The sequence below is a fragment of the Rhizobium sp. 10N427 genome (assembly GCF_056394605.1).
The window spans coordinates 805,508-918,199 of sequence record NZ_JBFTID010000001.1; the positions used below are offsets into that span (position 1 = coordinate 805,508).

At 61.6% G+C, this 112,692-nt stretch carries 105 protein-coding genes and 1 pseudogene (2 of these 106 only partly in view); 52 read left to right on the forward strand and 54 right to left on the reverse strand.

The window, feature by feature from the left end; genetic code table 11:
- Positions 1-357: the 3' end of an MFS transporter gene (locus AC1DIJ_RS03520; RefSeq protein WP_112388924.1), read on the forward strand. Its footprint begins 942 nt before the window's first position; the window shows 357 of its 1,299 coding nt (coding positions 943-1,299); its start codon lies off the left edge, out of view; the stop codon is at positions 355-357.
- On the opposite strand, the gene AC1DIJ_RS03525 is transcribed toward AC1DIJ_RS03520, so the two are convergent.
- The 8 genes from AC1DIJ_RS03525 to AC1DIJ_RS03560 form a co-directional block, all read right to left on the reverse strand.
- A complete protein-coding gene (locus AC1DIJ_RS03525; RefSeq protein WP_112388925.1) occupies positions 347-1,384 on the reverse strand; it encodes a substrate-binding domain-containing protein in 1,038 nt (345 codons plus the stop codon). The two genes, AC1DIJ_RS03520 and AC1DIJ_RS03525, sit on opposite strands and share 11 nt — an antisense overlap.
- A gap of 83 nt (positions 1,385-1,467) precedes the next feature.
- Positions 1,468-2,223 carry a phosphodiesterase gene (locus tag AC1DIJ_RS03530; protein WP_112388926.1) on the reverse strand — a complete coding sequence of 252 codons (756 nt, stop codon included), beginning with the start codon at positions 2,221-2,223 and terminating at the stop codon, positions 1,468-1,470.
- Positions 2,220-3,041: an inositol monophosphatase family protein gene (locus tag AC1DIJ_RS03535; RefSeq protein ID WP_112388927.1), complete on the reverse strand. Its 822-nt coding sequence runs from the start codon at positions 3,039-3,041 to the stop codon at positions 2,220-2,222. The genes AC1DIJ_RS03530 and AC1DIJ_RS03535 overlap by 4 nt, the downstream gene beginning before the upstream one ends.
- A 15-nt stretch (positions 3,042-3,056) precedes the next feature.
- Positions 3,057-4,100 carry a LacI family DNA-binding transcriptional regulator gene (locus AC1DIJ_RS03540; protein WP_112388928.1) on the reverse strand — a complete coding sequence of 348 codons (1,044 nt, stop codon included), beginning with the start codon at positions 4,098-4,100 and terminating at the stop codon, positions 3,057-3,059.
- Positions 4,101-4,109: 9 nt separating this feature from the next.
- Positions 4,110-4,958, reverse strand: a complete 849-nt coding sequence (locus AC1DIJ_RS03545; protein ID WP_310290242.1) for an ABC transporter permease — start codon at positions 4,956-4,958, stop codon at positions 4,110-4,112.
- Positions 4,955-5,779: an ABC transporter permease gene (locus tag AC1DIJ_RS03550; RefSeq protein WP_112388929.1), complete on the reverse strand. Its 825-nt coding sequence runs from the start codon at positions 5,777-5,779 to the stop codon at positions 4,955-4,957. The genes AC1DIJ_RS03545 and AC1DIJ_RS03550 overlap by 4 nt, the downstream gene beginning before the upstream one ends.
- Positions 5,780-5,956: 177 nt before the next feature.
- A complete protein-coding gene (locus AC1DIJ_RS03555) occupies positions 5,957-7,090 on the reverse strand; it encodes an ABC transporter substrate-binding protein (RefSeq protein WP_112388930.1) in 1,134 nt (377 codons plus the stop codon).
- A gap of 32 nt (positions 7,091-7,122) precedes the next feature.
- The gene (locus AC1DIJ_RS03560) at positions 7,123-8,253 is read right to left on the reverse strand and encodes an ABC transporter ATP-binding protein (protein ID WP_112388931.1); all 1,131 of its coding nucleotides are present in this window, start codon (positions 8,251-8,253) and stop codon (positions 7,123-7,125) included.
- A gap of 262 nt (positions 8,254-8,515) precedes the next feature.
- Here AC1DIJ_RS03560 and AC1DIJ_RS03565 point away from each other — a divergent pair, with 262 nt between their 5' ends.
- The 6 genes from AC1DIJ_RS03565 (at position 8,516) to AC1DIJ_RS03590 (ending at position 14,797) form a co-directional block, all read left to right on the forward strand.
- On the forward strand, positions 8,516-9,550 hold the full coding sequence (locus AC1DIJ_RS03565; RefSeq protein WP_112388932.1) for a Gfo/Idh/MocA family protein: 1,035 nt from the start codon (positions 8,516-8,518) through the stop codon (positions 9,548-9,550).
- 11 nt (positions 9,551-9,561) lie between these two features.
- On the forward strand, positions 9,562-10,464 hold the full coding sequence (locus AC1DIJ_RS03570; protein WP_112388933.1) for a sugar phosphate isomerase/epimerase family protein: 903 nt from the start codon (positions 9,562-9,564) through the stop codon (positions 10,462-10,464).
- Positions 10,465-10,558: 94 nt separating this feature from the next.
- Positions 10,559-11,818, forward strand: coding sequence for an extracellular solute-binding protein (locus tag AC1DIJ_RS03575; protein ID WP_112388934.1), 1,260 nt, complete (start codon positions 10,559-10,561; stop codon positions 11,816-11,818).
- Between the two features lie 63 nt (positions 11,819-11,881).
- Positions 11,882-12,790: a carbohydrate ABC transporter permease gene (locus AC1DIJ_RS03580; RefSeq protein WP_112388935.1), complete on the forward strand. Its 909-nt coding sequence runs from the start codon at positions 11,882-11,884 to the stop codon at positions 12,788-12,790.
- A complete protein-coding gene (locus AC1DIJ_RS03585; protein ID WP_477831177.1) occupies positions 12,787-13,674 on the forward strand; it encodes a carbohydrate ABC transporter permease in 888 nt (295 codons plus the stop codon). Before AC1DIJ_RS03580 ends, AC1DIJ_RS03585 begins: the two co-directional genes overlap by 4 nt.
- Before the next feature lie 46 nt (positions 13,675-13,720).
- Positions 13,721-14,797 carry an ABC transporter ATP-binding protein gene (locus AC1DIJ_RS03590; RefSeq protein ID WP_112388936.1) on the forward strand — a complete coding sequence of 359 codons (1,077 nt, stop codon included), beginning with the start codon at positions 13,721-13,723 and terminating at the stop codon, positions 14,795-14,797.
- A 15-nt stretch (positions 14,798-14,812) separates the two neighbouring features.
- Here AC1DIJ_RS03590 and AC1DIJ_RS03595 read toward each other — a convergent pair whose 3' ends face one another.
- A complete protein-coding gene (locus AC1DIJ_RS03595; RefSeq protein ID WP_112388937.1) occupies positions 14,813-15,844 on the reverse strand; it encodes an aldo/keto reductase in 1,032 nt (343 codons plus the stop codon).
- A gap of 96 nt (positions 15,845-15,940) precedes the next feature.
- Positions 15,941-17,086 (reverse strand): alpha-hydroxy acid oxidase, encoded by a 1,146-nt coding sequence (locus AC1DIJ_RS03600; protein WP_112389062.1) that lies wholly within the window; start codon positions 17,084-17,086, stop codon positions 15,941-15,943.
- Positions 17,087-17,122: 36 nt separating this feature from the next.
- On the opposite strand from AC1DIJ_RS03600, the gene AC1DIJ_RS03605 reads away from it, so the two are divergent.
- From AC1DIJ_RS03605 to AC1DIJ_RS03620, 4 genes are all read left to right on the forward strand, one after another.
- Positions 17,123-17,314, forward strand: coding sequence for a hypothetical protein (locus AC1DIJ_RS03605; protein ID WP_162706002.1), 192 nt, complete (start codon positions 17,123-17,125; stop codon positions 17,312-17,314).
- A 151-nt stretch (positions 17,315-17,465) separates the two neighbouring features.
- Positions 17,466-17,966: a MaoC family dehydratase gene (locus tag AC1DIJ_RS03610; protein ID WP_112389063.1), complete on the forward strand. Its 501-nt coding sequence runs from the start codon at positions 17,466-17,468 to the stop codon at positions 17,964-17,966.
- Between the two features lie 6 nt (positions 17,967-17,972).
- Positions 17,973-19,133: a CaiB/BaiF CoA transferase family protein gene (locus AC1DIJ_RS03615; protein WP_112388938.1), complete on the forward strand. Its 1,161-nt coding sequence runs from the start codon at positions 17,973-17,975 to the stop codon at positions 19,131-19,133.
- A gap of 20 nt (positions 19,134-19,153) precedes the next feature.
- Positions 19,154-20,260, forward strand: a complete 1,107-nt coding sequence (locus AC1DIJ_RS03620; RefSeq protein ID WP_112389064.1) for an extracellular solute-binding protein — start codon at positions 19,154-19,156, stop codon at positions 20,258-20,260.
- A 57-nt stretch (positions 20,261-20,317) separates the two neighbouring features.
- Here the strand turns inward: AC1DIJ_RS03620 and AC1DIJ_RS03625 are convergent, their stop codons facing one another.
- Together AC1DIJ_RS03625 and AC1DIJ_RS03630 are read right to left on the reverse strand one after the other, a co-directional pair.
- Positions 20,318-21,154, reverse strand: a complete 837-nt coding sequence (locus AC1DIJ_RS03625) for an amidohydrolase family protein (protein ID WP_112388939.1) — start codon at positions 21,152-21,154, stop codon at positions 20,318-20,320.
- 35 nt (positions 21,155-21,189) lie between these two features.
- On the reverse strand, positions 21,190-21,975 hold the full coding sequence (locus tag AC1DIJ_RS03630) for an IclR family transcriptional regulator (RefSeq protein ID WP_112388940.1): 786 nt from the start codon (positions 21,973-21,975) through the stop codon (positions 21,190-21,192).
- A gap of 166 nt (positions 21,976-22,141) precedes the next feature.
- Between AC1DIJ_RS03630 and AC1DIJ_RS03635 the strand changes: the two are divergent.
- The 10 genes and pseudogenes from AC1DIJ_RS03635 to AC1DIJ_RS03680 all read left to right on the forward strand — a co-directional run bounded on the left by AC1DIJ_RS03635 (position 22,142) and on the right by AC1DIJ_RS03680 (position 31,055).
- Positions 22,142-23,451 (forward strand): annotated as a pseudogene (locus AC1DIJ_RS03635) (type 2 periplasmic-binding domain-containing protein).
- Positions 23,452-23,573: 122 nt separating this feature from the next.
- Positions 23,574-24,467, forward strand: a complete 894-nt coding sequence (locus AC1DIJ_RS03640; protein ID WP_112388942.1) for a carbohydrate ABC transporter permease — start codon at positions 23,574-23,576, stop codon at positions 24,465-24,467.
- 2 nt (positions 24,468-24,469) lie between these two features.
- On the forward strand, positions 24,470-25,336 hold the full coding sequence (locus tag AC1DIJ_RS03645) for a carbohydrate ABC transporter permease (RefSeq protein ID WP_112388943.1): 867 nt from the start codon (positions 24,470-24,472) through the stop codon (positions 25,334-25,336).
- 6 nt (positions 25,337-25,342) lie between these two features.
- Positions 25,343-26,440 (forward strand): sn-glycerol-3-phosphate ABC transporter ATP-binding protein UgpC, encoded by a 1,098-nt coding sequence (locus tag AC1DIJ_RS03650; RefSeq protein ID WP_112388944.1) that lies wholly within the window; start codon positions 25,343-25,345, stop codon positions 26,438-26,440.
- A 14-nt stretch (positions 26,441-26,454) separates the two neighbouring features.
- Positions 26,455-27,567 (forward strand): mandelate racemase/muconate lactonizing enzyme family protein, encoded by a 1,113-nt coding sequence (locus AC1DIJ_RS03655; RefSeq protein WP_112388945.1) that lies wholly within the window; start codon positions 26,455-26,457, stop codon positions 27,565-27,567.
- Between the two features lie 11 nt (positions 27,568-27,578).
- The gene (locus AC1DIJ_RS03660) at positions 27,579-27,908 is read left to right on the forward strand and encodes an L-rhamnose mutarotase (protein WP_112388946.1); all 330 of its coding nucleotides are present in this window, start codon (positions 27,579-27,581) and stop codon (positions 27,906-27,908) included.
- Positions 27,901-28,980, forward strand: a complete 1,080-nt coding sequence (locus AC1DIJ_RS03665) for a Gfo/Idh/MocA family protein (RefSeq protein WP_112388947.1) — start codon at positions 27,901-27,903, stop codon at positions 28,978-28,980. The genes AC1DIJ_RS03660 and AC1DIJ_RS03665 overlap by 8 nt, the downstream gene beginning before the upstream one ends.
- A gap of 4 nt (positions 28,981-28,984) precedes the next feature.
- Entirely contained in the window at positions 28,985-29,440 is a 456-nt protein-coding gene (locus AC1DIJ_RS03670) for a MaoC/PaaZ C-terminal domain-containing protein (protein WP_112388948.1), read from the forward strand.
- A gap of 4 nt (positions 29,441-29,444) precedes the next feature.
- A complete protein-coding gene (locus AC1DIJ_RS03675) occupies positions 29,445-30,179 on the forward strand; it encodes an SDR family oxidoreductase (protein WP_112388949.1) in 735 nt (244 codons plus the stop codon).
- A gap of 30 nt (positions 30,180-30,209) precedes the next feature.
- On the forward strand, positions 30,210-31,055 hold the full coding sequence (locus tag AC1DIJ_RS03680; RefSeq protein ID WP_112388950.1) for a fumarylacetoacetate hydrolase family protein: 846 nt from the start codon (positions 30,210-30,212) through the stop codon (positions 31,053-31,055).
- Positions 31,056-31,108: 53 nt separating this feature from the next.
- Here the strand turns inward: AC1DIJ_RS03680 and AC1DIJ_RS03685 are convergent, their stop codons facing one another.
- Positions 31,109-33,007: an ABC transporter ATP-binding protein gene (locus tag AC1DIJ_RS03685; protein WP_112538736.1), complete on the reverse strand. Its 1,899-nt coding sequence runs from the start codon at positions 33,005-33,007 to the stop codon at positions 31,109-31,111.
- Positions 33,008-33,217: 210 nt separating this feature from the next.
- Positions 33,218-35,182 (reverse strand): ABC transporter ATP-binding protein, encoded by a 1,965-nt coding sequence (locus AC1DIJ_RS03690; RefSeq protein ID WP_310290188.1) that lies wholly within the window; start codon positions 35,180-35,182, stop codon positions 33,218-33,220.
- Positions 35,183-35,302: 120 nt separating this feature from the next.
- Here AC1DIJ_RS03690 and AC1DIJ_RS03695 point away from each other — a divergent pair, with 120 nt between their 5' ends.
- Entirely contained in the window at positions 35,303-35,920 is a 618-nt protein-coding gene (locus tag AC1DIJ_RS03695; protein WP_112386630.1) for a flavodoxin family protein, read from the forward strand.
- Between the two features lie 264 nt (positions 35,921-36,184).
- Complete coding sequence (locus AC1DIJ_RS03700; protein ID WP_112386631.1) at positions 36,185-37,591, forward strand: FAD/NAD(P)-binding protein; 1,407 nt, start codon at positions 36,185-36,187, stop codon at positions 37,589-37,591.
- Positions 37,592-37,603: 12 nt separating this feature from the next.
- Here the strand turns inward: AC1DIJ_RS03700 and AC1DIJ_RS03705 are convergent, their stop codons facing one another.
- From AC1DIJ_RS03705 to cyoA, 5 genes are read right to left on the reverse strand one after another with little or no spacing between them, the layout of a single operon-like run.
- Positions 37,604-38,344 (reverse strand): SURF1 family protein, encoded by a 741-nt coding sequence (locus AC1DIJ_RS03705; RefSeq protein ID WP_112386632.1) that lies wholly within the window; start codon positions 38,342-38,344, stop codon positions 37,604-37,606.
- Positions 38,345-38,386: 42 nt separating this feature from the next.
- On the reverse strand, positions 38,387-38,794 hold the full coding sequence (gene cyoD, locus AC1DIJ_RS03710; protein ID WP_112386633.1) for a cytochrome o ubiquinol oxidase subunit IV: 408 nt from the start codon (positions 38,792-38,794) through the stop codon (positions 38,387-38,389).
- The gene (gene cyoC / locus AC1DIJ_RS03715) at positions 38,791-39,411 is read right to left on the reverse strand and encodes a cytochrome o ubiquinol oxidase subunit III (RefSeq protein WP_112386745.1); all 621 of its coding nucleotides are present in this window, start codon (positions 39,409-39,411) and stop codon (positions 38,791-38,793) included. Before cyoC ends, cyoD begins: the two co-directional genes overlap by 4 nt.
- A 5-nt stretch (positions 39,412-39,416) precedes the next feature.
- Complete coding sequence (cyoB, locus tag AC1DIJ_RS03720; RefSeq protein WP_112386634.1) at positions 39,417-41,420, reverse strand: cytochrome o ubiquinol oxidase subunit I; 2,004 nt, start codon at positions 41,418-41,420, stop codon at positions 39,417-39,419.
- A 45-nt stretch (positions 41,421-41,465) separates the two neighbouring features.
- The gene (gene cyoA / locus AC1DIJ_RS03725; protein WP_112386635.1) at positions 41,466-42,653 is read right to left on the reverse strand and encodes a ubiquinol oxidase subunit II; all 1,188 of its coding nucleotides are present in this window, start codon (positions 42,651-42,653) and stop codon (positions 41,466-41,468) included.
- A 378-nt stretch (positions 42,654-43,031) separates the two neighbouring features.
- Between cyoA and AC1DIJ_RS03730 the strand changes: the two genes are divergently transcribed.
- The 3 genes from AC1DIJ_RS03730 (at position 43,032) to AC1DIJ_RS03740 (ending at position 45,217) form a co-directional block, all read left to right on the forward strand.
- Positions 43,032-44,360 carry an MFS transporter gene (locus AC1DIJ_RS03730; RefSeq protein WP_112386636.1) on the forward strand — a complete coding sequence of 443 codons (1,329 nt, stop codon included), beginning with the start codon at positions 43,032-43,034 and terminating at the stop codon, positions 44,358-44,360.
- Between the two features lie 114 nt (positions 44,361-44,474).
- A complete protein-coding gene (locus AC1DIJ_RS03735) occupies positions 44,475-44,933 on the forward strand; it encodes a hypothetical protein (RefSeq protein WP_112386637.1) in 459 nt (152 codons plus the stop codon).
- Positions 44,930-45,217: a type II toxin-antitoxin system RelE/ParE family toxin gene (locus tag AC1DIJ_RS03740; RefSeq protein ID WP_112386638.1), complete on the forward strand. Its 288-nt coding sequence runs from the start codon at positions 44,930-44,932 to the stop codon at positions 45,215-45,217. The genes AC1DIJ_RS03735 and AC1DIJ_RS03740 overlap by 4 nt, the downstream gene beginning before the upstream one ends.
- Positions 45,218-45,223: 6 nt before the next feature.
- Here AC1DIJ_RS03740 and AC1DIJ_RS03745 read toward each other — a convergent pair whose 3' ends face one another.
- The 10 genes from AC1DIJ_RS03745 to AC1DIJ_RS03790 form a co-directional block, all read right to left on the reverse strand.
- Positions 45,224-45,691 (reverse strand): cyclic nucleotide-binding domain-containing protein, encoded by a 468-nt coding sequence (locus AC1DIJ_RS03745; RefSeq protein WP_112386639.1) that lies wholly within the window; start codon positions 45,689-45,691, stop codon positions 45,224-45,226.
- A 108-nt stretch (positions 45,692-45,799) separates the two neighbouring features.
- Positions 45,800-48,514 carry an ABC transporter transmembrane domain-containing protein gene (locus tag AC1DIJ_RS03750; protein ID WP_112386640.1) on the reverse strand — a complete coding sequence of 905 codons (2,715 nt, stop codon included), beginning with the start codon at positions 48,512-48,514 and terminating at the stop codon, positions 45,800-45,802.
- Positions 48,515-48,696: 182 nt separating this feature from the next.
- A complete protein-coding gene (locus tag AC1DIJ_RS03755) occupies positions 48,697-49,830 on the reverse strand; it encodes a glycosyltransferase (RefSeq protein ID WP_112386641.1) in 1,134 nt (377 codons plus the stop codon).
- Positions 49,827-51,074, reverse strand: coding sequence for a glycosyltransferase family 4 protein (locus tag AC1DIJ_RS03760; protein ID WP_112386642.1), 1,248 nt, complete (start codon positions 51,072-51,074; stop codon positions 49,827-49,829). Before AC1DIJ_RS03760 ends, AC1DIJ_RS03755 begins: the two co-directional genes overlap by 4 nt.
- A gap of 11 nt (positions 51,075-51,085) precedes the next feature.
- Positions 51,086-52,294, reverse strand: a complete 1,209-nt coding sequence (locus tag AC1DIJ_RS03765) for a glycosyltransferase family protein (RefSeq protein ID WP_112386643.1) — start codon at positions 52,292-52,294, stop codon at positions 51,086-51,088.
- Between the two features lie 88 nt (positions 52,295-52,382).
- Positions 52,383-53,555 carry an ABC transporter permease gene (locus AC1DIJ_RS03770; RefSeq protein ID WP_162698735.1) on the reverse strand — a complete coding sequence of 391 codons (1,173 nt, stop codon included), beginning with the start codon at positions 53,553-53,555 and terminating at the stop codon, positions 52,383-52,385.
- The gene (locus AC1DIJ_RS03775) at positions 53,555-54,553 is read right to left on the reverse strand and encodes an ABC transporter permease (RefSeq protein WP_112386645.1); all 999 of its coding nucleotides are present in this window, start codon (positions 54,551-54,553) and stop codon (positions 53,555-53,557) included. The genes AC1DIJ_RS03770 and AC1DIJ_RS03775 overlap by 1 nt, the downstream gene beginning before the upstream one ends.
- A 1-nt stretch (position 54,554) precedes the next feature.
- Entirely contained in the window at positions 54,555-56,468 is a 1,914-nt protein-coding gene (locus AC1DIJ_RS03780; RefSeq protein ID WP_112386646.1) for an ABC transporter substrate-binding protein, read from the reverse strand.
- Positions 56,462-58,360, reverse strand: coding sequence for an ABC transporter ATP-binding protein (locus tag AC1DIJ_RS03785; protein ID WP_112386647.1), 1,899 nt, complete (start codon positions 58,358-58,360; stop codon positions 56,462-56,464). Before AC1DIJ_RS03785 ends, AC1DIJ_RS03780 begins: the two co-directional genes overlap by 7 nt.
- A gap of 144 nt (positions 58,361-58,504) precedes the next feature.
- Positions 58,505-59,848, reverse strand: a complete 1,344-nt coding sequence (locus tag AC1DIJ_RS03790; protein WP_112386648.1) for an adenylate/guanylate cyclase domain-containing protein — start codon at positions 59,846-59,848, stop codon at positions 58,505-58,507.
- A gap of 415 nt (positions 59,849-60,263) precedes the next feature.
- On the opposite strand from AC1DIJ_RS03790, the gene AC1DIJ_RS03795 reads away from it, so the two are divergent.
- Together AC1DIJ_RS03795 and AC1DIJ_RS03800 are read left to right on the forward strand one after the other, a co-directional pair.
- Positions 60,264-61,634, forward strand: coding sequence for a nucleotide sugar dehydrogenase (locus AC1DIJ_RS03795; protein WP_112386649.1), 1,371 nt, complete (start codon positions 60,264-60,266; stop codon positions 61,632-61,634).
- Between the two features lie 354 nt (positions 61,635-61,988).
- Entirely contained in the window at positions 61,989-62,819 is an 831-nt protein-coding gene (locus tag AC1DIJ_RS03800) for an MBL fold metallo-hydrolase (protein WP_112386650.1), read from the forward strand.
- On the opposite strand, the gene AC1DIJ_RS03805 is transcribed toward AC1DIJ_RS03800, so the two are convergent.
- Both AC1DIJ_RS03805 and AC1DIJ_RS03810 read right to left on the reverse strand, forming a co-directional pair.
- A complete protein-coding gene (locus AC1DIJ_RS03805; RefSeq protein ID WP_112386651.1) occupies positions 62,816-63,568 on the reverse strand; it encodes a polysaccharide deacetylase family protein in 753 nt (250 codons plus the stop codon). The genes AC1DIJ_RS03800 and AC1DIJ_RS03805 overlap by 4 nt on opposite strands.
- Positions 63,565-64,653: a glycosyltransferase family 4 protein gene (locus AC1DIJ_RS03810; RefSeq protein ID WP_112386652.1), complete on the reverse strand. Its 1,089-nt coding sequence runs from the start codon at positions 64,651-64,653 to the stop codon at positions 63,565-63,567. The genes AC1DIJ_RS03805 and AC1DIJ_RS03810 overlap by 4 nt, the downstream gene beginning before the upstream one ends.
- 193 nt (positions 64,654-64,846) lie before the next feature.
- On the opposite strand from AC1DIJ_RS03810, the gene AC1DIJ_RS03815 reads away from it, so the two are divergent.
- Complete coding sequence (locus AC1DIJ_RS03815) at positions 64,847-66,565, forward strand: adenylate/guanylate cyclase domain-containing protein (protein WP_112386653.1); 1,719 nt, start codon at positions 64,847-64,849, stop codon at positions 66,563-66,565.
- Entirely contained in the window at positions 66,565-67,443 is an 879-nt protein-coding gene (locus AC1DIJ_RS03820; RefSeq protein WP_112386654.1) for an FkbM family methyltransferase, read from the forward strand. The genes AC1DIJ_RS03815 and AC1DIJ_RS03820 overlap by 1 nt, the downstream gene beginning before the upstream one ends.
- On the opposite strand, the gene AC1DIJ_RS03825 is transcribed toward AC1DIJ_RS03820, so the two are convergent.
- A complete protein-coding gene (locus AC1DIJ_RS03825; protein ID WP_112386655.1) occupies positions 67,440-68,345 on the reverse strand; it encodes an NAD(P)/FAD-dependent oxidoreductase in 906 nt (301 codons plus the stop codon). The genes AC1DIJ_RS03820 and AC1DIJ_RS03825 overlap by 4 nt on opposite strands.
- Before the next feature lie 128 nt (positions 68,346-68,473).
- Between AC1DIJ_RS03825 and AC1DIJ_RS03830 the strand changes: the two genes are divergently transcribed.
- Positions 68,474-68,938 (forward strand): Rrf2 family transcriptional regulator, encoded by a 465-nt coding sequence (locus tag AC1DIJ_RS03830; RefSeq protein WP_112386746.1) that lies wholly within the window; start codon positions 68,474-68,476, stop codon positions 68,936-68,938.
- A 3-nt stretch (positions 68,939-68,941) separates the two neighbouring features.
- Here the strand turns inward: AC1DIJ_RS03830 and AC1DIJ_RS03835 are convergent, their stop codons facing one another.
- Positions 68,942-69,421, reverse strand: a complete 480-nt coding sequence (locus tag AC1DIJ_RS03835) for a class I SAM-dependent methyltransferase (RefSeq protein WP_112386656.1) — start codon at positions 69,419-69,421, stop codon at positions 68,942-68,944.
- Positions 69,422-69,544: 123 nt separating this feature from the next.
- Between AC1DIJ_RS03835 and AC1DIJ_RS03840 the strand changes: the two genes are divergently transcribed.
- The 4 genes from AC1DIJ_RS03840 to AC1DIJ_RS03855 all read left to right on the forward strand — a co-directional run bounded on the left by AC1DIJ_RS03840 (position 69,545) and on the right by AC1DIJ_RS03855 (position 74,601).
- Positions 69,545-70,723, forward strand: coding sequence for a DUF3095 domain-containing protein (locus AC1DIJ_RS03840; RefSeq protein ID WP_112386657.1), 1,179 nt, complete (start codon positions 69,545-69,547; stop codon positions 70,721-70,723).
- Between the two features lie 125 nt (positions 70,724-70,848).
- Positions 70,849-71,958, forward strand: coding sequence for an ABC transporter ATP-binding protein (locus AC1DIJ_RS03845; protein WP_112386658.1), 1,110 nt, complete (start codon positions 70,849-70,851; stop codon positions 71,956-71,958).
- Positions 71,951-72,910, forward strand: a complete 960-nt coding sequence (locus AC1DIJ_RS03850) for an ABC transporter substrate-binding protein (RefSeq protein ID WP_112386659.1) — start codon at positions 71,951-71,953, stop codon at positions 72,908-72,910. Before AC1DIJ_RS03845 ends, AC1DIJ_RS03850 begins: the two co-directional genes overlap by 8 nt.
- 11 nt (positions 72,911-72,921) lie before the next feature.
- The gene (locus AC1DIJ_RS03855) at positions 72,922-74,601 is read left to right on the forward strand and encodes an ABC transporter permease (protein ID WP_112386660.1); all 1,680 of its coding nucleotides are present in this window, start codon (positions 72,922-72,924) and stop codon (positions 74,599-74,601) included.
- Here AC1DIJ_RS03855 and AC1DIJ_RS03860 read toward each other — a convergent pair.
- Complete coding sequence (locus tag AC1DIJ_RS03860) at positions 74,598-75,365, reverse strand: SDR family oxidoreductase (RefSeq protein WP_112386661.1); 768 nt, start codon at positions 75,363-75,365, stop codon at positions 74,598-74,600. The genes AC1DIJ_RS03855 and AC1DIJ_RS03860 overlap by 4 nt on opposite strands.
- A gap of 116 nt (positions 75,366-75,481) precedes the next feature.
- Between AC1DIJ_RS03860 and AC1DIJ_RS03865 the strand changes: the two genes are divergently transcribed.
- On the forward strand, positions 75,482-75,967 hold the full coding sequence (locus tag AC1DIJ_RS03865) for a GNAT family N-acetyltransferase (RefSeq protein WP_112386662.1): 486 nt from the start codon (positions 75,482-75,484) through the stop codon (positions 75,965-75,967).
- Positions 75,968-75,970: 3 nt separating this feature from the next.
- Here AC1DIJ_RS03865 and AC1DIJ_RS03870 read toward each other — a convergent pair whose 3' ends face one another.
- The 11 genes from AC1DIJ_RS03870 to pcaD all read right to left on the reverse strand — a co-directional run bounded on the left by AC1DIJ_RS03870 (position 75,971) and on the right by pcaD (position 85,915).
- Positions 75,971-76,687 carry an ABC transporter ATP-binding protein gene (locus AC1DIJ_RS03870; RefSeq protein WP_112386663.1) on the reverse strand — a complete coding sequence of 239 codons (717 nt, stop codon included), beginning with the start codon at positions 76,685-76,687 and terminating at the stop codon, positions 75,971-75,973.
- Positions 76,668-77,432 carry an ABC transporter ATP-binding protein gene (locus AC1DIJ_RS03875; protein WP_112386664.1) on the reverse strand — a complete coding sequence of 255 codons (765 nt, stop codon included), beginning with the start codon at positions 77,430-77,432 and terminating at the stop codon, positions 76,668-76,670. Before AC1DIJ_RS03875 ends, AC1DIJ_RS03870 begins: the two co-directional genes overlap by 20 nt.
- Positions 77,429-78,436, reverse strand: coding sequence for a branched-chain amino acid ABC transporter permease (locus AC1DIJ_RS03880; protein ID WP_310290149.1), 1,008 nt, complete (start codon positions 78,434-78,436; stop codon positions 77,429-77,431). The genes AC1DIJ_RS03875 and AC1DIJ_RS03880 overlap by 4 nt, the downstream gene beginning before the upstream one ends.
- 1 nt (position 78,437) lies before the next feature.
- Entirely contained in the window at positions 78,438-79,301 is an 864-nt protein-coding gene (locus tag AC1DIJ_RS03885) for a branched-chain amino acid ABC transporter permease (protein ID WP_112386665.1), read from the reverse strand.
- A 230-nt stretch (positions 79,302-79,531) separates the two neighbouring features.
- Entirely contained in the window at positions 79,532-80,704 is a 1,173-nt protein-coding gene (locus tag AC1DIJ_RS03890) for an ABC transporter substrate-binding protein (RefSeq protein ID WP_112386667.1), read from the reverse strand.
- 127 nt (positions 80,705-80,831) lie between these two features.
- Positions 80,832-81,881 carry a 3-carboxy-cis,cis-muconate cycloisomerase gene (locus AC1DIJ_RS03895; RefSeq protein ID WP_112386750.1) on the reverse strand — a complete coding sequence of 350 codons (1,050 nt, stop codon included), beginning with the start codon at positions 81,879-81,881 and terminating at the stop codon, positions 80,832-80,834.
- A gap of 93 nt (positions 81,882-81,974) precedes the next feature.
- Positions 81,975-83,144: an acyltransferase family protein gene (locus tag AC1DIJ_RS03900; RefSeq protein ID WP_112386668.1), complete on the reverse strand. Its 1,170-nt coding sequence runs from the start codon at positions 83,142-83,144 to the stop codon at positions 81,975-81,977.
- 187 nt (positions 83,145-83,331) lie between these two features.
- On the reverse strand, positions 83,332-83,946 hold the full coding sequence (gene pcaG, locus AC1DIJ_RS03905) for a protocatechuate 3,4-dioxygenase subunit alpha (protein WP_112386669.1): 615 nt from the start codon (positions 83,944-83,946) through the stop codon (positions 83,332-83,334).
- A complete protein-coding gene (pcaH, locus tag AC1DIJ_RS03910) occupies positions 83,946-84,695 on the reverse strand; it encodes a protocatechuate 3,4-dioxygenase subunit beta (protein ID WP_112386670.1) in 750 nt (249 codons plus the stop codon). Before pcaH ends, pcaG begins: the two co-directional genes overlap by 1 nt.
- Before the next feature lie 9 nt (positions 84,696-84,704).
- The gene (gene pcaC / locus AC1DIJ_RS03915) at positions 84,705-85,109 is read right to left on the reverse strand and encodes a 4-carboxymuconolactone decarboxylase (protein WP_112386671.1); all 405 of its coding nucleotides are present in this window, start codon (positions 85,107-85,109) and stop codon (positions 84,705-84,707) included.
- On the reverse strand, positions 85,106-85,915 hold the full coding sequence (gene pcaD, locus AC1DIJ_RS03920) for a 3-oxoadipate enol-lactonase (RefSeq protein WP_112386672.1): 810 nt from the start codon (positions 85,913-85,915) through the stop codon (positions 85,106-85,108). Before pcaD ends, pcaC begins: the two co-directional genes overlap by 4 nt.
- Before the next feature lie 93 nt (positions 85,916-86,008).
- Between pcaD and pcaQ the strand changes: the two genes are divergently transcribed.
- On the forward strand, positions 86,009-86,935 hold the full coding sequence (pcaQ, locus tag AC1DIJ_RS03925) for a pca operon transcription factor PcaQ (protein WP_112386673.1): 927 nt from the start codon (positions 86,009-86,011) through the stop codon (positions 86,933-86,935).
- Positions 86,936-86,938: 3 nt separating this feature from the next.
- Here the strand turns inward: pcaQ and AC1DIJ_RS03930 are convergent, their stop codons facing one another.
- The gene (locus AC1DIJ_RS03930) at positions 86,939-87,586 is read right to left on the reverse strand and encodes an NrsF family protein (RefSeq protein ID WP_112386674.1); all 648 of its coding nucleotides are present in this window, start codon (positions 87,584-87,586) and stop codon (positions 86,939-86,941) included.
- Positions 87,583-88,164: a sigma-70 family RNA polymerase sigma factor gene (locus AC1DIJ_RS03935; protein ID WP_112386675.1), complete on the reverse strand. Its 582-nt coding sequence runs from the start codon at positions 88,162-88,164 to the stop codon at positions 87,583-87,585. The genes AC1DIJ_RS03930 and AC1DIJ_RS03935 overlap by 4 nt, the downstream gene beginning before the upstream one ends.
- Before the next feature lie 156 nt (positions 88,165-88,320).
- On the opposite strand from AC1DIJ_RS03935, the gene AC1DIJ_RS03940 reads away from it, so the two are divergent.
- The 3 genes from AC1DIJ_RS03940 (at position 88,321) to AC1DIJ_RS03950 (ending at position 91,518) form a co-directional block, all read left to right on the forward strand.
- Positions 88,321-89,103 (forward strand): alpha/beta fold hydrolase, encoded by a 783-nt coding sequence (locus AC1DIJ_RS03940; protein ID WP_112386676.1) that lies wholly within the window; start codon positions 88,321-88,323, stop codon positions 89,101-89,103.
- Between the two features lie 239 nt (positions 89,104-89,342).
- Positions 89,343-91,271 carry a hypothetical protein gene (locus AC1DIJ_RS03945; protein ID WP_112386677.1) on the forward strand — a complete coding sequence of 643 codons (1,929 nt, stop codon included), beginning with the start codon at positions 89,343-89,345 and terminating at the stop codon, positions 91,269-91,271.
- Between the two features lie 28 nt (positions 91,272-91,299).
- The gene (locus AC1DIJ_RS03950; protein ID WP_112386678.1) at positions 91,300-91,518 is read left to right on the forward strand and encodes a hypothetical protein; all 219 of its coding nucleotides are present in this window, start codon (positions 91,300-91,302) and stop codon (positions 91,516-91,518) included.
- Between the two features lie 136 nt (positions 91,519-91,654).
- Here the strand turns inward: AC1DIJ_RS03950 and AC1DIJ_RS03955 are convergent, their stop codons facing one another.
- Complete coding sequence (locus tag AC1DIJ_RS03955) at positions 91,655-92,101, reverse strand: GNAT family N-acetyltransferase (protein ID WP_112386679.1); 447 nt, start codon at positions 92,099-92,101, stop codon at positions 91,655-91,657.
- Positions 92,102-92,326: 225 nt separating this feature from the next.
- Between AC1DIJ_RS03955 and AC1DIJ_RS03960 the strand changes: the two genes are divergently transcribed.
- Positions 92,327-93,202: an NAD(P)-dependent oxidoreductase gene (locus AC1DIJ_RS03960; RefSeq protein ID WP_112386680.1), complete on the forward strand. Its 876-nt coding sequence runs from the start codon at positions 92,327-92,329 to the stop codon at positions 93,200-93,202.
- On the opposite strand, the gene AC1DIJ_RS03965 is transcribed toward AC1DIJ_RS03960, so the two are convergent.
- Positions 93,199-94,722, reverse strand: a complete 1,524-nt coding sequence (locus AC1DIJ_RS03965; RefSeq protein ID WP_112386751.1) for an adenylate/guanylate cyclase domain-containing protein — start codon at positions 94,720-94,722, stop codon at positions 93,199-93,201. The two genes, AC1DIJ_RS03960 and AC1DIJ_RS03965, sit on opposite strands and share 4 nt — an antisense overlap.
- 192 nt (positions 94,723-94,914) lie before the next feature.
- A complete protein-coding gene (gene pobA, locus AC1DIJ_RS03970; protein ID WP_112386681.1) occupies positions 94,915-96,087 on the reverse strand; it encodes a 4-hydroxybenzoate 3-monooxygenase in 1,173 nt (390 codons plus the stop codon).
- A 110-nt stretch (positions 96,088-96,197) separates the two neighbouring features.
- Here pobA and AC1DIJ_RS03975 point away from each other — a divergent pair, with 110 nt between their 5' ends.
- On the forward strand, positions 96,198-97,079 hold the full coding sequence (locus AC1DIJ_RS03975; protein WP_112386682.1) for a helix-turn-helix domain-containing protein: 882 nt from the start codon (positions 96,198-96,200) through the stop codon (positions 97,077-97,079).
- Here the strand turns inward: AC1DIJ_RS03975 and AC1DIJ_RS03980 are convergent, their stop codons facing one another.
- On the reverse strand, positions 97,080-97,835 hold the full coding sequence (locus AC1DIJ_RS03980) for an IclR family transcriptional regulator (protein WP_112386683.1): 756 nt from the start codon (positions 97,833-97,835) through the stop codon (positions 97,080-97,082).
- 89 nt (positions 97,836-97,924) lie between these two features.
- Complete coding sequence (locus AC1DIJ_RS03985) at positions 97,925-99,175, reverse strand: sensor domain-containing diguanylate cyclase (RefSeq protein WP_112444353.1); 1,251 nt, start codon at positions 99,173-99,175, stop codon at positions 97,925-97,927.
- A gap of 207 nt (positions 99,176-99,382) precedes the next feature.
- Here AC1DIJ_RS03985 and AC1DIJ_RS03990 point away from each other — a divergent pair, with 207 nt between their 5' ends.
- The 10 genes from AC1DIJ_RS03990 to ligD all read left to right on the forward strand — a co-directional run bounded on the left by AC1DIJ_RS03990 (position 99,383) and on the right by ligD (position 110,568).
- Positions 99,383-100,090, forward strand: coding sequence for a 3-oxoacid CoA-transferase subunit A (locus tag AC1DIJ_RS03990; protein ID WP_112386685.1), 708 nt, complete (start codon positions 99,383-99,385; stop codon positions 100,088-100,090).
- On the forward strand, positions 100,087-100,791 hold the full coding sequence (locus AC1DIJ_RS03995; protein WP_112386686.1) for a CoA transferase subunit B: 705 nt from the start codon (positions 100,087-100,089) through the stop codon (positions 100,789-100,791). Before AC1DIJ_RS03990 ends, AC1DIJ_RS03995 begins: the two co-directional genes overlap by 4 nt.
- Positions 100,792-100,801: 10 nt before the next feature.
- A complete protein-coding gene (pcaF, locus tag AC1DIJ_RS04000) occupies positions 100,802-102,007 on the forward strand; it encodes a 3-oxoadipyl-CoA thiolase (RefSeq protein WP_112386687.1) in 1,206 nt (401 codons plus the stop codon).
- A gap of 114 nt (positions 102,008-102,121) precedes the next feature.
- On the forward strand, positions 102,122-102,916 hold the full coding sequence (locus AC1DIJ_RS04005) for an SDR family NAD(P)-dependent oxidoreductase (protein ID WP_112386688.1): 795 nt from the start codon (positions 102,122-102,124) through the stop codon (positions 102,914-102,916).
- Between the two features lie 272 nt (positions 102,917-103,188).
- A complete protein-coding gene (gene glgX, locus AC1DIJ_RS04010) occupies positions 103,189-105,342 on the forward strand; it encodes a glycogen debranching protein GlgX (protein ID WP_112386752.1) in 2,154 nt (717 codons plus the stop codon).
- Positions 105,343-105,360: 18 nt separating this feature from the next.
- Positions 105,361-106,392, forward strand: coding sequence for a DNA topoisomerase IB (locus tag AC1DIJ_RS04015; RefSeq protein ID WP_112386689.1), 1,032 nt, complete (start codon positions 105,361-105,363; stop codon positions 106,390-106,392).
- A gap of 288 nt (positions 106,393-106,680) precedes the next feature.
- Positions 106,681-106,950, forward strand: a complete 270-nt coding sequence (locus AC1DIJ_RS04020; protein ID WP_112386690.1) for a hypothetical protein — start codon at positions 106,681-106,683, stop codon at positions 106,948-106,950.
- A gap of 17 nt (positions 106,951-106,967) precedes the next feature.
- Positions 106,968-107,198: a DUF2188 domain-containing protein gene (locus tag AC1DIJ_RS04025; RefSeq protein WP_112386691.1), complete on the forward strand. Its 231-nt coding sequence runs from the start codon at positions 106,968-106,970 to the stop codon at positions 107,196-107,198.
- Positions 107,199-107,221: 23 nt separating this feature from the next.
- Positions 107,222-108,058, forward strand: coding sequence for a non-homologous end joining protein Ku (ku, locus tag AC1DIJ_RS04030; protein ID WP_112386692.1), 837 nt, complete (start codon positions 107,222-107,224; stop codon positions 108,056-108,058).
- 2 nt (positions 108,059-108,060) lie between these two features.
- Positions 108,061-110,568, forward strand: coding sequence for a DNA ligase D (gene ligD / locus AC1DIJ_RS04035; protein ID WP_112386693.1), 2,508 nt, complete (start codon positions 108,061-108,063; stop codon positions 110,566-110,568).
- A 24-nt stretch (positions 110,569-110,592) separates the two neighbouring features.
- Here ligD and AC1DIJ_RS04040 read toward each other — a convergent pair whose 3' ends face one another.
- Both AC1DIJ_RS04040 and fdhA read right to left on the reverse strand, forming a co-directional pair.
- A complete protein-coding gene (locus AC1DIJ_RS04040; RefSeq protein WP_112386694.1) occupies positions 110,593-111,825 on the reverse strand; it encodes an MFS transporter in 1,233 nt (410 codons plus the stop codon).
- A 258-nt stretch (positions 111,826-112,083) separates the two neighbouring features.
- Positions 112,084-112,692 carry the 3' portion of a formaldehyde dehydrogenase, glutathione-independent gene (gene fdhA / locus AC1DIJ_RS04045; protein WP_112386696.1) on the reverse strand. Its footprint extends 582 nt past the window's final position, so the window shows 609 of its 1,191 coding nt (coding positions 583-1,191); its start codon lies beyond the right edge, outside the window — the gene reads right to left on this strand; the stop codon is at positions 112,084-112,086.

Genomic DNA, 112,692 nt, shown 5'->3' on the forward strand with positions numbered 1-112,692 from the left:
GCGGCCTGCCTGTTGCTATCGGCGCTGATCCCGAACAACACGCTGCAATTCGCCTTCCTCTGCGTTGCCGCAGCCGGCATCTTTGCGCCGCAGCCGGTATTCTGGAGCCTGCCGTCGCGCTTCCTGAAGGGCGCGGGAGCTGCCGCAGGCCTAGCCGCCATCAATTCGGTTGGTAATCTCGGCGGCTTCGTGGCGCAGAATGTCGTGCCCTGGATCAAGGATACAACCGGCAGCACGATCGCACCGATGATTTTCCTCGCGATCTGCCTCGCGGCAGGCGGCCTGCTCGTCTTCCTCGTGACGCAGCTGATCGCCCGCAAGGACCACGAGAATACGCAGGCTACAGTCAGGACGTGAGCGAGAACGCGTCACTTTCGCCGGGCACCAGCTCTAGTGGCCAGATCGTGTTGCGGGCTCCCTCCGGATAGGATTCCGCATAGGCCGGCATGGTCGCAAGCAGGGTCTCGGCGAGTTCGACGCCGAGATCGCGTAGCGACATGCGGAAGCAGGTCAGCGACGGCTGCAGGAACCGTCCGCGCGGCTCTTCGCGGAAGCCGATGATGGCGAGGTTGCGGCCGGGAATCACACCCGCTTCGACCAGCCGGCGATAGAGCCCGAATGCCATCAGCTCATAGATCAGGATGATGGCTGTCGGTTTGCTGTCGAGCAGCAAGAGCTCATGGCCCGCCTGATAGCCGCCCTGTTCGCTCGATTTCACCCGGATGACGAGATTGGGATCGTATTTGATGCCATGCCGCTCCAGCGCCCGCCGGTAGGAATCGACGAAGATGTAGCCGAGATTGATGTCGTTCGACGGTGCGGCGATAGCGATCTTGCGGTGACCCTTGGCAACCAGCCGGTCGACGGCCGACGTCGCGACGCCCTCGAAATCAAGGTCGATCCACGGGTAGTTGCCGCCCGACGAGCTGCGGCCGAGGCTGACAAAGGGGATCTTGGCCTTGACCAGCAAATCGATGCGCTTGTCGATCCGCTGTGTTGCCGAGATGATCATGGCATCGACGACGCGGCGCGCCACCATGCGCTTCAGATATTCGTAGGGGTCTTCGTCATTGGGGCAGGGCAGCATGACGAGGTCGAGCTTGTGCCGTGCCAGGACGCTCTGCAGGCCGCCGGTGACGCCGAGGAAGAAGTCGTCGCTATTTTCGACGGTCTCCTTGCTGGATTCGATCATCAAGCCGATCGCGTTGGTCGTTCCCTGACGCAGGCTGCGGCCGGACTGGTTGGCGACATAGCCAAGCTCCTCGGCGGCGGCGAGAACGCGCTTGCGGGTTTCCTCATTCACATCGGGCTTGCCGTTCAGCGCGCGGGAAACCGTTCCGATCGAAATGTCGAGATGCTTTGCAAGTTGTCGGATCCCTTTCATATCAGGCGATCTTCCTCCTCGATCAAAGCCCGTAGAACCCTCTTCTTGCCACAGGAAAACGTTTCCGGAAAGCGCTACCGCCGTCAATCGGCGAATTGGTGGATATGAATAATGAGCGAATCCGGGTCGGCGAGGATGATCGAATAGACCGGCGGCTCGAAGCAGTTCGTCGTCTTCGGTGAAACGAAGTCGAGCGCCGTCTGGTGGTTGGTACTGCGCAGGATGGCGAAAGGGATGCCCTGCCAGTTGCCGGTGATCAGCCGGTGCAGGTGGCCGGCAAAGATGTGGCGCACATTGCCATGGCTTTTCAGGAGTTCGAAGAGCGGCTCCGGTTCGGCAAGTCCGAAAAGGTCGAGGGCAGGCAGATACACCTTGGCCGGCGGATGGTGCATGAAGAGATAGACCGGCCGGTCGCTGGCTTCATCGAGTTTTTCCTTGAGCCAGGCCAGTCTCAAAGCGCAGAGCCTGCCGGTCACCTTGCCGTCGTCGAGCGTATCGAGCGTGATCACCCGGCCCTCGGGGAGATCGATCGCTGCCTGGGCAAAGCCGTTTTCGGCCATCTGATCCGGGAACGCTGCGGCAAAATTCTTGCGGATATCGTGATTGCCGAGCATCAGCCGGATGGTCAGCGGCGAGCGCTGAACGCGGGCCTTCAGGATCTCGTAAGTATCGGCGCCACCGGTCTCCGAAAGATCGCCCGATACGACGACGAGCGAGGCATCCGGGTGGAATTGCTCGACGTCGGAAAGGCACGCATCCATGCGCGCAGCGGGATCGAGGCCGAGCAGTGTTTCCCCGGCGGGGACCAGATGGAAATCAGAAATGTGGATGAGCTTCATGCGGCAGCCTCGGCATTTGCAAGCGAATGAGTGATAAGCGAAAGCAGTTCGTCGCGCATCTGCGGCGCTGCGGCGATGACCGGGCCGCCGGTCAGCAGCGTTCCGCCTTCGCCCGGAAAGTCCGCCGTCCAGCCACCGGCTTCGCGGATCATCAACAGGCCGGCTGCGCAGTCCCAGGCGTTGATATGCGGCTCGTAGTAGCCAGCCAGCCGCCCGCTGGCGACCTGCGCCAGCATGAGCGCGCCCGAACCATTGCGGATGAACATGCCGCCCGCTTCCAGAAGCAGTTCGATGAAAGCGGACACCTGCCGGAGCGGAATGCGGAAATTGGCGCCGACGCCGAGCAGGCCGGTCGAGATGCTGGCGGTCCCGTTCACATGCATGGGCCGCCCGTTGAGCTGCGCGCCTGCACCTTGCTTGGCAGTGAAGAGATCGCCTGTCGACGGCTGGCAGATCAGCCCGAGCACCGTCTCGGTGCCTTTCATGACCGCGATCGAGATGCACCATTGGTCCAGGCCGTTAACGAAGCAGCTGGTGCCGTCGATCGGATCGACCACCCAGAGATAGCCCGATGGGCCTTCGCTCAGGCCCTCTTCCTCGCCGAGCACGCCATCATCGGCAAAGGCGGCGGCAATGCGTGTGCGGATCAGCGCTTCGACCGCCTTGTCGGCCTCGCTGACGATATCCTGACCGTTGAGCTTCTGGCTGCTCTCCAGCGAAGCGAGATCGGCGAAGTAGGCGAGCGCCTTTGCCGCGGCTTCGAGGACTACCTCCCGCGCCAGAACGAAGCGCGGATCATCAGGGAATTCGCAGGGCATTGGGATCTCTCTGGGTCAGGGAACGAAGCTGTCGCGGACGATCAGCTCCGGAATGACCCGCTCATAGGCGGGGGGAAGGTCGGGGTTGGCCAGCCGTTTTTCGACCAGCTCGACAGCGCGTTGCGCCATGACGACAGGATCCTGGCGGAAGGTCGTCAGCCGGTAGCTCAGCCAGGCGGCTTCGGGAACATCGTCGAAGCCGATGACGGCGACATCCTCGGGGATGCGCAGGCCGAGTGTGGTGCGCACATAGTCCATCAGTCCGAAGGCGATCTGGTCGTTGGCGCAATAGACGGCGTCGGGATGGTCGTCCGAACGAGCGAAAAGCTGCCTGGCGGCGGCGATGCCGCTGTCATAGTCGGAATCCTTGCCGCGGCCGATGGTGACAGTTGCCCCCAGCGCTTCGGCGGCGGTTTTGAAGGCGTTCTCGCGCTCGGCGATGCTCGAGGTCGCGGAGAAGGATGCGGCGACGGCAAGCTTCCGGCGGCCCTTTTCGAAGAAGGCGTTGGCCGCTTTTCGCGATGCTTCCGAGTTGCCCGCGCGCACGTGGTCGGCATCCGGCTCGGAGCGGCCGATCACCACCAGCGGCTGGCCATTGCGATGCGCCAGCTCGACGAAATTGGCCGGCGGCGAGCCCGAGAGGATAATCGTTGCCTCGGCGCGGTGGCCAATCAGCATCTTCTGGGCGGCCAGCATTTCCTCTTCGGTCTGACCGGTGTTGATAAGGATCGGAATGCTGCCGCGCTGAATCAGCGCCTTTGACAAGGCCGCCGCAAGATGGGCCCGGAAGCCGACTTCCGGCCGTGTCGCAACGATGCCGACAAGCCGGCTCTGGTTGGCAAGCACGCCACGCGCCAGGTCGTTGACCTGATAACCTAGCTCGTCGGCCGCCTTCAGCACCTTCTCGCGCGTCAGCGGTGCGACGCTGGCGCCCGGCGTGAAGGTGCGCGAAACCGCCGATCGCGAGACGCCGGCAAGCTGCGCCACCTGTTCGGCGCTGACGAAGCGCATCCGCTCCTTGCGCTGGTTCTTGGCGTCGTTGATCGGGCCGTCATTCATGACAATCTCTCAATGCCCCACGCGTGAAAGGACGTCTGCCTTCAGGAATCGCTCGACGATAAACATAAAGACCAAGGAAGGAATGAGCAGCAAGAGGGCAGTGATCGAGGCGATCTGATAATTACCGCCCGAACCTGCAGTATACAGCAGAAGCGGCAGCATGTTCACATCCGGTGCGCCGACGAAATAGCTTCCGGTAAATTCATCGAGACTTTCGAGGAAGACGAAGATGGCGCTGGCCATCAGGCCGGGTGCGGCGAGCGGCAAGGTGATATCCATGAAGGCACGCATTGCACTCGCGCCGGCCGAGCGCGCCGCCTGTTCCAGCTCCTCGTCGATCGCCGAGAAGGCGGCCGTGGCAATCCAGACGGCGTAGACCAGACCATGCGAGGCATGGACGAGAACGACGCCAAGGATCGTGCCATTGAGGCGGATCTCGTAGAAAATGCGGGCGACGTTCACATAGACCGTCAGGTTCGGAAACGCCTGAGGAATGAGGAAGGCCAGCAGGATCAGCGCCCGGAAAGGCAATTTCAGCCGCGCCAGCGCGTAACCGGCAGGGATCGCCAGCAGCAACGAAACCACGACGGTCAGCACGGCGACGATCAGCGAATTGGTCAGCGATTCCAGCGCGCCGCCGCGCGGCGCGAACACCTTGGCCCAGCTGCTGAAGCCATATTGCAGCGGCAGGCTGTGCGGGAAGTACCATTTCTCGGCGACGGTCCAGAGCAGCAGGTTTGCCAGCGGCCCGAAGATGAAGAAGGCCATCAGGCCGAAGATGATGCCGCGCGGGATCCACCAAAGTGCCGAGAGCGGGCTCGCTTGCGATTGCGAAGGGGAAAGCGTGGCGAGGGTCATGCGCGCTCCTTCAGGCTCTGGCGCAGGTAGATCCAGGCGACCGACGAGGCGAGCACCAGCGAGACGAGGCCGAGGGCATTGGCGACGCCATAGTCACCATAGGCGTTGACGCGGAAGGCGATGTCGGCGGTCAGCATGGTGGGTGACTGCGCGTTGATCATCAGCGGTACCGAGAGAACGGACATCATGGTGACGAAAGACAGGATCAGGCCGACGGTCAGCGTCACCGACACCTGCGGCACGAGAATTTCAAAGAGCAGGCGCAGGCGCGAAGCGCCGAGATTGCGCGCGGCCTCGATCGTGTCGCGATTGACGGAGGCCATGGCGCCGGCAACCAGCAGTGTCACGAACGGCGTCTGTTTCCAGACGAAGGCAATGACGATACCGCGCCAGTCGAGATAGCTTTGGGCGTCGATCGGCGTCAGCAGCCCGAGGCTGATCAGCGTGCTGTTCATCAGCCCGCTCTTGGCGAGGAACGTGCGCAGGATCTGGCCAACGACGATGAAGGGAATGAACATCGGCCAGCGATAGAGCCAGCGCAGGATGGCAACGGCGACTGGATGCTCGCCGAGCGTGAGATAGCCGCCGATGGCGATCGAGGCGAGGCCGATCAGGATGGTCGAGATGGTGATGATCACCACCGAAAAGATGATGTCCTTGGTGTAGAGATCGAAGGTCTTGTAGAAATTGTCCCAGCCGAACCCGCCGCCTTCGATACGAAAGGCGCCAACCGCCGACATGACCAGCGGCAGGATGAAGAGAAAGGCAATCACCGCAAGTGCCGGAAGCACGAGCAAGAGACCGAGCAGGCGTCTGGACATCGTTTGACCTCGCTTCTTGTTCCCTTCTCCCCTCGGGGAGAAGGTGGCCCAGAGGGCCGGATGAGGGGGTGATCGGGCGGGGAGCGGCCTTGCTTTCGCCGGCCGTTCGCTCCTCCGTCGCTCACCCCCTCATCTGTCCTTCGGACATCTTCTCCCCGCTGGGGAGAAGGCAGTGCATTACTTCACAGACTGCTCGTAGGCTTCGAGGATCGCGGTGTTGTAAGGCGCGATCGGGAAAGGCTTGCCTTTGGTGGCGAGGTCTTCAGGCGTGATGTCGACGAACAGCTTGTTCCAGGTGGCGTCATCGAGCTTCGGCTTGACGAACTGGGCGTCGATACCCGGATACCAGTTGAACTTCTTCACGATGCCGTCGGCCTGAACTTCAGGGCTGGTGGCGAGCGCGATGAACTTCTCGGCGAGGTCCTTATGCGATGCCTTAGCCGGAACGACATAGTGCATCGGCTGACCCGGCATCCCCGGAGCCGGCAGAACCAGCTTCAGTTCCGGCGGCAGCTGGCCATTGGCCTGCCAGGAGTAGAACATGTCGACCCAGACTGGGCCCATGGCGATTTCGCCGCGCGAGAGCAGGTCGAGCGTGCCGGCGTTGCCAGGCGTCAGCGTTGCGTTCTTCGTGAAGTCGGCGAGACTCTTGAAGGCATCGCCCCACTTGGTGGTCTCATCCTGCTTGAACGGGCCGGTCATCAGGTTGGCAGCATCGCCGCCGCCGAAGGCGTAGATCCAGCCCATGACGAAGCTGACGCCCGATGCGCCGCCCTTGATGCCGTTATAGCCGAACTGCTTCGGATGTTCCTTGGCCCATGCTGCGAGCTCGGTGTAGCTCTTCGGCGGGTTCGGAACGAGAGCCGGGTTATATGCAATCGCTGTCTGGCTGTTGAACATCGGCATGACATAGCCGTCGACGTCGGAACCGAGGGCGTTCTTGGCGTTGTCGCGCGAGACCAGCTTGCCGGTGTCGATCGCGCCGCGATACTTCTCGAGATAGCCCTTCTGGACCATCGGGCCAGCGAACTTCTCGTGGACGACGGCAACGTCGATATCCCAGTTTGCCGTGTTGGCAGCCTGCTGGGCATCGAAGCGCTCGAGGATCTTCTGCGAACCGGCGTCGCCGGGGCCGGTGCCGACGGCGCGAACCGTGTTGCCCGGATAGGCCTTTTCAAAAAGCGGTCCGAGATACTGGTTGATGTAATCGACCATGTTCTGGTCGCCAGCGGTCGCAACGGTCAGTTCTTCGGCCTTCAGCGGGAAGGCGGCGAGAGCGACGGCGAAAGCTGCATAGGTCAGTCTCTTCATGAGTATGTCTCCATGGGTTCAAAAAGATAAAGTCATGCGTGAGCTTTCCCGGCCGCGGACCGGGAAATGGCAATGGCCGGGTTGGACTCCGGCGAATTGAAAAGAAACAGCGCGTCCGGTCCGATATGGACCTGCACGCGGTCACCGGGCTCGAAGGCGCGTGGCGCATCGGCCATGATGTCGCGCTCGCCGAGCCTGACGGAATGGCGCCAATGGCCGCCCGGATAGCTAACGGCGGTCACCTCGCCCTCGAAGGTCATGCCGGGTGCCGCGATCGGCGTGTCCATCGGCAGCAGCTGGGCGGCTTCCGGCCGGAACCGCGCCTCGATGGCGCCGGGCGCAAGCTTGCGGCCGAGCAGCGGCACGCTGCCTGCGGCATTGGCAGGACCTGCGGCGATGTGGAAACAGTCACCCTGCGGCACGCCTTCCAGCGGCAGCACGTTCTCGGCGCCCATGAAGGCGGCGACGAAGGCGGATGCCGGGCGGTTGTAGACATCCTCGGGCGTTCCCTGCTGGGCGATCTCTCCGGCATTGAGGATGACGATGCGATCGGCCATCACCATGGCCTCTTCGCGGTCATGGGTGACGTGAACGGCAGTAATGCCGAGGCGCTTCTGCAGTGCGCGAAGCTCATGGCGGACCGTGAGGCGAATGCGGGCGTCGAGATTGGAAAGCGGCTCATCGAGCAGCAGGATCTCAGGGTCGATGGCCAATGCACGGCCAAGGGCGACGCGCTGGCGCTGGCCGCCTGACAGTGCCGCGGGCTTTCGTGCACCAAGCCCGTCGAGGCCGAGCAGGCTCTGCATGGCGGCGACGCGCGTCGCGATCTCCGCCTTCGCAACGCCGCGCAGCTTCAGGCCGTAGCCGATATTCTGCGCCACCGTCATATGTGGCCACAGCGCGTAGGACTGGAAGACCAGCGCCATGCCGCGCTTGTCCGGCGGCAGGTGAGTAACGTCGCGATGGCGCACGGAAACCGTGCCGGAGGAGGGCGCGATGAAACCAGCCAGCACCCGCAACAGCGTCGTCTTTCCACAGCCGGAAGAGCCGAGCAGGGCCACGAATTCGCCGCGCTGAATGCTGAGGTTGATATCGTTCAGAACCTTGGTGCTGCCATATCTGCAGGCAACGGAATTCAGTTCCAGAAACGCGTCCTGGTTCATCGTGTCTCCTCCCATTGCACGGCTGTGCAATCCGATCTGGAGCTTAGTAGAATGTTTGTTTAACAGCCAGATGACATCGCAGATATTTCTGTGCTGCACTGCCGCGCAAACCAGCCTAAGCGCTGGCTTTCACTGATGTTTTCCGCAGCATTTTTTCTAATTTGCCGGTGCCTTGACAGCGGGAAACCTTTCCGAATAGTATCGTAAACGTTTACGGGATGCGTTTTCGGAGGAGACTGAAAGCGCGCCGCGGGAGGAAATCGTGACATTGAATGCCGTTTTATGCGGGTGCGGAGCTATGTCGAAAGGCTGGCTGCGCGCAATCCAGGAAACGCCGGCGCTGGCCGGTGCGATCGCCGTCAAGGGCCTCGTGGATTTGAACCCTGCTGTCGCCGAAGCGCTCGCTGCCGAGTTCGGCTTGAGCGATGCTGTCATCGGCGCCGACCTTGGCGATGTCATCGCGCGGACAGAGGCCGATATCGTCTTCGACGTCGTCATTCCCGCTGCCCGCTTCAATGTGGTCTCCACGGCCCTGAAGGCTGGTTGCCATGTGCTCAGCGAAAAGCCGATGGCGACCTCGCTTGCTGAAGGGGCAGCGCTGATCGACCTCGCTGCCGATGCCGGGAAAATCCACGCCATCATTCAGAACCGCCGCTACATCTCGGGCGTGCGCCGCATGCGCCGCTTCATCGAAAGCGGGGCGATCGGCGATCTCACCGGCATCCATTGCGATTTCTTCATCGCCCCGCATTTCGGCGGTTTCCGCGAGGAGATGGACAATGTTCTTTTGCTCGACATGGCAATCCACACCTTCGACGCCGCCCGCTATGTGGCAGGCAAGAAGCCGCTGGCCGTCTATTGCGTCGAGAAGAACCCGAAGGGCTCGTGGTATCGTCATGGCGCTTCCGCCAACGCCACTTTCGAATTTGCCGATGATGTGATCTTCACCTATCGCGGCTCGTGGTGCGCCGAAGGGGAGCGCACCAGCTGGGAAAGCGAGTGGCGGCTGGTCGGCTCGAAGGGCATGCTGACCTGGGACGGCGCGGAGAATTTCAGCGCCGCCGTTTCGGGCGCAGAGCCGGGCTTGCTTCATGGCTTCAGCGCCGTCGAGGTTCCACAGCCCGAGCATGACGACGAGACGCATGGCCATGCCAGCGTCATCGCCAGTTTCGTCGAGGCCATCCGCTCCGGCAAACGGCCGGAGACCGTCAGCTCCGACAATATCAGAAGTCTTGCCATGGTTTTCGGCGCCATCGAGAGCGCCAAGACAGGCATGCGCATTGAAATTTCAGCATAGGACATGAGATCGTGAGCAACCCCGCAAAGTCCATCCGTATCGGCACCATGATCAGCGCCTCCAATGGCGGCGCCGACAAGCGCATCGGCCAGATCGCCGACATGGGTTTCGAAAGTTTTGAGCCGTTCTTCTGGCAGACGACCAACGGCCAGGATCTCGCCGAACTCGGCAAGCGCTCGCTGGATGCGATCGGCGACCGCGACATCACCATCTCGACGCTCGGCATGTTCGGCAACCCGCTCGAAGAGACCGACATCGACCTGCAGACGCTGCAGGGCTGGAAGGATTGCATCGACAATGCCCATCATTTCGGCGCCACCTGCGTTGCCGGCTTCACCGGCCGTCTCCGCGGCAAGGTGCTGACCGACAGCCTGCCGCGCTACAAGCAGATCTTCGGGGATCTCGCAAAGCGGGCAGCCGACAAGGGCGTCAAGATCGCCTTCGAAAACTGCGCAATGGACGGCAACTGGGCGACCGGCGACTGGAACATCGCTCATAACCCCGATGCCTGGGAACTGATGTTCAACGAGACACCCGATGACAATATCGGCCTCGAATGGGAACCCTGCCATCAGATGGTTTATCTGATCGAGCCGCTGCCGCAGATCCGCAAATGGGCCTCGAAGATCTTCCACGTTCACGGCAAGGACGCGACGATCCGCTGGGATGTGATCAAGGAGCACGGCATTTTCGGCAAGGAGAAGTTCGTCTTCATGCGCACGCCGGGCTTCGGCGACAGCAACTGGACCGATATCATCTCCGAACTGCGCCTCGCCGGATGGTCCGGTTCGATCGATATCGAAGGCTGGCATGACCCGGTCTATCGTGATGCGCTGGAGATGACCGGCCAGGTTCATGCGCTGAACCACCTAAAGCATGCCCGGGGCGGTGATTTTGTTGCCGATCCGGTTTGACTGACCTATCGTGCGGCGTGCGCGGGCGGAGGAGGCCAGGCGTGCAACGCGATCATTTAAGCTTTCGCGGCATGGCCGCTTTTGGGAGGAAAGTATGAAAGCGATATCAAAACTTGCGTTGGCGCTCGGCGTTTCGATGCTGCTGTCCACGACCGTCCATGCCGAGGACAAGACCTTCAAGATCTGGTGGTATGAAGACGCGGCAAGTGCTGCCGGTATCACCTGGAAGAAGGCGCTTGAAACCTTCCAGGAAAAGCATCCCGACGTCAAAGTTCAGTTCGAGCTGAAGACGTTTGACCAGATCACCAAATCCGGCACCATGATCCTGAATTCGGCCGAAGCGCCGGATCTGATGGAATATAACAAGGGCAATGCCGTTGCCGGTCTCGCCGCATCGCAGGGCCTGCTGACCGATCTCGGCGACGTTGCCAAGCAGCGCGGCTGGGACAAGGTTCTCTCCGATGCCAGCAACCAGCTGAGCCGTTATGACGAGAAGGGCATTTACGGCAACGGTCCGCTGATCGGCGTTGCCAATTACGGCGAATTCGTCTCGGTGTTCTACAACGAGAACATGTTCAAGGAAGCCGGCGTCGAGGTTCCCAAGACCCTCGAAGAGATGGAAAAGGTGATGGACGTCTTCGTCAAGAAGGGCGTCACGCCGATCGCAGAGGCTGCCAACGATTACCCGGCCCAGCATCTGATGTATCTCTTCGCGCTGTCGAAGGCCGATCCGAAGTGGGTCAACGACTTCCAGGCGATCCGTACGCCACTCGATACGGCCCCCTTCGTCTATGCTGGCCAGAAACTGCAGGAATGGGTCAAGAAGGGCTATATTTCCAAGGATTCGACCGGCCTCAAGGCGCCTGACATGGCGAACCTCTTCGAAACCGGCAAGTCTCCGATGGTTGTGACCGGTACGTGGTACGGTGCCCAGTTCGGCGCCATCAAGAACTTCAAGGCCAGCCAGTTCCTGTTCCCGGGCAATGTCATTTCGCCCGCCTCGACCGGCAATATCTGGGTCGTGCCGAAGAACGCCAAGAACAAGAATCTCGCCTACGACTTCATCGACATCACGCTGTCGAAGGATAACCAGGCGCTGTTCGGCAATTCCGGCGGTCTGCCGATCGCCGCAGATCCGGCCATGGTCACCGATCCGGTCGGCAAGATCGAGGTCGAGCTCTTCAACAAGCTCGTCGCCCAGAATGGCCTCGGCTTCTATCCGGACTGGCCGGTTCCCGGCTACTACGATGTCATGCTGAAGGCCACGCAGGCGGTCATCGGCGGCTCGGTCACTCCCGAGGAGTTCGCCGAGCGCCTGAAGGAGCCTTACGACGAAGTGCAGGGCGACCAGTAAGTCTCCTGACCGGCAGGGCGCCCCGGCGCCCTGCTTCCCCTCTCAAATGAAGCCGGAGGAAATATGTCGGGCGCATCCGCGGACGCACAGCCGGGCAGGGTCTATTGGTTTTACCTGATACCCGGAATGCTTGGTTTCGTGACCATCATTCTCATCCCGTTCGTCATGAATCTGATGATCAGCTTCACGACCTGGAAGGGCATCGGCATTCCGAAATTCGCCGGCCTGCGCAACTACGAACGGCTGCTGACGGACGATACGTTCTGGCATTCGCTGGTCAACACCGCCGCCTTCGTCTTCGCCATGGCCATCATCCCGACCGCCATCGGCGTTCTTCTTGCCGCGCTTCTGTTCGATTACATCAGTTCGCGCTTTTCCAACGCGCTTGCCAGCTTCTTCCGGGCCGGCTTCTATCTGCCGCAGATCCTGCCGGTCTCGGCCGCCGGCATTCTCTGGGGCTGGATGCTGAACCCGTTCGGCATCATCAACGCCATCCTCGACGCAACCGGCATGGGCAGCCTCAAGCAAAACTGGCTCGGCGAACCGCAGCTGGCGCTCTGGGCGATCATGGTCGTCATGGTTTGGCTGCAGCTTGGTTATTGCCTCGTCGTCTTCATGTCGGGCCTGGCCCGTGTCGATCCTTCGCTGCAAGAGGCGGCAGAACTCGATGGCGCTGCCTGGCTGCAGCGCTTCTGGACGATCACCGTGCCTCTCTTGAAACCTGAGATCTTCGTCGTCGGCCTGACCACGACCATCGCTGCGCTCAAGGTCTTCGCGCCGATCTTCGTGCTGACTTCGGGCGGGCCCGATAACGCGACGATGGTGCCGTCGCAGATGTCCTACCACGAATTCTTCGCCACCAACCGCGTTGGATATGGTGCGGCCATCACCACGGCGCAGATGCTGATGACCCTCGTCATCTGCTTCATTTTCATCCGCATCCAGTCGCGTCACACGGAGAACGATCGATGAGCGAAGCAGCGATCTCCCTCGACACGGCCAGCCGGCCGGCGCATGCGGCATCGACCGGGTCGATGTACGGATCATCGCGCTGGTGGGTGCTTGCCGCCATTTCCTTCGCGCTCATCCTCTTCCTGTGCCCCTTCGTGCTGGCGTTCACTAACGCGATCCGGACACCTGAGGACTACGGCACCTACGGGCCGCTCGCCATTCCCCGAAGCTTCGACCTGACGGCACTCAAGACGTTCTGGAACAATGTCGATTTCACGCAGAAGCTGATCAACAGCACGATCATCAGCGCATCGACAGCCGTTATCGCCGTGCTGCTCAGTCTGTTGAATGCCTATGCGTTCGGCATCGGCAAGGTGAAGGGCAGCAAATACATGCTGACGATCCTGCTCGTCGGCATCATGATCCCGCATGAATCGCTGATCTATCCAATCTATTATCTCTCCAAGGCCGTCGGACTGTTCGACACGATCTGGTCGGTGATCATCGTCTTCTCGGTCCTGCAGAGCGCTTTCGGCACCTATCTTCTCTCGTCGGTCATGACCGCATTCCCGCGCGAGATCATCGAGGCGGCCGAGATGGATGGCGCGACACCGTGGAAAATTCTCTGGACGATCGTCGTGCCGATGCTAATGCCAACGCTTGCGGTGCTGGCGACCTTCTTCTTCATCTGGACGTGGAACGAGTTCCTGCTGCCGCTGGTGCTGTTGGTGTCGAACGTCAACCAGACGGTCTCCGTATCGATGGGCGTCCTCAACGGCCAGTTCGTACAGACACCGACAACGACGGCTGCCGCAGCCCTGCTCGGCATTGCGCCAACGCTGATCTTCTTCCTGATCTTCCAACGCACTCTGACGCGCGGCATTGCCGTGGGAGCCGTGAAATGATGCTCGTGAACAATCCGCTCTCCGTTCCAATCACAGGTCGCCTCGCATGAACCAGGACATCCAGATCGAACTCTCCGGAATCGAGAAGCATTACGGCGCCTATCATGCCCTCAAGAATATCAATCTGACGATCCCGAAGGGGCAGTTCGTTGCCCTGGTCGGCCCGTCCGGCTGCGGAAAATCGACGCTGCTACGCTCGCTTGCTGGGCTCGAAAGGATCACCGGCGGTACCATGAAGATCGCCGGCGACGTGATGAACGATGTGCCGCCGCGCATGCGCGATATCGCCATGGTTTTCCAGTCCTATGCGCTCTACCCGCATATGACCGTCGAGCAGAATCTCACCTACTCGCTGCGCATGCGCAAGGTCCCGAAGCCGGAGGCCAAGCGCAAGGCACAGGAAGTCGCGACGATCGCCGGGCTGACAGGCCTGCTGGATCGGTATCCCCGCCAGCTCTCCGGTGGCCAGCGCCAGCGTGTTGCCATGGGCCGGGCTATTATCCGAAACCCCAAGGCCTTCCTGTTTGATGAACCCTTGTCCAATCTCGATGCCGCATTGCGTGTTTCGATGCGCAAGGAGATCCGCGCATTGCACGACCGGCTGCATGCGACGTCGGTCTATGTGACACACGACCAGATCGAAGCCATGACCATGGCCGACCATGTGGTCGTCATGCGTGACGGGATCATCGAGCAGCAGGGCAAACCGCTCGATCTCTACGACAAGCCGGCCAACAAGTTCGTTGGCGGTTTCATTGGCTCACCGGCGATGAACTTCATCCCGGCAATCGCCGGCGAAGATGGACGCAGCCTCGTTCTCGATTTCGGCACCGTGAGGCAAACGATCGCTTCCAACCATCAACTGCAGCCCGGCGCCAGGGTGACGGCGGGGCTGCGGCCCGAACATCTGGGGATCACCGGGCAGGGGCAGGGGACTTTCGATGTGCCTGTCGCCTTCGTGGAATCGACGGGCTCATCGACCTTCGTCGCCACGGCAACGGCACCCGAGCTGACGATCGTCCAGACCGGCCGCAGCGGCGCACATGCGGGCGAGACCATCGGCGTGACCGTCGATCCTGCCCATCTTCATCTCTTCGACGAAACGAGCGGCGTCAGGATCTGACGCCGCCTTCGATTGTCAGCGTCCGCCTTCCATCTTGCGGTGGCGCTGGTTGGTGCCGTTGACGCCGTAGGGATATTGTCCGGGTGTCGGGGCGCTGATGTCGGTCAGCCGCTGCGTCTCTTCATCCGACAGCGCCAGCTTGGCGGCGCCGAGATTGTCGGATAGCTGCTCGGTGGTGCGGGCGCCGAGGATGACAGAGGTCACCGCGGGGCGTGCCGCGGTCCAGGCAAGCGCCACTTGCGCCATGCTGACGCCGCGGGCTCTGGCGATTTCCTCGACCGTGCTGATAATATTCCAGGTGCGTTCCTGCGCGTTGCGGGCCTCATAGGCCTCGCCGCCGCGCTTCGGATTTTCGCCGAGGCGCGTTGCACCCGTCGGCATCTGGTCGCGCTTGTATTTGCCGGTCAGCCAGCCGCCGCCGAGCGGCGACCAGGGAAGCAGTCCCATGCCGGCGTCCTGGCAGGCCGCGACGATCTCGAGCTCGATATCGCGCATCAGCAGATTGTATTGCGGCTGCAGCGTCACCGGCCGCGTATAGCCCTGCGCCTTGGCGATTTCCGAGGCCTTGGCGATATGCCAGCCGACATAATTCGAGAAGCCGTAATAGCCGATCTTGCCCGACGATATGGCGTCGTCGAGGAAGCGCAATGTCTCCTCGATTGGCGTCAGCGCGTCCCAGGCATGCATCTGGTAGAGATCGATATAATCAACGCCGAGGCGCTTCAGCGATGCATTCAGCGCATCGTGAAGGTGGCGCCGCGACAGACCGATATCGTTGGGGCCGTCACCCATCGGAAAGCGGCCCTTGGTGGCGATCACGGCCTGCTTGGCCTCCGCCGGACGCGCCTTCAGCCAGCGGCCGATGATCTCTTCGGAAACGCCTGCACTGTAAACATCAGCGGTATCGATAAAATTGCCGCCCCAGGCGAAATAGTCGTCGAGCAGCTTGTGCGAGGTCGCCTCATCCGACTCTGCGCCAAATGTCATGGTCCCCAGGCAATAGGCGGTCACGATCGTGCCGCTCGGACCGAGCTTGCGATAATCCATTGAAAATCCTCCATTTCAAAAGACAACGCCAGATCTATCGCGCTGTGCCGTCACACACAACGCTTGCTCTCTCAATCGTGAACGGGAAGGCCCTGATTAGCGGAAGCGGATGTTCGCGCGGGTGAGCTGGTCGATCGACGAGCAACCCATCAGCTTCATGCCGCGCTCGAGTTCCGCATGCATCAGCGTTAGCGCGCGCTCGACGCCCGCCTGGCCGGCTCCGGCCAGCGGGAAGAGATAGTAGCGGCCGAGCCCGACGGCCTTGGCCCCGAGCGAAAGCGCCTTCAGAACATGGGTGCCGCGCTGCACGCCGCCATCGATCATCACGTCGATCTTGTCGCCGACCGCATCGACGATCTCGGCCAGCTGGTCGAAGCCGCTGCGCGAGCCATCCAGCTGGCGGCCGCCGTGATTGGAGAGCACGATGCCGGTGCAGCCGATATCGATGGCGCGCTTGGCGTCCTCGACGGTCATGATGCCCTTGAGGCAGAACTGGCCGCCCCAGGTCTTCACCATATCGGCGACATCATCCCAGTTCATGGCGGGGTCGAGCATCTCGGTGAAATAGCGGCTGATCGACATGGTGCCGCTGCCCATGTCCACGTGGCTGTCGAGCTGCGGCAGCTTGAATTTCTCGTGGGTGAAGAAGTTGAGTGCCCAGCCCGGCTTGACCGCGAATTGTGCGATGCCCGCGAGGTTCAGGCGGAAGGGGATGGAAAAGCCGGTGCGCTTGTCGCGTTCGCGGTTGCCGCCGGTGATGCTGTCGACGGTCAGCATCATTACCTGAACGCCGGCCTGCTTGGCGCGGGCCATCATCTCGCGGTTCAGGCCGCGGTCCTTGTGGAAATAAAACTGATAGACCTGCGGCGCGCCGCTGATCCGCCGCGCTTCCTCAAGGCTTACGGTGCCGAGCGAGGAGACGCCAAACATCGTGTCGAACTTGCCGGCAGCCCGCGCAACCGCCCGTTCGCCATCATGGTGGAAGAGCCGCTGCAGCGCCGTCGGCGAGCAATAGACCGGCATTGCCAGGCGCTGGCCCATGACCGTCACGGACATGTCGACATCGGTAACCCCGCGCAACACGCTCGGCAGCAGATCGCAGCTTTCGAAGGATGCCGTATTGCGCCGGTAGGTCACCTCGTCGTCAGCCGCGCCGTCGATGTAGTTGAAGATCGGGCCGGGCAGGCGGCGCTTCGCGAGACGGCGGAAGTCGTGGAAGTTATGGCAATCCGTAAGGCGCATGTTTGTGTCCAGAATCTCGTTGTCGCAGAGCGTCGCTTGCTTGGATTGATCGAGAAGCGCGAGCCGCCGGCGGACGGCAAGCGCTACCCTGGTTGGAAATTGGCGGCGGCGCCGGCGGGGAGCCGCGCCGCTATCGTCTTTATACACATCGGCACGCCGCCGTCGATGAACCTGCGTGACATCATCAGCATTTCGCTGCCGATATTGCACCGGCCGTGCCGGCGCTGACCTTCCAGTGTGTCTTGGCACAATCGACAGCTCTTGCAAAGATAACCCATATGTGAAAATAATCTTCACATAAGAAAATTCATGGCCGGGAGGAGGCGTGATCGTGGCACAGGCGCCAACAGTCGGGATTTCGTCCACCCATCCGTCCGACATGCCGCAAGCGCATGCCGATCTGCCGGTATGGAATGCCGAGAACTGGTTCTACGAGGATTGGCCCGAGGGCCAGAAAATCCGCTCGCTCCGCCGCACGATCGGGGAGAGCGACAGCCACCTTTTCAATGTGCTGGTGACCGACATCCATCCCTATGTGCAGGATCAGATGTTTGCGGAAAAGGACGGCGTGTTCGGGCGGCGTCTCGTTGCCGGCGCCTTCGTCTTCTCGGCAGGGCTTGGCCTGGTCGCCACCAACTGCGTCAACGCCTTTTCCTATGGCTACGACAAGCTGCGCTTCATCAAGCCGGTTTTCATCGGCGATACGATCTATACGATCCGAACGAACCTCGACAAACGCCCGCGCTACAAGGAGCTCGGCCTCATCCGCGCGAGCTACGAGATCTTCAAGGGCGAAGGGGAATTGGTGCTCTACTGCGAGCATCTGCAAACCGTGAAGTACAAGAACCCGGCCGACTTCGCCGGTAAGACAGAAAAGTAAGATGCAATGACGCAATCCAGCGATCTTCCCTTAAACGGCCTCGTCGTCGTCGACATGAGCCAGTTCCTCTCCGGCCCCTATTGTTCACTGCGCCTGATGGATCTCGGCGCGCGTGTCATCAAGGTTGAACGGCCCGACGGCGGCGACCTTTCGCGCCGGCTCTATCTCAGCGACACCGAAATAGGCGGCGACTCGACGATCTTCCACGCGATCAACCGCGCCAAGGAGAGCCTGGCGATCGACCTGAAGAACGAGAGCGACCTGAAGGCGCTGCGCGCCCTGCTCTTGAAGGCGGATGTGCTGATCCAGAATTTCCGCCCCGGCGTGATCGAACGGCTCGGCCTTCACTACGATGCGGTCAAGGAAATCAATCCGCGCCTCGTCTATGCGTCGATCAGCGGATATGGCGATGAAGGCCCCTGGGTGAAGCGTCCCGGCCAGGATCTGCTCGCCCAGTCGCGTTCCGGCGTGATGTGGCTGAACGGCGACGAGGACCAGGGGCCCGTGCCGTTCGGATTGGCGATCGGCGACATGCTGGCGGGAGCGGCTGCCTGCCAGGGCATTCTTGCAGCGCTGGTGCGCCGCGGCATCACCGGCAAGGGTGCGCTCGTCGAGACCAGCCTGCTCGAGGCACTTGTCGATTTCCAGTTCGAGGTGCTGACGACGCATCTGAACGACGGCAAGCGGCTGCCGAAGCGGTCCAACTTCCGCAGCGCCCATGCCTATCTCGCCGCTCCCTATGGTGTCTATGCCGCCTCGGACGGTTATCTGGCGATCGCCATGACGCCGATCCCGAAGCTCGCCGATCTCCTTGGTATGCCCGAGCTCGATCCCTATCGCGACGATCCGTCCAGCTGGTTCCTGCAGCGTGATGGCATCAAGGAACTGATCGCCAAGCGGATTGCGGCCAAGACAATCGACGAGTGGCTGGCAGTGCTCGAGCCGGCCGATATCTGGTGCGCCAAGGTTCTGAATTGGAACGAGCTGATGGACAGCGACGGTTTCAAGTCGCTCGACATGCTGCAGACGGTGACGCGCGAGGACGACGTCTCGATCCTGACGACCCGTTCGCCGCTTCGCGTCGATGGCGCCCGCCCGGTCTTCCAGCGCGCTGCTCCCCGGATCGGCGAGCATAGCGCGGCCATTCGCGAGGAGTTCGGCCTGTGAGCAAGGTGACCTTGAAAGGCATGACCTGGAGCCATCCGCGCGGCTACGATCCGATGGTGGCCTGCGCGCGGCTCTTCGAAGAGCAGACGGGCGTGGCTGTTCAATGGGAGAAGCGCTCGCTGCAGGATTTCGAGACCTATCCGGTCGAAGAGCTGGCGCGCGCCTATGATCTCATCGTCATCGATCACCCGCATGTCGGTCAGATCACCAATGAGAAATGCCTTCTGCCGCTCGACGTTTCCGGGCGCGAGGAAGAGCGCAAGGCGCTGGAAGACGGCAGCGTCGGCGCCTCCTATCCGAGCTATCTCTGGCAGGGACATCAATGGGCCTTCCCGATCGATGCGGCGACCCAGGTCCAGGCCTTCCGGCCCGACCAGCTGCCGCAACCGGCTGCGACCTGGCAGGAGGTGATCGCGCTGGCGAAGGACGGACGCGTGCTTCTGCCGCTTCGCCCGCCGCACACGCTGATGACCTTCTACACCCTGTCGGCCAACCGCGGGCATCCGTGCCGGACACAGGCTGGGCAGTTGATCGACCCTGAAGCCGGCGCTGAAACCGTCGAGATGATGCGTGAAATCTCCGCGCTGATCGACCCCGCCTGTTTCGAGATGGATCCGATCGCGGTCTTCGAGCAGATGGCGGCTGCCGATAGCAGGATCGTCTGCGTGCCGCTGATCTACGGCTATGTCAGCTATTCGATGCCGGGTTTCCGCGGCCGGCTGATCAAGTTTGCCGATATTCCCGTTGCCGGTGACCTCGGGCCAGTCGGCTCGGCGCTGGGCGGCACGGGCATCGCCGTCTCGGCCTTTTCAGGCAATCCCAAGGAGGCGGTCGATTTTGCCTATTGGGTTGCGGCCGCAGGTGTCCAGCGCGGACTCTATGCGAGCGCCGGCGGGCAGCCGGGCCATGCGGCGGCATGGGAAGACGGCGCGGTCAATCTGGCAACGGCGGACTTCTATCGCGGCACGCGCGCAACGCTGGAAGGCGCCTGGGTGCGTCCGCGGCACGATGGCTACATGGCGTTCCAGCAGCAGGGATCCGACAGGTTGAATGCCGGATTGAAGAGTGGCGAAAGTGCCGCGGCAATCGTTGCCGATCTGAACAGGCTGTTTGCCGTCAGCTTCTAAGGGGCAGCCCTGGCATTCTGATCCATCAAGGATGAGAGCGCCAGGGCGAACCTGTTATCAGAGATTCCAGAGCCGCTTCGCATTGCCGGAGAAGACCTTCGTCCGCTCTGCTTCGCTGCTGCCTGCAAACAGCGCGTGGGTGGTCGCAATCCAGGTGGAAAGCCCGCCGCCGAGGGTGCAGACGGGCCAGTCGCTGCCCCAGACGAGGCGGTCCCAGCCGAAGCTCGCCGTCACCTGCTCGATATAGGGCCTCAGGGTCTCGACATCCCAGGTCTCTGCATCGGCATAGGCCACGACGCCCGATACCTTGCAGACGACGTTCGGCCGCTTGGCGACCTCGCGAATGCCGTCCTTCCATGCGTCTAAGGCGCCGCTGCTGATCGCCGGCACGCCGCAATGATCGAGGACGAACTGAACCTCGGGTGCGAGGTCGATGAGCGCCAAAACCCGGTTCATCTGATGCGGTAGAGCGCAGATATCGAATGTAAGCCGCGAGCCGGACATGCGCCTGATGTTCTCGCGAAACACTGCACACTCTGAAAGTTCGTCGGGAACGACGTGCAGCACCCGGCGAAAGCCTTTGACGAAGGGATCGGCCGTCTGCCGTTCGAGATAGCCGGCAAAGCCCTCGTCCTCGGGACGGCAGGCAGCGATGGCGCCGTGGATCAGCTGGCCACTGGTGTCCGAGAGATCCCTGACTACATCGGTTTCGCGCTGCATTTCCCCGGCATCGACATCCACCTCCATGTGCAGCGCTGCATCGATGCCGCAGCGGCGGGCTTCCACCGCATAGGTATTGTAGAGGAAATCCCTGTCCAGAGCCGGGACGCCGGAGAGCCAGGGATAGGTCAGTTTCGACCTGTCGATCAGGTGCAGATGGGTATCGATAAGCAAAGCGTCCTCCGCGTTTTGCGATGAATGGAACGCGCTCAGGGCGCGACGTTGACGTCCGATCCGACCAGCAGCGACAATTGTTCGGCGGTCTTCTGGAGATGGGTGATCGTTCGGGTGATATCCGGCGCGGACGGCGCGTTGACCAGCGCGATGTAGGGGCAGGTGAGGGCGGCGATGCCCCGGCCATCGGGACCCATGATCGGCGCGGAAAGGTTATAGACGCCGGCGGTCTGGGCGCTGGCCATCATCTCGTATCCCCGCTCGCGGATCTGATCGAGTCTTTCGTAGAAGTCAGGCGTCAGGCGGGGATCGTCCTTGCTGCGGACGTGCTCCGAGATCATCAGTTCGCGTTCCTCGGCATCGCGGAAGGCCAGAAGCACATGGCCGGAGCCGGTGTCGAAAAGGTTCACATGCGAGCCGACTCGGATCGAGATGCCCCAGTAATCAGGGGCTTCCTGCTGGGCGATGACCACGGCATAGCCGCGGTCGAAAACGGCAAGATGATTGGCCTGGCGGGTCTTCTGTGCCAGATCGCGCATCAGCGGCGTTGCGAAGGATGCCAGGCGTCTTGTCGGTGCATGAAGCTGCGACAGGCCGAATAGCTTGAGCGTCAGCGCGAAGCGGTCGCCCTCCAGCTTGGTGACGTAGCCGCGGCGCACCAGGCGGTCGAGCATCCGGTAGAATTCGTTCGGGCTGCGATCGAGCCGCTTCGATATCTCGGCCTGCGTCAGGCCGTCCTCGACGCTGGCGAGCAGTTCCAGAATATCGAGACCCTTGTCGAGCGCGGGCGCGCGGTAACGGTCTGCGTCGTCCATGTCCATGTGCGATCTCCCATGAATGATAGTTGCATATACGCAGATGAACCATTCGAGAAGGGAAAGTTCCGCTTGACGCCGCAACTTTCTTGTCGTTTGTATATAAACATAAAACTCATATGTGAGGAGAATCGGCGAACTCATCAAGATCGCCGTTGTGGAGGAGAGGAATATGAAAAGATTGCTAGCCAGCCTCGCGGCTGGAATTTCGCTGTTTGCATGCTCTGCCAATGCTGCGGACCTGCCCGGCAAGTTCGAAGGCGTGACGATCGATGCCAAGCTGATCGGCGGACAGCAGTACGAGCCGCTCTATGGACGCATCGCCGAATGGGAAAAGGCGACCGGCGCCAAGGTCAACGTGCTCTCGAAGAAGAACTATTTCGAGCTCGACAAGGAAATGAAGTCCGATATCGCGTCCGGCGATATCAAGTGGTGCGTCGGTTCCAACCACTCGTCCTTCGCGCCGATCTACGAAGGCCTCTACACCGATCTGAAGCCGCTTCTGCCGGCAGAAGAAATCGCCAAGTTCGTCGATTCCACCATTTCAGCGTCGACGATCGACGACAAGCTGGTGATGCTGCCGCGCGCCCAGTTCGACGTTTCGGCGCTGTATTACCAGAAGAGCCTCTACACCGACGAAGCCAAGAAGAAGGCTTTCAAGGAAAAGTACGGCTACGATCTGACGCCGCCGGACACCTGGAAGCAGGTTTCGGATCAGGCGATCTTCTTCTCAATCCGCCGAATTTCTTCGGCACGCAGTTCCCCGGCAAGGAAGAAGCGATCAACGGACGCTTCTTTGAAATGCTGGTCGCCGAAGGCGGCGAATATCTCGACAAGGACGGCAAGCCTGCGTTCAACTCCGAAGCCGGTATTCGTGCGCTCGACTGGTTCGTCAACATGTACAAGGCGAAGGCCGTTCCGGCCGGCACCACCAACTATCTCTGGGACGACCTCGGCGCCGGCTTTGCGTCCGGCACCGTGGCGCTCGATCTCGACTGGCCGGGCTGGGCCGCCTATTTCAACGACCCGAAGAACTCCAAGATTGCTGGCAATGTCGGCGTGATCGTCCAGCCTGCCGGTTCGTCCGGCAAGCGGACCGGTTGGTCCGGTCACCACGGCTTCTCGGTGACCGAAGCCTGCGAACACAAGGATGCGGCGGCCTCGCTCGTCTGGTTCCTGACAAACGAGGACTCGCAGAAGATCGAAGCGGCAAACGGCACGCTGCCGACCCGCAAGGCTGTCTGGGACTGGGATATCCAGCAGGCTGCCAGCGATCCTTACAAGAAGGAAGCCCTCGGCGCCTTCCAGGAAGCCATGAAGCATGCCTTCCCGGTTCCGCGCACGCCGGAATGGATCGAGATCTCCAACGCGGTCTATCCGGAGCTGCAGTCCGCCATCCTCGGCGACAAGACCTCCAAGGAAGCGCTCGACGCGGCTGCCGAAAAGGCAACCGGCATCCTCAAGGACGCTGGCGCCCTCTAATCCTGTCATAACAGGTCCCGCATCCGGCAACGGGTGCGGGGCCTCATTTTTGGAAGACCGGAGCGCTTCCCGCGCTCCCTCTTGCGGTCCCGGCGCCCTATCAGGTGTGGACAGGTCACTCGATGTTGAAAAAAATTCCGACACCCATTCTTCTGCTTCTGCCGGCGATCGTCGTGCTGGTCGCAGTCGTCCTGGTTCCCTTGCTGCTTTCGCTTTATTCCAGTTTCACGCCATTCCGCCTGACCCGGCCGCAGACGCTCTATGTCTTCGTCGGCCTGCGCAATTACGTGCGCATTCTGACCGATCCCGTTTTCCTCGCCGCTTTCGTCCGCACCGTTGTGCTTCTGACCATCGCGCTCAATCTGGAAATGCTGCTTGGCCTCGGCCTGGCGCTGCTCGTCAACAAGGCGACGATGGGCCAGCGCGTGCTGCGCACGCTGATGATGTTTCCGATGATGTTCTCACCCGTGCTCGTCGGCTTCCAGTTCAAGTTCATGTTCAACGACAATGTCGGGCTGATCAACAACTCGCTTCAGGCGCTCGGGCTGACCGACAATGCCATCCCGTGGCTGATCGACGGCAATCTGGCACTGTTTTCGATCGTCGTCGCCGAGGTCTGGTCATCGACATCGGTCTTCGCGATCCTGATCCTCTCGGGCCTGCTCGCCATGCCGCAGGAGCCGGTCGAGGCTGCCCGCGTCGATGGCTGCACGCCGCTTCAGACGTTCCGCTATGTCATCTGGCCATTCCTGATGCCCTTCGCCTTCATCGCCATGACCATTCGCTCGCTCGACGTCGCGCGCGCCTATGACATCGTCAAGATCATGACCGATGGCGGCCCGGCGCGGCGCACGGAGCTGCTCTGGACACTGGTCGGCCGCACCGCCTATGCCGATGCGCAGATGGGCCTTGCCAACGCCATGGCCTATGTCTCGATCATCCTGTCGATCGGCTTCACCGTCTATTTCTTCCGGAAGCTGGCGCTTGCCCGCACCCAAATCGGCGCGGAGTGGTAATCATGGATCGCAACGCTCAACAACGTCTGCGCCGCCGTATCGGCCAGGTTTTCTATCTCGTCGGCCTGTTTCTGGCGATGCTGATCATCTGCCTGCCGGGCTTCTGGATCGTTCTTAGCTCGCTGCGGCCGCCGGTCGAGATCATGGCCAAGCCGCCGGTCTGGATCCCCAACGAATTGTCGCTCGATGCCTACAGAGCGATGTTCTCCGGCATCGGCAAGGGCGGCATCCCGATCTGGGATTACTTCCGCAACTCACTGATCATCTCGATCACCTCGACCGTCATCGCGCTGGTGATCGGCATGTCCGGCGGCTATGCCTTCGCGCGCTTCCGGTTTGCCGGCAAGTCGACAACCTTCCTCGGCCTGATGCTGACACGCTCCGTTCCCGGTATCGCGCTTTCGCTGCCGCTGTTCATCGTCTATTCGCGCATCGGCATCATCGATACGCATTTCGGCTTGATCCTGACCTATGTGGCGCTCAACGTGCCCTTCACGATCTGGTTGATCGACGGCTTCTTCCGCCAGGTGCCGAAGGATCTGGCGGAAGCCGCGCAGATCGACGGCTGCACGCGCTGGCAGGCGTTCTGGAAGGTCGAGTTTCCGCTGGCCGGTCCCGGCATTGCGTCGGCAGGCATCTTCGCCTTCCTCACCTGCTGGAACGAATATGCGCTGGCGTCTCAGCTGACGCGGTCCGTCAATTCAAAGACACTCCCGGTCGGGCTCCTCGATTATACGGCGGAATTCACCATCGACTGGCGCGGTATGTGTGCGCTTGCGGTCGTGATGATCGTTCCGGCGCTGGCGCTCACCTTCATCATTCAGAAGCATCTCGTGTCCGGCCTGACATTCGGCGCGGTCAAAGGTTGATTTCCCATGGCTCAGGTCTCTCTTAAAAAACTCGTCAAGCGCTACGGTTCGCTCGAAATCGTCCACGGTATCGATCTCGATATTGCCGACAAGGAATTCATCGCCCTCGTCGGCCCCTCCGGTTGCGGCAAGTCCACGACCCTGCGCATGGTCGCAGGCCTCGAGCCGATTTCCGGCGGCGATATCGAAATTGGCGGACGCGTCGTCAACGATCTGCCGCCGCGCGACCGCAACATCTCGATGGTCTTCCAGTCCTATGCGCTCTATCCGCATATGAGCGTGCGCGAGAACATGGGCTTCTCGCTGAAGATCGCCAAGGTTCCGCAGCCCGAGATCGACCAGCGCGTCAACGAGGCGGCCGCCATTCTCAGCCTCGAAGCGCTGATGGACCGGCGCCCGGCGCAGCTTTCCGGCGGCCAGCGCCAGCGCGTCGCCATGGGTCGCGCCATCGTGCGCAATCCCGAGGTCTTCCTGTTCGACGAGCCGCTGTCCAACCTCGACGCGAAGCTGCGCACGCAGATGCGCACCGAGATCAAGAAGCTGCATGCCAAGGTTCAGGCGACCGTCATCTACGTCACCCACGACCAGGTCGAGGCAATGACGCTTGCCGATCGTATCGTCATCATGCGCGATGGTTACATCGAGCAGGTCGGAACGCCCGACGAAGTGTTCAAGCGCCCGGCCACCCGTTTCGTCGCAGGCTTCATCGGTTCGCCGCCGATGAATATCCTCGATGCCACCGTCGATGGCGACAGCATCGTCTTCGCCAATGGCGATCGCCTGCCGCTGCCGCCGAAATTCAGGAATGCCGTCACGCATGGGCAGAAGGTCACTTTCGGTCTGCGCCCGGACGATCTCTTCCCGACCGGCCATGGCCTGGTCTCGGACAGCACATCTGCGGTTCATGAGATCAGCCTGCCCGTTGTCATCACCGAGCCGCTCGGCAACGAGACGCTGGTTTTCGTCGAATTCGCCGGCCGCGAATGGGTGGCGCGCATGCTGAACCCGAGGGGGCTGGCAACCGGCGAACAGATCAGGATGAGCTTCGATCTGTCACAGGCGCATCTGTTTGCCGCCGACACCGGCAAGACGCTAGCGATCTGAGAGGGGAGAGAGACATGGCGCGCATCGAGAAAATTGACATCCGGATGGTCGACCTTGCTCCCAAGGTCAAGCGCACCGACGCGATCCAGAGCTTCGTCAGCCAAGAAACGCCGATCGTCACGATCACCGATTCCGACGGCGCGACGGGGATCGGGTACAGCTACACGATCGGCACCGGCGGATCGTCGATCATGCGGCTGCTGTCGGATCATCTCGTCCCGCTGCTGATCGCCGAGGATGCCGATTGCATTGAGGCGATCTGGCGCAAGATGGAGTTCGCCACCCATGCCACGACGATCGGCGCGATTACTGCGCTGGCGCTTGCCGCCGTCGATACGGCGCTATGGGATCTCAGAGCGAAAAAGCAGGGCCTGCCGCTCTGGAAGCTGGCGGGTGGTGCCAAGGATAGCTGCCCCCTCTACACCACCGAAGGCGGCTGGCTGCATATCGAGAAGGAGGCGCTGGTCGAAGATGCGCTGCTCGCCAAGTCGAAGGGCTTCTCCGGCTCCAAGGTGAAGATCGGCAAGCCGCATGGCTCGGAGGATTATGCACGTCTGTCGGCTGTGCGTACTGCGGTCGGCGATGGCTTCGAGATCATGACCGACTGCAATCAGGGCTTCATGGTCGATGAAGTGATCCGCCGTGCCGCCCGGCTGAAGGAGCTCGATCTTGCCTGGATCGAGGAGCCGCTGCCCGCCGATGATCTCGACGGCCATATCCGCCTGTCGCGCTCGACCACCACGCCGATTGCCGTCGGCGAGTCGATCTATTCGATCCGTCATTTCCGCGAATATATGCAGAAGGGCGCCTGCTCGATCGTCCAGGTCGATGTCGCCCGCATCGGCGGCATCACGCCCTGGCTGAAGGTCGCCCATGCGGCAGAAGCCTTCGACATTCCGGTTTGCCCGCATTTCCTGATGGAGTTGCATGTCAGCCTCGTCTGCGCTGTGCAGAACGGCAAATATGTCGAATACATTCCGCAGCTCGACCAGTTGACCACCAAGGGTATGGAAATCCGCGACGGCCGGGCGATTGCCCCGTCCGAACCGGGCCTCGGCATCAGCTGGGATTGGCAGGCGATCGAGGAGCGATCGATCAAGGAATTCATCCGAGAGTTTCGCGGTTGAGGAGACGGGCCATGCAGCGCATGGGAATGGTTGTCGGGCTGAAGCCCGAGAAGATCGCCGAGTACAAGCGTCTGCACGCCGCCGTCTGGCCGGAGATCCTGGCGCTGATCTCGGAATGCAACATCAGCAACTATTCGATCTTCCTGAAAGAGCCGGAAAATCTGCTCTTCGGCTATTGGGAATATACCGGCAGCGACTTTGCGGCCGATATGGCGAAGATGGCCGATCACCCGAAAAACAAGGAATGGTGGGCCGTCTGCATGCCACAGCAACAGCCGCTGGAAACCCGCAAGCCCGGCGAATGGTGGGCGATGATGGAGGAGGTCTTCCATCATGACTGAGGTCTTCGATCCCATTCGTCTGCAGCAATTCTGGCCGCGGCCCGCCAAGCCGCGTCCGATCGTCATCTTCGGCGCCGGCAGCATCGTCGGCGACGCCCATCTGCCGGCCTACAGGAAGGCTGGCTTCCCGGTCGCCGGAATCTTTGATCCCGATCTCGCCAAGGCCAGCGCGCTGGCGGAGCAATGGGGCACGACAGCCTTTGCCTCCGAGAGCGAGGCTCTGCAAACCGCAGGTGCGATCTTCGATCTTGCCACCCCGCCCGCGGCCCATGCTGCCATCCTGTCGAAGCTACCGGAGGGCTCCTTTGCTTTGCTGCAGAAGCCGATGGGCAGCAATCTCGATGAGGCGACCGAAATTTTGAGGCTGTGCCGCGCCCGCGGCATCAAGGCTGCAGTCAATTTCCAGCTGCGCTTCGCGCCGATGATGCTGGCGCTGAAAGATGCGATCGCCAAGGGCCATCTCGGCGAGATCGTCGATTTTGACGCCTGGCTGGCGCTGGCGACCCCCTGGGGTCTCTGGCCATTCCTGAAAGGCCTGCCGCGCATCGAGATCGCCATGCATTCGATCCACTATCTCGATGTCGTCAGGGATCTGCTCGGCAATCCGCTCGGCGTTCACGCCAAGACCATCGGCCATCCGAACCATGACGTGGCGCAGACCCGCACGGCTGCGATCCTCGACTATGGCGATCGCATCCGCTGCGCCCTGTCGATCAACCACGACCACGATTTCGGCCGCCGCTTCCAGGCTTGCGAGTTCCGGATATCGGGGACGAACGGGGCCGCCTACCTGAAGCTTGGAGTCAATCTCGACTATCCACGCGGCGAGCCGGACGAGCTCTGGATTAAGACGGAGGGCGCCAGCGACTGGGTCTCCGTGCCGCTCGAAGGCACATGGTTCCCCGATGCCTTCGCCAACCGCATGGCGAACCTCCAGCGCTTCGCTTCGGGCGAAGACGACAGGCTCGTGGGCGCCGTCGAGGACGGCTGGCAGACCATGGCGCTGGTCGAAGCAGCCTATCAATCGAGTGCCAGCCCGGCGACCCCGCTCAGCCCGCTGCCGAAGGAATAGACCGATGTCGGAACAGATCATCCATTTTGAAGACTACGCACTGAACGCGTCGCGCACGACGATCGGCCGCACGATTACCGAGACGGATTTCGTCGTCCATGCCGGGCATACCGGCGATTTCTTTCCGCATCACATGGACGCCGAATTCGCCAAGACGCTGCCGGGCGGCCAGCGTATCGCCCATGGCACGATGGTCTTCTCGATCGGTATCGGCCTAACGGCGACGCTCATCAACCCCGTCGCCTTTTCCTACGGCTACGACCGGCTGCGCTTCGTCCGCCCGGTCCATATCGGAGACACGATCCGTACACGGGTGACCATCTCAGCCAAGGAAGACGATCCGAAGCGGCCGGATATGGGCCGCGTCGTCGAGCGCTGCGAGGTTTTGAACCAGCGCAATGAAGTGGTGCTGGCCGCAGACCATATCCTGCTCGTCGAGCGCCAACAGAAACAGGGATAAGATCATGTCACAGGATTTGACCGGCAAGACCGTTCTGATCACCGCCGCAGGGCAGGGGATTGGCCGCGCTTCGGCGATCGCCTTTCAGCAGGCTGGTGCCATCGTACATGCCACAGACATCAACACCGATGCACTGGCGCAGCTGACTGCCGAAACCGGGATTGCGACCCACAAGCTGAACGTTCTCGACGAAGCCGCCGTCAATGCGCTGGTCTCAGAGATCGGCCAGATCGACGTGCTCTTCAATTGCGCCGGCTTCGTCCATGCCGGTTCAATCCTCGAGATGAAGGACGCCGATCTGGAGTTTGCCCTCGATCTCAACGTCAAGGCGATGATCCGCACCATCCGCGCCGTGCTGCCCGGCATGCTGGAGCGCAAGGACGGCTCGATCATCAACATGGCCTCCGTTGCATCCAGCATCAAGGGCGTGCCGAACCGCTTCGCATACGGCGTCACCAAGGCTGCCGTCATCGGTCTCACGAAGTCTGTTGCTGCCGATTATGTGGCGCAGGGCATCCGCTGCAACGCCATCTGCCCCGGCACGGTCGAGAGCCCGTCGCTGCAGGATCGCATGAAGGCGCAGGGCGATTACGAGACGGCGCGCGCCGCCTTCATCTCGCGCCAGCCGATGGGCCGTCTGGGCTCACCCGAAGAGATCGCCGAACTCGCCGTCTATCTCGCCGGCGCCACCTATACCTCAGGTCAGGCCTACGCCATCGACGGCGGCTGGACCATCTGACCTTCGAACCGACACAGGAATGGAATCCGCATGAAATTTCTTCGTTACGGTGAAGCCGGCCAGGAAAAGCCCGGCCTTCTCGATGCCGGCGGCAAGATCCGCGATCTCTCCGGCCAGCTTGGCGATCTCGCCGGAGCGGCCCTGAACCCCGATCGTCTCGCCGAATTGTCGCGGCTCGACACCAGCACGCTGCCGGTTGTCGAGGGAACACCGCGGCTCGGCCCCTGCGTTGCCGGTACCGGCAAGTTCATCTGCATCGGTCTCAACTATTCCGACCACGCTGCCGAGACCGGTGCGACGGTTCCCCCCGAACCGATCATCTTCATGAAGGCCACCTCGGCGATTGTCGGCCCCAATGATGATCTCGTCATCCCGCGCGGCTCGGAGAAGACCGATTGGGAAGTCGAGCTCGGCATCGTCATCGGCAAGACGGCGAAATATGTCAGCGAAGCCGATGCGCTCGACTATGTTGCCGGCTACTGCACGATCCACGATGTCTCCGAACGCGCCTTCCAGATCGAGCGCTCTGGCCAGTGGACCAAGGGCAAGTCCTGCGACACGTTCGGCCCGACCGGTCCCTGGCTCGTCACCAAGGACGAGGTGCCTGATCCGCAAGGCCTGAAGATGTGGCTGAAGGTCAACGGTGAAACCATGCAGAACGGCTCCAGCAATACCATGGTCTTCGGCGCCGCCTATCTGGTCTCCTATCTCAGCCAGTTCATGTCGCTGCATCCCGGTGACATCATCTCGACCGGTACGCCGCCGGGCGTCGGCATGGGCATGAAGCCGCCGCGCTATCTGAAACCAGGCGATATCGTCGAGCTCGGCATCGAAAAGCTCGGCAACCAGCGGCAGGCCGTCAGGGCGGATATCTGATAGCTCCATGGTGCTGATGGGCACGAGGCAGGCGACGCCATGCTTCGTGCCTTTTATGTCGCCGAGCTGCCTGATGCCGTCTCTTCGAGCACGTCTTCGGGAATATCGTCGAAAGACGCGTAGTTGAGATTATAGAGCCGGGAATAGAGCTTCCCGTTCTTCATCAGTTCACTGTGATTGCCGCTTTCAATCAGCTCGCCGTTCTGCAGCACGATGATGCGGTCGGCTTCGCGGATCGTCGCGAGACGGTGGGCGATGACGAGACCGGTGCGGTTTTCCAGCAGCTTCACCAGGGCCTTCTGGATCAGCATTTCGGTATAGCTGTCGATATTGGCCGTCGCCTCGTCGAGAACGAGGATCTTCGCATCGGCGACGAGCGCGCGGGCGAAGGACAGAAGCTGCCTTTGCCCGAGCGAGAGATTGCCGCCGCGCTCACCGAGAATGCTGTCATAGCCTTCTGCCAGCCGCATGATGAAATCATGCGCACCGACGGCCTTGGCCGCCTCGATCACCTGTTCGCGGGTGGCATTTGTCTTGTGATAGCGAATGTTTTCAAAGACGCTGCCCGTGAAGAGGAAAGGCTCCTGCAGAACCATGGCGATCTGGTCGCCGAGTGAATCCTGCGTCAGATCCCGCACGTCATTGCCGCCGACGAGCACCTGGCCCTGCTGCACATCGTAGAAGCGATGGATCAACGACATGCAGCTCGATTTGCCAGAGCCTGTCGGTCCGACGAGCGCAACCGTTTCGCCCGGATTGACGCGGAAACTCACATGCTTCAGCACCGGATGCTTCGGGTTGTAGCCGAAGACCACGTCGCGGAATTCGACCGAGCCGTCCATATCTCGCGAAAGCACCTTGGCATCGGGGGCGTCCTGGATGTCGACGGGAACGTCCAGCACCTCTGTCAGCCGCTGGCCGGAGGCCATGGCGCGCTGCATCACCGAATATTGCAGCGTCAGCGAACGGATCGGGTCGAAGAAGCGCTGGATATAAAAGAGGAAGGCGACGAGCACGCCGACGTCAAGCGCCTGGTTCAGGACACGTGCCCCGCCGACGACGATGACGAGGGCCATAGCAACGCCCGTCAGGCTGTCGACGATCGGGACCATCACCTGCGCATAGCGCGCTGCCGTTAGATGGGTGAGAAGGTTGGCATGGGCCTTGTCGTCATAGAGCGTGAAATTCACACTCTGGCGGTCCATGCTCTGGACTGCGCGCACGCCATGGATCGCCTCGGCCAGCGCGCCGTTCGCCACCGAGTTCGTTTCATGTGCTGCCATGAACGACTTGCGCGCCAGCGGCAGCCAGAAGAGGCGGACGACGAAGAGCACCGGCAGGGCCGACAGCGTCAGCAATCCGAGCTTGAAATCGAGATACAGCATCACGAAGACGATGCCGAAGAGCAGGAAGATATCGCCGACGGACAGGACCGACGTTTCGAGAAACTCCTGCATCGAGTTGACGTCGCCCTGCAGCCGCGACATCAGGCGGCCCACTTCGGTCTTGTCCATGAAGGAGAGCGAGACGCGCTGCAGATGCGAGAACATCGCCTTGCGCATATCGAAGAGCACGTTTTCGGCCACCCCGCCCACCAGCGTCTCTTGCGCATAGCTGGCAGCATAATTGACGAGGATGGCACAGAGGAAGGCAAGGATCGACCAGGTGAGCGCGTTGGAACTGCCGCCCTGCCGCATGCCGTGGTCGATGGCGTAGCGGATGATCAGCGGGATCAGCAGCTGCATGGCCGTGAAGGTCAGCACCGCCACGACGGACCAGATGATCTTGTCCTTGTAGGGATCGACGAAGGTCCAGATGCGCTTGACGATGTTGCCGTCGAAGGCGGTACCGAACATCTCTTCTTCGATTCGGTGCGAACCGACCACCGCCCGCGGCGGCCGTCTGCCGTCTTCGCGCGGATCAGGGCGCTCGGTTTCCATTTCCTCGGCCATGCCATTCCTCCCGCGGCCATTTCTCGTTCCATGGCCGGCATATTGGTTCTTTTCCCTTCTCCCCAGCGGGGAGAAGGTGGCCCGAAGGGTCGGATGAGGGGGACGCACTCACAAACTCGCCTTCGCTTGCCGCTCAGGCGCTCGCTCCGATGTCGCGCGCCCCCTCATCTGTCCTGACGGACATCTTCTCCCCGCTGGGGAGAAGGGACTTCAAGCACTCAGCGCCTCATCTCCCGGCCGTACCTGCAGGTCGTAGAGCGCCTTGTAGCGCCCACCGAGAGCCAGCAGTTCGGCATGCGTGCCGCGCTCGACGATGCGGCCGTCCTCGACGAAGAGGATCTGGTCAGCATGCATCAGCGAGCTCAGCCGGTGCGCGACGATGATCGTGACCCGGTCGGCGGCGTATTTGCGCATCGCCGAGCGGATGCGCTGTTCGGTCGCCGCGTCGATTGCGGCCGTCGAGTCGTCGAAGACCATCACGGCGGGGCGCAGCATCAGGGCGCGAGCGATCGACAGGCGCTGGCGTTGGCCACCCGACAGCGAGACGCCACGCTCGCCGACGACGGTGCCATATCCCGTCGGCAGGCCGAGAACGTAGTTGTGCAGCTGCGCGCTTTCGCTGGCGCGCTCGATACGCGGCTCCTTCGCCCATGGGTCGCCATAGGCGATGTTGTTCTCGATCGTCGTTGTGAACAGGAAGGAATCCTGCTGCACGACGGCAACGGAGCGGCGCAGCGATTGCAGTGTCGCCTTGCGGATATCCTGACCGTCTATGGTGATGCGGCCACCGGTGGCGTCATAGAAGCGCGGGATCAGATGCGCGATCGTCGACTTGCCGCTACCTGGAGGGCCGACAATGCCGATCGTTTCGCCGCGCTTCGCCTCGAAGCTGACATCGTAGAGAACCTGGTGCATCTCCGAGCTCGGATAGGCGAAGTCCACATGCTCGAAGCGAAGCGTTCCCTCGGTGATCTTGAGCTCCGCGGCATCGGGTGCATCGCGCACGGCAATCTCGAGGTCGAGAAGATTGAAGAGGCGCGTGCCGCAGGTCGAGGCCCGGGCAAAGGCGTTGACCATCAGGCCGAGCTGGCGCACTGGCATCTGCAGGATGGTCATGAAGGTCAGGAACGAGGCAAGCGTGCCCACGGTGATTTCGCCGGCCATGACCTTGCCGCCGCCGACCCAGAGCACGAGACCCATCGACACGAAGAACGAGAAGGTCATGGCGCTGGTATTGGCGACGCGGATGCCGACACGCTGATGCGCGAGTTCGATCGCACTTTCGGATGCCGCTTGGAATTTCGCCATCTCATGGTCCTGAGCCGCGAAGGCGCGGACGACGCGAATGCCGCCGAGGTTTTCTTCCATGATGCGGGTCAACACCGAAAGACGCTCCTGGAGCTCCAGCCAAGTGGCGCGCAGGCGCAGCTGCGTGACTGATGAACGCCAGCCGACGAAGGGAACGAAGCTCAGGGCGAGGAGACCGAGCACCGGATCGGTGGTGATAAGCATATAGGCGCCGATGCCGATCAGCATCGACAGCAGGAAGACACGCACCAGCGCCGTCGAGAAATACATCCGTACGCCTTCGAGATCGAGCAGGCCGATGGTGATGAGGTCGCCCGAATGCACGGTGTCGTGGAAGCTGAAGGACAGCCGCTGGATCTTTTCGTAACAGGCCAGCCGCAGCGAATAGCCCATATGGTGGCCGACGCTCTCGGAATAATAGTTCTGCACCATGGTGAAGAGGCCGCGCAGCACGCTGGCGCCAAGCAGCATCAGCGCCGTCGTCAGCAGCGCGTCCTGCGCCGCCTGGCCGACGGTGCCTCCGCTCAGGGCGACCTGGGTGTGGTCGACCGCCTGGCCGAGTAGCCGCGGGATCATCAGTTGAAAGGTGGACGCCACAAGCGTCGCGCCGATCGCCAGGCTTGCCTGCCAGGGACGCCGGAAGGCCATGACGGTGATGCGGACCAGTGTGTAGAGGCCCTTGCCCCAGCCTGCCGCGGTTGCTTTCGCGAGCGAAGCCGAATGCTTCGTCGCGCTTAAGGACGCATCGCTGCTCACGGTAATGATTCCAAATAGATAAGTGCATTCGGACGCTGACCCGAAAACACGGCAATTCCATGATGGGATTGGTAGTGCGCTTACTTTTGCCGATTCCACCTGGCCGTTCAAGTAAAGAATTCACCAACTGGTTATTTTCTCGTGAGCGCGATCACGCGCCGTTTCCGCGCGGAACAATCGATGCTTTGCCGTGTTCGTGTGACGGACCGATATGAGTCCGTGGAGCACCGCATGTCTCTCAAAGCACTCGCCCTCAACGCCACCCTGAAAACCGCGGAAAGCCAGGAGCAGTCATCGACCGAACGAATGACCGCGCTGATCGACGACGAGTTGGCGAAATACGATGTCACGACCGAGGTTCTCCGGCTGGCGGATTTCAACATCAAGCCCGGCGTCACATCCGACGAAGGCGAGGGGGACGATTGGCCCGGCATCCGCGAAAAGATCCTCGCCGCCGACATTCTGCTCGTCGGGACGCCGATATGGATGGGCCAACCGTCGAGCGTCTGCAAACGAGCCCTCGAGCGGATGGATGCGTTCCTATCGGAAACCGACGCGGAGGGTCGCATGGTATCGTATGGAAAGGTGGCGGCGGTTGCCGTGGTCGGAAACGAAGACGGCGCGCACCATGTCTCGGCCGAACTCTATCAGGCGCTGAACGATGTCGGTTTCACGGTGCCGGCTAATGCCGTCGCCTATTGGGTCGGTGAGGCGATGGGATCAACGAATTTCGCCGATCTGAAGCAGGTGCCGGAGAACGTCACCACGATGATCGAGACCCTGGCGCGAAACGTCACCCATCTCGCCGCACTGCTCAAGGCGAAGCAATATCCCGGCGAAGAGAGCTAAAAAACAGCACCCGCAATCAATGCCTTAACCCGCATTTTCGCTTCAGCGGAAATCAGAGGCTTGCGGCGAAGCCATTTTAGCGCTTTCATACACGACTAGTTTAATAGACTATGGACGGGAGAGTTTGCTCCCCTAAATTCCTTTCCGGCCAGTTCCGGACGACTGCTCGTATAGCAGTTCGAACCCCGGCCGACGCAGCCTGATTTTTCTGCGTCGATACCTTGATCGAGACACGGATGCGGTGATGACCGCAAGGGAGTTGAGATGACGGTTCAAGGACTTTTCTCTGCGAAGGCCGCGGCCGCGGCAAAGCCGTCGGCTATTCCGCGCATCGCGATTGTCGGGCGCGGCTTTTCCGGGATGATGACGGCAATTGCGCTGATGAAGACAGTGCGTACGCCCTTCCATCTGCAACTCTTCGATCCGAATTCCTCCGTCAGCGGCGGACAGGCGCTGTCGTCGGCAAAGAGTTCCGCCATCCTCAACACCCGCGTCCGCGACCTTTCGGTGTCGGCTGGCGATGCTGATGATTTCAACGACTGGCTCTGTAGCAACGCGGAATTCCGCGCTGCCGTCCCGGCGGCGATCCCGGGATTCCGCCAGATCTTCGTGCCCAAGGAAATTTTCAGCGACTATGTCTACCAGCGCTTTTCCGAAGCGCTCTCGACCCGCAAGGATATCACTGTCCAGGTCTGTCATGAGCCCGTCGTGGCAATTCGCAGGAGCCACGGAAACCGCTTCCTGCTGGAACATGCCGGTCCCGCCAATCCGCTTTTCGACACCGTTTTCCTCGCCACCGGCTATGGCCTTGCGCCGTCCGCTGCCGTGACGGAGAACACTTCGCCGGTGCGCGCCCAGAGGCTGGTCGCGCGTCCGCATACGATTCTGCTCGGCAGCGGCATCCGCGTCGTCGATCAGTTGCTGCAGCTACGGGATCAGGGCTATTCCGGCCAGATCTCCATCGTTTCAAAGCATGGCTTCCTGCCGCAGAGCCATACGCCCAACTCCGCCGATCCGCTTTTCCCGGCCGAAGAGCTTCCCAAGGATCTCGCTGGCATTCTCCATTTCATCCGCAAGGCCTGCAGGGATGCCGAGGAGGGCGGCCGCAGCTGGCAATCCGTGATGAACGGCCTGCGCAAGCATGCGCGTTCGCTCTGGCGCTCGCTGCCTGCGCGCCAGAAGCAGCAATTCAACCGGCATCTGCGGGCAATCTACGACAGTCACCGTAACAGACTACCGGAGGCGATGTATGCGCGGCTGAAGCGTGAGCTTGCAGGCGGCAATACCGTTCTACGCCGCGGCCTGGCGGGTCGTCAGGGCCTGAGCGGTATCTTCTTCACGCCTTCAGGTACGCGAACCGAGGAAGTTATCCATGCCGATCGCGTGATCGATTGCCGTTGCAGAGCAGCCGACCTCGATGTGCCGCTGATGCAGAGCCTGTTTGCCTCAGGGCTTGCGATGCCGGACGAACTGTCGCTCGGCATTGCCGTCAACCAGCGCGGCGAGCCCTATCTTGCCGACGGATCGTCCGTCGGGGGGATTTTCGCAATCGGTCCGCTCGGGCTCGGCAGCCTTCCGGATATTGATCTGGTGCCGGAAATCGTCAGCCAGGCCTATGCCGCTGCCGAACAGGTTGCGGTCCGTGCATTTCCGCAATGCCGGGCCATGTAGCCGTCGCTTCGCTCATCGGCGGCGGAGCTCGCTGCGAACGGCAGCTGCAAACAGCCCGATGACCATCAGCGCCATCGCGAACCAGGTGATCGCATAGCTCAGGTGGCTGTTCGGGAAGACGACGCGCGTCAGCCCGCCGACCGGGGCGCCACCCGGATTCGGAGCTTCATCGGCGTCGATGAAGTAGGGCTCGATCTTGCCGATGTCCTTGTCCGCGGCGATCGCCGCCACGTCGCGCGAATACCACCATCCGGTCGTGGGATCATTGGATTGCAGCAGTGAACCTTTCGGCTCTGTTGGCCGCAGCAACCCTGTCACGCTGACCGGTCCCGAAAGCTGGCCCTCAGTGCGCATTTTCGGGTCGCGCTTTTCCAGCGGTACGAAGCCGCGATTGATGAGGATGGCATTGCCGTCTTCCAGCCGGAGCGGCGTCATCACCCAGTATCCGGGGCCGAGCTCGGTGGAGGCGTAGACCAGCGTTTCCTTGCTGTTGTCGAACGTGCCGGTCGCGGTGACCCGGAGGTATTCGTCGGCCATGGCGTCGATGGTGGCGCCTTCGGGAGCGGGTACAGGTGCCGCATGAATGCGCTGATCGACGCGGGCGATCAGGTCGCGCTTCCAGTAGAGCCGCTCCACCTGCCAGATGCCAAGCGCCACGAAAGTGGCGATCGCGAGCAGCATCAGGCCGCCAAGCAGAATGAGCTTGCCGGTCGAGCGCGGTGTGGTGGGTTTGGAGCCGGACAGATCGGTCATGGTCAAATGCAGCGGGCGGCCCGGAGGCCGCCCGCATCTGCCTTACGGCATGTTCTTCATCATTTCGGGGCTCATCGGCATCATGTTGGTGTTCAGATGATGCATGACCCAGAAGGAGCCAGCGAGGGCGATGGCGACGATGACGATGGTGAAGATCAGCGCCATGATCGTCCAGCCGCCTTCCGAACGGGTGTTCATGTGCAGGAAGTAGATCATGTGAACGACGATCTGCACGGCGCCGAGCGCCATCACCGTGACCGCCGTCACCAGCGGGCTTTCGAAGACGCCTGCCATAACCAGCCAGAACGGGATCGCCGTCAGGATGACCGACAGCACGAAGCCGATCATGTAGCTCTTGAAGGAGCCGTGATCCGCATCGTGGCCGCCGTGATCATGGCCGCCATGGCCGTGGTGGTGATGTGCGTCGTGGGCGTGAGTGTTCGAGCTCATCCGAGAACTCCCAGCAGATAGACCAAGGAAAAGACGCCGATCCAGACGACATCGAGGAAGTGCCAGAACATCGACAGGCACATCAGGCGGCGCTTGTTGGCTTCGATTAGGCCGTGCATCGAGACCTGCACCATCAGCGTGATGAGCCAGATGATGCCGAAGGTGACGTGCAGGCCGTGGGTGCCGACCAGCGTGAAGAAGGCCGAGAGGAACGCGCTGCGCGACGGTCCGGCGCCTTCATGGATCAGATGCGCGAACTCATAGAGTTCGAGCCCGATGAAGGCGGCACCGAACAGGCCGGTGATCGCCAGCCAGAATAGCACGCCGGCCTTGTAACCCCTCATCATCTGCAGCATGGCGAAGCCATAGGTGATCGACGAGAACAGAAGCATCGAGGTGTTGATCGCCACCAGCGGMAGATCGAACAGATCCTTCGGCGACGGGCCGGCCGCATAATTGCGGCCGAGCACGCCATAGGTGGCAAAGAGCACGGCGAAGATCAGGCAGTCGCTCATCAGATAGAGCCAGAACCCGAGATTGGTGCTGCTCTCCGGATGATGATCCTCGGTCAGATAGAAGACGGGCTTTTCGGCCGAGTCGATGGTGTGATCGGTCATGGTCGTCATGCCTGAACCGCAAGCTGCTTGGTGCGCTTGTCCTCTGTCGCGGTGACTTCCTCAACGGGAATGTAGAAATCACGCTTGTAGTTGAACGTATGGGCGATCGACACCGCGACGATCGCGACGAAGGAGACGGCAGCCAGCCACCACATGTACCAGATCAGGCCGAAGGCGAGGCCGATGCTGAGGGCCGAAAGGATCGCGCCGGTGCCGGTGTTCTTCGGCATGTGGATCGGACGGAAACCTTCGTGCGGACGGACATAGCCGCGCTTCTTCATGTCGTACCAGCTGTCATGGTCGTGGACGACAGGCGTGAAGGCGAAGTTGTAGTCCGGCGGCGGTGAGGACGTCGCCCATTCCAGCGTACGGCCTTCCCAGGGGTCGCCCGTCTCGTCCTTCAGCGCCTCGCGCTTGCGGAAGCTGACGAAGATCTGCACGAGGAAGGAAACGATGCCGAGGGCGATAAGGCCGGCGCCGAAGGCGGCGATGATGAACCAGATTTGCAGCGACGGATCCTCGAACTGCGAGACGCGGCGGGTCACGCCCATCAGGCCGAGCACGTAGAGCGGCATGAAGGCGAAGAAGAAGCCGATCTGCCAGAACCAGAAGCTCATCTTGCCCCAGAACGGGTCGAGCTTGAAGCCGAAGGCCTTCGGGAACCAGTAGTTGACGCCGGCAAACAGGCCGAACAGCACGCCGCCGATGATCACGTTATGGAAGTGGGCGATCAGGAACAGCGAGTTGTGGAGCACGAAGTCGGCAGGCGGGATGGCGAGCATGACGCCGGTCATACCGCCGATGACGAAGGTCACCATGAAGCCGACGGTCCACAGCATTGGCACTTCGTAGCGAATGCGGCCGCGATACATCGTGAACAGCCAGTTGAACATCTTCGCCCCTGTCGGGATGGAGATGATCATCGTCGTGATGCCGAAGAACGAGTTGACGCTGGCGCCCGAGCCCATCGTGAAGAAGTGGTGCAGCCACACGAGATAGGACAGGATCATGATGACGCAGGTGGCGTAAACCATCGATGCGTAGCCGAAGAGGCGCTTGCCGGAGAAGGTGGCGACGACTTCGGAGAAGATGCCGAAGGCCGGCAGGATCAGGATGTAGACTTCCGGGTGACCCCAGATCCAGATGAGGTTCACATACATCATCGGATTGCCGCCGAGATCGTTCGTGAAGAAGTTCGTGCCGGCATAGCGGTCGAGTGACAGCAGAACGAGCGTTGCGGTCAGGATCGGGAAGGAAGCGACGATCAGCACGTTTGTGCAGAGCGAGGTCCAGGTAAAGACCGGCATCTTCATGAAGGTCATGCCCGGCGCGCGCATCTTGACGATCGTCGCAATCAGGTTGATGCCCGATAGCGTCGTGCCGACACCTGCGACCTGCAGGCCCCATATATAATAGTCGACACCGACACCCGGACTATAGTCAGCCCCCGAAAGCGGCGGATAGGCCAGCCAGCCGGTGCGGGCGAATTCGCCGACGAACAGCGACATCATGATGATGATCGCGCCTGCCGTCGTCATCCAGAACGAGAAATTGTTGAGGAACGGGAACGAGACGTCGCGCGCGCCGATCTGCAGCGGCACGACGAAGTTCATCAGGCCGGTGACGAATGGCATCGCCACGAAGAAGATCATGATCACGCCGTGCGCCGTGAAGATCTGGTCATAGTGATGCGGCGGCAGATAGCCTTCATTGCCGTTGAAGGCGATCGCCTGCTGGATACGCATCAGGATGGCGTCGGAGAAGCCGCGCAGCAGCATGATCACCGCGAGGATGATGTACATGATGCCGATCTTCTTGTGGTCGACGCTGGTGATCCAGTCGCGCCAGAGCGGACCCCAGAACTTGAAATAGGTGATGAGACCCAGCACGGCGATGCCGCCGATCGCCACGCCGATGAAGGTGAAGACCAGGATCGGCTCGTGATAGGGGATCGAATCGAGGGTCAACCGGCCGAAGATAAACTTCAGGAGGTCAGGATTGGAAAACATGGAATAACCCGTTCATTGATGTCTTAGCGACGCAAAGCGCCAGGTTTAATTGTTGTTCAGCTGAGCCGGAGCCGGATCGCCAGTACCGTGGTTCATTCCGGGCATCGAATGGCCATCGTGGCCGCCGCCGTTCATGTCCATTCCTGGCATGTCGTTCTGCATCGGCTGCTGGCCATTTTCGCCGGTGCCGGCGGGCTTCTCGTCGCTGCGGGCAGGCGTGCCGGTTGCCGGGAAGGTCGCGGCATTGGTGCCTTCGCCCTTCTCCACATGGCGGTTGTCATATTGCAGCTTCTCGCGGTTTTCGGCGCTTTCCTTGCCGCCGCCGCCCATCATGTCGATATGCATCATCTCGCTCATGCACATCTTACCGGGTGCGGCGCAGAGATTGAGGATCGCGTCGTAGAGATCCTTGTCGGCAGTGGCGTAATAGCGCACCGGCTCGCGTTCGGACGGCTTTTCGAGCTTCAGATAGGTGTCGCGATTCAGCGCCGTACCCTGGCTCTTCACCCGGGCGACCCAATCGTCGAAGCCCTGCTGGTTCAGACCGTGGAACTTGAAGCGCATGTGCGAGAAGCCGTCGCCGCTATAATTTGCGGAGAAGCCTTCGTATTCGCCTTCCTTGTTGATGACGGCGTGCAGCCTGGTCTGCATGCCCGGCATCGCATAGATCTGGCCGGCAAGGGCAGGGATATAGAAGGAGTTCATGACCGACGATGCGGTGATCTTGAAATTGATCGGCACATCGACCGGCGCTGCCAGTTCGTTGACCGTGGCAATGCCGAGATCCGGATAGAAGAACAGCCATTTCCAGTCGAGCGCAACGACCTCAACGGTCAGCGGCTTGGTGTCCGCGGGAATGCTGCGTTCCGCGTCGATCCGGTCGAGTGGCCGGTATGGGTCCAACTTGTGAGTTGAAATCCAGGTGATCGCGCCGAGCGCGATGATGATCGCCAGCGGCGCAGACCAGATAACCACTTCCAGTCGTGTCGAATGATGCCATTCCGGATCGTAGGTCGCTGCCGTGTTCGAACGCCGGTAACGCCAGGCGAAGAACAGCGTCAGGAACAGGACCGGCACGATGATCAGCAGCATCAGGAAGGTGGAGACCAGAATGAGATCTGCCTGCTGACTTGCGATATCGCCCGACGGCGACATCACGACCATATTGCATCCTGCCAGCATCATCAGCGGCAACACGGATAGAAGGCGGGAAAACTTCACGAGTTTTTGCACGTCTCTAAGCTCTTGTTGTTTCGTCCAAACCGCGACTAAAGCACTGAACCTGATGGCAACATGAGGTGTTTGGTCGCACTGCAGCAAAGATGCCGCAGCGCGGCAAAAATTGTAAGACGCTACGGCTTTGAAATCCTGATAAAATTACGAAGGATTTGGCCCGGGCGCATGCATGTTAGCGGCATAATATATCCGTGAAAATGAAAAGGGCCACCTGGCGGCGGCTCGATTCGCCGGATCACGCCCGATTTCTCGTCCACATCTAATTTTGAGAATGGATGATGAACTATTTACGTCCATCAGACTTGATAAGCTTGCGGGTTTGATCAAAATCGTCTTGAGGCGCTTTGCCGCGGCGTCTCAACGAGGGAGGCGTTAATGACTGCAGCAAATTATGGACCATCGTCCACGACACTTGAACGCGACGCAAGACAGATCCACTCTGGCGAAAAGGTTTCGCCTGGCAGTATCGCCCTTGGCGTCATCATCGGTCGAATGTCGGAATTCTTCGACTTCTTCGTCTATGGCCTGGCTTCGGTTCTGGTCTTCCCGCAACTGATTTTTCCCTTCGCACCGGATCGCCTGACGGCGACGCTCTATTCCTTTGCGATCTTTTCGCTGGCCTTCCTGGCGCGTCCAGTCGGCTCGGTCGTCTTCATGACGATCGACCGTTTCTATGGCCGCGGCACGAAGCTGACGATTGCGCTTTTCCTGCTCGGCGGTTCTACGGCGTCGATCGCCTTCCTGCCCGGCTATAACGAGATCGGCTACTGGGCGATCGCGCTTCTGGCCCTGTTCCGCCTCGGCCAGGGCTTTGCGCTCGGCGGCGCCTGGGACGGCCTGGCATCGCTGCTGGCGTTGAATGCGCCGCAGAACAAGCGCGGCTGGTACGCGATGATCCCGCAGCTCGGTGCGCCGATCGGCTTCGCGCTGGCGAGCATTATCTTCGGCTTCTTCATCGCCAATCTCTCCAACGAGGATTTCCTCTCCTGGGGCTGGCGCTACCCGTTCTTCGTCGCCTTCGCGATCAACGTCGTGGCGCTCTTTGCCCGCCTGCGCCTGGTCATGACCCAGGAGTTCGGCACGCTGCTGGAACAGCATGAGCTCGAGGCCGCGCCGATCGGCAAGGTTCTGAAGGTTCATGGCCGCGACATCCTGATCGGTGCCTTCGTGCCGCTGGCGAGCTTCGCGATGTTCCATCTGGTCACCATCTTCCCGCTCGGCTGGATGAGCCTTTATGGAACGCAGCCGCTCGACACGTTCATGGTGGTGCAGATCATCGGCGCACTCGTCGGCATCGTCGCGATCATTGCCTCCGGCCTGATCGCCGACCGCATCGGCCGCCGCGCCCAGCTTGCCGTCTGTGCGGTGCTGATCGCGATCTTCTCCTTCGTCGGGCCGATGCTGATTGCATCCGGCGATGCCGGACAGGATGCCTTCGTCATCATCGGCTTCGGAGTGCTCGGCCTGTCCTTCGGTCAGGCGACCGGCTCGATCTCCTCGCGCTTCGGCCGCGGCTACCGTTATACCGGTGCCGCCTTTACCTCCGACCTCGCATGGCTCGTCGGCGCCGGCTTTGCGCCGCTGGTGGCGCTGAGCCTCTCCAGCAGCTTCGGCCTGACCTTCGTCGGCTACTACCTGCTCTCGGGCGCGATCTGCACGCTTGCAGCGCTGGCTTTCAGCAAGGCGCTGGAACAACGCGAGTAGCGCCTGATATCCTGATCAAACAGAAGAGCCCGGTTTCGTACCGGGCTTTTTATTAAATGGCGCATTGCAAATTATAATTGATTGCATATCCTTCCAGACCAAGGAGATGCTCTGATGACCCACTCGATGATCGACCATGCGACTCTCTCGCGCCTCGCGGAAGCCGGCGCCATCGACAAAACCCTTGTCGTCGGCCAGCTCGGTGGCTGGTCTATCGTCGTGCGCTACGGAAAGAGCGAGCATTCGCTTGCCGCCCAGCGCAGCCGCCAGGTCAGGCTTTTCAAGCGCATGGAGACGCTTGTCTCCTATCTCAAGGATGTCGGCATCTCGCAATTCGATGTGGATGCTGCGGAGTACGCCGCGGAGTCCAGCAAGCGTCCCGATCGAGCCGAAGCGCTGAAGCGCGCGCATGAGGCGGCCGAACACGACCGGTGGTTCCGCGAGCAAGTTGAGATCGGCCTTCGCGAGGCGGATGATCCGAATACCGTCTGGATCAGTAACGAAGATGCCAACAAGGAAATGGATGCGTTTCTGGCTAGCCTGATGTCTCGCGTACAGGAAGACGGTAAGTGATCGTCAACTGGTTGCCTCGCGCGCTGAATGATCGCCGGCGCCAGATATCCTACGTTTTTCAGCAGAACCCGCAGGCCGCCATCCGGCTGGAGACGCTTGTACGAAGCCAGGCGGATATCCTTAGCGCACACCCGCGTGTGGGCCGCAGCGGACGCAAGGACGGAACCCGGGAACTGGTGGTTCCCGGCAGTCCATATCTTACCATCTATCGCATCGATGAGAACGCGCAGGAAATCCAGATCCTGCGCCTGCTTCACGGCGCCCAGCAATGGCCGCCGGATTAATGCTGATCAGTTAACCGGTTCCGGTGGCTGCTTGGCGCGCGCCGCGGTCAGTTCGGCAGTCGTGTGGTTCAGGCGGTCGGCCAGCACGCGCATGATTTCGACGGCCATTTCTGGGAAGTCGCTGAGCAGCTTCAGGAAGTGCTCTTTGCTGATGCGCAGGACTTCGAGCCCCGAGGTGGCGCGCACGGTTGCCGTTCGCGAGACGTCGCAGAGAATGGCGATCTCGCCGACGATCGAGTTGAGTTCGACATCGGCGACCTTGATATCGCCAGCGGGAGAATGGACGAGAATGTCGGCCGTTCCCGAGAGGATCACGTAGGCTGCATCGCCCGGATCGCCCTGATGGAAAAGGTTCTGACCGGCCTTGTAGGTCATCCGGTCGGAGGTGAATGCCAAAAGCTTGAGTTTTGCCGGCGCGATCCTGGAAAAGATCGGCACCCGCCGCAGCATTTCGACTTCATCTCTCAACAGCATGAGTGTTTTACCCCCTGGCGCCTCCTCTCGTATAAGGAGAAAGCGTTTTCTAAAACTCTACCAGGCATTCCCTCGCAAGAATGCCGTCTCAGCCGCCCCAGTAGATTATTACGATAACAGTTCCTTGAACATAGTGTTTTTCTCCGAAAGTTCCGGATAGCCACCGGCTTGCGCCAGGCCACCGCGTTCGAAAAGCAGGATCCTGTCGAAGACCTCCGCAAGGCGTGCGTTCGACAGAACCCAGATGATTGCCGGGCGCTTGCCTTCTTCATGAAGGCCGGTCACCACGTTTCGGGTGATCTGGTCCTGGACGCGCTGGTCCAACGCCAGAAGCGGCCGGTTGAGGATGAAATAGTCGGAACGGCGCAGCAGCGCGCGCGCCAGGTTGATCTTCTGGCGCTGAACCATCGTCAGGCGCTTGCCGCCAGAGCCGACATCGAATTCCATACCGATTGACAGCACGTCGTCGAACAGATCGAGCTTGTCGAAGAGCTCGCCCATGATCGAGCGGATATGCTCCGATGCATCGGCCTGCTGATAGGCGATGCGGCCGAAAAGCACGTTGTCCATCAGGCTGGCAGACGCGGTGAAACGTTCCGGATCGTAGCGCTCGATAAGTGCCGAGAGATCACTGGGAATATGTTCGTGGAACTGTTTGCGCGCCGAGACGATCTTTTCCATCAGCTCGTCGGTCAGCAGACCGAAGCGGTGGCGGGGCTCGATATAGGCGAAGCTCAGGCGGATGATACTTGAGCGTTCCTCGGCCGTCGCATCCTCGAACTTCCGGCTCTGCAGCTTTTGCAGCAGCGCCTGGTAGGCAGGGATGTCGTCCGCGGTCATGAAGGTCAGTTGCTGGAAGAACGGGTGATCCGGCGGCAGGTCATGGAACAGTTCCACGGCGTTTTCGGCGATCTCCAGGCCCATCGCGTAGAGATCGTTGCTGAGGCCGGTGTCGCGGAACAGTTGCTGGAAATAGGGGTGGGCGGCGAGGCGGCGGTTGGTCATCTGCGGCCGCTTCATCGTGCCGAAAAGCAGGTTCTCGCCAACCGTCGCCTGAGCGTTGTAGGCGTCGAAATCGAAGGGAACGACGATAGTGTCGAGCTTCTCTTCCTCCAGCCTCTCGCGCAAGGAGGCGCGTAGATCGACAATGCGCTCGGCAAGTGCCACATGAACGCTGGTATCGACCGAAGACCGCAGTGCCAGATCGAGAATGTCCTGCGAAATCAGCACAGCGTCGAGCACCGGGCGGATCGCTTTCAGCAGATCGTCGGGGCCTGTCGCACCGGCGGCGTTATAATCCACCCAGTCGCTGTTGAGGTCGAAAATCGGGTTTCCGGCGCGCAGCGCCTCCGCGTTTCGCCATTTGAATTCGAGAGCGTCCTGACCCTGGTAGCCCGGATCCGTCAGCGGCGCGTGCTTAAGGCCGTAGAGGATGTTGTCTTTCAGCGTACCGTGGAAAAAGTAGGTATCTGACGATACGTAAGAAATCCGTCTGCCGGTAATATATTCCGGCAGCGCAAGCAAATCCTGGCCGTCGATGCTGATGCGCCCGCCTTCCGGCCAGACGATGCGCCCGAGCGCTTCGGCAAAGGCTTCCGCGCCGCTTCCATTCGGGCCGACGATCGCCACCGTTTCGTTCGGCTTGATCTCTACCGAGACGTGGTCGACCAGCCGCGCGCCGCTGTCGTCATTGACGGCGAGATTGGTTACGACGAGTGCCGCTGTCAACGGTCCGATCGCTTCGGCCGGAACGTCCTGGATCTTGCTGTCGATCAACGGCTCGACGTTGAACTGCTCGTAGACCTGCTGATACTTGACCTGAACGTCTTGGCGCATCTGGTCCCAGTCGATCAGTTCCTTCAGCGGTCCCGGCAGATCCTTGTAGGCGGAGATGACGGCTACCAGCTGGCCGATGTCGAGGCGGCCCTGAAGCGCCAGATATCCGCCGATGGCGTAGAACAGGAACGGGGTGACCTGGGCCAGGAAGTTGTTCAGGAATTTCACCATGAACTTCCACTGGTAGAGGTCGTAGCGGATCGAGAAGATCAGGCCGAGGCGCGCTGCGATATCGGCGCGCTCGAGGTTGGAAGTGTCGTTGCCATGGATGGTACCAATGCCATCGACGATTTCGCCGACGCGGCCCGAGAGTTCGCGTGCCGTCAGCTGCCGCTGGCGGCCGAGTTCGAGCAGGCGCTTCCTCATGCGCGGGATGACGATCGCCTGCACGCCGACGATACCGGCGGCGATCATGCCGAGCCAGAAATTCTGGATGATGATGAAGGCGAGCGCCGTCAGCGCCTGGCCGCCAAGCAGGGCAGGCGAGACGAAGGCGTCGCCGGTAAAGCCGCCCATCGGCTCCACCTCGTCCTTGATCATCGTGGCGATTTCAGCGGATTTCACCCGCTTGAAATGCGCCGGCGGAAAGCGCAGCACCCGGTCGATCAGCTGAAAGCGGATACGGCGCAGCATGCGCTCGCCCAGGCGGCCCTTGTAGGTGTTGATGTAGAATTTGAAGAGGCCGTTCAGCACCACGAGCGCCAGGAAAACCAGGCTGAGCGCCATCAGCATCTGCAGACGGTTGAGCTGCAGACCCTGGAAGAACTCGACATGCCCGATCAGCGGCAGATCGTAGGCCAGATGCATGAAGGTCTGCGTGGCGTTGGCATTGTCGAAGCCGTCACCCTGGATCGGTCCATTGACGATCTGCTTCGGCAGATCGAACGACAGGAAGTACGGGATCATCGATGCCGCAACGACCGCCAGAATCCAGAGCTGCTGGAGGCGGGTGTTCGACCAGATGTAGCGGGCGAGACTCTTTTCCATTGCTAACCGTCAACCTGAAGGGAGGGTCCGGAGACGTTTACGAAGGGGGATTCGGAAAACAGGTTCATGCCGCCGGACCGCCGGATATCGTAACGAAAACAAGGCGAAGCGGACTACCATCGAACTGCCGATTCTGCCGGAAATCCGTTTATATCACAGGACTTTCATAAAGTGCGAGCAATTCAGCCGAGCATTGAGCGAATGATCGCCGCTGTGGTTTCAGCGCCCGCAAGGTCCAGCGCGGCGGCCTGCCGGGGGGGACGCGCAAGGGCTTCGGAGACGGCACTTGCGACATGCTCAGCGGTGAGCCCGGTCTCCGGAAGAATGCTGGCCAGACCCATGGCTTTCAGCCGCTCGGCACGCACGGTCTGCTCCGTTTCGCCACCGGCAACAAAGGGGATCAGGATTGCCCGGCAATCGGTGCGCAGCAGATCGCCGACCGTATTGTAGCCGGCTTGCGAGATCGACACCTTGGCGCCCTTCAGCAGAGAGGGGAAATCCTTGCGGAACCGCACCAGCGTCACGTTTGCGGGGGCCTCGTGCTGCAGTGCTGCGAAATCCCGTTCGGGAAGGTTCGGGCCTGAAATCAGCAGCCAGCGATAGCTCGCCGGAAGCGAGCATGCGGCATCGCGGGCGGCGCGGATCAAATCCAGGCCGACAGCGCCACCGCCTGCTGATGCGATGATATCGAATCGCTCAGCCGGATCGGCCGCCGGGGGCGGGGCGACGAGGCCGGTGTATCGCACCTTGTCGGCAATATCAGCAGTCAGCGGAAAGGTGTCTTCCAGCCGCACGAAATCAGGATCGCCGTGAACGAGAACGGCATCGAAGTGATCCTTGACGAGCTTGACGGTTTCTTCGTCGCGGCCGGGTTTACGGTTCTCCTGCAGGATATCGCGGACCGAGCTGAAGAGTTTTGGCCGCGGATTGACCGAAGCGATCGCATCGAGCAGCGGCAGCAATTCGAAGCGCATTTGCCGGCGGCCGAAGGGAAAGGCTTCGATGATGACTGCATCCGGCTTGGTCTCGCGAAATGCCGAAAGCAGCATGTCGCGGCGGGAAGACAGGAACGCTTCGGTGGCCGGATTGCCGTTTGCGTCTGCAAGCCCTGAAAACCCGGCGTTGCTGGCAACGACAGGAGGAAGTGCAATCGTCTTCAGTCCCCCGGCCGGAAAGCCCGGAACAGGCAGGCCGCCGGTGACGACGGTGACGTCGAAACCATCTGTTGCCATGGCATTGGCGATGCGGCTCGCGCGGGCGATATGGCCGATGCCGAGCAGGTGCTGAACGTAGAAGAAGGCTCGCTTGCCGCTCATGGGGTCTTCTCCCACTCGGCTTCAAAAAGCTGCGTCAGCTGCGCGATGCTGGAATGGTAGTCGAAATGCGCCCGGACGCGCTGTTCGGCGGCGTCGCCGAGGCGGTGGCGCAGAGCCGGATCGCGGATTGCCCGCTCAAGCGCTGCAGCCAGCGCTATCGGGTCTTCAGGGGGCACGACAAGGCCATTTTTGTCGTCTGTCAGCAGTTCCGGCACGCCCGAGATATTGGTGGACAGGCAGGCAAGCCGTTGGCTCGACGCCTCGACCAGCACGTTCGGCAGCCCGTCACGATCGCCATTGGCGGCGATCCGGCAGGCGAGCACGAAGAGATCGGCCCGTCTGTAGTGATCGAGAACATCTTCCTGGGCGAGCGCGCCCTTCCAGACGATGCGCTCAGAAAGACCAAGAGTGCTGGCAAGTGCCTTGAGCTTCGCAAGCTCGTCGCCGCCGCCGATGTGCTCGAGGCGCCAGGCCAGATCTTTCGGCAGCAGGGCCAGCGCGTTGAGCAGGATGTCGTAACCCTTCTTCTCGACGGCGCGGCCGACGCTGAGCAGGAAGACCGGATCGCTGGTGGCCGATCCGTCACGCTTCGACCGATCGCCTGAAAAATGGCCGAAACGGGCAAGATCGAGCCCGTGATAGCTGAGATGCACCGCATCCGGACGGCTGGTCAGCGTCCGCATGTGTTCATAGCCGGTGCGTGTGCAGGTCACCGCCCAGCGGGCGCTCGAAAGCTTCTCGTTCAGCTCCCAATCCGGCGAGGTCCAGATGTCCTTGGCATGGGCGGAAACCGTCCACGGGACGCCGGTCAGAATGCTGGCATATTCCGTTACCGAGGCCGGCGTATGGATGAAATGGGCATGCAGCCACTGGCCGTTATCAGGCCATTCACGCGCGAGAACCAGCGCCTGGCCAAGCCTGCGGAAGCGATTGCGGGAAATGTCGCGCGGCAGGTCGGCGAAGAAGCGCTTCATCAGCGCTCCGAACCCCTTCCTGCTGAAGCCGGCGAAAAGGCTCTTCAGGACGCGAAGCGGTTCCTCGTGCAGATATTCCGGCAGATAGACGACGCGCGCCTTGATCTCGTCATGAACAGGATGCCGCTTCTTGTCGGTCGGGCGGCGCATGGAAATCAATGTCAGGTCGAAGCCTGCCTTTTCGAGGCCAAGCAGCTCCTGGGCAATGAAGGTTTCCGAAAGGCGTGGATAGCCTTTCAGGACGACGAGGATCTTCCGGCGCTCTGGCAATGTCGGTGTCTTCACTCTGCGCCGACGAGGGAGAGATGACGGCCGCGATTGTCGAGCCAGCGGCCGACGGTCTGCGAGATATGATCGAGGCCCTCAAGCCGCATTGTGCAGCCGCTCTGCGACGGCGGCTGGCGGTTTGGCAGCTGTTTCAGGGCTTCGGCCATGATGGCAGGATTGGCGGACTGATCCGGCAGCAGCATATCGACGAGGCCGAGTTCGCTGGCGCGCTGCGCCCGCAGCAACTGCTCCTCACGCGGCTTGACGCGCGGCACGATCAGCGCGGGCTTGTCGAAGGAGAGGATCTCGCAATAGGTATTGTAGCCGCCCATGGCGACCACGCCCGTTGCCCCCTCGATCAGCTCTTCCATGTGATTGTCGAATTCGATGACCTCGATGGACGGGATCTTTTCACCCTTCTTGACGAGCTTCGTGCGCTCTGCGGCCGGCATATAGGGGCCGAGCACCACAAGCGCCTTCAATTGAAGGGTCGAATCCTGCTCGTAAGCGTTCATCACGTCGTGGACGAGATCGGAGCCGTCGCCTCCGCCGCCCGTCGTGACGAGAATGTATTTTTCCTTAGGCGTGTTCACCGACTTCTTGCTCTTCGAAACGCTGCGCTGCAGGAAGCCGACGAAATCCATCTTGCGTCGGACATTGGCGGGAACATCGAGGCCGACCAACGGATCGTAGAAGTCCGGCGGGCCATAGACCCAGACGCTGTCGTAATACTGGTCGATCTTCTGCATGATGCCGTTGCGCTTCCATTCGGCATCGAGCAGGTGCGGCGCGTCCATGATCTCGCGAAGGCCAAGCACCAGCGTCGTACCGCGCGCTTTCAGATAGGCGAGCGTATCCTCGACTTCACCCTTCAGACCCATGGGCTCCTTGTCGACGATGAAGATGTCGGGCTGGAAGGTCTCGGCGGTATGGCGAATGCTGGATTCGCGCATCTTCAGCGTATCCTGCAGATCGATATGGCTCGCCATCGACGTATATTCGCCGTTGCGAAGCTTGATCACGCTCGGGATCTTCACGAAATCGACGCGGGCGCGGTAATCGAAGGCGCCGGCGATCGTGGCGCCCGAGATGATCAGGATGTTGAGGCCGCGATAGTCTTCGACCAGCGCATGGGCGATCGTTCTGCAGCGGCGCAGATGGCCGAGACCGAACGTGTCGTGGCTGTACATGAGGATACGTGCATCTTCAACACGTCTGGCCATGGAGAGTACCTCTGGGGCGAATGACATAGTTCACCCCCGTTTGCCGGAGGCCAAGAGACAGCGGGCCGATGATCCGCTGGACTTGCTGTTATTTGTAGGGATCTGCGGCATCGCGCAACCCGTCTCCCAGAAAGTTGAAGGCAAGAATGACAAGAACCACCGGAATTATCGGGAACAGAAGCCACGGGTAGAAAGCGATGACACTGACGCTTTTCGCTTCGGTGAGCAAGATCCCCCAGCTGGTGATCGGTGGCCGAAGGCCAAGGCCGAGGAACGACAGCGCCGTTTCGCCAAGGATCATTCCGGGGATGGAAATCGTTGCAGAAGCAATGAGATGCGACATGAAACCGGGAACCAGATGGCGGCCGATGATGCGCGGTGTGCTGGCGCCCATCAACTGTGCGGCCTGCACATAATCCTCTTCGCGAAGCGCCAGAAGCTTGGATCTGACGGCACGTGCCAGCCCGGTCCAGTCGATGATGCCGAGGATTACGGTAATGCCGAAATAGATGACGATCGGGCTCCAGGTCACCGGCATGATGGCGGCAAGCGCCATCCAGAGAGGCAAGCTCGGCAGCGATTGCAGCACCTCGATCATGCGCTGCACGATCAGATCGAAGACGCCTCCGCGATAGCCGGCGAGGCCGCCGATGACGATGCCAAGCACAAAGCTGATGGTGATGCCGATCAGGCCGATCGTCAGCGAGATTCGCGCGCCATAGAGGATGCGCGACAGCACGTCGCGGCCGAGCCGGTCGGTCCCGAGCAAATACATCTGTCCGCCTTCGGCCGGGCAGACGAGGTGCCGTCTGGATTCGAACAGACCCCAGAAACGATAGGCATCGCCGCTGCAGAAGAAGCGTATCGGCTGAATGTCGTCGGGTTTCTCGGTGTAAATGCGGCGCAGCGTATCGATATCGAGCCGCATCGAGCGGCCATAGACGAAGGGACCGATGAATTCGCCCTTGTCGAAGAAATGCACCCGCTGCGGCGGCGAATGGATGTAGTCGACATTGCGGCTATGCAGGCCGTAAGGCGCCAGGAACTCGACGATCAGGATCGCGAAATAGACCAGTGCGAGAAAGATGCCGGAAATCAGCGCCAGGCGGTGCTGCTTGAACTTCCACCACATCAGCTGCTTCTGCGACGCGAGATGAATGCGCGACTGCGCAGAGGTCATCGTCTCCTGCGCTTGCGGATCGAACGGGGTGGTCGAGACAAAGTGCTCCAGGGGGGCGCCTGGTGGCGGCAAGGGCGACATTATTTGGTGCTCCTGCCTTGCAAGCGGATGCGGGGATCAAGGAAGCCGAGAGCGATATCCGAGATCAGCACGCCGATAACGTTCAGGAAGGCGAGGAACATCAGGAACGAACCGGCAAGGTACATGTCCTGGCTCTGCAGCGCCTTGACCAGCATCGGCCCGGTCGTTTCGAGCGACAATACGATGGCAACGATTTCGGCGCCCGAAATGATCGATGGCAGGATGGAGCCGATATCGGCGACGAAGAAGTTCAGCGCCATGCGCAGCGGATATTTGATCAGCGCCCGGGTCGGATGCAGGCCCTTCGCACGCGCCGTCGTCACATATTGCTTCTGCATCTCGTCGAGCAGGTTGGCACGCAGGCGGCGGATCATGCCTGCTGTTCCAGCGGTGCCGACGATGATCACCGGGATCCAGAGATGCGCGAGGATCGACTTCGCCTTCTCCCAGCTCATCGCCTCGTTCAGATATTGCTGGTCCATGAGATGGCCGATGGAGAGGCCGAACCACACGTTGGCGAAATACATCAGGATCAGCGCCAGCATGAAATTCGGGATGGCGATGCCGAGCAGACCGAAGAAGGTCAACCCGTAATCGCCCCAGCTATATTGATGGGTGGCCGAATAGATGCCGATCGGGAACGCGATAAGCCAGGTGACGAGGATGGTGGTGAAGGAGACGAGGATCGTCAGCCACAACCGGTCGCCGACGACATCGGAAACCGGCAGCTGGTATTCGAACGAATAGCCGAAATCGCCATGCAGCATGCCGCCGACCCAGTAGAAATAGCGGACGATCTCCGGCTTGTCGAAGCCGTACTGCTTCCGGAGTTCCTCGATTTCCTGGAGGTTGGCGGCTTCGCCCTGGGCGCGCAGCTCGGCGATCTGGCTTTCGAAGAAGTCGCCCGGCGGCAGCTCGATGATGGTGAAGACCAGAGCCGAGATCACGAACAGCGTCGGCACCATGGCGGCGATACGCCAGAGGATATATCTCAGCATCTCACGCCTCCTTCAGCCAGAACGCGTCAGGCATGTAGATGCCGAGGAAGGAGGTCGGGTCGAAGCCGTAAAGCGCCCGTTCCGGAACGTTCTGCATCTTCTTCGAGATCAGGATCGGCTGCAGCGCGCCGTTGATCAGGCCGATCGAGAAGACCTGCTGGGTATAAAGCGCCAGCATCTTGTGCCAGATCTCCTCCCGTTTCTTGAAGTCGGCGGTTGCTCCCCACTGGCTCAGCAGATCGACGAGCTGCACGACCTCGGGGATATCGGGCGCGCTACCTTCCTGGCCGGCCGAGAGGTAGTACATGCCCCAGATCGGCCATTGCAACTGATCGTCTACGGTCGGTGCAAGCTGTACCGGCGCCATGTCGGCGGTCGGCACGCCGTTCTCGATGCCGAACCAGATCGCCATCATGATCGAGCCGCTCATCGCGCGGCTTCTGAAGATGTCACGCTGGGAGGTCCGCGTGTAGAGCGCGATGCCGATCGTGCGGAAGTGATCGCGCACGAGTTCCAGCACGTCGGTATCGAGCGTGCTTTCGCCGGGTGTCTCGACGGTGATCTCGGCACGCCGCCCGTCCGGCAGAAGGCGGATATCCTCTTCGTCGCGATTCGTCAGGCCGAGTTCGTCGAGCAGCTTGTTTGCCTGATCGACATCATGCTGGATGAAGGCGTCGGCATATTCCTGCTTGAAGAGCGGGCTGTCGGGCAGAACCGTATCGGCGCTCGGCGTGCCAAGCCCATAAAACGCCACCATATTGATCTCGTGGCGGTCGATCGCCAGCGACAGCGCCCGGCGGAAGCGGACGTCGCGGAACAGCTTGCGCCAGACCTCATCGGCGCAATTGAGGTTCGGCAGCAGCGCAACGCGCGAGCCGCGGGCCTGCTTCCAGAGATTGACCTTCACCGGGAAGCGCTGCTCGGCCTCTTTCAGGAAGGTATAGTCGTTGAAGTCGATGCCGGTTGCCTGCAGGTCGGATTCGCCGGCGCCCGCCTTGGCGGCGATGATCGACGAGGAGCTGACATTCAGGATGAAGCGGTCGATATAGGGAAGCTGCACGCCGTTCTCATCGACACGGTGGAAAAAGGCGTTGCGGTCGAAGATGAACTGATCGGCCGGCGGCTTGGTCATGACCTTCCAGGGGTCGAGAGTCGGCAGATCCGGGTTCTCGGGACGCGAGGCGCGCGACATCTTGATGTGCAGGTCGGCCCACTTCTTGACCCGGTTTTCCTTCATCAGCGCCGAAAGGCGGAAATCGTCCTGATACTTCTTGTGAAACTGTTTCAGGTAGTGTGCCGGCCCGAAGATGACGAGCGGCAGCGGACCGGCGAGTGCCGGCAGGAAGCTTGGGTTCGGCTTTTCCCAGGTATAGCGGACGATGAGGTCGTCGAGCACCTCGAACTTCGGCAGGTCGCCGTGCGGACGCAGCTCCAACGCACCGCCGCCTGGGGTCGCTTCCTTGTTGAGGATAACATCCTCCCACCAGTAGCGGAAGTCATCGACCGTAAACGGCTTGCCATCCGACCACTTGTGATCTTCGCGAAGGTGGAAGGTGAAGATGCGGTCGTCTTCTGTCGTGTAACCGCCGAGAATGTCCGGCTGGAACTGCAGGTGCTTGTCGTAACCGATCAGCCTCGAATAGCCATAGACGGTCATGTAGCGGACGTCGCGCGGGCCGCCGATGATGGTCTTGACCTGGCCGCCATAGGTGCCGGGCGCCAGGCCCGCTTCCTTCATGTTGATGATGCGCGGATGCTTCGGCAGCCGCTGCGCCATCGGCGGAATGGCGTCGGCGCGCAGCTGGTCGCGCAGGAATTCCGGCTCGATATCGCGATCGTCGGAGGCGGCGCGGACAAGGGTAGGCGCAACCGTTGCGCCGATCATGCCGCCGAGGAAGGTGCGACGCGTTACCATGCGCGTAGCTCCTTGACGTCGGCACCTTTTCGGGCGCGCACGAAATGGCCTTCGCCGAGATCGGCATAGGCAAGCTCGGAAGCGTCGTCATGTTCGGCGGTAAAGGTCAGGCCCCAGTTCTGCTTGTCGGCAGCACCATTCTTGCGCAGCGCTTCGAAATCGAGTGGCCGGTCGAGATCGGGGAAGGGGACGGCTGCCAGCAGCGACTTGGTATAGGGGTGAACCGGATCGCGCAGGATGATTTCGCGCGGTGCGATTTCGACGATGCGGCCCTTGCACATGACGGCGATGCGGTCGGCCATGTAGTCGACGACGGCAAGATTGTGCGAGATGAACAGATAGGTCAGGCCAAGTTCCTTCTGCAGGTCCTTCAAGAGATTGAGGATCTGCGCCTGAACCGAGACGTCGAGCGCCGAAACCGGCTCGTCGAGGATGATGAGTTTGGGGCCGAGAGCAAGCGCGCGAGCGATACCGATGCGCTGGCGCTGGCCTCCGGAAAAGCTGTGCGGATAGCGGCTGAGGTAGCGGCGGTCGAGGCCGATGGCGCCCATCAGCGCTTCGACCTTGCGCTTGCGCTCCTCGCTGTCGCCGCGGTCGTGAATCTCGAGCGGCTCGCTGAGAATATTTCGCACCGTCATGCGCGGCGAGAGTGATGAGACCGGATCCTGAAACACCATCTGGATCTTGGTGCGCAGCTCCTGCAGCTCGTCGCCCTTGACGGTCAGAACGTCGATGACTTCCTTGCCGTCGTTGAAAACCACCGAACCGCTATCCGGTGTGATCGCCCGCATCAGGATCTTGCTGACCGTGGTCTTGCCGCAGCCGGATTCGCCGACGAGACCCAGGCACTCGCCGCGCCTGATGTCGAAGCTGACGTCATCGACGGCGCGCAGCACGGATTTTTCGCCCTGGCCGAAAAGGCCGCGCTTGCGGATCGCATAGGTTTTCGAGAGATTGTTGACCGACAGCAGCACCTTCGGCGCGTCGTGATCGACGGACGACTTCTTCTTGCCGATCAGCGATTCGAGATTGACCGGCACGTCGCGTAGCGCCTTCAGCCGTTCGCCGGGCTTCATGTCGAAATGCGGGACCGCGGCCATCAGGCCCTTCAGATAGGGATGCTGCGGGTTGCGGAAGATTTCCTTGACCGGACCGGCTTCCATGATCTCGCCGTGATAGATGACGACCACTTCGTCGGCCATGTTAGCGACAACGCCGAGATCGTGCGTGATCAAGAGCATCGCCATGCCGAGCTTGTGCTGCAGGTCGCGCAGGAGTTCCAAGATCTGCGCCTGGATCGTCACGTCGAGCGCCGTCGTCGGTTCGTCGGCGATCAGCAGCGCCGGCCGGCAGATCAGCGCCATCGCGATCATCGCGCGCTGGCGCATGCCGCCAGACAGCTCGAACGGGTACATGTCGTAGGTGCGCTTCGGATTGGCGAAGCCGACGAGGGCAAGCATCTCCTCGGTCTTCTCGCGCGCTTCCTTCTTGTCGGCGTCGGTGTGGATCAGTAGCGACTCGCTGATCTGGTTCCCAACCGTATGAAGCGGCGAAAGCGAGGTCATCGGCTCCTGAAAGATCGTCGCCATGCGCTTGCCGCGCAGATCGCGCATCTGTTCGCTGTCGCGGCCATATTGCAGAATATCGGTGGTCTTGCCGTCGAGGGGATCGGTGAACAGGATCTTGCCCGTCGCCTTGGCCGGCGTCGGCAGAATGCCCATGATCGATTGACTGATGACGGATTTTCCGGAGCCGGATTCACCGACAAGTGCGGTGACCTTACCCGGTAGGATACGTAGCCCGGCGTCTTTTACGACACGCAGCTTGTCCCCGAAAACCGAGAATGAGACGTCGAGATTCTCGATACGCAACAAGTCGGACGCGGACGCCATACCAATGATATTCCCCAGTCTTATTCTGTTCCCGTTAAGGCACACTAGCCTACCGTAAGCGGGGTGTCCAGTTTATGACAGCTCTGGAGAATTTGGCGCTTTAGCGCTGATATTCAAGCAAAAATCGGCCTCTTTGAAGGCCACTTACTGAACGAACCTTTCAACCATCGGACGCTTCTCCTGCTTCTTCGCGTCACGATGCAGCAGGATCACCTGTTCGGCTTCGGACAGCCCATTCTGGGCGACGTCCTGGAAGGTTCCGCCATCGGCGAGCGGCGGCGGCGTGATGCGCGGCTGCAGCACGGTGACCTTCTGGCGGATGCCGCGCAGCTTTTCCTCGCCGAGCGTCGTCCATTCGCCGCCGCAATAGCCGGCGAACGCCTGGCTGGCGACAACCTCACGATTATACTTCTTGGTCAGCGACTGCAGGCGCTGGACTTCGTTGACGGCCGAACCGAAGGCCGAGAACGTTAGCCGGTCCTTCAGCCCGACATTGCCGAACATGACGTTGCCGATATGCAGGCCGATGCCGTAGCGCACCGGGCTCATGCTTTTTCCGGCGCGCTCATTGTTGAGCTCGGCAACACGCGACTGTGCCTGATGGACGGCCGATAGTGCTGCTTGTGCCGCAATCTTTGAAGGATCCTTGTGGCGGCCGCATGGATAGACGGCGAGAAAGCCGTCGCCGAGGAAGCTCAGGATCTCGCCGCCATTGCGGTTGAAGGGTGCGGCAATCGCGTCGAAGAACTCATTCAGCGTATCGATATAGGCCTGGCGGCCCTCCTTTTCGGCGAACATCGTCGACTGGCGCATGTCGCCCATGACGAGCGCGGCACGGATCGTCTCGCCGTCGCCGCGGCGGATCTGGCCGTTCAGCACCCGCTTGCCGGCATCGCCGCCGAGATAGGTGGTCAGCATATTGTTGGCGAGCTTGCCGAGCACCGCCATCTTGGCGGCGACGGCCAGATGGTTCTGCATGCGCAGCAGCGCTTCGATCATGTCGTCGGAAAAGCCGGAATGCGCGTCCGTCGACCACGAGCCCATCATGCCCTGTACGGAGCCATCGCCGAACGGCTGCACGAAGGCGAGATAGTCGGTGATCTTCTCCTTGCGGAGATCGTCGAAGATCGGGAATTCGGCCGGTCCTTCCTGGCTCATCCGGCGGCGAATGTGCTGCAGGTTGTTGTCGAGCAGGTAGTAATAGGGGCTTTGGAGGAAACGATCCGGCTTGGCGCCGGCCGAATGCCGGTAACCCTCGATGGTGACGCCACTCGAGCGCCGCCAGGTGAAGCTCAGCGCATCATAAAGCGGATGCAGCATTGAAAAGGTCAGGTGAACGCGGGCGATCGGCAGACCGGCAGCGGCGATGCGCTCGCAAAAACCACGAACGATATTCTCCAGATCATCGCCGGCCAGCGAAGAATTGGTCAGCCATTCGGCGACGCGGTCCAGAAGAATGGAGGACACGCTGGATTCGATGGTGCTCATTTTTGGTATTATCCTCATCAAGCACGTCCGTTCCTGAAAGCGACGAAAAACCTGCCTGCAGCGCGGTCACGCGCAGGGCGGGGGGCAAGATGGACGAGCGGTATTATTGTGTCAACGATCTGCCGAAGACCCGGCAAACCTACCTGTCAGAGCCCGAAAAGAGCGAGGACGGGTGTCCTTTCTGGTGGTTCATTATCCTAATCAGATAGGCATTTGATCGATCCGAAACAATGCTATCCGGATAATTTTCTGCCTCCGGTTTCGATGTCTGCGGCCAGCGAGTCTTTTCGGCCACAGTGCAAAAGAGGTGCGATGCGATTACGGCTTGTATCGGGCAGCGCCGATCACGACCGCTTCACCATCCTGTCAGGCAGAAGGCGGGTTTAAATCATTGCGATCTTGCATTATCTCACCCATGACTTTCCTCGTCAGAAGAGACCCCGTCTTGGCCACCTCGCAGACATCAGCCGCCCTTTCCGCAAAGATCAGCGATCGCACCGCCCGCGCCGGCATCATCGGCCTTGGCTATGTCGGCCTGCCGCTGGCCATGGCGATCGCCCGCAGCGGCTTTCCGGTCACCGGTTTCGACATCGATCCGAAGAAGATCGTCGCGCTTGATGCGCGAAAATCCTACATCGATGCGGTGACCGATGTGGCGCTCGCCATTGAGATCGACGCAGACCGCTTTTCGGCAACGACCGATTTTGCCGGGCTGAAAGCTTGCGATGTCATCGTCATCTGCGTGCCGACGCCGCTGACCAAGCACCGGGATCCGGATCTTTCCTATGTCGAGGCGACGTCGCGCGCCATTGCGGAACACCTTCGGCCGGGCCAGCTGGTCGTGCTGGAATCGACCACTTATCCGGGGACAACCGATGACGTCGTCAAGGTAATCCTCGAAAAGACCGGTCTGAGGTCGGGCGCCGATTTCTTCATCGGCTTTTCTCCGGAGCGCGAAGACCCCGGCAACCAGCATTACAACACGGCGACCATTCCCAAAGTCGTCGCGGGTGACGGGCCGGATGCGCTGGAGCTGATGACGAGCTTCTACGGGGCGGCCGTCTCGACAGTCGTCCCTGTCTCGTCGAATGCGACCGCTGAAGCTGTCAAGCTAACGGAGAACATCTTCCGCTCGGTCAATATAGCGCTCGTCAATGAACTGAAGACCGTTTACGCCGCCATGGGTATCGACGTCTGGGAAGTGATCGACGCCGCCAAGACCAAGCCGTTCGGCTATATGCCGTTCTATCCCGGTCCCGGTCTCGGCGGGCACTGTATCCCGATCGATCCCTTTTACCTGACCTGGAAGTCGCGCGAATACGAGCTTCCCACACGCTTTATCGAGCTGGCCGGTGAGATCAATTCCGCAATGCCGCGCTATGTCGTCGGAAAGCTTGCCGAGGCACTCGATATCCGCGCCGGCAAGGCGCTGAGCCGCAGCAAGGTGCTGGTGATCGGTCTTGCCTACAAGAAGAACGTCGCCGATATTCGTGAGAGCCCGTCGCTCAGGCTGATCGAGATCATTGAGGAGCGCGGCGGCAAGGCCGACTACAGCGATCCTTTCGTGGCCGAAATCCCGCCGACGCGCGAATACCAGGCGCTGAAGGGCCGGAAGTCCGTTGAGATCAGCACCGAGACGCTTGCGGACTATGATGTAGTTCTTATCGCCACCGATCATGACGCGGTTGACTACGGCGTGCTGGCTAAGAGCGCGCCTCTGATCGTCGATACGCGCAATGTATTCGCGCGCCTCGGCCTGGCTGGCGATCACATCATCAAGGCGTGATCGCAGGGTGCTTGGCCCGGTGCCTATTCTTTCCAGCACTGAGATCAGTCCTCTGTAGACGAAGGTCGCATTAGGCTCCAATTTGCAATTTGCGACATTAGAACCCATCTAATGTCAGGAAACACGGATCCGTTCTCCGCCATTTGCAGGCCCAGCCGCTTCCGTTTACCGAAAACAAACCATATCCAGTTGCAATCCAAGGCGAAAACCGCTTGCTTAGGAAAATCTACTTGTTCTGCCTGTAGCGGTAGGCGGATTGGTAAGGAAACGGCATGTCCGTAGCATGGTGCTCTTCGCAACCAGATCAGTTTGTGGTTACGATCGCATCCACGGGAACGTCCGATCGACGAAAGAATGAGCAAAGAACTATTTCAGGTTAAGTTTTGGGGCGTCCGGGGCAGCATTCCGGTTTCGGGACCCGAGTTCGATCACTATGGTGGCAACACCACGTGCATCGAAATCCGTTGCGGCGCCCACCGTATGATTTTCGACGCGGGCTCCGGCCTGCGCGAAGCCGGGCTCGCGATGCTCAACGAGAGCGTCAGCGACGTCGATCTGTTTTTCAGCCACTGCCACTATGACCACATCATCGGTCTGCCCTTCTTCAAGGCTATCTATTACCCGTCGATCCACCTGAACATCTGGTCAGGACATCTGGACGGCAAGATGACCACCAAGGAGATGGTCAACCAGTTCATCAGCCCGCCCTGGTTTCCGGTGAAGACCGATATTTGCCAGGCGACGATGGATTTCCGCGATTTCCACGCCGGTGAAGTCCTGTCGCCGCGCGACGGCATCAAGATCAAGACCTACATGCTGAACCATCCGGGCGGCGCCATCGGCTACCGTATCGAATGGGGTGGCCGGTCCGTTGCGCTGATCTTTGATATCGAGCATATCCCGGGTTCTTACGATCCGGTGTCGCTGGAGATGATGAAGGACGCCGATCTGGCGATCTACGACTGCACCTATAACGAAGACGAGATGCAGCGCTTCAAGGGTTTCGGTCACTCGACATGGCAGCACGGCGTCGAGCTTGCCAAGATGGCGGGCACGAAGCAGTTCGCGCTCTTCCATCACGCGCCGTCGCGTACCGACCAGCAGCTCGGCCAGATGGAGCGTGAGGCGCAGGCCGCTTTCCCGACATCCTTTGCCGCCCGCGACAATCAGGTTATCGATATCTAGGTCTTGAGCAAGCTGGCGGCGGGCGTCCAGGCGACCGCCTTGATCCCGGCTGTCTCCCTGAACAGCGCATCGCAGAAATTCCAGGCTGCGGCGTCATGGACGAGATGGTGCGTCAGAAGACCGATCGGCTCGTCGCTGCCCTCGAAGCGGTTCTGCAGCTCGGCGACCAGTTCTGCAATCAGCTCTTCTTCCGGCCGCCCGCCGCGGGTACCATGCCAATCCATGATATCTACATGGGTATTCAGAATGCCGATCGGCTGGCCCGGCGCGGCTTGTCCATAGGTGGAGAGGCTTTCGAAGCCGAGTGCGGAAAGCTTCGGGATCAGCGCATCGTCGATCCGGTTCCACGGCGGCACCAGCATCGGCACGAAAGACGTCTCGTGAAGCTGCTTCAGATTGAGGAAGCCGTGATAGAGCTCGCCAAGCACCGCCTCGGCCAGGCGATGGCTGCCAAGCTCCTGCTTCTTCTCCTCCGCCGGGGCGTGATTTTGATGCGCCCAGCCATGAACTGCCACGGCTGCATGTTTCTCATTGGCCAGGCGCTGCGAGAGCGCCGGTCCGGTCTTCGCCGGCACCACAGCAAGCGTCACCGGCACGTCGTAGCGATTGGCAAGCCCCAGCAGTGTGTCGAGCGCGCCGGTCGGTTCGATCGCATCGTCATCGCGCCACCAGAACGCCGCGGTGCGGCCCGCGGCAGTCCACCGCGCCAACTCGCCGCGAAGGGGTTCCCAGGCCGTATTGCCGCTCATCGCTTCACTCCTGCATAGGTCTTCAAGATATCGTCGAGGGCCGCTGCCGCGGTTGCGATCGACCGCTCTTCGAGAACGAACCGGCGCGCTTCGGCGCCCATCTTACGCCGTTTCTCCGGGCGCTCCAGCAGCTCACGGATCGCGACTGCATAGGCCGCCACGTCGCCTTCAGATGTCAATACGCCGGTGGAGCCGTTGCCGATCACTGCGGGGACACCCGCGGTCTCCTGGGCGACGGCGGGAAGTCCGGCGGCCTGCGCCTCCAGATAGGCCAGGCCATAGGCCTCACCGCAACCCGGCCAGACATATATCGCAGACTGCTTCAGCAGCGCAGCGATCTCCACCGGGCTGCGCTCACCGCACCACTCGATGCGTCCGGGCTCGAAACCGACAAACAGCGCTTCGACAGCATTCCTTTCAGGACCGTCACCGGCGATCGCCAGCGTCCAGGCCGTATCGCGGATCTGATGCAAAGCGGCCGCGAGCATCGCATAGCTTTGCATCTTGTCGCCCGGGCGCATCATCGCGACCGCGATCAACCGCGTTGGATCGGCAACCGTGCCGGGCTCCGCATAGAGCGCCGGATCGATGAATGGCTGGATCGAGGCCATGCGTGCCTCGGGAATCGCCCGCTCGACACCGGCGCGGTCCCGCGCCGTCATCGCGATGTTAACCGCCGCCTGCCGGATAGCGCTGGCGACCAGCGCCTGTGCCGGCTGCCAGGGGCCTTGATCACGCTTCGGCGAATAGGATGCCTCGACGGTCACATAGGGAATGTCGAGTTCACCGCAAAGGACGGGACCGAACGGATCCGGCGATTTGTAATAGGGGTGGTAGCAAAACCAGAAGTCCGGCTTAGCGCCGGCAGCAAACTCTGCCCGCAGCCGCTGCAATTCGCTCTGGCGGCCCTCTTCCAGGAGCGCTGCGGCCTCCGGTGTTGCGGCGAAATTCCGGAAGCTGGAGACGAGTTCGACCTCATGGCCTGCCAGATCGAGCGCGCGCATCAGAAGCCTGCCCATCAGCCGGTCGCCGGAGGGGACGGGATGGCCGGGAGACTTCAAAGGCGCGTAAAAGGCAATCTTCATCAGCGAGCGCCCGCCGAGACAGAGCGTTTCCAATTCCCGATCCAGCCTGCGGCGAAATTCTGCGCTATGGTCCGCTTCCTTAAGAGTTGCTGATAAACATATAGAATGTGATCGCAGTTGAAGAAGGCGGCATTCCGCTTCTCTTCGAACATCTCTATTGCATAAGAGATTCGATCTTCAAGAACGGGAATGAATGGCCGCCGTCGCAGACACAAGCATTTTCACCGAGCGGAACATCCGGCGTGCCCGGCTGGGCGCCGGGCTGATCATGTTCCTGTTCGTGACGCTGCATCTGTCGAACCATGCGCTCGGCCTGATTTCGGTCGGAGCCGCCGAAGATGGCCGCCGGCTGTTCATGATGCTGTGGCGTAACCCGGTCGGGACGGTTGCTCTTTATGGCGCCATCCTCACCCACATGACGCTGGCGCTGCGCTCGCTTTATATCCGGCGCAGCCTCGTCATGCCAAAGGGTGAGCTGGCGCAGATCGCCCTCGGCCTGGCCATACCACTGATCATCATGGACCATGTGATCGGCACGCGCATCGTCCACGAGCTGTTTCACTACTCCGACAACTACGAAACGATCGTCAGTCTGTTGTGGATCAATTCGCCAAGTTCGGGTGTGCGCCAGGCACTTGCGGTCGTCGTCGTCTGGACCCACGGATGCATCGGCCTGCATTTCTGGCTGCGCTATCGCCCGTGGTATCAGGCTTTTTCGCCGCTGCTTCTGGCTTTGGCAATCCTGCTTCCGGTGCTCGCCCTTCTCGGCTTTGCCGAAATGGGCCGGACGATCGCCGAGCCTGCCTATGAGGGTCTCGTCGATACCGGCCACTATCTGCAGAACCTGAACCGCCGCTACTATTCCGACCCGGAAGCGCAAAGGCAGATCGCCTTGATCCGCGCCGGTCTCTACAGCAGCTTTTCGCTGGCGCTGCTCTCGGTCGTCCTCGCCCGCAGCCTGCGCAAATGGAAGGAAGCCACCGATCAGATCGCCGTCCACTACCCGGCTGGTGAGACCATCCATGTGCCGCGCGGCTTCACCGTGCTGGAGGCGAGCCGTCTTGGCGGCTTGCCGCATTATTCTGTCTGCGGCGGCAAAGGGCAGTGTTCCACCTGCCGCGTGCAGATCCTCAGCGACTATGAGAGCCTGCCGCCACCCGACAAAATGGAACAGACGACGCTCCGGCGGATCAATGCCGCCCCGGATGTCCGGCTTGCCTGCCAGCTGCGGCCGAACCATGACCTGACCGTCGTGCCGCTGCTGATCCCGGCAACGGAGGCGACTCTACCTGCCAACACGCAGGAAACGAGCCCCGGCCGCGAGCGGGATATCGCGGTACTCTTCTGCGACATGCGCAATTTCACGGCGCTGACGGAGCCCCGTCTTCCCTTCGATATCGTCTTCCTGCTGAACCGCTATTTCGCGCTGGTCGGCAAGGCTGTCGAGCAGGCCGGCGGCCGCGTCGACAAGTTCATCGGGGACGGCGCCATGGCGCTGTTCGGCATCAACACCTCGCCGGAAGAGGGCTGCAGGCAGGCGCTGAAGGCGGCCGCGACCATCGCCGAAGAGATCGAGAAGCTCGGTCATGAACTGGCCGAGGAGCTGTCGATCCCGTTGCAGATCGCTATCGGCATCCACACCGGTCCGGCAGTCGTCGGCACGATGGGATACGGCCGCGTCCGCAGCCTGACCGCCGTCGGCGATACCGTCAACGTCGCCAGCCGCCTCGAGCATGCCGCCAAGGAATTCGACGCGGCGATCGTCATTTCCGAACCAGTCGCCGAGCGCGCCGGCGCCGACATGACCGGCATCGAAAGCCACGAGATCAACGTCCGCGGCCGGGCGCTGCCGCTGAAGGTCTTCGTGATTCCCAAGGACAAGGCGGCGCTGCCGCTGCAAGGAAAAGCCTGATGGCCGCCAATGCGCTGCTGACGCAAAAATACTGGATCAAGCGGCTTCGCAAGATGCGCAATGCCACTGCTGCCCGCTTCTTCGATACCCGCCTTGGCCGCCGTCTGCTGATCGAAAGCATCGGGCCGCGGGTACTGACGATGACCGTCGATGCCGGCGACCACCGCATGACCTTTTCGCCATCCGACTATATCGGCCGCAAGGTCTTCCGGAAGGGGCATTTCGAGCGTGATCATGTCGACCGGTTGCTGGCCGTGCTCCGGGAGCGCGGCCTGTCGCGCAAAGACAGCGTGCTGCTGGAACTCGGCGGCAATATCGGCACCCAGACCGTCTATTTCGCGCTGAGCGGCGCCTATTCCCGCATTGTCAGCGTCGAGCCGGATCCGCGCAACTTTCCCCTGCTGCAGACGAATATCCGCCAGAACCGGCTGGACGGGATCGTCACACCGGTCAATTGTGCCGCAGGAGAGATGGCAGGCGAGATCGACTTCTTCATGAACGCCGCCAATCATGGCAAGAGCAGCGCGATTAGACAGAGCCCGTCCGATATCAAGATCAGCGTTCCCGTCCGCCCGGTCGCGGCAATCCTTGGCGATCTCGGCCTCGAACAGAGCGCCGTCGGTCTGGTCTGGATGGATATCGAGGGATACGAGCCCGTCGCCTGCCGCTCGATGACCGAGCTGATGAAGCGGCGCGTGCCTCTATACATGGAGTTCACGCCGCTCTTTTACGGCCCGGATCAGACCCGCGATTTCATCTCCACCCTGGCTTCCTTCTACGAGAACTGCCTCGTGTTTTTCGAGGAGGGCGAGCAGCAGATGAAAGTGCGCGAGCTGCCCGGCGGTATCGACCAGTACGACGTGCTGTTTCTACCCTAATGCGCCATACCCAGCGCCAGCGAGTGGTGGCAATGGACGCCGGCAAGCACGCCGGAGGCTGAGGCCAGTGTGGCGTTGTGCATCGGGTTCGTCGCGTCGCCTGCGGCGTAGACGCCTTTCACTGTGGTTTCCTTGCGCTCATCGAGACGAATGACAGGGCCAAGCGGCGCATCGCCAAATTCGCAGCCGAGCTGTTCGGCAAGCGGGGTGGCCATCGATACTTTGGGCGCGACGAAGATCGCCGAGAGCGGTACGACACGGCCATCCTGAAGCCTGACAGCCTCGAGATCTGGCGCGGTGCCGAGGAATTCGACGATCGGGCTGCTTTCGACGCGAACCTGACGGGCCGCCAGTTGCGCCAGCTGCTCCTGATCAGGCTCGACGAGGCCCTGCGAGAAATAGGTGGCCGGACCCCAATCCGGGATCAGCAGCGCCGCGTGAATCGAGAAGGGATGACTGCCGAGCACGCCGAGCGCACGATCGCGCACCTCGTATCCGTGGCAATAGGGGCAATGAAGCGCCGAGCGGCCCCAGCGTGCGGCAAGCCCCGGAATATCCGGCAGCGTATCCCTGACGCCTGTCGCCAGCAGCAACCGGTCGGCGCTGAACTGCCGTCCATCCGCCAGCACCACATTGAATTTGCCACCGGTCTTTTCGGCGGTGATCGCTTCCCCTTCGGCGAAGCTCACCGTCGGATAGGCCGAAAGCTGGCGCTTGCCCTCCAGCATGATCGCGGCCGGGGTCATGCCGTCCTGGCCGAGAAACCCGTGCGATGCCTCGGCGAAGCGATTGCGCGGACGCCCGGCATCGATCAGCAGGATGCTGCGGCGGGCGCGGGCGAGCTGCATGGCGGCGGAGAGCCCGGCAAAATTGCCGCCGATGACGATTGCTTCATAATGCATGATGTCGCTCCTTCTTGCATTTCACGCATCTACATAAGTTACGTGAAATGATGTCGTCAAGTCCTACGTCACTTGTGTTGTTACGAATGGCATGGGATAGTGCGGAGTAGACGCATACGAGGATGATGATGAGAAGTGACAGCCGCCTGTCCCGCATGCTGCATGTGCTGCTCCACATGGATCGGTATCAGAAACCGGTGACATCCGAGATGATCGCCGGGATGCTGAGCACCAATCCCGTTGTCGTCCGCCGCACCATGGCGGGGCTCAGGGATCAGGGATATGTGCGCTCGGAGAAGGGTCATCATGGTGGCTGGACGCTGGTCAAGCCACTGTCCGAGATCGCCCTGCTCGATGTCTATCAGGCGATCGGCGAGCCGGAGCTGTTCGCCATCGGTCCGGCATCCGATCATCCGGAATGCCTGGTCGAACAGGCGGTCAACAATGCCGTCGGCGACACCTTGCGGGAGGCCGAGGCGCTGATCCTCGCCCGGCTGAAAGCGGTGACGCTCGGCGATCTCGCCGGCGAATTCGAGCGCCGCTACGCGAAGCTCGGCGCGTCCGGCCCAATGCCGGAGATCTGTAGCGACTGAAAGCTATGTGCGGCGGTAGAGGAAATAACGCCCGGATTTGATGCCGTCAGGCAGCGGCAGGGGATCGAGTTCAGGCCGGTCGAGCGGCAGGCCGGAGACGGCAATGCCGCCGGAGCGCAGAACCCCGGCCATCAGCTGCGGCAGCCAGGTCAGGGTCACGGCATCGATATCGTCGTGACCGGTGCCGATATCGGCATGCGCAAGCGCCGCGTTGACGCCGAGAAAACGCTGCCCCGTCTCGCGGATATCGCCGGTCACCATATCTTCGGCGGGCGGCGTCGAGGCGGAATAGGAGCGGACCTCGCGGTCGAAGGCGATGATGCGGCGGCCGGCGAAAATCTCGCGTAGATGGTCGTAGGTCCGTCCGTTGCCGAGGCCGAATTCGATGACCGGGCCCTCAAGCGGCCCGACCAGACCGACGATCGAATTCAAGATATCGCGCTGAGCCGTCAGGCGGCGGATGAAGCTGTCGAGGCGGCTCATCTATGTCCTTGTCCGTCATTCATTTATCTTGCGGTGCTATCACACGAAACTGTGCGAAGTCGATTGCCGTAACTCCTGAAATGGCGTTGCCGCCGCTACAACTGTCTGTGATAAGGTCGGGTCATGAGCGCCGCTTCCAACGATCAGTTCTTTGCTTCCGTGCCGGTCTTTGCCGAGTTCAAGGGTGTGGCCGATACTGGCAATTACCGCCCCCTGCCCGAGGGATGGATCCTGGCGCTGGCCGACATCGTCGGCTCCACCAAGGCGATCGGTGACGGGCGCTACAAGGACGTCAACATGGCGGGCGCTTCGGTGATTTCCGCCGTGCTGAACGCTGTCGGAAAGGGTGACTTTCCCTTCGTCTTCGGCGGCGACGGTGCGATGATCGCCCTGCCTGCATCGCATGAGGATGCTGCCCGCGCGGCACTTGCCGCGGTCCAGGTCTGGGTGAGGGAAGATCTCGTCCTCGACCTGCGGACCGCGATCGTTCCCGTTGCCGATATCCGCAAGGAAGGGCTGGATGTGCGCGTTGCCCGCTATTCGGCAAGCCCCTACGTGACCTACGCAATGTTTGCCGGCGGGGGCAACAGTTGGGCCGAAAAGCAGATGAAATCGGGACGCTACGGCGTTGCCGCAGCCCCCGCGGGCACCCGGCCGGATTTGGCCGGTCTCTCCTGCCGCTGGAACCCGATCGAGGCCGAGAACGGGGAAATCGTCTCGATCATCGCCGTTCCCGGTGAAGCGGGCTCCGGTCCGGAGTTCCAGTCGCTGGTCACCGCCATCGTCGCCATCTCGTCGGAACAAGGCCGCGGCGGCCATCCAGTGCCTGCAGACGGCCCGGACCTGTCTTTCTCGAGGAAGGGCATCGAGCGCGAGGCCAAGGCAACCGCGGCGGCTGGCAGGCAATGGCGCCAAAAACTGTTCATCATGCTGCAGCTGGCACTGACCGTGATTTTCTTCAAGCTGTGCATCCCCTTCGGCAGGTTCGACGCGCGTCAATACAAGCGCGACGTCGCCGGAAATTCCGATTTCCGCAAATTCGACGACGGACTGAAAATGACGATCGATGTCGATAGCGCGCGGTTCGAGCGGATCGAAGCCCTGCTCAAGGAGGCGCAGAGCAAGGGGATCGCCCGTTACGGCCTGCACCGGCAGGATTCGGCGCTGATGACCTGTTTCGTGCCGACGCCGATGTCGCGCGACCACATCCATTTCATCGACGGCGCCAGCGGCGGCTATGCGGTCGCCGCCAGCAAGATATCGGGCAAGACATTGGGGCCGATCGAATTGCTGGATCGCTGACCACCGGACCTCGCGTCCAAGAGCGCATCAACCCATTGTCATGAAACTGAAATCGAACTGTCGCAAAGCTGTCATCCGGCCTGCCTAAATGTCGCCGTAATTTCTGAAGCGACATCCGGTTCCCCATGAACGCCCCCGCAATTCCGTCGAATACCGCCGTTTCCGCGGCCGGGCTCGAATTGAGCTATGGGCAGACGCGCATCCTCAAGGGGATCGACATCTCTCTTCGCAAGGGTGAGACATTGGCGCTGCTTGGCCCATCAGGCTGCGGCAAGACCACGCTGCTCAGGCTTGTCGCCGGCCTGCTGGCGCCGACGAGGGGCCATATCGCCATTACCGGGCAGCGCGTTGCAGGCGAGGGCACCTTCGTGCCTCCGGAGCGCCGCGGGCTGGGCATGGTCTTCCAAGATTATGCGCTCTGGCCACATCTGACGGTTGGCGGCAATGTCTCGTTTCCGCTTGAAATGCGCGGCGTCGGAAAGGCCGAGCGCCGGGAGCGGACGATGCGGGCGCTGGACAAGGTCGGGCTTGCAGCCTTTGCCGACCGCCGTCCGAGCGATCTTTCCGGCGGCCAGCAGCAGCGCGTGGCGATCGCCCGTGCCATCGTTGCCGAGCCGCAGCTGATCCTTTTCGATGAGCCGCTTTCGAACCTCGATCGCGAGCTGCGCGAAAACATGGTCGGTGAGCTTGCTGATCTGATTGCGACATTGGGGCTGACGGCGATCTACGTCACCCACGATCACAGCGAGGCGCTGACGCTTGCCGATCACGTTGCGGTGATGCGCGGCGGGCTGATCGAGCAGCTTGCTTCACCCGATATGCTGATCGAGCGCCCTGCGACGCCTGAGGTTGCCGACTTCCTGCGGCTCGGCTGTCTGGCCGATATCGAGCGCCGCGGTGCGATCTGGTTTTTCAAGGACAGCGATGTGGCGTTAATGCCGGCCGAAGAGGCGGCGGCGCGCAGCGCCCGCATCCTGATCCCGACCGCCGGGATTTCCGCATCTGGAGACGCCCCCGATCGTCTGAGCGCCGAAGTGCTGCGTTCGCAGTTTCGCGGCGACGGCCATCTGGCCACGGTTTCGCTCGCCGGGTTGCCTGGCGTCGAGCTGCAGGTGCTCAGCCGTCTCAAGCTGCGCCCCGGCGAACGCATAGGCCTTGCCGTCGATCCCACGCAGATCCGCTTTTTTGAACAGACTGCCGATAATTCAAAACAGGAGAGACTCGAAAATGTTTAAGTCTTTGAAGAGCATCACTTTTGGCGTGGTTGCTGCCGCGCTTATGGCGGGCGTCGCCCATGCCGACGTCACCGTTTACACCGCTGGCCCGCAGAGCCTGATCGACAAGCTGTCGGCTGGCTTCACCGCTCAGACCGGCGTCAAGGTCAATGTTTTCCAGGCAACGACCGGCAAGGTCATGGCCCGTATCGAAGCCGAAGCTGCAAACCCGGTCGTCGATGTCGTCATCTCGGCTTCCTGGGATACGGCAAACGATTTCGCCAAGCGCGGCTGGCTCGTCAATTATGCAAGCCCGAACGCTGCCAAGGTTCCTGATTTCCTGAAGTCGGAAGGCGCCGTTGCGCAAGGCATTTCGGCTCTGGGCATCGTCTGGAACTCGAAGAGCGGCACGCCAAAGCCGTCTGAATGGGCCGATCTCGCGAAGTCTGAATACAAGGACCTCGTCAACATTCCGGATCCCGCGCAGTCTGGCTCGTCCTTCGAGCTGACCGCCGCTCTCGGTGGCCAAGACGACTGGAAGCTGTTCAAGGATCTGAAGGCCAACGGTGCCATCATCGCCGGTGCCAATGCTGACGCCCTCAACCCGGTTCTGCAGGGTGCCAAGGCCGTTGTCTTCGGCGCGGTCGACTACATCGCGCTTGCCGCCCAGAAGAAGGGCGAGAATATCGAAGTCGTGTTCCCGGCTTCGGGCACCGTCATCGCGCCGCGCCCGGCTATGATCATGAACTGGTCCAAGAACCAGGACGATGCCAAGAAGTTCATCGACTACATGCTCTCGGACGAAGGCCAGAAGCTCGTTGCCGGTGAGATGCTGATGCCGTCGCGCACCGATATTGCGGCTGCCCGCCCGCTGATCAGCGATCTGAAGCTCCTGAAGTATGATACGGCCGCCGTTTACGGCAAGCGTAAGGAAACGCTGAAGTCCTTCGCAGAACTCTACGGCGCCAAGTAAGGTCTGACGAGATGAAAGCGAACGGCATCGGCGGCACGGCTCCGGCCGCCTGGCTGGCAACAGCGGGTCTCATCCTCGTCGTTGCCGTTCCCTTCATCGCCGTCGTCCTGCAAGGCATCTTTCCCCAACTTGGACGGGGCTCGTTTGGGAGCCCCTTCTCCTCGCTCTACGCGACGCTTGCCGATAGCTCGCTGATCCGAATGGGCGGCAATACCATCCTGCTCGGCGCGTGCGTCGTCCTGGCTTCGGCGCTCGTTGCCGTGCCGCTCGGCGTCTTTCGCGCCCTCTACCGCATCCCCTTCGCGACCCTCTGGGATGTGGTGCTACTCGTCCCCTTCATGATCCCGCCTTATATCGCCACACTCGGCTGGATCATGACGCTGCAGCCGCGCGGCTATCTTGAGCAGCTTGCCGGCTTCAACCTGGCGCCCTTCCTGTTCTCGCTGGCCGGCATGACCGTGGTCATGGCCTTCAACACGTTCCCGGTCGTCTATTTCGCGGTGTCGCGCACTGTCGAGGCCGTCGGTGCCCGCTATGCCGATGTCGGCCGTGTTTTCGGCGCCAGCCCGGCGCGCGCCTTCTGGCGCATCACCCTGCCGCTCTCCGCACCCGGCCTGACGGCCAGCCTGATGCTCGTCTTCGCCGCAGCGATCGAAGAATACGGCACGCCCGCGGCACTTGGCCGCCGGGTCGGCTTCCAGGTGCTGGTGACGGGCATCGACCTTCGCGTCACCGACTGGCCGATCGATCTGCCGGGCGCTGCGATCCTCTCGCTGGTGCTCGTCGCCATGTCGCTCGCCACCTTCCTGCTGCAGCGCTGGATTCTGGCGCGCCGCTCCTACCAGACGGTTGGAGGCAAGCCGACCGCGAAAGACAAGCGGCCGCTCGGCGCGCTGAAGGTCCCGGTCATGATCAGCTTTGCCGTTGTCGCTTTCCTCGCGACAGGCGTGCCGCTTTTGGCGATCCTTGCAACCGCGCTGGCGCGCACCATTTCCGGCGGTCTTGCGCTCGACAATGTCAGCCTCGACAATTTCATCGCCGTTTTCAGCAACAGTGCCGGTGCCGTCACCGCGCTGATCAACAGTTTCTCGCTCGGCATCGGCACGGCTGTTATCACCGGCCTCGTCGGCGTCACCGCCGCTTATACCGTCGTGAAGACGAAGATGCGGGGCCGGATGGTGATCGATATCATGACCATCCTGCCGAACGCGCTGCCCGGCATCGTCGTCGCTGTCGGGCTGATCCTCGCCTGGAACATGCCGGGCCTGCCGTTCACGCCCTACAATACCGGCTTCATCCTGCTGCTCGCCTATTGCTGCATCCTGCTGCCGCAGCCGGTGCGCTACACCGCAGCCGCCTTCCAGCAGATCGGTGACAATCTGGAAGCCGCCGCCCGCGTCTGCGGCGCCAGCGGCACCGTGGCCTTCCGGCGCATTCTGCTGCCGCTGGTCTTCCCGAGCCTTGCCTCCTCGATGCTGCTGGTCTTTGCACTGGCCTCGCGCGAGCTTGTCGCATCCGTCGTCGTCGCCCCGGTCGGAATGCAGACGATCGCCACCTTCATCTGGCGGCAGTTCGAGCAGGGTTCGATCGGCCTCGGCATGGCCATGGCCTTCATCGCCATCTGCATTACCACGCTGCTGCCGCTCATCCTGATGCGGCTGATGCGGCGCGGAAATATCGCCGCCGATTAGAGACTGGTGGTGATCCCGCCATCGACCATCAGCATATGGCCGTTGACGAAGGACGAAGCCTCCGAGGACAGGAATACCGCAGCACCCACCAGCTCCTCGACATTGCCCCAGCGCCCGGCCGGCGTGCGCCCTTCCAGCCAGCTGGAAAATTTCGGATCATCGACCAGCGCCTGGTTCAGTGGCGTCTTGAAATATCCGGGCGCAATCGCGTTCACCTGCAGACCGTACTTGGCCCAATCCGTCGCCATGCCGCGCGTCAGGTTCTTCACCGCGCCTTTCGTCGCCGTATAGGGCGCGATGCTCGGGCGGGCGAGTTCGGCCTGAACCGAAGCGATGTTGATGATCTTGCCGCGTCCGCGGCTAATCATCGCCTTGGCGACCGGCTGGCTGACATAGAAGACGCTGGAGACATTGGTCTTGAAGATCTCGTCCCACTTCTCGACCGGAAAATCTTCGAGCGGCGTGCGAAACTGCATGCCGGCATTGTTGATGAGGATATCGATCGGCCCGATTTCCTCTTCGATATAGGCAATGCCGCCGCGCGCCGCCTGCGCGTCCGTAACGTCGAAGGCGGCGCTCAGCGCATGATGACCCTTGCCCCGGATCACTTCCGCCGCCTCCGAAGCCTTGCTGGCGTTGCGGCCGTTGATGACCACGGACGCCCCATGCTCGGCCAGCCCGAGTGCCAGCGCATAGCCGATGCCCTGGCTGGAGCCGGTGATCAACGCACGTTTTCCGGTGAGGTCGAATAGGGGGAAGGACAAGCGGGATACTCCTCTTTGGCCTGCGATCAAAGAGGAGTCGGCTCGCCAATGCAAGCCGCGGCTTTGACGCAAGTGTTGCTATTTGCTACCCGATTTGCTGCTATTAGAGGACAGCGATGAAGCTTCGCGAAGAAACCGCAGCCGATATTCCGCTCATCCGGGCGCTGATAACCCGTGCCTTTGCGCCGATGCCATTCAGCAGTCAGACGGAGGCGGCGATTGTCGACGCCTTACGCGACCGCGGTAAGCTCAGTGTCTCACTGATTGCCGAAGATGAAGGGAATGTCGTCGGCCATGTTGCATTCTCCCCAGTGGCGATCGATGGCGCCGATCTCGGCTGGTACGGGCTCGGCCCTATTGCCGTTGCACCGGAATGGCAGGGACAGGGAATTGGACGCGCGCTGATGGACGCGGGCCTGGCGCTTGGTGCCAGAGGCTGCGTTCTGCTTGGTGATCCGGCTTTCTACAGCCGCTTCGGCTTCCAGGCAGATGCGAAACTAACGCTTCCGGGCGTCCCGGCCGAGTATTTTCAGGCAGCGACTTTCAGCGGTGACACACCGTCGGGCGAGGTGACATATGACGAGGGCTTTTCCGCGAGCTGAGCGTTAGTGCAGCCCACCTACGCCGAGCAGCCGTTCCACCGAACCATGATCCTCAGACAGCGCTGCCGGCGTGCCACTCCAGGCGAGCCTTCCGCGTTCCAGGATGATGACCTGGTCGGCGAAATCGAGCGCGCTCTGGATGCGCTGCTCGACCAGAACGATTGTCATATCTCCGGTCTTGGCGAGTTCGGCAAAGGCAGCCATCAGTTCCTCGCAGATGACGGGCGCCAGGCCCTCGAGTGGCTCGTCCAGCAGCAGCACCGAAGGGCGGCCGAGGATCGAGCGGGCGGTGGAGAGCATTTGCTGCTCGCCGCCGGAAAGCTGGTTGCCGAGATTGCGGCGGCGTTCCTTGAGGCGCGGAAACATCTGGTAGGCTTCGTCGAGCGCTGTCTTCGGGCGTCCCTTGAGGCCGACGAAGAGGTTTTCCTCGACGGTCAGTGTCGGAAAGACGCAGCGCGCCTGGGGCACGAAGCCCAGCCCCTGATGCGCGCGTGCGGCGCTCGGCATCGCCGTCACGTCGGTCGAACCCAGCCGGATGCGGCCGTCATAGCGTTTCGTCTGCCCGGCAAGGGTAGCGAGCAGCGTCGTCTTGCCCATGCCGTTGCGGCCAAGCACGGCGAGGCGGGCGCCTGCCGGGACCGAAAAGGACACGCCTTCGAGAACGCGGGTCGGGCCGTAGCCGGCCGACAGGTTTTCCACCTCAAGCGGCGTGGCTGGCATTGGCATAGCTCCCGAGATAAGCCTCGCGCACGCGGGCATCCTTGGTGACGTCGGCGGGCGAGCCGTCGAAGATGATGGCGCCGGCGGCAAGCACGATGACGCGCCTGGCGAAGCGGAAGACGAGGTCCATGTCGTGCTCGATCATCAGCACCGCGAGATCGGCAGGCAGATCGGCCAGCGCCTGTTCGATGCGGCCGGTATCGCTCTGCGGCACACCGGCGGCGGGTTCATCGAGCAGCAGCACCTTCGGCTCCAAGGCCATGGCGACGGCGATCTCCAGCAGGCGCTGCTGGCCATAGGCGATCTCGCTGACCTTGCGGTGCATGAGGCCTGTCAGCCCCAGCGTCTGCAACATGCCCGCAACTTCGTCCATGACGCCGGGCATCGACAGGAAGTTTCCGAACATCCGGCCGGTCTTCCCGTCGCGCTGCAGGATGGCAAGTGCGACATGTTCGGCTGGCGTCATCTCCTGGAAAAGGCGGGTCACCTGGAAGGAACGGACCAGACCGCGTTTCACGCGCCCGGCCGCATCGACCTTCGTCACCGTCTCGCCGCCGAGGCGGACTTCGCCGGAATCGGGGGCCAGATTGCCGGTGACCAGATTGACGAAGGTGGTCTTGCCGGCACCGTTCGGCCCGATCAGCGCCACCCGGTCGCCCGGATGCATTGCAATCGACACGTCGTTGGTGACGGCAAGGCCGCCGAAAGATTTCTTCAGGTTGGCGACTTCGAATACGGCGCTCATTCGCCTGCCTCCTTGCGACGAGAGAGGACGGCAGCAGCTGTGCCGTAGAGCCCCTTTGGTGCGAAGAGCACGACGGCGATCAGCAGTGCGCCGACCATCGTCAGCCAGTGGAACGGGTTGGCGGCTGAGACGTAGTCCTCGAACAGCATGAAGATGACGGTGCCGGAGAGTGCGCCAAACAGCGAGCCGGTGCCGCCGAGCACGAGCATGACCAGGCTTTCGGCCGAGAGCGTGAAGGACAGGCTGTCGAGGCCGACCACCTGCGTCGAGATCGCCGTCAGCGCGCCGCCGATGCCGGCCACCGCACCCGAGATGACATACATCTTCATCAGCGCAGCCTTCGGCGATGCGCCCATGGCACGGATGCGCAACGGGTCTTCCTTGATGCCGCGGCAGAGCATGCCGAAAGGCGAGCGCACCAGGAGGCGAAGCAGGATGAAGACGGCGAGCAGCAGGATAACGCCGAAGATATAGGCGGTATGCCCGTAGAGATCGAATTCGAAATAGCCGAGCACCGGATCGGCCGAAATACCGGAGAGACCGTCGCTGCCGCCGGTCCAGGAGGACGCCTTGTTGGCGAATTCATGGAACAGGTTGATCAGCGCGATCGACAGAACCAGCTGCGGCAAGCCGTGGGCGCGCAGGATGACGGCGCCGCAGATCAGACCGGCAATCGCGCCGCCGGCGATACCGGCAAGCGCCATCAGCAGCGGATCGGTGATCCCGTAATGGGCCGAGACGATACCGGCGGCATAAGCGCCGGAACCGAAGAGGGCTGCATGGCCGAGGGTCGCCACGCCGCAATAGCCGGTCACGAGATCGAGCGACAGAACGAGCAGCGCGATGGCGATGATGCGGGTCAGCAAAGCCAGATTATCAGGGAAAAGCAGATAGCCGATGGCGGCAAGCACGATGATTGCCGCAACGCCGGCGAAGTCTCTCCCCGCCGAGCGATGGCGGCGTGCGGCAGCGGCGGCCGTGTCAGTGTTCATGGCGAGCGTCATCCTATTTCGTCCTCCCGGCAAAACCACGCGGGAAGATGCAGATGATGGCGATGACGGCGAGATAGAAGAAAAACTCGCCGAACTCAGGCATCAGGTAGCGTCCTGTCGTATCGATGCCGCCGAGCACGAGACAGGCAATCAGCGCGCCTGGGATCGATCCCGCGCCGCCGACGGAGACGACGACGAGGAAGGTGACCATGTAGCGCAGCGCATAGTAGGGCTCGACCGGCAGCAGCTCCGCCCCAACAACGCCGCCGAACGCGGCAAGGCCAACGGCAACCGCGAAACTCAGCGCGTAGATGATCTCGGTGCGCACGCCGAGGGCCGCCGCCATCGATGCGTTGTCGACGGAGGCGCGCAGTTTCACCCCGAAACTCGTCCGTTCGATCGTGAACCACAGCGCGATGGCGACACCCAATCCGCAGACGATCGCGAAGAGGCGATGAATCGGGATGGTGCGGAAACCGAGATCGGCCGAACCCTGCAGCCCCTGCGGCAGCGGAATGGTCTTTAGCGTCGGACCCATCACATAGTTGGCGATGCCGATGATGCAGAAGGTGATGCCGATCGTCATCAGCACCTGCGTCAGCTCGGGCGCGCCATAGATGCGGCGGTAGAGGAAGCGTTCGATCGGGATGGCAATGATGATCGTGCCGATGACGGCGGCGATGACGCCGATGCCGTAGCCAAGCCCGAGATCGCGCACCGCATAGGACGCGATATAGCCGCCGATCATGGCAAAGGCGCCGTGGGCGAGATTGACGACGCGCATCAGGCCCATGGTGACGGACAGGCCGATCGAGATCACGAACAGCACCATTCCATAGGCCAGCGCATCGACGGCTATGCTGAAGACGGTTTGCATGGGTTTGGTGTGGTCCTTGTTCTATACGAGCGGCGACTAGCAGCCCTTGCGCCGCGTGGCCCCCTCATCCGCCCTTCGGGCCACCCCGGGGTCGAGCCGCTCGTCTCGACCCGTCCTTCGGACCCCCGATGGGGAGAAGGGAAATTGGAGCACCACGGTCGCTTCCCCTCTCCCCAGCGGGGAGAGGGTAGGGTGAGGGGGCTCACGGCACAACGTCGAAGTCGAAATCCTCACTTCACAGCGGCAAGGCCCGGATCGCCCTGCTTTTCGAAGGTCTGGATTTCCTTGTTGATGTATTTGCCGTCGGCATCCTTGGCGACTTCGCGCAGGTAGATGTTCTGCGTGATGTGGCGGCTATCGGGATCGATGGAAACAGGTCCGCGCGGGCTCACCCAGGCGAGACCCTTCACCGCTTCGACAGCCTTTGCCGCGTCCTGCTTGCCGCCGGTTGCCTCGATCATCTTGTAGATGACATGCATGCCGTCATAGGCGCCGACAGCCGGGAAGGTCAGTTCGGCGGGGTTGCCGATCGTCTTGCCGGCGGCTTCGACGAAGGCCTTGTTCTCGGGCGAGTCGTGGGAAACCGCGTAATGGAAGGTGGTCAGCATGCCGAGCGCCGCGTCGCCGAGTGCCGGAAGATCGGATTCCTGTGTCAGGTCGCCGGGGGCAAAGAGCTGGATGCCGCCGGTCTTCAGGCCGTTTTCGTTGTAAGCCTTGACGAAGCCGAGCGTCGTCGGGCCTGACGGCAGGAAGGCGAAGACGCCGGTCGCGCCAGAATCCTTGATGCGCTGCATGATCGGGCTGAAGTCGTTGGTCGCAAGCGGCATGCGGATCGCTTCCACGACCTCGCCGCCAGCCTTTTCGAAACCGGCCTTGAAGGCATTTTCCGCGTCGACGCCGGGGCCGTAGTCGCTGACGACGGAGATCACCTTCTTGACGCCCTTGTCGAAGGCGACCTGTGCCATCGGCGTCGAGGTCTGCCATGTCGTGAAAGAGGTGCGTACCACGAGCGGGCTCTTGGTGACGATCGCCGACGTCGCGGCGTTCATGATGACCAGCGGTGTGTTGGCCTCCTTCAGGATCGGGGTGACGGCCATGGCGTCAGGCGTGAAATAGAAGCCGGCCAGATACTGGACCTTTTCCTTGACGACCAGTTCCTGGGCAAGCGCCTTCGACTGCGCCGGATCAGCGGCGGGCAGGTCGCGATAGATGACCTCGACCGTGTTGTCGCCGATCTTGGCGCCATTGGTCGCCATATAGGCGTCGATGCCTGCCTTGAAGTTCTTGCCCTGCAGGGCGAACGGACCGGAAAAGGGTCCGACAACGCCGACCTTGATCGTATCCGCATAGGCGCCCGAGCCCATGAGCATGGCCGCAGCGGCGGCCAGAAGCAGCTTCTTCATTCTTCTCTCTCCCTTTTTCGGCGTACTCCAGCGCCGTATTAGCTCGCAGCTAAAACTTTTCGCGCTAGTTTGTCATGCGAAACGGTAATGTAAAATGAAATAAATGCCAGAATTCATGATCGAACGGTTATGAATTCGCGGCGCCGAGCCTCTGAATGTTGTCCGCAAGCTCGCGTGCAAGACGAAGGGCAGCCCCGGTCGCCACGACCATCTGCGGCAGGACAAGCCATTCCAATATCCAGGCCGCGCCGGAGCGTTCCTGCTCATGGACCATCGACTGGTGGATCGCCGAGATTTGCGTGGCGTTAAAGCGCGCCAGTGCCACTAGCGTCTCGGCGGCAACAGGGTTCTGCTTGTGCGCCATGGCCGACGAGCCACCGCCGCCGCTCAGCGCAATCTCGTCCCCCGCCTGCGCCATCAGCGCGATGTCCTGGCCGAACTTGCCGAGGCTGCCTGTGACAAGCGACAGCAGTCCGGCGAATTCGGCGATGAAGGCGCGCTGGCTCTGCCACTGCGGCAGGTCGGTGAGGCCCAGTTCCTGGGCGAGCGAACCGCGCACGGCGGCCGCCTTGCCGCCAAGTTTTTCCAACGTGCCGGCAGCACCACCGAATTGTAGCGGGAAGCGCAAATCCGTCAGCCTTTCGCGATAGCCGTCGAAGGGCGTGCGCCAGGCGAGCAGCCGGTCGGCAACGGTGATCGGGATTGCCGCCTGCATGCGGGTGCGGCCCATCAGAGGCTTTGCACCGAGGCTTGTTTCCAAAGCGGCAAGCCTGACTTCGATGGCGGTGAGCCGTGCCGCAAAAATGAAGGCGACGGGCTTCAGCCGCAGCATCAGGCTGGTGTCGATCACATCCTGGCTGGTGGCCCCGGTATGGACGTGATGGCCGGCCTCGCCTGCAGCGGCGCGCAGCTGGCGTACCAGCTCGGGGATGACGACGCCATCGCGGGCGGTGGCAGTGCGCAGGGCCGGGATATCGGCGGCAAAGCTTGTGCATGCGGCGGAAATGGCTTCGGCAGCGGGCAGGGGTATGACATCATGAGCCGCCTCAGCGCGCGCCAGCGCCGCCTCGAACTGCAGCATGGCGCGGATATCGGCTTCCGCGGTGAAATAAGCTGAGGTCTCCTCATCGCCCAAAAGGCCGGAGAGGAAGGGGTGGTCGAAGGCCGTTGCGCTCACTGTCGTCTCTTCTTTCATGGCCGGCCGCTGCCGCCTTATGGCGGCAGAAAGCCTTGAGCCCGTCGAGACGTCAATAGCCGATAGACCTCAAGCCTATGCCTTGGCTGGCTTCTCGACAGGCAGGATATTCGGTTCGCTGGTCTCATCGACGCCACGGGCCTTGGCGACGAAGGAGAACTTCTTGCGCATGCCGAGGATGGGTTTCTCGATCATGTGCCAGGAAATCACTGCCACCGCCATCGCTGCGCAGATGCCGATCGCATAAAGCGCCAGCGCGCCGGTTTCCGGCACCAGGAAGACACCCGGCGCCAGGCCGATCAGGATCTGCAGGAAGGGGTCGTGATAGAGGTAGACGCCGTAGGAATAATCGCCCTTGTGGAAGACGGAGGGCAACGGCACCGGTGTCAGCCCGATGAAGGTGGTGATGTAGACCAGCGCCGGGATGACGATGATGCGGTTCGGTACCGTCTCGATCGACGAGCTGTTGAGCACGAAGACCGCGCCAATCGCAATCGCGGCGCAGACGGCAAGCAAAGTGCGGCTGTGCGGGATCACGTCACGCAGCTGATAGGCAAGAATGCCGAGCAGGAAGGCAAAGACCAGCTGGGCGCCGCGGCTGACGAAGATCGTGCCGAGCACCAGGTTGACGCGGTAGGGCAGGTGCGGTCCCAAGGCCTGGATCAAAAGACCGGCGACGATGAAGCCTGCGGTCAGCAGAGCCGTCTTCCGCCAGGAAGAGATGATCGAGGTCATCATCAGGCCGGACATGATGATGTAGCAGAAGATCTCCCAGGGAACCGTCCACAATGCGCCGTTGACGCGATGCGTCGGGTTGTTCTCGAAGACGCCCGGCAGGCTGTAGTGGATCCAGCCTATGATGTTCAGGAAATATTTGAAGAAATCGGCGCTTGAGAAATAGGCGCTGAGCGCGACAGGCGTCAGCAGCGGGCCGATGATCAGGGCGCAGACGACGATATCGACGGCAAGCGCCGGCACGATACGCAGCCCGCGGTTCAGGAGGAAGTTCTTGAGACTCAGCCGCTGGGCGCTGCCTGCAATCAGGAAGCCGCTCAACGCAAAGAACATCGGCACCAGCGCATATTCCGCAAACCACAGTGGCGTGGAGCGGAAGAATTCGTCATTGCCGGTCAGTAGGAAGGAGTGCGCGAGGACAATTGAAAAAGCGAGCGCGATTCGCAAGAAATCAAAACCTGGACCGAGGCCCCTATGCGCCGCCAGGACGTGTCCGAAAGTTTTCTGCATGTTTCCACCATCAACGTTTCAGCCCGTCCGTTTCATACCGCGGCGCAGCATGAAAGCCAACCCGCTTTACGCGGATGCAGCATGGAAAATACATTCCCGGTTGTATTTTGAATTGCGCGTGCTTAACGAAAGCCGGCTGCTGCCGGATTTCCGAGATCAGGCGAAAATCCAGCGGCAGTAAAGCTTGTCAGATATCGAGAAAGACTGTCTCGTTTTCTCCTTGCAGGCGGATGTCAAACGTATAGGTTGCGCCATCGCGTGCGGCAATAAGTGTCGCCACGCGGTCGCGGTGCTCTATCCGCTGCAGCAGCGGGTCGGCAGCGTTGGCTTCCGATTCTTCCGGGAAGTACATGCGGGTGTGCAGGCCGAGATTGATGCCGCGTGCGACAATCCAGAAGGTGATGTGCGGCGCTTGTTTGCGCCCGTCCTTGAACGGCACCTTGCCGGGCTTGATGGTCTCGAAGCTGTAGACGCCGTCCTCCGCCCGGGTCGGGCAACGGCCCCAGCCGGTGAAATTCGGATCGGCGGCGCCGCGCATTTCCGAGGGGCTGTTATAGAGCCCGGCGCTGTCGGCCTGCCAGATCTCGATCACCGCATCGCGCACCAAAGCGCCGGCACCGTCGAAGATCCGGCCCGTCACGGTGATCCGCTCGCCCGTCGTCTTGTCGTTGACCATCGCGGTGCCGAGGTCGCCGTCATAGACACCTGATATGTCGCAGAAATTCGGCGTGAGACCGATATGGACATAGGGTCCCGCGGTCTGCGATGGCGTTTCCTTGAGGTAACGGATTTCCTGGGCCATCAGTTGCCCTCCAGCTTGTTCTCGAACATCGTCGAGCGGCGGCCGCGCAGCACGATGTCGAATTTGTAGGCGCGGCTATCCATCGGAATGGTGTTGCCCCAATCCATGGGGGCGATCAGCTGTTCGATCGCCGCCTTGTCGGGGATCGTGCTGACGATCGGACACTTCCAGATCATCGGATCGCCTTCGAAATACATCTGGGTGATCAGGCGCTGCGAGAAGCCGTGGCCGAAGACCGAGAAATGGATATGTGCCGGGCGCCAGTCGTTGACGCCGTTCGGCCAAGGATAGGCGCCGGGCCGCACGGTGCGGAAATAGTATCGGCCTTCCTCGTCGGTGATCGCCCGGCCGCAGCCGCCGAAATTCGGGTCGATCGCTGCCAGATAGCTTTCCCTCTTGTGGCGGTAGCGCCCGCCGGCATTGGCCTGCCAGAACTCGACCAGCACGCCTGTTTGCGGCCGCCCGCGCTCGTCCAGCACCTGGCCGTGAACGATGATGCGCTCGCCGATCGCGCTCTCGCCGGGCTTGGCATAATTGTGGAGCAGGTCGTTGTCGAGTTCGCCGATCATGCCGTGGCCGAAGACGGGGCCGGTGATCTCGGAGATCGTGCCGTCGAGAGACAGCAGGGCGCGCTGCGGCGAACGCAGGATCGAGGTCTTGTATCCCGGCGCAAAGGCAGGCGGATGCCAGGCGTGGTCGCGGGCGAAAAAGGCGCCTGTTTCGGGCTTGCGGTTCGGTATGTCGGACATGGCTTCCTCTTATGCCGCCTTATCAGCGTCCATCTGTTCGAAGACCTGCTTGGCAATCTTGATCGCGTGATTGGCCGCCGGAACACCGGCATAGATCGCCACATGCAGCAGCGCCTCGCAGACATCGTCGCGGCTGGCGCCTGTATTGACTGTGGCGCGCACATGCATCGCCACTTCATCGTCCTGGCCGAGAGCGGCGAGCAGCGCGATGGTGACGATCGAGCGCTCGCGCTTGGAAAGCGTTGGGCGCGACCAGACATGACCCCAGGCGGCTTCGGTGATCAGGTCCTGAAACGGTTTGTCGAAATCCGTCGATCCGGCCTCGGCACGGTCGACATGGCTGTCGCCGAGCACGGCGCGGCGCGTCGCCATGCCCTGCTTGTAGCGCTCGGAGGCGCGCGAACTGTCACTCATGGGCTCTTTTCTCCATGCAATGCGAAATCGATGAATGCGCGAATGACTGACGTCAGCGCTTCGGGCTGCTCGATGCAGGGGATGTGGCCGGCATCGAGAATGATTTCGAAGCGCGCGCCGGGGATCAGTTGCGCCAGCGACTTGACGAGGTCTGGCGGTGTCGATCCGTCCTGAGCGCCGACGATGCAGATCGTTGGTACGGCGATGGTCTTTGCCGCTTCGGTAAAGTCGGCGTCGCGCACGGCAGCGCAGGTCGCGGCGTAGCCGGCCACCGGCTGGCGGACCAGCATGTTGCAATAGCCGTCATAGGCGGCGTTCTCAGGGCGGCGGAAGGCCGGCGTGAACCAGCGCTCCATGATCGCGTCGCACATGCTGGCTATGCCATTCTGCTCGACGGCCGCAATGCGGTTGTTCCAGCTCTCGGCCGTGCCGATCTTGTGCGCGGTGTCGCAGAGGATCAGCGCGCTGACGAGATCGGGACGCTGCTGGTAGAGCGACTGCGCGATCAGTCCGCCGACGGACAGGCCGCAGATGATGGCCTTCTTGATATCCAGCGTTTCGAGCAGGCCGATGAGATCGGACGCGTGGTCCTCGATCGAATAGGGCGTCTGGCCGACATCGGAAAGGCCATGGCCGCGCTTGTCATAGAGCAGGATGGCGAAATCGCCTGCCAGGCGGACGACGACATCACGCCAGATCCGGAAGTCGGTGCCCAGCGAATTGGCAAAGACCAGGACCGGCTTGTCGGCGGGGCCGCCGATAACCTGATAGTGAATGGCGATGTCGTTGACGCGGGCAAACTGCACTGGAAACTCCTCCGGACAGGAAATTGAAGGTTTAATCTGGTTAGGTAAAATGATATTTCGTGGCTTTCCGATAACTCCGGAGTTATGTGATCGATGATCGACGGCCGCATAAAGTTCCGCCATCTGCAAACCTTTGTCGAGGTCGCCAGGCAGAAAAGCGTGATGAAGGCGGCCGAGCTGCTGCATGTCAGCCAGCCCGCGGTGACTAAGACGATCCGTGAGCTGGAGGAGGTTCTCGGCGTCGAGGTCTTCGAGCGCGACGGCCGCGGCATCAAGATCACCCGTTACGGCGAAGTATTTCTGAAGCATGCCGGTGCTGCTCTGACAGCGCTGCGGCAGGGGCTCGATTCCGTCACCCAGGAGCGTGTCGGCGACGCACCGCCGATCCGGGTCGGGGCCTTGCCCACCGTGTCGACGCGCATCATGCCGCGGGCCATGGAGCTGTTTCTCAAGGAGAATACCTGGAGCCGGCTGAAGATCGTCACCGGCGAAAACGCCGTGCTTCTGGAGCAGTTGCGCGTCGGCGATCTCGATCTTGTCGTCGGCCGTCTTGCCGGGCCGGAGAAGATGACCGGCTTCTCCTTCGAGCATCTCTATTCGGAGCAGGTGGTCTTTGCCGTGCGCGCCGGCCATCCGCTGCTGAAGACCCGGCAATCGCATTTTGCAGCGCTCGCCGATTACACGGTGCTGATGCCGACGCGGGCTTCGATCATCCGGCCCTTCGTCGAGAGTTTCCTGATCGCCAACGGTGTGCCGAGCCTGCCGAACCAGATCGAGACCGTTTCAGACAGCTTCGGCCGCGCTTTCGTGCGTGCGAGCGATGCGGTCTGGATCATCTCGACCGGCGTCGTCGCCAAGGATATCGAGGATGGGGTTCTGGCGGTGCTGCCGATCGATACCAGCGAGACGAAAGGCCCGGTCGGCCTGACGATGCGCACCGATGCGATCCCGTCTCTGCCGCTGTCGATCCTGATGCAGACGATCCGCGAGGCGGCAGACGAGGTTTCGGCGAAGACCTGACTTTTACCAGGCGAGCGCTTTGCGGCCGATCAGTGCTCCAAGCGTTGCGACGATGACAATCGCCAATCCGTACCAGACGGCAACGAAGAGTGCGCCGTCGTTCTTGCAGACGAAGGCATAGGCCGCCCCGCCGATCGTTCCGGCAAGGAATCCTGCCGACAAACCGGCGCGCAGGGGCTGCGTCGGCACGCCGCGCTTCAGCACGCCGAGAGCGGCAGCAAGCGCCGGAAGCGATAGAAGCACGATAGCGCCGACGCAGCTTGGCACCGCACCGCCATGCCGGCCCAAAAGCGGAAAGCTGGAACCATCGAGTGCCAGCCCCATGGCGAGCACCAGGAAGCCTGGAATGAGCATCATCCAGGCAGCGCCGCCGCTGTCAGGCTCGCCCGCCCGGCGAACCAGCGCCAAGCCGCCAGCGGCCAGAAGCAGCATCGTCGCGAACTTGAAGAGAAACGGCGCGCCAATCAGAACGGCAGGCAGATTGGGGCGGATGCCGAACAGGCCGAGCGCCAGCGCGATCGACAGCAGCAGTGAGAAACCGCCCGCCAGCATCAGCAGACGATCGAAGCGCAGGCCCTGCGACGGTTCCTCCTCGGCGGCTTCGCGCGCCAGGCTGCGGATCAAGGCGGATGTGTCTTGGGCGGATTTCATGATTTGCCTTTTCTTGCGTAGCCAGGCCCCGGATCGGCAAAGGCCGTCAGGCGCTGAAGCGCGCGATGCAGGGTGACGCGGACCGCGCCCTCGCTGGTCTTCAATCTCGCAGCCGTCTCGCGAACCGACTGCCCCTCGATCGCCAATGATGAGACGACGTCGCGCTGGCCGGAAGAAAGGCTCGCAAGCGCCCGGTCCATATCAGGCATGTGGCGGTCGCCCTGATCGGGTGCGGCGATGACATCCGAAAGCTCGTCGAGCGTCACGTCGCAGCGGTGGCGCGCCTCGCGGCTGCCCTTGCGCATGGCGTCGCCGATCTTGTAGCGGACGATTGCGTGCAGCCAGGGTAGGAAGGGCCGGCTATCGTCCCAGCGGTCGCGCATCATGTGCAGGCCGAGCAGGGCTTCCTGAACGATATCTTCTGTCTGGTCGGTCCCCATGCCGAGCCTTGTCAGCTTGCGGCCGACGAGCACGCGCAGCGTTCGCCCGATATCTTCGAGCAGCGCTTCGTAGGCTCCGGCATCGCCGCGGCGAGCAGCGCGCATGGCATCCGCCCAATTGTCTTCGCGAGGGGTCATGATCGTCTTTTCGCTGTTGTCAGCGTTTCGTTACATGGACTGGTGAAAAAATTGAGGCCGTCACAAAAGCGTGATAGTGTTGCGGACCTGAAATGCCGGTCGAATAGGGCTTTTGAAGCGACGTGCTTCATCACGAAACGATACGGACGTCAGATCATGAACATTTTCCAGAAGGCCGCTTTTGCTGCGGCAACATTTATTGCTGCGGTCTCTTTTGCCGGTGCCTCCTCGGCAGCCGGTGAGGCGCCGGTCAAGGCGCGCAACGTCGTGCTCGTCCACGGCGCCTATGCCGACGGCTCCAGCTGGTCGAAAGTCATCCCGCTGCTGCAGAAGGCCGGGCTGCATGTGACCGCGGTGCAGAACCCGCTCACCTCATTTGCCGACGACGTTGCCGCCACCAAGCGTGCTCTTGCCCTTCAGGACGGCCCGACCGTGCTCGTCGGCCATTCCTATGCCGGCATGGTGATCAGCGAGACGGGCGTCGATCCCAAGGTCTCGGCCTTGGTCTACGTCGCCGCCCGTGCACCTGATGCCGGTGAAGACTATCCGGCGCTTGCCGCAAAGTTCCCGGCTCCTCCCGCAAGCAAGGGCCTGGTGCATAGCGGCGGCTTCGCGCAGCTGAGCGAGGATGCTTTCGTCCATGATTTCGCGGGTGATTTGAGCAAGAAGGACGCGCTCGCGCTCTACGCCGTCCAGGGCCCGATCTCCGATACGCTGTTTTCGACCAAGACGACGCAGGCTGCGTGGAAGACAAAGCCGAGCTGGTACGCCGTTTCGAAGAACGACCGGACGACCAATCCGGATCTCGAGCGCTTCCTTGCCAAGCGCATGAACGCCACCAGGGTCGAGCTCAATTCCAGCCACGTATCGCTGATTTCTCATCCGCGCGAGATCGCCAATCTGATCCTCGCGGCCGCCGGATATCCGGTTAAAAAATGAAGACAGCGGGGCCGGACGCAGCCCGCGTCCGGCCCCGAATAGCCGGCTCACCAACTCCCGGCTGAGCTGCGGTGGCGCGTGCGGTGCACAACAGTTGAATTTGCCCGCACATTAAGCCAAACTCATATTTCCAGGGCACTCGGCAAAAGCTTGCTTTGCCGAGCATTATTCGTATTTTTGGTTGCATTAATATCTCGCACGAAGGATGCGAATCAGGGCGGCGCAACTCAAAGGTTGAAATGGCTTTTCTCGTAGAAACGTTTGGACGTCTGCGGCTTGCCGACGCGGAAGGCAACGATATTGCTTTCCCCGAGAAAGGCCTGCTGCTCGTCGCCTATCTGCTGACGCTCGAAAAGCATGCGGCGCACCGCACGATGGCTGCCGATTTTCTGTGGGGCAATGAGGATAAGGCGATCTCGCTGTCCAACCTGCGCAAGACCATCTCGCGCATCAAGGCCCGCCAGGAGCAGCTCGGCACCGAATTCCTGACATTCACCGAAAGCTCCGTCTCCCTCGATCCATCGTCGCTGAGCGCCGACTTCGTTGCGCTGCAGGCAACAGGCGAGCCGATGGCCCGGCTGGCGAAGCTAACGAAAGCAATGGGCCAGCCTTTCCTGGGGCAGGTCAATTGCCAGAGCCACGTTTTCGATGGCTGGCTGAAGGATCAGAACTACCGCCATTCCGGCGTGCTTCAGGATACGCTGAAAGCGGTTTCTTTTCCCGTCGAAACGACCGAGGAATGGGAGGTTCTGAGGAAAGCCGGGCTTCTGGTGTTTCGCGACGAGCCGAAAGACCCGGACATGCTGCGCCTGCTGCTCGATATTTTCGATGCGCAGGAAGAGGTCGAATATATCCGCGACTATATCGAGAAGCGGAGAAATTCGATCGCGCGCGGCCTCGATGCCGTGTCGCCCACCGTTGGCAATGGCAGCAGCAAGCTGGAAGCAAGACCGGTAGGTACCGCAGCAGGGGATGGGATCGAGGGTCTGTCACTGGAAAGGGCAGGGCGCCCGGCCATTCCCCGCCTGGTGCTGCTCGCGCCGCGCAATCTCTCCAGCAATCCGCAATCGGTGATGATTGCCGCCTCGCTGATCGAGGATATCACCATTGGTTTCTGCGCCTTCAACAGTCTGCAGGTCATCGCGCCGCATTCGGCCGTACAGATCGGCCATCAGAGCGAGGACCAGACCGCATTTTTCGAACGGCACGCCGTCAATTATGTGCTGGAAACCCAGATCACCGGTTTCGACGAGGTCAAGCTCTTCGCGCAGCTGATCTTCTTCGACGACAACCAGATCGTCTGGGCCGAACGCTTCAGCCTCAATCAGGCCGATCTCTTGCGCGACAGGCGGGTGATCTCACGGCGCGTGGCGCTGTCTGTTTCCAGCGAGATCGAGCGGCATGAGGCGACGCGCTCGTACCTTGAGCTCAATCCGGCCGCCTATCATCAATATCTGGTTGGCAAGCAATACCTCGGGCGCCTGACGCTGCCCAACCTGCGCCGTGCGCGCAAGGAGATGCGCTCGGCACTGAAGGCGACGCCCGATTTCGCACCGGCGCTGAGCTCGACCGCCAGAACCTATTCGAAGGAATGGCTGCTGACAGCCCGCGGCGATATGGAACTTCTGAAGTCGGCAGAGGAATTTGCGACCAAATCCATCGAAGCGCGCAACGATCTGGCCGACGGCTACCGCGAATTCGGTGTCGCCAAGTTGCTGCAGGGCGCTTTCGACGACAGCGCAGAGGCGATGGAAATCGCCGAAACCCTGTCGCCGCACTATGCCGACGTCATTGCCGATCATGCCGATACGCTGGTGCATTGCTCGCGCCCCGGCATGGCGCTGCAGAAGATCGAGCGCGCGATCGAGCTCAATCCGCTGAGCCCCGATCCCTATCTCTGGACTGCGGCCGGCGCCAACTATGCGCTCGGCGAGTTTTCCGCGTCGATCGACTATATCAGCCAGATGAGCGATCCCAGCCTGGCAGACAGACTTGCTGCCGCCAGCTGGGCGATGCTTGGCAACAAGGACAAGGCGCGCGTTCTGGTGCGCCGCGTCCGCGAGGCCAATCCGAACTTCGATGTCGATAAATGGTTGTCCGCCGTTCCGAGCAAGGAACAGTGGCACAAGGACCTTTATCGCGAAGGACTGAAGAAGGCAGGCTTTTAACGTCAACTCTGGAAGAGGGAATAAGAGCATGACCAAAGTTGTTGTAATCAGTGTTGAGGGTGAAAAGGGGCTCTGGGTGGCGGATCTCGGCCGTGGCACGGTCACGCCGCTGAGCGTGCCGAAGGCTGGCGCACTTGCCGAGGCTGCGGCTCTCGCCGCCAAGGGCAGCGTCATCACCAAGGGCGTCAATCTGGCCGTTGCCGTCAAGTCGGCGGATACTGTCGCAGCCGGCCACTACGACGGCTAGTCACGCCTTAAGACAACCAGCATCACAATCGCCGATGTGAGCAGCGAGCGGCGCTGCTCACACAGGGTGGTCGTGCGCTTTGGAGCGCTATTCCACCGGCCCGCATGGGACGCGCCGGGCGATGCCAAAAAAACCGCTACTTGAGCGGCTTTGAATAGATACGGTGATTGGGAGATTGCCGGTAGTTGGCCGACCGGTAGTAATCCGCCGCGACCCCCTCATTTTGCGACAGCAGCCATGTGCTCGAAAATCCGGCCGCCAGCGCTTCTTCCTCCAGCAGCTTCAGCAGCGCGGTGCCGATGCCCTTGCCCTGGTGGGCAGGCATGACGGCGATCTCCGGAATATAGAGCATGCAGCCGGTTGCCGCTGTGTGCGGGTAGCCGATCGCAAAACCGTGGAGATCCTCGCCATCAAGCGCACCGACCCCGAGCCAACCCGGCGTCGTCGACAGTTCCACCATCCGGGCGTTTGCCCGCTTGATCGTCCAGTGTTCGTGCCATGGCGCGGCACTATAGGCTTCGACGATGATGGCGGCGCCCTGAAGCGCCTGGTTTTTATTGATCCGCTTGAAAACGACTGTCATGGCCACTGTCTAACGAAGCACCAAGGGCGATGCTGATGAATATTATGAGCGCCGGTCCTAAACAACTGGTTGCTGTATTTTTTACCGCTCAATTGTGGTCTAAAGTTGTGAATGGTGCCGTTCTACACGTCTTTTCCCGGTGCCGCGACAATTTGACGGAGCACTAATCTTCAAGACGACGCCATCGCCGCCTGCCATTGTCGTCTATCGGCGATTGGAGGGCACATGCGCATAGGCTTCATCGGTCTCGGGATCATGGGGACGCCCATGGCCCTCAATCTGGTGCGATCGGGGCGCGACGTCATCGTCTGGAACCGCTCTGCGGAAAAGGCAGCCGTTCTCGAAGCTGAAGGCGCCGAAGTGGCGGCAAGCGTCGCGGCCCTTTTCGCAGGCGCTGATGTGATCATCCTGATGCTGGCGACGGATGTGGCAATCGATGCGGTTCTGCAGCGCGGAACCCCTGCCTTTGCCAGCCTCGTTGCCGGGCGCACCCTCGTTCACATGGGCACCACGGCGCCTGATTATTCAAAGACACTGGAAGCGGACGTGCTTTCAGCAGGAGGCGCCTATGTCGAGGCGCCGGTCTCAGGATCGCGTGTTCCGGCCGAGGCTGGCGAGCTTGTGGCCATGCTGGCGGGAGCGCCTGAAACAGTCGAAACTGTGCAGCCCTTGCTCCAGCCGCTCTGCCGCGATGCGATCGTCTGCGGCGTGGTTCCAAACGCGTTGCTGATGAAGCTGGCGGTCAATATCTTCCTGATCTCGACTGTGACAGGTCTCGCCGAGGCCGCGAATTTTGCCGCCAGCCACGGCCTCGACCTGCATCTCTTCAAGCGGATTGCCGATGGCGGCCAGATGGCGAGCGGCATCTTGAGGCTCAAGAACGCCAAGCTTGCAGAAGGCGATTTCTCGCCGCAGGCGGCGATCTCCGACGTGCTGAAGAACAATCAGCTGGTTGTCGATGCCGCGCGGCGGCTGGGTATCGCTTCACCGCTGCTCGATGTCTGCCGCGCGCTTTATGCCGAAACCGAAGAGATGGGTTTCGGAGGGCTCGACATGGCTGCCGTTATCAAGGCGATCGCCGCCCGCGCGGCGAAATGCTAGGCCGGTTTCTCCGTGGGTTTTTCCACGGCCGCCAGCGCTTCCATCAGCGCCGCCTTGACCTTGCTCCTCTCGCCGGGCTCCAGCTGCGACATGTTGAGGTGGAGATCCAGACCGGCAAAATGCTCGCTCATCACCCTTGAATGACCGTCGTTACCGAGGAGTAGGCCCTGCACCTCGTAAGGCACGATATCGCGCTGGATACCCTTCATCGTAATCGGCGCCAGCGGCACGGCTTCGACGATATCCTCCACCAGCGCATAGGTTTCATAGCTCATGACGATCTTGCCGCCCTCGGCGATTGATTGCAGCCGCGCCGCCAGATTGGCCTCGGCGCCGATGATCGTATAGTCCATGCGATCGGTGCTGCCGAAATTGCCGACATTGCAATAGCCGCTGTTGATGCCCATGCGCACGATGAAGGGCTCGGCCGTACCGTCGCGTCGCCATTTCGCCTTCAGTTCGCCGAGGCGTTGCTGCATATCAACGGCCATGCGCAGGCAGGCTTTTGCATCTTCTGCCGCCCCCTTGGTTTCGGGGTCGCCGAAGAAAACCAGGATCGCGTCGCCGATGAACTTGTCGACGGTGCCGCCGTGTTTCAGCGCGATCTTCGACATCTCCGTCAGATATTCGTTCAGCATCTCCGTCAGCGCTTCCGGCTGCAGCCGCTCGGTGGTTGCGGTGAAATCCTTGATATCGGAAAAGAAGATCGTCAGCCGCTTGCGCTCGGTCTGGATGACGACGTCGCGCTGGCCGCTGAAGATGCTCTTGTAGATCTGCGGCGAGAGATAGCGCGAGATCTTCAGCGAGATGCTGGCCAGGAACTCGTTGGTGGATTCGAGATCGCGGTTGAAGGCGTGCAGCACCGAAGCCTGGCGGCGCTGCATGACGATGAAGGACGCGCCAAGTACCGCGACGCAGATGAAATAGGCGAGCAGATATTTGAAGGCAAAGACATTGGCCGCAAAGGGCTGACGGATGATCACTTCCTGAATGCCTCTGACATCGCCTACCTTCCAGTCGGTCTTCGGGCTCTCCGGATGGGTGTTGTGGCAGGCGACGCAGGCAGGCCCCATCAGCACGGGCGTGACGAGACGGAAGATATTGGTGAAGCCCGAACGCTTGTTCTCCGTCATCGTCTGCTTCGGATTGGTGCGAAGCGCGGTGAGCGCATCGCTCTCGAATTTGTCCAGATCGTGCGATGCCCGGTTTTTGAAGGGAAGATCGGAGACGAAGCGGTAGGTGATATTCGCCTGCTGCTCCTTGATGACGTCGCCGAGTTCCAGCGATAGCGTCGCCGGTATCGGAATGGCGCCGGGAATATTGGCGTAGTTGTGGGAGAGGACCGTCCCGTTTTCCTGGCCCGCCGCGTGGGCTGCGAGAATCCGGCCGACGACGTTGGTCGAGTAATAGGAGCGGATACTCGTGATCAGCGAGCTCATGTCCTGCGCCTGCCGGTGCACGGCATCGCGCGACAGTGTGCTGACATCAAGCCAGGCCGCAAGCGGCAGGCCGGCGAGCATGATCAGCGTCACCAATCCGATCAGATGCGCGTTCTTGCGCGCTGTCGATATTTCCTTTTCCCGCGTCGCCACGATCTGCCCCACCCGCTGATCGATATCAAAACCCAAGGGCGACAGGATCGGCCATCGTATTTCAGTTGTCGAGCATATTCATCGGTGGGCCGCCTTCCGTGGATGGCGGAAGGCGTGTCGTCAGTAGGGCAACCCGACATAGTTTTCGGCAAGCGCGGTCGAGGCGGCGGTCGAATGGGTCAGATAATCGAGTTCGGCTTCCTGGATCCTCTGGCCGAAATCGCCGGTATCCGGGAAGCGGTGTAGCATCGTCGTCATCCACCAGGAGAAGCGAACGGCTTTCCAGACGCGCGACAGGGCGCGCTGCGAATAGACATCGATCCCGGCGCTTGAATGCTCGGCGTAATATTCGGCGATGCCGGAGAACAGGTAATGGACGTCGCTCGCGGCGAGATTCAGCCCCTTGGCTCCGGTCGGCGGCACGATATGGGCCGCGTCACCGGCAAGGAACAGCCACCCGAAGCGCATCGGCTCGGCGACGAAGGAGCGCAGCGGCGCGATCGATTTCTCGAAGGACGGTGCCGTCTGCATCGCCTCGGCGTGATGGGCAGGCAGGCGGCGGCGCAGCTCGTCCCAGAAACGCTCGTCGCTCCAATCCTCGATCTTCTCGTCGAGCGGACACTGGATGTAATAGCGGCTGCGGCTTTCCGATCGCATCGAACAGAGCGCAAAGCCGCGCGGATGATTGGCATAGACGAGCTCGTGGCTGACAGGCGCGACATCGGCCAGGATGCCGAGCCAGCCGAACGGATAGATCTTCTCGAAGGTGCGGATCGCCTTCTCCGGCACCGCCTTGCGGCTGGCGCCGTGAAAGCCGTCGCAGCCGGCGATGAAATCGCAGTCGATGCGGTGCGTCACGCCGTCTTTGTCATAGGTAACGTAGGGCGCGGCACCGTCGAAATCGTGAGGCGTCACATTGGCCGCTTCGTAGATCGCCAGCGCGCCGCTCGCCTCGCGATGTTCCATCAGATCACGGGTCAACTCCGTCTGGCCATAGACCATGACGCGCTTGCCGCCGGTCAGTCCATGGAGATTGATCCGGTGATCCCTACCATCGAAGGCGAGCGAAAAACCGTCATGCGGCAAGCCATCGGCATGCATGCGCGCGCCGGATTTCGCCCGGTCCATCAGCCCGACGGTACCCTCCTCGAGCACGCCAGCGCGAACCCGGCCGAGGATATAATCCTTGGCGGCGCGGTCGAGGAGGACGTTGTCGATCCCGGCATCAGTCAGCAGCTGGCCGAGCAGCAGACCGGCGGGGCCTGAGCCGATAATGGCGACTTTGGTGCGCATGGTTCCTCCTTGCATCCTCTTGCCCGGATTTTGCGGAACGCGGTGGCCCGCAGCAATGGACATTTCGCGCCAGAAATTGCACTTATCGAACGTGGCAGGAGGATGCGGCCATGACGAAATTCGTCCCGACCTATGAGCTCTATGGCGAGAACACCGGCAGAAATCCCGATTTCTGGCTGCATTGCGAGACGATACCATCGCGCAGCAGCTTGCATCATTGGGAGATCAAGCTGCATCGCCATGAGAGCTTCTTTCAGATCTTGTACATCAGCGCCGGATCCGGCGATGCGATCTTTGGCGCAGAGCGGCATGAGATCACGCCCAACACGGTGATCACCGTGCCGCCGGGGCTGAACCATGGCTTCCGGTTCTCGAAGGATATCGACGGCTTCGTCATCACCGTGCTTGCGTCGCATCTGAAGGCGCTGCCGGGTGGCCGCAGCCCGCTTGGCGAATGGCTTGCCCGCCCGCATCTGACGAGCCTGCACCGGGACGATCCGGACGCAGTCTATGCCGGGCAGACGCTCTCACGCCTTGGTGCCGAGTTCGCGGGACGTGGCAGTGGCCGCGCCGATCTGCTGGAAGCCTATGTGACGATCGCGCTGCAGCTGACGATGCGGCTCTCCGGCAGTGATGCCGGGCAGGCTGGCGACGAAAACGGGCGGCGGATGGAATTGCTGAACGGCCTGATCCAGCAGCATCTGAGATCCCACCGGCCGGCCGCCTTCTATGCCGGTGAGCTCGGCGTCTCCGCAACGCATCTGAACCGCATCGTCAAGGCAGCGACCGGGCAGGGCACGCATGAGATGATTGCGCATCGCCTGACCGATGAGGCCAAACGCGAGCTGGTCTTCACCTTCGGCAGTGTCCAGGAAATCAGTTACCGGCTCGGCTTCGCCGATCCCGCCTATTTTTCCCGCTTTTTCCTGAAGCAGACGGGCGAGACGCCGCGGGCCTGGCGGATTGCCGAGCGGGCGAAGCTCGGCATGTGATCAGCGCAGGACCAGGCGAAGGGCGGCCTGTGTTTCCTTCAGCAGCGGCAGATAGCGCGCTGCCATCTCCGACGCTGCAACATGAGCGGCGGGGGCGCCGATGTTCAGCGCGCAGATCAGCTGGCCGCGATCGTTTTCCACCGGTACGGCGATCGAGCACAGGCCGAGCTCCAGTTCCTGATCGATAACCGCATAGCCCTGAGCGCGGACGCGCTGGAACTCGGCGATCAGCCTTTCGGGATCGGTGATCGTGCGCGGCGTACTGGCCTTGAGATCGCTGCGGGCGAGAACGGCGCGCGCCTCGGGCTCGGGCAAGGCGGCCAGCAGCACGCGGCCCATCGAGGCGCAATAGGCGGGCAGGCGGCTCCCCGGCGTCAGGTTGATCGACATCACCCGCTTCTGCGAGGCCCGTGCGATATAGAGGATCTCGGTGCCGTCGAGCACCGAGGCCGAGGCACTCTGCCCGGCCTTATCCGACAGCTGATCGAGATGCGGCTGCAGGATGGCGGGCAGCGGCGTCGCCGAGAGATAGGCGTGGCCGAGGCGCAAAACCTTCGGCGTCAACGTGAAGAACTTGCCGTCGTAATCGGCATAGCCGAGTTCGGAGAGCGTCAGCAGCGAGCGCCGCACCGTTGCGCGGTCGAGGCCGGTCAGCTTCGCGGCATCGGTAATCGATAGCCGCTGATGCATCTCTCCGAAGGCTTCGATGACCTTCAGGCCTCTCGCAAAGCCGCTGACGAAGTCCGTTTCGCGCATTCGATCCGGTCCAGAATCTCTGTTGCTGGCTCGATCGAGCCTAGCGGTTTGCTAGCACGGCATTGCTCTCCGGCAAAGCTGGGCGCCCGCTATCGGAAGTGGACTTCAAGATGCTGGCGATCTTGCGCGACGACCCGGCAGGCGGTTTCGAAGCGATCGCCGGGAATGCCTAGGGTGAATTCCGGCGGGATGCCCGTTGCGTTCGAGACGGCAAGGCTGGCGCCATCAGGTCCGAGAGAGCGGATCGTGCAATCGAATGTCGAGCGCCTGTCATTGAAGATGATCACGCCCGCTTTGAGCACCCGGCGCCGCTCGCCGGCTTCTGATGACGAGGCCGGGGCGGAGGAAGCGCAGCGATTCCGGCCCGCCTGCTTGGCCCGGTACATGGCGGCGTCCGCCTGCGCCAGAAGCGTATCGATGTCCTTGGCGATGATCGACATGCCAGTTATTCCGAAGCTGGCCGTAACGCGGATCGCGTTGTCGGCAACGGGAACCGGACTGGCCTCCAACGCGCCGCGCAGCTTTTCGGCCACGGCGAGAGCCGCGTCCCGATCGGCATGCGGCAGCAGCACCGCGAATTCTTCGCCGCCGAGCCGCCCGAGGATATCGCCGGCACGAATTTGTTCCCGGCAGGTCGCGGCAACCGCCTTCAAAACCGCATCGCCAGCCGAATGGCCATAGGTGTCGTTGACCTTCTTGAAATGGTCGACATCGAGCACGATGCAGGCCGCATCATGCTGATGCCGGGTGGCAAGCGAGAGAAGGCGGCGTGCTTCCTCATTGAAGGCCCGGCGGCTGAGGACGCCCGTCAAGCTGTCGGTCGCGGCAGAGCGTAGCAGCTCGACGCGATCCATCGCGATACCGGCGATTTCTTCCAGGATGCCGAGGTCCTTGCTGCCGAAAGAACGCGGTCTGCGGTCGATGGCGCAGACCGTTCCGACCGTATGGCCGTCGCGGGTCTTCAAGGGAACGCCGGCATAGAAGCGGATATGAGCCTCGCCTGTGACCGCAGGATTGGCCGCAAAGCGCGGATCGCGCGTGGCATCCTGGACGACGATCGGCTGTTCGTCATCGACGACATAGCGGCAGAAGGTGTCTTCCCGCGGCATCTCGTCGTTGGTCAGGCCTGAGCAGGCCTTGTACCATTGACGGTGCGCATCGATGAACGAGACGATGCCGATATCGACGGAGAAGACCTGCTTGAGGAGACGGACGAGCCGTTCGAAGCCCTCGTCTCTCGGCGTATCGAGCATATCAAGCTCGTCAAGCGCATTGAGGCGCTCCAGCTCGCGCTGCGCCGCCTCGACCGATGATCTGCCAAATGCCCTAGCAACCGCCATTTGCCACCTCTTTTGCGAGCAAATATGCGGGCTAATTGTAAATAACGGGTAATGTTTCCAAACCACATCATATAATCATCGGTGCGATATACGAACAAATATCAAATATCGCACAATTAACTTGCCTGACCCAAGGTCCCGGATTTATCCGTAGCAGTCAGATCGAGGCCGGTGAGCCTCGCGATGCCAGGCGAGGAGATATCCGGCATGGACAAGACAATCCGGAGCGCGGCGGATGCCGTTTCCGAAATCGGCGATGGCGCCGTCGTCATGATAGGCGGTTTCGGCGGTTCGGGCGCACCGATCGAGCTCATTCACGCGCTGATCGACAAGGGGCCGAAGAACCTGACCGTGATCAACAACAACGCGGGCAATGGCCGGATCGGTATTGCGGCGATGATCGATGCCGGGATGGTCAGGAAGATGATCTGCTCCTTCCCGCGCTCGTCCGACCCGCGCGCCTTCACCGACAAGTATCTGGCGGGCGAGATCGAGCTTGAGCTGGTGCCGCAGGGCACGCTTGCCGAGCGCATCCGTGCCGGCGGCGCCGGGATCCCGGCATTCTATACGCCGACGACCTATGCCACCGAGCTTGCCGAGGGTAAGCCGATTGCCGAGTTCGACGGCCGGAAATATGTGCAGGAACGCTGGCTGAAAGCCGACTTTGCGATCGTCAAGGCGCATCTCGGCGATACGCATGGCAATCTGACCTACAACAAGGCGGGCCGCAACTTTAACCCGCTGATGTGCATGGCGGCGGCCAAGACCGTTGCCCAGGTGTCGAGATTGGTGCCGGCCGGCGGCATCGATCCGGAACAGGTGGTGACACCCGGCATCTTCGTCGATGGCGTCGTCGAGATCGCCAATCCGCAACAGGAAGAAGAGCTCATTCGAGCCGGAGTGGCTTACGTATGACCCCTGAACCAAGCAAGATCGACACACGCGAAGACATCAAGCTTTCGAACGCCCAGATCGCCTGGCGCGCCGCTCAGGACATCACCGACGGTGCCTATGTCAACCTCGGCATCGGTTTTCCTGAGATGGTGGCCCGCTATCAGCCCGAGGGCCGCGAGGCGATCTTCCATACCGAAAACGGCATCCTGAATTTTGGCGAGGCGCCGGCTGCGGGCGAGGAAGACTGGGATCTGATCAATGCCGGCAAGAAGGCGGTGACGCTGAAGCCGGGCGCTGCCTTCTTCCACCATGCCGACAGCTTCGCCATGGTGCGTGGCGGTCATCTCGATATCGCGATCCTCGGCGCCTATCAGGTGTCTGAAAACGGCGATCTCGCCAACTGGCGCGCCGGCTCGAAGGGCGTGCCCGCCGTCGGCGGCGCGATGGATCTGGTGCATGGCGCCAAGCAGGTCTGCGTCATCACCGAGCATGTCACCAAGAACGGCGAGCCGAAACTCGTCGAAACATGCACCTTCCCGTTGACTGGAGTCGGCTGCATCACGCGTATCTACACGAGCCATGCAGTGATCGATATCGTCAAGGGCCGCTTCGTGCTGCGCGAAAAGCTTGCCGCCATGACTGTCGAGGAACTGCAGGCAATGACCGGCGCCAAGCTGCATGTCGAAGGCCCGGTCGCCGATCTCATCGTGCCCGAACTCTGAGGACTGACCGATGGCTGACGCTTTCATCTGCGATTACATCCGCACCCCGATCGGCCGCTTCGGCGGCTCGCTCTCCTCCGTCCGCGCTGACGATCTCGGTGCCGTGCCGCTGAAGGCGCTGATGGAGCGCAACGCTTCCGTCGATTGGGAGGCCGTCGATGACGTCGTCTTCGGCTGCGCCAACCAGGCGGGCGAGGACAACCGCAATGTGGCGCGCATGTCGCTGCTGCTGGCAGGCCTGCCGCTCGGCGTATCCGGCACGACGATCAACCGGCTCTGCGGATCGGGCATGGATGCAGTCATCACGGCAGCCCGGGCGATCCGTTCCGGCGAGGCAGAGCTGATGATTGCGGGTGGCGTCGAAAGCATGTCGCGGGCGCCGTTCGTCATGCCGAAAGCCGATACGGCTTTCTCGCGCAATGCCGAGATCTACGATACGACGATCGGCTGGCGCTTCGTTAATCCGTTGATGAAGAAGCAGTATGGTGTCGATTCCATGCCGGAGACCGGCGAGAACGTTGCCGAGGATTACAAGGTCAGCCGCGCGGATCAGGACGCCTTTGCCGTCCGCTCGCAGGCGAAGGCCGCGGCATCGCAGGAAAGCGGCCGGCTGGCCAAGGAAATCAGCGCCGTCACCATTCCACAGCGCAAGGGCGATGCCGTTGTCGTCGACCGGGACGAGCATCCGCGTGCCACCTCGATCGAAACGCTCGCCAAGCTCGGCACACCCTTCAAGAAGGAAGGCGGGACGGTTACCGCGGGCAATGCCTCCGGCGTCAATGACGGCGCGGCTGCGCTGATCGTCGCCTCCGAAGCGGCGGCGAAGAAATACGGCCTCAGGCCGATCGCCCGCATTCTCGGCGGTGCCGCCGCCGGCGTGCCGCCGCGGATCATGGGCATCGGCCCGGTCCCGGCTTCGCGCAAGCTTTTGGCGCGGCTTGGCCTCAAACAGGAGCAGTTCGATGTCATCGAACTCAACGAAGCTTTTGCCTCGCAGGGTCTGGCAGTTTTGCGCGAACTCGGGATTGCCGATGACGATGCCCGCGTCAATCGTAACGGCGGGGCGATCGCGCTCGGTCATCCGCTCGGCATGTCGGGCGCCCGCATCACCGGCACGGCGGCGCTGGAACTTGCCGAAACCGGCGGCCGCTATTCGCTCTCGACCATGTGCATTGGCGTCGGGCAGGGGATCGCCGTAGCGCTGGAGCGGGTCTAGGGACAGCCGGTCATCGTACAAATTCGCGTGTTCGGCATTGCCGATCAGCGACGCCTGCTGCTAAGACTCCCAGCCATAATCACACTTCATTGGTTTTAGGGAGGCTTTGCAGCCATGGCTGATCTTGCTCAATCACTCGCGTCCATCAAGTTGCCGGATCTGGTCGGCAAGGCGGTGCTCATCACCGGCGCCTCGACCGGTATCGGTGCCGCACTTGCCCGCGCCTTCGCGGCACAGGGGATGAAGGTCGGCATTCATTACAATGCCAGCCGCGAACCGGCCGAAAAACTCGCCGAGGAAATCCGCGCCACCGGCGCCACCGTGCATCTCGTGCATGGTGACGTATCGAAAGAGGGCGAGACCGAGCGCGTCGTCGAAGAAACGGCAAAGACCTTCGGCCATCTCGACGGCCTGATCAACAATGCCGGCGGCATGCTCGGCCGCAAGCCGACCGCCGAATATACCGACGAGCACTACGACAACGTCATGAACCTCAATGCACGCTCGGTTCTCGCTGCCGTGCGCGCCGCTCATCCCTGGCTGAAGAAGCAGGGTGGATTCATCATCAACACCACCTCGATCGCCGCCCGCAATGGCGGCGGTAACGGCGCGATCCTCTATGCGGCATCCAAGGGCTTCGTCTCGACGATTACCCGCGGCCATGCCAAAGAGTTTGTCGGCGATCGTATCCGCGTCAATGCAGTGGCGCCCGGCGTTATCGCCACGCCGTTCCATGAGCGCTATACCAATGACGAGCAGATGGAGATGCAGCGCAAGTCGATCCCGATGGGCTTTGTCGGCACTTCGGAAGATTGCGTCGGCGCCTATCTCTTCCTCGCTTCGCCGACCCTGTCTGGCTACATCACCGGCCAGATCATCGAAGTGAATGGCGGCCAACTGATGCCGTAATCCGGCATTTTCTCTCCCCGATATTTTGCACTGCACAAGGGAACCTTCGGGTTCCCTTGACGTTTCGGAGACGGGGGAAGGCGATCGCCGTTCCTTGTTATCTGAGACGGATGATCATGTTCAAGCCAAGCCACTCCAATCGCTGTGCCGGGCAACGCTGCCGGACGCAGTGCTTTGCTGTGTCTGCTGGCTGAATTGCCCATCCGCCTCGTCAGCTGCCGCGGCAGCGAAAACCGTATAATGAAGCGACATAAAGGATGGGCGACACAAAGATGAGCTATTCGTTCTCGGAACTCGATTTCCTCAAGCCGGAGCTTGGTGCGGAATATACCGGATCCGGGACGCATTTCGCCGTCTACTCTGCCCATGCCGAACAGATGGAACTCTGCCTGTTTTCGGCCGACGGCAAGAAGGAAGAGGCGAGGCTGGCGCTGCCCAAGCGCGAGGGCGACATCTGGTCGGGCTATATCGCCGGCGTCGGGCCGGGAACGGTCTATGGCTATCGCGCCCACGGCCCTTACGATCCGAAGAACGGCCACCGTTTCAATCCCAACAAGCTGCTGCTCGACCCCTATGCCAAGCAGGTGAAGGGCGATCTGAAATGGGATGATGCTCTCTACGGATATGCGATCGGAAAGGACGATCTGTCCTTCGACGAGCGCGATAGTGCGCCCTTCATGGTCAAGGGTGTCGTCCAGGATCCGGATTTCGATTGGGATGGCGACCAGGCGATCCGCAGGCCATGGACGGAAACCATCGTCTATGAGGCGCATGTGCGCGGCATGACGATGACCCATCCCAAGGTGCCCGATCATCTGCGCGGTACGTTCCTGGGCATGGCGAGCGATCCGATCATCGATCATCTGACGAAGCTCGGCATTTCCGCCATCGAACTTCTGCCGATCCAGTTCTTCCCGAACGACCGGTATCTCGAAGAAAAGAACTTGACCAATTACTGGGGCTACCAGACGCTCGGCTTCTTCGCGCCGCAGTCGCGCTACATGTCGAGCGACAAGATCACCGAGATCAAGACGATGGTCCGCAAGTTCCATGCGGCCGGCATCGAAGTGATCATGGACGTCGTTTATAATCACACCGCTGAAGGCAGCGAGCGCGGCCCGACACTCTCCTTCCGCGGCCTCGACAATGCGAGCTACTACATTCTCTCGCCAGACGATGCGCGCCATACGTTCGATACGACGGGCACCGGCAACACGCTGAACATTGCCAACCCGATGGTGATGCGCATGGTGCTCGACAGCCTGCGCTATTGGGTCGGCGTCATGCATATCGACGGCTTCCGCTTCGATCTCGCCAGCACGCTAGGCCGCCAGGATCTCGAATTCGACCGTGCCGGCATTTTCTTCAGCGCCATCCGTCAGGATCCGATGCTGGCGGGCGTCAAGCTGATCGCCGAGCCGTGGGATGTCGGCGAGGGCGGATACCAGGTCGGCGGTTTCCCGCATCCCTTCCGCGAGTGGAACGACAAGTTCCGCGACGATGTCCGGCGCTTCTGGAAGGGCGACGGCGGTCTGGTTTCCAGCCTGTCGCAGCGCATCACCGGCTCCTCGGTGCAGTTCAATCATTCCGACCGCGGCGCAACGTCTTCAGTCAACCTGCTGGCTGCCCATGACGGCTTCACGCTGATGGATACGGTGTCCTTCAACGACAAGCACAACGAAGCGAATGGCGAGGACAACAATGACGGCCATTCCGACAATCATTCGGACAATATGGGCGCCGAAGGCGCGACCGACGATCAGGGCATCAACGACAATCGCGCGCGGCGCCGCCGCAACATGATGGCGACGCTGATGCTGTCTCAGGGCGTGCCGATGATCGTCGCCGGCGATGAGGTCGGCAACAGCCAGCATGGCAACAACAACGCCTATTGCCAGGACAACGAGATCGGCTGGATCGACTGGAGCGGTCTCGACGATCCGTTCCTGGCCTTCTGCCAGAAGATGATTGGCTTCCGCAAAGCCCATCCCGAGCTGCGCCAGGAGCGCTTCCTGACCGGCGAAACCAGCGAGGATGGCCGGATCGAGATCGCGTGGTTCAAGGCCGACGGCAGCTTCATGGATGACGGCGCCTGGAACGATGGCGAGCTGCGCGTGCTTGGGGTCTATCTGTCGCGCAGCGTCAGCGCACCCGAGAACGAGGACATGCAGGGTCTCTACATGCTCTTCAATGCCGGTGGCGATTGCGAGATCAATTTGCCGGAGGTGAACGGTGTCAGGGAATGGCAACGCCTCGTCGAGACCGGGGCGGACGATGCCTTCGAGGTCATCCACGCAGAGAACCCGTTCACGCTCTATCGCGAAAGTATCGCGGTGTTTGCGCCAAAAGGCGCCACCGAGCCGCCCAAGGATGCCGATACCGCCGAGCGCCGCCGCTGGTTCAGTTTCGGCCGCAAGAAGAAGTGACAGGCCCAGAACAAAGCGATGAATGCGGACGCGATAACTGAGCTCGGACTGACCTATGTGAACGATACCGAACCGGGTATCCGCCGCAGCCGGAAGGGCAAGGGCTTTTCCTACCGTCTGCCGGATGGTTCGCTGGTATCCGATCCGGATCAAAAGAAGCGCATCGCATCGCTCGGTCTGCCGCCCGCCTATGAGGGTGTCTGGATCTGCCTGCAGGAAAACGGCCACCTGCAGGCAACCGGCTACGACGCGCGCGGGCGCAAGCAGTACCGTTATCACAAGGACTGGAACAGCTTCCGCAGCGTCGAGAAATTCCATCAGCTGATCGAATTCGGCCAGGCGCTGCCGAAGATTCGCCGGCAGGCTCTCAGAGATCTCGACACCGGCGCCGACGATGTCAGGGGCGTCCTTGCGGCGCTGACGACGCTGCTCGATGAAGCACATCTGCGCGTCGGTAATCAGGCCTATGTCAGGGAAAACGGCACCTATGGCGCAACGACGCTACTCAAGCGCCACATCAAGCTGAACGACGGCAGAATCGAGCTCAAATTTCGGGCGAAGGGCGGCAAGCGCGTGCAGCGCAGCCTCAAGCATCCGCGGTTGCAGAAAATCCTGGAAGAAATCGCCGATCTCCCCGGCCGCCAGCTTTTTGTCTGGAAGGACGAGACGGGATCGCTGAAGCCGGTCGAGTCCGGCAGGCTCAACGCCTATCTGGCCGAAATTTCCGGCATCGCGATTTCCGCCAAGACCTTTCGTACCTGGGCGGGCTCGCTTGCCGGGTTCGGCGCGGCACGCGGCGCAATCCTCGATGGCCGCCACCCAACTGTGAAAGAGATGGCGGAGGCCTCGGCCGAAGTATTGCACAACACGCCGGCCATCTCGCGCTCCAGCTATATCCACCCGCGCATCATCGCTCTTTCGGACCGCGGCAGCGCGTTGGCGGAAGAACTGCCGGAGCCGGCGGAGCCGCTGCGCGGTCTTCGCGCCGAGGAAAACCGCCTGCTCGATTTCCTGATGCGCGAAGCGGGCATCACGCCCTCTTCAAGATGATGAAAAAAGCCCGCGCTCGGGAGCGCGGGCTTCTCAAGATAACAGGAGGTCTTATCAAGCAGCCGCTTCTGAAAGACGGCCTTCCTCGATCTACTCGCCGCGCCGATGTCGCAGTAAATGCGCGCTCCAATCAGTGCGGTCGCAGAAGTAGAACCACTCAAGCGCCAGATCGTTCCTGAAATGCGACGCGCGATCTGCAAACTTGGCTTTAAAGCGGTGGCCGCGGAACAAATTCTCTTACATCTCGTTGAAAAGCTTGATCGGAAGTCATTCTGAAAGGGCGCTCCCATGCCGAATGTCCGCAAGGCGGCTGACAAGGACCGAAAGTTCGATCCCCGCGACCGGTTGATCGTCGCTCTCTACGCGCAGCTGAAAGCCGAGCGGGAGACGCGCGAGACGCTCGAATGGGTCATCCGCAATGGCGGATTGTCGGACGCGGTGCTGGAAGCGATCGCCTCCGATCCCGTCAGGCCGGTGACCAGCGACGAGATCGCATCGGTCGAAAAGATCATAGCTTTGGATGAGCGCCGCAAAGGTGCGCCACGCGACTACGACTGAAGAAAGAGGAGCTGAAGATGGTGGATATTACATATCAGATCGTGCCGCATGACGAAGGCTGGGCCTACAAGCTCGGCGAAACCATTTCCGAGACCTATGCCACGGCCGAGGAAGCCGCAGACCGGGCGCGAAGTGCTGCGTCGCGGCAGAAGATCGGGGCCGGCGATGCCACGCTCGCCTATCCCTCGCCGGATGGCGGCTGGCAGTTTCAACCCCTGGAAACGGACAAGAGCGGAAGCAGGCTCTGACGGGACAAGCGTAGGAGAGTGACATGGCGGCGCGGGCAAGCTGGAAAGGCCATCTGAAGATCGGCGACCTTGTCTGCGCCGTCGGTCTCTACACGGCCATTTCATCGTCGGACCGCCTGTCCTTCAATATCATCAACCGGAAGACCGGCCATCGCGTCGAGCGGCAGTTTGTCGATAGCGAAACCGGAAAGCCCGTGGACCGCGAAGACCAGGTGAAGGGCTACAGGATGGACAATGGCGAATACATCGTCATCGAAGGTGACGAGATCGCCAGCGTCATGCCGGAGAGCGACAAGGTGATGGGCGTCCAGAGCTTCATCCCGCTGGAAGAGATCGACAAGCTCTATTTCGATCGTCCGTACTATCTGGCGCCAGTCGAGGATCACGATGCCGAAGCGCTTAGCCTGATCATGCGCAGCATGCGCGACAACAAGGTCGCAGCGCTCGCCCAGGCCGTATTGTTCCGCCGCAACCGGACGCTATTGATCCGCGCGCAGGGCGATCACGTCATCGCCACCATGCTCAATTTCGACTACGAAGTCCGCTCCGCCGAGACAGTCTTCAAGGACATTCCCGATATCAAATTTGACAAGGAAATGCTGGAGCTTGCCGGCCACATCATCGGCACCAAGAAGGGCAGCTTCAATCCGGCCGAATACGAGGACCGCTACGAGGCGGCACTGACCGAACTCGTGAAAGCCAAGATCGAGGGCCGGGAGCCGCCGAAGCGCAAGCCGAAGCCGGAGGGCAAGGTCGTCGATCTCATGGAGGCGCTGCGCCAAAGCGCCAAGATCGGCGGCAAATCCGGATCTGGTAAGCCTGCCGCCAGCGCATCCAGCCGCCGCAAGAAGGCGAGCTGACGATGGCGCTCGAAACCTATCAGCAGAAGCGCGACTTCAAGGCCACTCCCGAACCGCGCGGCGCAAAAGGCAAGAGCAAGGGCAACAGCTTCGTCATCCAGAAGCACGACGCGACGCGGCTGCACTACGATTTCCGGCTGGAGATGGACGGCGTGCTGAAAAGCTGGGCGGTGACGCGCGGCCCCAGCCTGAACCCCGATGACAAGCGGCTGGCCGTCCATGTCGAGGATCATCCTCTCTCCTATGGCGATTTCGAAGGCGTCATTCCGAAGGGGCAATATGGCGGCGGCACCGTCATCGTCTGGGATCAGGGAACCTGGACGCCGCTTTACGATGCGAAGAAAGCCTATCGAAAGGGCCATATCGAATTCGAGCTCGACGGCGACAAGCTGAAAGGCCGCTGGCATCTCGTCCGCATGCACGGCAAGCCGGGCGAAAAGCACGAGAACTGGCTGCTGATCAAGGGCGAGGACGCCGAAGCCCGCCATGGCCGCGAGGACATCCTCAAGAAGCGTCCGGAATCGGCCAAGAGCGGCCGGACGATCGAACAGGTCGCCAAGAACCCAGATGATACCTGGAATTCGAAGCCGAATGGCCGGAAGGCGGCAGCCAGGCTTGCAACCAAGGCCAAGGCGAAGCCGCAGGCTCACCAATGGCCGAAGGGTGTGCGCAAGGCGGCGATGCCCGATTTCGTCGAGCCGGTGCTTGCCAAGCTGAAGCCGCGTCCTCCGGCCGCCGACGGCTGGATCCACGAGATCAAGTTCGACGGCTACCGCCTGCAGATCCGCATCCGCGACGGGAAGGTGGCGATGCTGACGCGCACCGGCCTGGACTGGACGGAGAAATTCGGGGAAGAGATCGCTGCCGCCTTCGGCGAACTGCCTGTCGAGACCGCGCTGATCGACGGCGAACTGGTCGTCGAACGCGAGAACGGTGCATCGGACTTCTCGGCACTCCAGCACGATCTGAGCGAGGGGCGTAGCGACCGCTTCTCCTTCTATGCCTTCGACCTGATCTATCTCGACGGCCATGATCTGCAGAATGCAGCGCTGATCGATCGCAAGGCGCTGCTGGAAAAGCTGCTGCCGGCGGGCAGTAGCAAGTTGCGCTACAGCGATCATTTCGACGAGAATGGCGGCCTGGTTCTCGACCACGCCTGCCAGCTCAGCCTGGAAGGCGTCATCTCTAAGGGCCGCGACAGCAAATATGTGTCAGGCCGCACCGGCGACTGGATCAAATCGAAATGCGTCAAGCGCCAGGAATTCGTCATTGGCGGCTATGTGCCCTCGACCTCGATGAAGAGCGCCATCGGCTCGCTCGCCATGGGCTATTATGACAAGGGCAAGCTGAAACATGTCGGGCGCGTCGGTACCGGATATACCGCGAAGCTCTCGCACAATCTCTACACTCAGCTCTCCAAGATCGAGCAATCCGCCAGTCCTTTCGACGGCAAGCTGACGGCCGAGGAGCGCCGCGGGTTGGTGTTCGTCAAGCCTGATATGGTTGCCGAGGTTGAGTTTGGCGCCTGGTCAGCCGATGGTAATCTCCGCCATGCGGCTTTCCGCGGTTTGCGCGAAGACAAGGCGGCAAAGGATGTGGGGCGCGAAATGGGTGGAACTGCTGCAAAAGAACTGCCGGTATCGAGCGTGACGTTGACGCATCCCGATCGCATCTACTGGCCCGACGAGGGCATTACCAAGGCCGGGCTGGCCGATTACTACGCCCATGTCTGGGAACTGATGAAGCCGTTCGTCGTCAACCGGCCGCTCTCGCTGCTGCGCCTTCCCGATGGCATTGCCGGCAAGCAGCGTTTCTTCCAGAAACACGCCTGGAAGGGAATGAACGAATATATCGAAGAGATCGCCGACCCCAAGGATCGCAGCGGCGAGAAGCTGCTGCGGATCAGGGATTTCGACGGGCTCGTCGCGCTGGTGCAGTCGGCCGTCCTGGAGATCCACCCCTGGGGCGCGACGACCGCCAAATGGGAAAAGCCCGATATGGTGACCATGGATCTCGATCCGGCCGATGATGTGCCATGGGACGCGGTGATATCGGCGGCGCATGAGATCAAGGCGCTCATGGAAGGCGAGGGGCTGGCTGCCTTCGTCAAGACCTCGGGCGGCAAGGGGCTGCATGTCGTGGCGCCGCTGGCGCCGAAGGCGGGCTGGACCGAAGTGAAAGCCTTCGCCAAATGGATCGCCGACACGATGGAAGCCTCCGACCCATCCCGCTACATCGCCAAGGCGACAAAGGCCGAACGAACGGGCAGGATCTTCATCGACTATCTGCGCAACGGGCGCGGCAATACTGCCGTCGCGCCCTATTCGGCCCGCGCCCGCAAAGGTGCGCCGGTCTCGATGCCCATCGATTGGAGCGAGCTGACAGGCGAGATCGGCCCCGCTTATTTCACCGTCGACAACGCGCCGGCGAGGGTCAACGCGCTGTCAAGCGACCCCTGGGCCGATTTCTTCGATGCAGCGAGGCCTCTAGAAAAGAAGAAGCGGTCCTGACGCATCGGGATCGCTCTCGTCTGATCATGCCGCGATCGGCTTCCGCCGGTCGAGCAGGCAAGCAAGACCGGCGCTGACAAGAGCCAATGCCGCTGGGATGAGGATCACGTAGAGCAGATCCCGGCCGCTCGAAGCGTCATTGAGGAGAAGTCCGGCGATCGAGGCGATGACGGCGCCGCCGCCAACGCTGACGGCCGCCGCTAGCCCCGCAGCCGTGCCCGCGAGATCGGGCTGGACGGCCAGTATCCCCGAATTGGCGGCAGGCATGGTCAGCCCGTTGCCGATGCCGATGAAGATGCAGGCCGCGAAGAAGGCGGGAGGCGCGGTCAATCCGCCGACGGCAAGAGCCAGGCCGCCGAGCAATCCGGTGCACGTGACTGCGCGTCCCGCAACCAATACGGCGGCGATTGGAATGCGGCCAGCATACCGTCCTGCGAGATAGCTGCCGAGGATGAAGCCCGCGGGCACCAGTCCCATGTAGAGGCCAAGCCTGGCGCTTGATCCGCCGAGCGCTTGGTTCATGACCAGCGGCGCGCCGGCGAGGAAGACGTAAAGCGTTCCCATCGAGCAGGCCATGCAGGCGGCATAGGCGAGGAAACGCGGCGAGCCGAGCAGCAGCCGGTATGCCGCGAGATAGCCATGTGAGTGAGTTTTCCGCTTCCCGGTCTCATCACGGATCTCACGGGCGGCGAGCGCCAGCATGATTGCCCCGAGCACCGCGAACATCACGAAATTTGCCCGCCAGCCGAAAAGCTCGCTGACCGATCCGCCGATCGTCGGCCCGATCATTGGTGCTACCGCCCAGCCCATGGCGAGATAGCCGAACTTGCTGGCCGCTTTCTGCCCGCCCCAGCTTTCCTTGACGATGACGAGCGCGATCGAGAAGCAGGCCGCAATGGCCGCCTGCAAGGTACGGAAGAGCAGGAAGACATGAATGTTATCCGCAAGCGCACAACCAGCTGAGGCCAGGATGAAGACAGACAGCGAGGAAAGCACGACCGGCCTGCGGCCAAAGCGATCGGACAGGGCGCCGCCGATGATCTCGGCAAAGGCGGTCAGCGCAGCATAAGCGGCGACGGAGAGCGCCACCAGTGCCGGATCGGCGCGCAGATCGGCGGCAATCTCCGGCAGGGACGGCAGGATCAGGTTGACGGGTAGGACGGAGAGGGCGGTCAGCAGGATCAGGGTGATCAGCCGCGGCGGCACGGATTGAAGTTGCCCTGCGGGCGCGGGTTCGGATGCGGATTGTCCGGTCATCGGTCGGTCTCTCGGGTGATGGGAAGAGGGATGTCCGGCAGGCCGCTGCCCGGAATCCAGGCAATAAAAAAGGCCCCGCCGGGAGCCTGCTTACCGCGCATGGGTGCTTTCGCCGGATGGCTACGCCATCCTGCCCATGCGCCCTATCACCACTACGAGAACCGTTGCGATCATCATTGCCTAGAGCTAGCGGCAAACCTTGGGCTGGTCAATCGCGAGCACATATGAAAAGGGCGGCTTGCGCCGCCCCTTCCGAAATCAGGCTGCCTTCGACACCACGCCATGCGGATCGAGGACGAATTTCGTCGCCGCGCCCTGGTCGAAGCTCTCGTAGCCCTGTGCGGCATCTTCGAGCGAGATGACCTTGGCGTTGACGATGTCGGCGATCGGCAGACGGTCGTGCAGGATCGCCTGCATGAGCTGGCGATTGTACTTGATGACAGGGGTCTGGCCGGTGTGGAAGGACTGCGCCTTCGCCCAGCCGAGACCGAAGCGCAGCGACAGGCTGCCCTGCTTGGCGGCGGCATCAACGGCGCCCGGATCCTCGGTGACGTAGAGACCGGGAATACCGATCGAGCCTGCGGCGCGGGTAATCTCCATCATCTGGTTCAGGACGATTGCCGGCTGTTCGCCACCGGCATGGCCGCGGGCTTCGAAGCCGACGGCATCGATGGCGCTATCGACTTCGTTGGTGCCGACGACCTGGGCGATCATGTCGCCGAGACGGTCGCTTTTCGACAGGTCGATCGGTTCGAAACCGACCTTGGCGGCGTGCGCCAGACGATCCTTGTTGAAGTCGCCGATCATGACAACGGCAGCGCCGAGGATGCGGGCCGAGGCGGCGGCAGCAAGGCCGACAGGACCCGC

What these genes read in the sequence shown, in the direction of transcription:
- AC1DIJ_RS03795 (WP_112386649.1), top strand. Translation starts at nt 60,264, where the DNA reads ATGACTTTCCTCGTCAGAAGAGACCCCGTCTTGGCCACCTCGCAGACA.
- AC1DIJ_RS04005 (WP_112386688.1), top strand. Translation starts at nt 102,122, where the DNA reads ATGGCTGATCTTGCTCAATCACTCGCGTCCATCAAGTTGCCGGATCTG.
- AC1DIJ_RS03550 (WP_112388929.1), bottom strand. Translation starts at nt 5,779, where the DNA reads ATGTCCAGACGCCTGCTCGGTCTCTTGCTCGTGCTTCCGGCACTTGCG.
- AC1DIJ_RS03790 (WP_112386648.1), bottom strand. Translation starts at nt 59,848, where the DNA reads ATGAGCACCATCGAATCCAGCGTGTCCTCCATTCTTCTGGACCGCGTC.
- AC1DIJ_RS03560 (WP_112388931.1), bottom strand. Translation starts at nt 8,253, where the DNA reads ATGAACCAGGACGCGTTTCTGGAACTGAATTCCGTTGCCTGCAGATAT.
- AC1DIJ_RS03660 (WP_112388946.1), top strand. Translation starts at nt 27,579, where the DNA reads ATGCAGCGCATGGGAATGGTTGTCGGGCTGAAGCCCGAGAAGATCGCC.
- AC1DIJ_RS03525 (WP_112388925.1), bottom strand. Translation starts at nt 1,384, where the DNA reads ATGAAAGGGATCCGACAACTTGCAAAGCATCTCGACATTTCGATCGGA.
- AC1DIJ_RS03610 (WP_112389063.1), top strand. Translation starts at nt 17,466, where the DNA reads ATGCCGCAAGCGCATGCCGATCTGCCGGTATGGAATGCCGAGAACTGG.
- AC1DIJ_RS03900 (WP_112386668.1), bottom strand. Translation starts at nt 83,144, where the DNA reads ATGCAGAAAACTTTCGGACACGTCCTGGCGGCGCATAGGGGCCTCGGT.
- AC1DIJ_RS03585 (WP_477831177.1), top strand. Translation starts at nt 12,787, where the DNA reads ATGAGCGAAGCAGCGATCTCCCTCGACACGGCCAGCCGGCCGGCGCAT.
- AC1DIJ_RS03620 (WP_112389064.1), top strand. Translation starts at nt 19,154, where the DNA reads ATGACCTGGAGCCATCCGCGCGGCTACGATCCGATGGTGGCCTGCGCG.
- AC1DIJ_RS03810 (WP_112386652.1), bottom strand. Translation starts at nt 64,653, where the DNA reads ATGAAGATTGCCTTTTACGCGCCTTTGAAGTCTCCCGGCCATCCCGTC.
- AC1DIJ_RS03670 (WP_112388948.1), top strand. Translation starts at nt 28,985, where the DNA reads ATGTCGGAACAGATCATCCATTTTGAAGACTACGCACTGAACGCGTCG.
- AC1DIJ_RS03555 (WP_112388930.1), bottom strand. Translation starts at nt 7,090, where the DNA reads ATGAAGAGACTGACCTATGCAGCTTTCGCCGTCGCTCTCGCCGCCTTC.
- AC1DIJ_RS03540 (WP_112388928.1), bottom strand. Translation starts at nt 4,100, where the DNA reads ATGAATGACGGCCCGATCAACGACGCCAAGAACCAGCGCAAGGAGCGG.
- AC1DIJ_RS03695 (WP_112386630.1), top strand. Translation starts at nt 35,303, where the DNA reads ATGTCTCTCAAAGCACTCGCCCTCAACGCCACCCTGAAAACCGCGGAA.
- AC1DIJ_RS03685 (WP_112538736.1), bottom strand. Translation starts at nt 33,007, where the DNA reads ATGGCCGAGGAAATGGAAACCGAGCGCCCTGATCCGCGCGAAGACGGC.
- cyoD (WP_112386633.1), bottom strand. Translation starts at nt 38,794, where the DNA reads ATGAGCTCGAACACTCACGCCCACGACGCACATCACCACCACGGCCAT.
- AC1DIJ_RS03855 (WP_112386660.1), top strand. Translation starts at nt 72,922, where the DNA reads ATGAAAGCGAACGGCATCGGCGGCACGGCTCCGGCCGCCTGGCTGGCA.
- AC1DIJ_RS03595 (WP_112388937.1), bottom strand. Translation starts at nt 15,844, where the DNA reads ATGGATTATCGCAAGCTCGGTCCGAGCGGCACGATCGTGACCGCCTAT.
- AC1DIJ_RS03600 (WP_112389062.1), bottom strand. Translation starts at nt 17,086, where the DNA reads ATGCGCCTTACGGATTGCCATAACTTCCACGACTTCCGCCGTCTCGCG.
- AC1DIJ_RS03845 (WP_112386658.1), top strand. Translation starts at nt 70,849, where the DNA reads ATGAACGCCCCCGCAATTCCGTCGAATACCGCCGTTTCCGCGGCCGGG.
- AC1DIJ_RS03745 (WP_112386639.1), bottom strand. Translation starts at nt 45,691, where the DNA reads ATGCTGTTGAGAGATGAAGTCGAAATGCTGCGGCGGGTGCCGATCTTT.
- AC1DIJ_RS03840 (WP_112386657.1), top strand. Translation starts at nt 69,545, where the DNA reads ATGAGCGCCGCTTCCAACGATCAGTTCTTTGCTTCCGTGCCGGTCTTT.
- AC1DIJ_RS03650 (WP_112388944.1), top strand. Translation starts at nt 25,343, where the DNA reads ATGGCTCAGGTCTCTCTTAAAAAACTCGTCAAGCGCTACGGTTCGCTC.
- AC1DIJ_RS03940 (WP_112386676.1), top strand. Translation starts at nt 88,321, where the DNA reads ATGAACATTTTCCAGAAGGCCGCTTTTGCTGCGGCAACATTTATTGCT.
- AC1DIJ_RS03950 (WP_112386678.1), top strand. Translation starts at nt 91,300, where the DNA reads ATGACCAAAGTTGTTGTAATCAGTGTTGAGGGTGAAAAGGGGCTCTGG.
- AC1DIJ_RS03775 (WP_112386645.1), bottom strand. Translation starts at nt 54,553, where the DNA reads ATGCTGAGATATATCCTCTGGCGTATCGCCGCCATGGTGCCGACGCTG.
- AC1DIJ_RS03830 (WP_112386746.1), top strand. Translation starts at nt 68,474, where the DNA reads ATGAGAAGTGACAGCCGCCTGTCCCGCATGCTGCATGTGCTGCTCCAC.
- AC1DIJ_RS03975 (WP_112386682.1), top strand. Translation starts at nt 96,198, where the DNA reads ATGACGAAATTCGTCCCGACCTATGAGCTCTATGGCGAGAACACCGGC.
- AC1DIJ_RS03535 (WP_112388927.1), bottom strand. Translation starts at nt 3,041, where the DNA reads ATGCCCTGCGAATTCCCTGATGATCCGCGCTTCGTTCTGGCGCGGGAG.
- AC1DIJ_RS03755 (WP_112386641.1), bottom strand. Translation starts at nt 49,830, where the DNA reads ATGAGCGGCAAGCGAGCCTTCTTCTACGTTCAGCACCTGCTCGGCATC.
- AC1DIJ_RS03735 (WP_112386637.1), top strand. Translation starts at nt 44,475, where the DNA reads ATGACCCACTCGATGATCGACCATGCGACTCTCTCGCGCCTCGCGGAA.
- AC1DIJ_RS03645 (WP_112388943.1), top strand. Translation starts at nt 24,470, where the DNA reads ATGGATCGCAACGCTCAACAACGTCTGCGCCGCCGTATCGGCCAGGTT.
- AC1DIJ_RS03865 (WP_112386662.1), top strand. Translation starts at nt 75,482, where the DNA reads ATGAAGCTTCGCGAAGAAACCGCAGCCGATATTCCGCTCATCCGGGCG.
- AC1DIJ_RS03805 (WP_112386651.1), bottom strand. Translation starts at nt 63,568, where the DNA reads ATGAGCGGCAATACGGCCTGGGAACCCCTTCGCGGCGAGTTGGCGCGG.
- pcaH (WP_112386670.1), bottom strand. Translation starts at nt 84,695, where the DNA reads ATGTCCGACATACCGAACCGCAAGCCCGAAACAGGCGCCTTTTTCGCC.
- AC1DIJ_RS03850 (WP_112386659.1), top strand. Translation starts at nt 71,951, where the DNA reads ATGTTTAAGTCTTTGAAGAGCATCACTTTTGGCGTGGTTGCTGCCGCG.
- AC1DIJ_RS03995 (WP_112386686.1), top strand. Translation starts at nt 100,087, where the DNA reads ATGACCCCTGAACCAAGCAAGATCGACACACGCGAAGACATCAAGCTT.
- AC1DIJ_RS03530 (WP_112388926.1), bottom strand. Translation starts at nt 2,223, where the DNA reads ATGAAGCTCATCCACATTTCTGATTTCCATCTGGTCCCCGCCGGGGAA.
- AC1DIJ_RS03655 (WP_112388945.1), top strand. Translation starts at nt 26,455, where the DNA reads ATGGCGCGCATCGAGAAAATTGACATCCGGATGGTCGACCTTGCTCCC.
- AC1DIJ_RS03580 (WP_112388935.1), top strand. Translation starts at nt 11,882, where the DNA reads ATGTCGGGCGCATCCGCGGACGCACAGCCGGGCAGGGTCTATTGGTTT.
- AC1DIJ_RS03765 (WP_112386643.1), bottom strand. Translation starts at nt 52,294, where the DNA reads ATGGCCAGACGTGTTGAAGATGCACGTATCCTCATGTACAGCCACGAC.
- AC1DIJ_RS03700 (WP_112386631.1), top strand. Translation starts at nt 36,185, where the DNA reads ATGACGGTTCAAGGACTTTTCTCTGCGAAGGCCGCGGCCGCGGCAAAG.
- AC1DIJ_RS03800 (WP_112386650.1), top strand. Translation starts at nt 61,989, where the DNA reads ATGAGCAAAGAACTATTTCAGGTTAAGTTTTGGGGCGTCCGGGGCAGC.
- AC1DIJ_RS03615 (WP_112388938.1), top strand. Translation starts at nt 17,973, where the DNA reads ATGACGCAATCCAGCGATCTTCCCTTAAACGGCCTCGTCGTCGTCGAC.
- AC1DIJ_RS03960 (WP_112386680.1), top strand. Translation starts at nt 92,327, where the DNA reads ATGCGCATAGGCTTCATCGGTCTCGGGATCATGGGGACGCCCATGGCC.
- glgX (WP_112386752.1), top strand. Translation starts at nt 103,189, where the DNA reads ATGAGCTATTCGTTCTCGGAACTCGATTTCCTCAAGCCGGAGCTTGGT.
- AC1DIJ_RS03885 (WP_112386665.1), bottom strand. Translation starts at nt 79,301, where the DNA reads ATGCAAACCGTCTTCAGCATAGCCGTCGATGCGCTGGCCTATGGAATG.
- AC1DIJ_RS03880 (WP_310290149.1), bottom strand. Translation starts at nt 78,436, where the DNA reads ATGACGCTCGCCATGAACACTGACACGGCCGCCGCTGCCGCACGCCGC.
- AC1DIJ_RS04025 (WP_112386691.1), top strand. Translation starts at nt 106,968, where the DNA reads ATGGTGGATATTACATATCAGATCGTGCCGCATGACGAAGGCTGGGCC.
- AC1DIJ_RS03785 (WP_112386647.1), bottom strand. Translation starts at nt 58,360, where the DNA reads ATGGCGTCCGCGTCCGACTTGTTGCGTATCGAGAATCTCGACGTCTCA.
- AC1DIJ_RS03575 (WP_112388934.1), top strand. Translation starts at nt 10,559, where the DNA reads ATGAAAGCGATATCAAAACTTGCGTTGGCGCTCGGCGTTTCGATGCTG.
- AC1DIJ_RS03675 (WP_112388949.1), top strand. Translation starts at nt 29,445, where the DNA reads ATGTCACAGGATTTGACCGGCAAGACCGTTCTGATCACCGCCGCAGGG.
- cyoB (WP_112386634.1), bottom strand. Translation starts at nt 41,420, where the DNA reads ATGTTTTCCAATCCTGACCTCCTGAAGTTTATCTTCGGCCGGTTGACC.
- pcaF (WP_112386687.1), top strand. Translation starts at nt 100,802, where the DNA reads ATGGCTGACGCTTTCATCTGCGATTACATCCGCACCCCGATCGGCCGC.
- AC1DIJ_RS03705 (WP_112386632.1), bottom strand. Translation starts at nt 38,344, where the DNA reads ATGACCGATCTGTCCGGCTCCAAACCCACCACACCGCGCTCGACCGGC.
- ku (WP_112386692.1), top strand. Translation starts at nt 107,222, where the DNA reads ATGGCGGCGCGGGCAAGCTGGAAAGGCCATCTGAAGATCGGCGACCTT.
- AC1DIJ_RS03835 (WP_112386656.1), bottom strand. Translation starts at nt 69,421, where the DNA reads ATGAGCCGCCTCGACAGCTTCATCCGCCGCCTGACGGCTCAGCGCGAT.
- AC1DIJ_RS03820 (WP_112386654.1), top strand. Translation starts at nt 66,565, where the DNA reads ATGGCCGCCAATGCGCTGCTGACGCAAAAATACTGGATCAAGCGGCTT.
- AC1DIJ_RS03665 (WP_112388947.1), top strand. Translation starts at nt 27,901, where the DNA reads ATGACTGAGGTCTTCGATCCCATTCGTCTGCAGCAATTCTGGCCGCGG.
- AC1DIJ_RS03990 (WP_112386685.1), top strand. Translation starts at nt 99,383, where the DNA reads ATGGACAAGACAATCCGGAGCGCGGCGGATGCCGTTTCCGAAATCGGC.
- AC1DIJ_RS03935 (WP_112386675.1), bottom strand. Translation starts at nt 88,164, where the DNA reads ATGACCCCTCGCGAAGACAATTGGGCGGATGCCATGCGCGCTGCTCGC.
- AC1DIJ_RS04040 (WP_112386694.1), bottom strand. Translation starts at nt 111,825, where the DNA reads ATGACCGGACAATCCGCATCCGAACCCGCGCCCGCAGGGCAACTTCAA.
- AC1DIJ_RS03750 (WP_112386640.1), bottom strand. Translation starts at nt 48,514, where the DNA reads ATGGAAAAGAGTCTCGCCCGCTACATCTGGTCGAACACCCGCCTCCAG.
- AC1DIJ_RS04020 (WP_112386690.1), top strand. Translation starts at nt 106,681, where the DNA reads ATGCCGAATGTCCGCAAGGCGGCTGACAAGGACCGAAAGTTCGATCCC.
- AC1DIJ_RS03825 (WP_112386655.1), bottom strand. Translation starts at nt 68,345, where the DNA reads ATGCATTATGAAGCAATCGTCATCGGCGGCAATTTTGCCGGGCTCTCC.
- AC1DIJ_RS04015 (WP_112386689.1), top strand. Translation starts at nt 105,361, where the DNA reads ATGAATGCGGACGCGATAACTGAGCTCGGACTGACCTATGTGAACGAT.
- pcaC (WP_112386671.1), bottom strand. Translation starts at nt 85,109, where the DNA reads ATGAGTGACAGTTCGCGCGCCTCCGAGCGCTACAAGCAGGGCATGGCG.
- AC1DIJ_RS03730 (WP_112386636.1), top strand. Translation starts at nt 43,032, where the DNA reads ATGACTGCAGCAAATTATGGACCATCGTCCACGACACTTGAACGCGAC.
- AC1DIJ_RS03780 (WP_112386646.1), bottom strand. Translation starts at nt 56,468, where the DNA reads ATGGTAACGCGTCGCACCTTCCTCGGCGGCATGATCGGCGCAACGGTT.
- AC1DIJ_RS03945 (WP_112386677.1), top strand. Translation starts at nt 89,343, where the DNA reads ATGGCTTTTCTCGTAGAAACGTTTGGACGTCTGCGGCTTGCCGACGCG.
- AC1DIJ_RS03980 (WP_112386683.1), bottom strand. Translation starts at nt 97,835, where the DNA reads ATGCGCGAAACGGACTTCGTCAGCGGCTTTGCGAGAGGCCTGAAGGTC.
- AC1DIJ_RS03890 (WP_112386667.1), bottom strand. Translation starts at nt 80,704, where the DNA reads ATGAAGAAGCTGCTTCTGGCCGCCGCTGCGGCCATGCTCATGGGCTCG.
- AC1DIJ_RS03930 (WP_112386674.1), bottom strand. Translation starts at nt 87,586, where the DNA reads ATGAAATCCGCCCAAGACACATCCGCCTTGATCCGCAGCCTGGCGCGC.
- pobA (WP_112386681.1), bottom strand. Translation starts at nt 96,087, where the DNA reads ATGCGCACCAAAGTCGCCATTATCGGCTCAGGCCCCGCCGGTCTGCTG.
- AC1DIJ_RS03875 (WP_112386664.1), bottom strand. Translation starts at nt 77,432, where the DNA reads ATGAGCGCCGTATTCGAAGTCGCCAACCTGAAGAAATCTTTCGGCGGC.
- AC1DIJ_RS03955 (WP_112386679.1), bottom strand. Translation starts at nt 92,101, where the DNA reads ATGACAGTCGTTTTCAAGCGGATCAATAAAAACCAGGCGCTTCAGGGC.
- AC1DIJ_RS03870 (WP_112386663.1), bottom strand. Translation starts at nt 76,687, where the DNA reads ATGCCAGCCACGCCGCTTGAGGTGGAAAACCTGTCGGCCGGCTACGGC.
- AC1DIJ_RS03770 (WP_162698735.1), bottom strand. Translation starts at nt 53,555, where the DNA reads ATGTCGCCCTTGCCGCCACCAGGCGCCCCCCTGGAGCACTTTGTCTCG.
- AC1DIJ_RS03590 (WP_112388936.1), top strand. Translation starts at nt 13,721, where the DNA reads ATGAACCAGGACATCCAGATCGAACTCTCCGGAATCGAGAAGCATTAC.
- AC1DIJ_RS03985 (WP_112444353.1), bottom strand. Translation starts at nt 99,175, where the DNA reads ATGGCGGTTGCTAGGGCATTTGGCAGATCATCGGTCGAGGCGGCGCAG.
- ligD (WP_112386693.1), top strand. Translation starts at nt 108,061, where the DNA reads ATGGCGCTCGAAACCTATCAGCAGAAGCGCGACTTCAAGGCCACTCCC.
- AC1DIJ_RS03640 (WP_112388942.1), top strand. Translation starts at nt 23,574, where the DNA reads ATGTTGAAAAAAATTCCGACACCCATTCTTCTGCTTCTGCCGGCGATC.
- AC1DIJ_RS03815 (WP_112386653.1), top strand. Translation starts at nt 64,847, where the DNA reads ATGGCCGCCGTCGCAGACACAAGCATTTTCACCGAGCGGAACATCCGG.
- AC1DIJ_RS03630 (WP_112388940.1), bottom strand. Translation starts at nt 21,975, where the DNA reads ATGGACATGGACGACGCAGACCGTTACCGCGCGCCCGCGCTCGACAAG.
- pcaG (WP_112386669.1), bottom strand. Translation starts at nt 83,946, where the DNA reads ATGGCCCAGGAAATCCGTTACCTCAAGGAAACGCCATCGCAGACCGCG.
- pcaQ (WP_112386673.1), top strand. Translation starts at nt 86,009, where the DNA reads ATGATCGACGGCCGCATAAAGTTCCGCCATCTGCAAACCTTTGTCGAG.
- AC1DIJ_RS03545 (WP_310290242.1), bottom strand. Translation starts at nt 4,958, where the DNA reads ATGACCCTCGCCACGCTTTCCCCTTCGCAATCGCAAGCGAGCCCGCTC.
- AC1DIJ_RS03680 (WP_112388950.1), top strand. Translation starts at nt 30,210, where the DNA reads ATGAAATTTCTTCGTTACGGTGAAGCCGGCCAGGAAAAGCCCGGCCTT.
- AC1DIJ_RS03965 (WP_112386751.1), bottom strand. Translation starts at nt 94,722, where the DNA reads ATGCTCGCCGGCCTGCCGCTTGCGGCCTGGCTTGATGTCAGCACACTG.